This window comes from Sphingomonas sp. S6 (assembly GCF_043498045.1).
Lineage (GTDB): Bacteria > Pseudomonadota > Alphaproteobacteria > Sphingomonadales > Sphingomonadaceae > Sphingomonas.
On the sequence record NZ_JBIEOE010000003.1, the window covers coordinates 55,881 to 169,973 of the forward strand.

The 114,093-nt window shown below is 66.9% G+C and carries 106 protein-coding genes (1 of these 106 cut by a window edge); 55 read left to right on the forward strand and 51 right to left on the reverse strand.

Annotated elements, in window-relative coordinates:
• The 4 genes from ACGVWT_RS05850 to ACGVWT_RS05865 form a co-directional block, all read right to left on the reverse strand.
• A protein-coding gene (locus ACGVWT_RS05850) for a dihydrolipoamide acetyltransferase family protein (protein WP_315461726.1) crosses the window boundary here: on the reverse strand, positions 1–145 show its 5' end (the start). It extends 1,214 nt beyond the left edge of the window; the window shows 145 of its 1,359 coding nt (coding positions 1–145); its start codon is at positions 143–145; the stop codon falls past the left edge of the window.
• A 1-nt stretch (position 146) separates the two neighbouring features.
• Positions 147–1,154 carry an alpha-ketoacid dehydrogenase subunit beta gene (locus ACGVWT_RS05855; protein WP_315461929.1) on the reverse strand — a complete coding sequence of 336 codons (1,008 nt, stop codon included), beginning with the start codon at positions 1,152–1,154 and terminating at the stop codon, positions 147–149.
• Positions 1,155–1,314: 160 nt separating this feature from the next.
• Positions 1,315–2,601 carry a 3-methyl-2-oxobutanoate dehydrogenase (2-methylpropanoyl-transferring) subunit alpha gene (locus ACGVWT_RS05860; protein WP_020486371.1) on the reverse strand — a complete coding sequence of 429 codons (1,287 nt, stop codon included), beginning with the start codon at positions 2,599–2,601 and terminating at the stop codon, positions 1,315–1,317.
• 235 nt (positions 2,602–2,836) lie between these two features.
• Entirely contained in the window at positions 2,837–3,838 is a 1,002-nt protein-coding gene (locus tag ACGVWT_RS05865; RefSeq protein ID WP_315461727.1) for a fumarylacetoacetate hydrolase family protein, read from the reverse strand.
• A 164-nt stretch (positions 3,839–4,002) separates the two neighbouring features.
• Here ACGVWT_RS05865 and ACGVWT_RS05870 point away from each other — a divergent pair, with 164 nt between their 5' ends.
• The 3 genes from ACGVWT_RS05870 to ACGVWT_RS05880 all read left to right on the forward strand — a co-directional run bounded on the left by ACGVWT_RS05870 (position 4,003) and on the right by ACGVWT_RS05880 (position 7,249).
• On the forward strand, positions 4,003–5,157 hold the full coding sequence (locus ACGVWT_RS05870) for an acyl-CoA dehydrogenase family protein (RefSeq protein WP_043059741.1): 1,155 nt from the start codon (positions 4,003–4,005) through the stop codon (positions 5,155–5,157).
• A gap of 354 nt (positions 5,158–5,511) precedes the next feature.
• Positions 5,512–6,867 carry a DEAD/DEAH box helicase gene (locus tag ACGVWT_RS05875; RefSeq protein ID WP_315461728.1) on the forward strand — a complete coding sequence of 452 codons (1,356 nt, stop codon included), beginning with the start codon at positions 5,512–5,514 and terminating at the stop codon, positions 6,865–6,867.
• Positions 6,868–6,982: 115 nt separating this feature from the next.
• Positions 6,983–7,249 carry a hypothetical protein gene (locus tag ACGVWT_RS05880; RefSeq protein WP_116462556.1) on the forward strand — a complete coding sequence of 89 codons (267 nt, stop codon included), beginning with the start codon at positions 6,983–6,985 and terminating at the stop codon, positions 7,247–7,249.
• A gap of 103 nt (positions 7,250–7,352) precedes the next feature.
• Here the strand turns inward: ACGVWT_RS05880 and ACGVWT_RS05885 are convergent, their stop codons facing one another.
• Complete coding sequence (locus ACGVWT_RS05885) at positions 7,353–8,018, reverse strand: nitroreductase (protein ID WP_315461930.1); 666 nt, start codon at positions 8,016–8,018, stop codon at positions 7,353–7,355.
• A 74-nt stretch (positions 8,019–8,092) separates the two neighbouring features.
• On the opposite strand from ACGVWT_RS05885, the gene ACGVWT_RS05890 reads away from it, so the two are divergent.
• Together ACGVWT_RS05890 and ACGVWT_RS05895 are read left to right on the forward strand one after the other, a co-directional pair.
• On the forward strand, positions 8,093–9,262 hold the full coding sequence (locus ACGVWT_RS05890) for an acetyl-CoA C-acetyltransferase (protein ID WP_315461729.1): 1,170 nt from the start codon (positions 8,093–8,095) through the stop codon (positions 9,260–9,262).
• Positions 9,263–9,423: 161 nt separating this feature from the next.
• On the forward strand, positions 9,424–10,206 hold the full coding sequence (locus tag ACGVWT_RS05895) for an SDR family NAD(P)-dependent oxidoreductase (RefSeq protein ID WP_294218084.1): 783 nt from the start codon (positions 9,424–9,426) through the stop codon (positions 10,204–10,206).
• Positions 10,207–10,331: 125 nt separating this feature from the next.
• On the opposite strand, the gene ACGVWT_RS05900 is transcribed toward ACGVWT_RS05895, so the two are convergent.
• Positions 10,332–11,111 (reverse strand): crotonase/enoyl-CoA hydratase family protein, encoded by a 780-nt coding sequence (locus ACGVWT_RS05900; protein WP_315461730.1) that lies wholly within the window; start codon positions 11,109–11,111, stop codon positions 10,332–10,334.
• A gap of 76 nt (positions 11,112–11,187) precedes the next feature.
• Between ACGVWT_RS05900 and ACGVWT_RS05905 the strand changes: the two genes are divergently transcribed.
• A complete protein-coding gene (locus tag ACGVWT_RS05905; protein ID WP_315461731.1) occupies positions 11,188–11,613 on the forward strand; it encodes a PaaI family thioesterase in 426 nt (141 codons plus the stop codon).
• Entirely contained in the window at positions 11,610–12,005 is a 396-nt protein-coding gene (locus tag ACGVWT_RS05910; protein ID WP_116462561.1) for a PaaI family thioesterase, read from the forward strand. The genes ACGVWT_RS05905 and ACGVWT_RS05910 overlap by 4 nt, the downstream gene beginning before the upstream one ends.
• Before the next feature lie 101 nt (positions 12,006–12,106).
• Here the strand turns inward: ACGVWT_RS05910 and ACGVWT_RS05915 are convergent, their stop codons facing one another.
• Positions 12,107–13,246: a PQQ-dependent sugar dehydrogenase gene (locus ACGVWT_RS05915; protein WP_315461732.1), complete on the reverse strand. Its 1,140-nt coding sequence runs from the start codon at positions 13,244–13,246 to the stop codon at positions 12,107–12,109.
• A gap of 173 nt (positions 13,247–13,419) precedes the next feature.
• Between ACGVWT_RS05915 and rimP the strand changes: the two genes are divergently transcribed.
• The 14 genes from rimP (at position 13,420) to ACGVWT_RS05985 (ending at position 26,619) form a co-directional block, all read left to right on the forward strand.
• Positions 13,420–13,989 carry a ribosome maturation protein RimP gene (rimP, locus tag ACGVWT_RS05920; protein WP_315461733.1) on the forward strand — a complete coding sequence of 190 codons (570 nt, stop codon included), beginning with the start codon at positions 13,420–13,422 and terminating at the stop codon, positions 13,987–13,989.
• 1 nt (position 13,990) lies between these two features.
• Positions 13,991–15,622: a transcription termination factor NusA gene (gene nusA, locus ACGVWT_RS05925; protein ID WP_116462564.1), complete on the forward strand. Its 1,632-nt coding sequence runs from the start codon at positions 13,991–13,993 to the stop codon at positions 15,620–15,622.
• On the forward strand, positions 15,622–15,852 hold the full coding sequence (locus ACGVWT_RS05930; protein ID WP_116462565.1) for a 4-oxalocrotonate tautomerase family protein: 231 nt from the start codon (positions 15,622–15,624) through the stop codon (positions 15,850–15,852). Before nusA ends, ACGVWT_RS05930 begins: the two co-directional genes overlap by 1 nt.
• 177 nt (positions 15,853–16,029) lie before the next feature.
• Complete coding sequence (locus ACGVWT_RS05935) at positions 16,030–16,752, forward strand: DUF448 domain-containing protein (RefSeq protein WP_315461734.1); 723 nt, start codon at positions 16,030–16,032, stop codon at positions 16,750–16,752.
• Entirely contained in the window at positions 16,749–19,592 is a 2,844-nt protein-coding gene (gene infB / locus ACGVWT_RS05940; RefSeq protein WP_315461735.1) for a translation initiation factor IF-2, read from the forward strand. Before ACGVWT_RS05935 ends, infB begins: the two co-directional genes overlap by 4 nt.
• 109 nt (positions 19,593–19,701) lie before the next feature.
• Complete coding sequence (gene rbfA / locus ACGVWT_RS05945; RefSeq protein ID WP_315461736.1) at positions 19,702–20,088, forward strand: 30S ribosome-binding factor RbfA; 387 nt, start codon at positions 19,702–19,704, stop codon at positions 20,086–20,088.
• A gap of 49 nt (positions 20,089–20,137) precedes the next feature.
• Entirely contained in the window at positions 20,138–20,287 is a 150-nt protein-coding gene (locus ACGVWT_RS05950; protein ID WP_315461737.1) for a hypothetical protein, read from the forward strand.
• Complete coding sequence (locus tag ACGVWT_RS05955) at positions 20,287–20,982, forward strand: hypothetical protein (RefSeq protein WP_315461738.1); 696 nt, start codon at positions 20,287–20,289, stop codon at positions 20,980–20,982. The genes ACGVWT_RS05950 and ACGVWT_RS05955 overlap by 1 nt, the downstream gene beginning before the upstream one ends.
• Positions 20,982–21,560, forward strand: coding sequence for a thymidine kinase (locus ACGVWT_RS05960; RefSeq protein WP_315461739.1), 579 nt, complete (start codon positions 20,982–20,984; stop codon positions 21,558–21,560). The genes ACGVWT_RS05955 and ACGVWT_RS05960 overlap by 1 nt, the downstream gene beginning before the upstream one ends.
• A gap of 131 nt (positions 21,561–21,691) precedes the next feature.
• Positions 21,692–22,381 (forward strand): site-2 protease family protein, encoded by a 690-nt coding sequence (locus ACGVWT_RS05965; protein WP_315461740.1) that lies wholly within the window; start codon positions 21,692–21,694, stop codon positions 22,379–22,381.
• Positions 22,381–23,343, forward strand: a complete 963-nt coding sequence (truB, locus tag ACGVWT_RS05970) for a tRNA pseudouridine(55) synthase TruB (protein ID WP_315461741.1) — start codon at positions 22,381–22,383, stop codon at positions 23,341–23,343. The genes ACGVWT_RS05965 and truB overlap by 1 nt, the downstream gene beginning before the upstream one ends.
• 16 nt (positions 23,344–23,359) lie before the next feature.
• Positions 23,360–23,629: a 30S ribosomal protein S15 gene (gene rpsO, locus ACGVWT_RS05975; RefSeq protein ID WP_017977691.1), complete on the forward strand. Its 270-nt coding sequence runs from the start codon at positions 23,360–23,362 to the stop codon at positions 23,627–23,629.
• A 226-nt stretch (positions 23,630–23,855) separates the two neighbouring features.
• Complete coding sequence (pnp, locus tag ACGVWT_RS05980) at positions 23,856–26,225, forward strand: polyribonucleotide nucleotidyltransferase (protein WP_315461742.1); 2,370 nt, start codon at positions 23,856–23,858, stop codon at positions 26,223–26,225.
• Positions 26,226–26,442: 217 nt separating this feature from the next.
• Positions 26,443–26,619: a hypothetical protein gene (locus ACGVWT_RS05985; protein ID WP_315461743.1), complete on the forward strand. Its 177-nt coding sequence runs from the start codon at positions 26,443–26,445 to the stop codon at positions 26,617–26,619.
• A 24-nt stretch (positions 26,620–26,643) separates the two neighbouring features.
• On the opposite strand, the gene ACGVWT_RS05990 is transcribed toward ACGVWT_RS05985, so the two are convergent.
• Positions 26,644–27,126 carry a nuclear transport factor 2 family protein gene (locus ACGVWT_RS05990; protein WP_315461744.1) on the reverse strand — a complete coding sequence of 161 codons (483 nt, stop codon included), beginning with the start codon at positions 27,124–27,126 and terminating at the stop codon, positions 26,644–26,646.
• Positions 27,127–27,384: 258 nt separating this feature from the next.
• Between ACGVWT_RS05990 and ACGVWT_RS05995 the strand changes: the two genes are divergently transcribed.
• The gene (locus ACGVWT_RS05995) at positions 27,385–29,886 is read left to right on the forward strand and encodes a TonB-dependent receptor (RefSeq protein WP_315461745.1); all 2,502 of its coding nucleotides are present in this window, start codon (positions 27,385–27,387) and stop codon (positions 29,884–29,886) included.
• Between the two features lie 171 nt (positions 29,887–30,057).
• Here the strand turns inward: ACGVWT_RS05995 and ACGVWT_RS06000 are convergent, their stop codons facing one another.
• On the reverse strand, positions 30,058–31,422 hold the full coding sequence (locus ACGVWT_RS06000; RefSeq protein ID WP_315461746.1) for a HAMP domain-containing sensor histidine kinase: 1,365 nt from the start codon (positions 31,420–31,422) through the stop codon (positions 30,058–30,060).
• A 3-nt stretch (positions 31,423–31,425) separates the two neighbouring features.
• On the reverse strand, positions 31,426–32,100 hold the full coding sequence (locus tag ACGVWT_RS06005) for a response regulator transcription factor (protein ID WP_017977685.1): 675 nt from the start codon (positions 32,098–32,100) through the stop codon (positions 31,426–31,428).
• Positions 32,101–32,355: 255 nt separating this feature from the next.
• Here ACGVWT_RS06005 and ACGVWT_RS06010 point away from each other — a divergent pair, with 255 nt between their 5' ends.
• Complete coding sequence (locus tag ACGVWT_RS06010; protein ID WP_315461747.1) at positions 32,356–33,468, forward strand: AI-2E family transporter; 1,113 nt, start codon at positions 32,356–32,358, stop codon at positions 33,466–33,468.
• 120 nt (positions 33,469–33,588) lie between these two features.
• On the forward strand, positions 33,589–34,284 hold the full coding sequence (ctrA, locus tag ACGVWT_RS06015) for a response regulator transcription factor CtrA (protein WP_020486368.1): 696 nt from the start codon (positions 33,589–33,591) through the stop codon (positions 34,282–34,284).
• A gap of 96 nt (positions 34,285–34,380) precedes the next feature.
• Here the strand turns inward: ctrA and ACGVWT_RS06020 are convergent, their stop codons facing one another.
• Positions 34,381–35,325 (reverse strand): helix-turn-helix domain-containing protein, encoded by a 945-nt coding sequence (locus ACGVWT_RS06020; protein WP_394425576.1) that lies wholly within the window; start codon positions 35,323–35,325, stop codon positions 34,381–34,383.
• A gap of 220 nt (positions 35,326–35,545) precedes the next feature.
• Here ACGVWT_RS06020 and ACGVWT_RS06025 point away from each other — a divergent pair, with 220 nt between their 5' ends.
• The 3 genes from ACGVWT_RS06025 to ACGVWT_RS06035 are packed head-to-tail and all read left to right on the forward strand — an operon-like array spanning position 35,546 to position 37,607.
• Positions 35,546–35,806, forward strand: coding sequence for a hypothetical protein (locus tag ACGVWT_RS06025; RefSeq protein ID WP_394425578.1), 261 nt, complete (start codon positions 35,546–35,548; stop codon positions 35,804–35,806).
• A 49-nt stretch (positions 35,807–35,855) separates the two neighbouring features.
• Positions 35,856–36,719 carry a flagellar motor stator protein MotA gene (gene motA, locus ACGVWT_RS06030; RefSeq protein ID WP_315461749.1) on the forward strand — a complete coding sequence of 288 codons (864 nt, stop codon included), beginning with the start codon at positions 35,856–35,858 and terminating at the stop codon, positions 36,717–36,719.
• A gap of 12 nt (positions 36,720–36,731) precedes the next feature.
• On the forward strand, positions 36,732–37,607 hold the full coding sequence (locus ACGVWT_RS06035) for a flagellar motor protein MotB (RefSeq protein WP_394425581.1): 876 nt from the start codon (positions 36,732–36,734) through the stop codon (positions 37,605–37,607).
• A 7-nt stretch (positions 37,608–37,614) separates the two neighbouring features.
• Here ACGVWT_RS06035 and ACGVWT_RS06040 read toward each other — a convergent pair whose 3' ends face one another.
• Complete coding sequence (locus ACGVWT_RS06040) at positions 37,615–39,276, reverse strand: amidohydrolase family protein (protein WP_315461751.1); 1,662 nt, start codon at positions 39,274–39,276, stop codon at positions 37,615–37,617.
• A gap of 56 nt (positions 39,277–39,332) precedes the next feature.
• Between ACGVWT_RS06040 and ACGVWT_RS06045 the strand changes: the two genes are divergently transcribed.
• On the forward strand, positions 39,333–40,574 hold the full coding sequence (locus tag ACGVWT_RS06045) for a threonine ammonia-lyase (protein WP_315461752.1): 1,242 nt from the start codon (positions 39,333–39,335) through the stop codon (positions 40,572–40,574).
• Between the two features lie 3 nt (positions 40,575–40,577).
• On the opposite strand, the gene ACGVWT_RS06050 is transcribed toward ACGVWT_RS06045, so the two are convergent.
• Together ACGVWT_RS06050 and ACGVWT_RS06055 are read right to left on the reverse strand one after the other, a co-directional pair.
• On the reverse strand, positions 40,578–41,096 hold the full coding sequence (locus ACGVWT_RS06050) for a hypothetical protein (protein WP_315461753.1): 519 nt from the start codon (positions 41,094–41,096) through the stop codon (positions 40,578–40,580).
• 113 nt (positions 41,097–41,209) lie between these two features.
• On the reverse strand, positions 41,210–41,458 hold the full coding sequence (locus ACGVWT_RS06055; protein ID WP_017977679.1) for a hypothetical protein: 249 nt from the start codon (positions 41,456–41,458) through the stop codon (positions 41,210–41,212).
• A 254-nt stretch (positions 41,459–41,712) separates the two neighbouring features.
• Between ACGVWT_RS06055 and ACGVWT_RS06060 the strand changes: the two genes are divergently transcribed.
• On the forward strand, positions 41,713–42,504 hold the full coding sequence (locus ACGVWT_RS06060; RefSeq protein WP_315461754.1) for an arginyltransferase: 792 nt from the start codon (positions 41,713–41,715) through the stop codon (positions 42,502–42,504).
• 6 nt (positions 42,505–42,510) lie between these two features.
• On the opposite strand, the gene ACGVWT_RS06065 is transcribed toward ACGVWT_RS06060, so the two are convergent.
• From ACGVWT_RS06065 to ACGVWT_RS06085, 5 genes are all read right to left on the reverse strand, one after another.
• Entirely contained in the window at positions 42,511–43,476 is a 966-nt protein-coding gene (locus ACGVWT_RS06065; protein WP_315461755.1) for a cell wall hydrolase, read from the reverse strand.
• A 367-nt stretch (positions 43,477–43,843) separates the two neighbouring features.
• Positions 43,844–44,647, reverse strand: a complete 804-nt coding sequence (locus tag ACGVWT_RS06070) for a transglutaminase family protein (RefSeq protein ID WP_241890880.1) — start codon at positions 44,645–44,647, stop codon at positions 43,844–43,846.
• Positions 44,647–45,582 (reverse strand): alpha-E domain-containing protein, encoded by a 936-nt coding sequence (locus ACGVWT_RS06075; RefSeq protein ID WP_207771684.1) that lies wholly within the window; start codon positions 45,580–45,582, stop codon positions 44,647–44,649. The genes ACGVWT_RS06070 and ACGVWT_RS06075 overlap by 1 nt, the downstream gene beginning before the upstream one ends.
• Before the next feature lie 190 nt (positions 45,583–45,772).
• Positions 45,773–47,272 (reverse strand): circularly permuted type 2 ATP-grasp protein, encoded by a 1,500-nt coding sequence (locus tag ACGVWT_RS06080; protein ID WP_315461756.1) that lies wholly within the window; start codon positions 47,270–47,272, stop codon positions 45,773–45,775.
• Positions 47,273–47,401: 129 nt separating this feature from the next.
• On the reverse strand, positions 47,402–49,429 hold the full coding sequence (locus ACGVWT_RS06085; protein WP_315461757.1) for a protein-disulfide reductase DsbD: 2,028 nt from the start codon (positions 49,427–49,429) through the stop codon (positions 47,402–47,404).
• 61 nt (positions 49,430–49,490) lie between these two features.
• On the opposite strand from ACGVWT_RS06085, the gene ACGVWT_RS06090 reads away from it, so the two are divergent.
• Together ACGVWT_RS06090 and ACGVWT_RS06095 are read left to right on the forward strand one after the other, a co-directional pair.
• On the forward strand, positions 49,491–51,188 hold the full coding sequence (locus tag ACGVWT_RS06090) for an alkaline phosphatase family protein (RefSeq protein ID WP_315461758.1): 1,698 nt from the start codon (positions 49,491–49,493) through the stop codon (positions 51,186–51,188).
• Between the two features lie 143 nt (positions 51,189–51,331).
• The gene (locus ACGVWT_RS06095; protein WP_315461759.1) at positions 51,332–52,399 is read left to right on the forward strand and encodes a sialidase family protein; all 1,068 of its coding nucleotides are present in this window, start codon (positions 51,332–51,334) and stop codon (positions 52,397–52,399) included.
• Between the two features lie 139 nt (positions 52,400–52,538).
• On the opposite strand, the gene ACGVWT_RS06100 is transcribed toward ACGVWT_RS06095, so the two are convergent.
• Entirely contained in the window at positions 52,539–53,465 is a 927-nt protein-coding gene (locus ACGVWT_RS06100; protein ID WP_315461760.1) for a right-handed parallel beta-helix repeat-containing protein, read from the reverse strand.
• A 201-nt stretch (positions 53,466–53,666) separates the two neighbouring features.
• Here ACGVWT_RS06100 and ACGVWT_RS06105 point away from each other — a divergent pair, with 201 nt between their 5' ends.
• Complete coding sequence (locus ACGVWT_RS06105; RefSeq protein ID WP_315461761.1) at positions 53,667–54,875, forward strand: cation:proton antiporter; 1,209 nt, start codon at positions 53,667–53,669, stop codon at positions 54,873–54,875.
• Between the two features lie 104 nt (positions 54,876–54,979).
• Here ACGVWT_RS06105 and ACGVWT_RS06110 read toward each other — a convergent pair whose 3' ends face one another.
• The 5 genes from ACGVWT_RS06110 to ACGVWT_RS06130 all read right to left on the reverse strand — a co-directional run bounded on the left by ACGVWT_RS06110 (position 54,980) and on the right by ACGVWT_RS06130 (position 61,847).
• Complete coding sequence (locus tag ACGVWT_RS06110) at positions 54,980–55,855, reverse strand: cupin-like domain-containing protein (protein ID WP_315461762.1); 876 nt, start codon at positions 55,853–55,855, stop codon at positions 54,980–54,982.
• Between the two features lie 126 nt (positions 55,856–55,981).
• On the reverse strand, positions 55,982–58,669 hold the full coding sequence (gene metH / locus ACGVWT_RS06115; RefSeq protein WP_394425595.1) for a methionine synthase: 2,688 nt from the start codon (positions 58,667–58,669) through the stop codon (positions 55,982–55,984).
• Positions 58,670–58,809: 140 nt separating this feature from the next.
• Entirely contained in the window at positions 58,810–59,856 is a 1,047-nt protein-coding gene (locus tag ACGVWT_RS06120) for a homocysteine S-methyltransferase family protein (protein ID WP_116462102.1), read from the reverse strand.
• 99 nt (positions 59,857–59,955) lie between these two features.
• Positions 59,956–60,897 carry a methylenetetrahydrofolate reductase [NAD(P)H] gene (gene metF / locus ACGVWT_RS06125; RefSeq protein ID WP_315461764.1) on the reverse strand — a complete coding sequence of 314 codons (942 nt, stop codon included), beginning with the start codon at positions 60,895–60,897 and terminating at the stop codon, positions 59,956–59,958.
• Entirely contained in the window at positions 60,894–61,847 is a 954-nt protein-coding gene (locus ACGVWT_RS06130) for a metalloregulator ArsR/SmtB family transcription factor (RefSeq protein ID WP_063687702.1), read from the reverse strand. Before ACGVWT_RS06130 ends, metF begins: the two co-directional genes overlap by 4 nt.
• 106 nt (positions 61,848–61,953) lie before the next feature.
• Between ACGVWT_RS06130 and ACGVWT_RS06135 the strand changes: the two genes are divergently transcribed.
• From ACGVWT_RS06135 to ACGVWT_RS06150, 4 genes are all read left to right on the forward strand, one after another.
• Entirely contained in the window at positions 61,954–62,325 is a 372-nt protein-coding gene (locus tag ACGVWT_RS06135; RefSeq protein ID WP_315461765.1) for a hypothetical protein, read from the forward strand.
• 186 nt (positions 62,326–62,511) lie between these two features.
• Entirely contained in the window at positions 62,512–62,751 is a 240-nt protein-coding gene (locus ACGVWT_RS06140) for a hypothetical protein (RefSeq protein WP_315461766.1), read from the forward strand.
• Entirely contained in the window at positions 62,748–63,698 is a 951-nt protein-coding gene (locus ACGVWT_RS06145; RefSeq protein WP_315461767.1) for an aldo/keto reductase, read from the forward strand. The genes ACGVWT_RS06140 and ACGVWT_RS06145 overlap by 4 nt, the downstream gene beginning before the upstream one ends.
• A gap of 382 nt (positions 63,699–64,080) precedes the next feature.
• The gene (locus tag ACGVWT_RS06150; protein ID WP_315461768.1) at positions 64,081–65,208 is read left to right on the forward strand and encodes a M23 family metallopeptidase; all 1,128 of its coding nucleotides are present in this window, start codon (positions 64,081–64,083) and stop codon (positions 65,206–65,208) included.
• A gap of 310 nt (positions 65,209–65,518) precedes the next feature.
• Here the strand turns inward: ACGVWT_RS06150 and ACGVWT_RS06155 are convergent, their stop codons facing one another.
• Complete coding sequence (locus ACGVWT_RS06155; RefSeq protein WP_315461769.1) at positions 65,519–67,111, reverse strand: isocitrate lyase; 1,593 nt, start codon at positions 67,109–67,111, stop codon at positions 65,519–65,521.
• A gap of 138 nt (positions 67,112–67,249) precedes the next feature.
• Positions 67,250–68,635 carry a short-chain fatty acyl-CoA regulator family protein gene (locus ACGVWT_RS06160; RefSeq protein WP_315461770.1) on the reverse strand — a complete coding sequence of 462 codons (1,386 nt, stop codon included), beginning with the start codon at positions 68,633–68,635 and terminating at the stop codon, positions 67,250–67,252.
• Positions 68,636–69,042: 407 nt separating this feature from the next.
• Between ACGVWT_RS06160 and ACGVWT_RS06165 the strand changes: the two genes are divergently transcribed.
• A complete protein-coding gene (locus ACGVWT_RS06165; RefSeq protein ID WP_315461771.1) occupies positions 69,043–69,999 on the forward strand; it encodes a cation diffusion facilitator family transporter in 957 nt (318 codons plus the stop codon).
• A 75-nt stretch (positions 70,000–70,074) separates the two neighbouring features.
• Positions 70,075–70,737, forward strand: a complete 663-nt coding sequence (locus ACGVWT_RS06170; protein ID WP_315461772.1) for a hypothetical protein — start codon at positions 70,075–70,077, stop codon at positions 70,735–70,737.
• A 220-nt stretch (positions 70,738–70,957) separates the two neighbouring features.
• Here the strand turns inward: ACGVWT_RS06170 and ACGVWT_RS06175 are convergent, their stop codons facing one another.
• Together ACGVWT_RS06175 and ACGVWT_RS06180 are read right to left on the reverse strand one after the other, a co-directional pair.
• On the reverse strand, positions 70,958–71,608 hold the full coding sequence (locus ACGVWT_RS06175; RefSeq protein WP_315461773.1) for a DUF4893 domain-containing protein: 651 nt from the start codon (positions 71,606–71,608) through the stop codon (positions 70,958–70,960).
• Positions 71,605–72,390: a 3-hydroxybutyrate dehydrogenase gene (locus ACGVWT_RS06180; RefSeq protein ID WP_315461774.1), complete on the reverse strand. Its 786-nt coding sequence runs from the start codon at positions 72,388–72,390 to the stop codon at positions 71,605–71,607. The genes ACGVWT_RS06175 and ACGVWT_RS06180 overlap by 4 nt, the downstream gene beginning before the upstream one ends.
• Before the next feature lie 101 nt (positions 72,391–72,491).
• Between ACGVWT_RS06180 and ACGVWT_RS06185 the strand changes: the two genes are divergently transcribed.
• On the forward strand, positions 72,492–73,406 hold the full coding sequence (locus ACGVWT_RS06185) for a neutral zinc metallopeptidase (protein ID WP_043059827.1): 915 nt from the start codon (positions 72,492–72,494) through the stop codon (positions 73,404–73,406).
• Positions 73,407–73,668: 262 nt separating this feature from the next.
• Here ACGVWT_RS06185 and ACGVWT_RS06190 read toward each other — a convergent pair whose 3' ends face one another.
• The gene (locus ACGVWT_RS06190; RefSeq protein WP_315461775.1) at positions 73,669–74,916 is read right to left on the reverse strand and encodes an N-acetylmuramoyl-L-alanine amidase; all 1,248 of its coding nucleotides are present in this window, start codon (positions 74,914–74,916) and stop codon (positions 73,669–73,671) included.
• A gap of 492 nt (positions 74,917–75,408) precedes the next feature.
• On the opposite strand from ACGVWT_RS06190, the gene ACGVWT_RS06195 reads away from it, so the two are divergent.
• Complete coding sequence (locus ACGVWT_RS06195) at positions 75,409–78,117, forward strand: ribonuclease E/G (RefSeq protein WP_315461931.1); 2,709 nt, start codon at positions 75,409–75,411, stop codon at positions 78,115–78,117.
• Positions 78,118–78,715: 598 nt separating this feature from the next.
• Here ACGVWT_RS06195 and ACGVWT_RS06200 read toward each other — a convergent pair.
• From ACGVWT_RS06200 to thiS, 3 genes are all read right to left on the reverse strand, one after another.
• Positions 78,716–79,003, reverse strand: a complete 288-nt coding sequence (locus tag ACGVWT_RS06200) for a hypothetical protein (RefSeq protein WP_017977648.1) — start codon at positions 79,001–79,003, stop codon at positions 78,716–78,718.
• A gap of 85 nt (positions 79,004–79,088) precedes the next feature.
• Positions 79,089–79,271 (reverse strand): CsbD family protein, encoded by a 183-nt coding sequence (locus tag ACGVWT_RS06205; protein WP_017977647.1) that lies wholly within the window; start codon positions 79,269–79,271, stop codon positions 79,089–79,091.
• 127 nt (positions 79,272–79,398) lie between these two features.
• Positions 79,399–80,406 carry a sulfur carrier protein ThiS gene (thiS, locus tag ACGVWT_RS06210; protein ID WP_315461776.1) on the reverse strand — a complete coding sequence of 336 codons (1,008 nt, stop codon included), beginning with the start codon at positions 80,404–80,406 and terminating at the stop codon, positions 79,399–79,401.
• A 318-nt stretch (positions 80,407–80,724) separates the two neighbouring features.
• On the opposite strand from thiS, the gene aroQ reads away from it, so the two are divergent.
• The 8 genes from aroQ to ACGVWT_RS06250 all read left to right on the forward strand — a co-directional run bounded on the left by aroQ (position 80,725) and on the right by ACGVWT_RS06250 (position 87,269).
• On the forward strand, positions 80,725–81,159 hold the full coding sequence (gene aroQ, locus ACGVWT_RS06215) for a type II 3-dehydroquinate dehydratase (protein WP_116462089.1): 435 nt from the start codon (positions 80,725–80,727) through the stop codon (positions 81,157–81,159).
• 14 nt (positions 81,160–81,173) lie between these two features.
• Complete coding sequence (gene accB / locus ACGVWT_RS06220; RefSeq protein WP_116462088.1) at positions 81,174–81,659, forward strand: acetyl-CoA carboxylase biotin carboxyl carrier protein; 486 nt, start codon at positions 81,174–81,176, stop codon at positions 81,657–81,659.
• A gap of 7 nt (positions 81,660–81,666) precedes the next feature.
• Positions 81,667–83,031, forward strand: coding sequence for an acetyl-CoA carboxylase biotin carboxylase subunit (accC, locus tag ACGVWT_RS06225; RefSeq protein WP_315461777.1), 1,365 nt, complete (start codon positions 81,667–81,669; stop codon positions 83,029–83,031).
• A gap of 325 nt (positions 83,032–83,356) precedes the next feature.
• Complete coding sequence (locus tag ACGVWT_RS06230) at positions 83,357–83,740, forward strand: HdeA/HdeB family chaperone (protein ID WP_116462087.1); 384 nt, start codon at positions 83,357–83,359, stop codon at positions 83,738–83,740.
• A 128-nt stretch (positions 83,741–83,868) separates the two neighbouring features.
• Positions 83,869–84,204, forward strand: coding sequence for an arsenate reductase family protein (locus ACGVWT_RS06235; protein WP_315461778.1), 336 nt, complete (start codon positions 83,869–83,871; stop codon positions 84,202–84,204).
• Positions 84,205–84,792: 588 nt separating this feature from the next.
• The gene (locus ACGVWT_RS06240) at positions 84,793–85,131 is read left to right on the forward strand and encodes a P-II family nitrogen regulator (protein WP_017977640.1); all 339 of its coding nucleotides are present in this window, start codon (positions 84,793–84,795) and stop codon (positions 85,129–85,131) included.
• 129 nt (positions 85,132–85,260) lie between these two features.
• Positions 85,261–86,670 (forward strand): type I glutamate--ammonia ligase, encoded by a 1,410-nt coding sequence (gene glnA, locus ACGVWT_RS06245; protein WP_116462085.1) that lies wholly within the window; start codon positions 85,261–85,263, stop codon positions 86,668–86,670.
• 296 nt (positions 86,671–86,966) lie between these two features.
• On the forward strand, positions 86,967–87,269 hold the full coding sequence (locus ACGVWT_RS06250) for a hypothetical protein (RefSeq protein ID WP_315461779.1): 303 nt from the start codon (positions 86,967–86,969) through the stop codon (positions 87,267–87,269).
• A 27-nt stretch (positions 87,270–87,296) separates the two neighbouring features.
• On the opposite strand, the gene ACGVWT_RS06255 is transcribed toward ACGVWT_RS06250, so the two are convergent.
• The 6 genes from ACGVWT_RS06255 to rpiA form a co-directional block, all read right to left on the reverse strand.
• Positions 87,297–88,043, reverse strand: a complete 747-nt coding sequence (locus tag ACGVWT_RS06255; RefSeq protein WP_315461780.1) for an HAD-IIB family hydrolase — start codon at positions 88,041–88,043, stop codon at positions 87,297–87,299.
• The gene (locus tag ACGVWT_RS06260) at positions 88,040–88,870 is read right to left on the reverse strand and encodes a Cof-type HAD-IIB family hydrolase (protein ID WP_315461781.1); all 831 of its coding nucleotides are present in this window, start codon (positions 88,868–88,870) and stop codon (positions 88,040–88,042) included. Before ACGVWT_RS06260 ends, ACGVWT_RS06255 begins: the two co-directional genes overlap by 4 nt.
• A complete protein-coding gene (gnd, locus tag ACGVWT_RS06265; RefSeq protein WP_315461782.1) occupies positions 88,867–90,024 on the reverse strand; it encodes a phosphogluconate dehydrogenase (NAD(+)-dependent, decarboxylating) in 1,158 nt (385 codons plus the stop codon). The genes ACGVWT_RS06260 and gnd overlap by 4 nt, the downstream gene beginning before the upstream one ends.
• Before the next feature lie 124 nt (positions 90,025–90,148).
• Positions 90,149–91,273 (reverse strand): transaldolase, encoded by a 1,125-nt coding sequence (tal, locus tag ACGVWT_RS06270; protein ID WP_315461783.1) that lies wholly within the window; start codon positions 91,271–91,273, stop codon positions 90,149–90,151.
• Positions 91,273–93,342: a transketolase gene (gene tkt / locus ACGVWT_RS06275; RefSeq protein ID WP_315461784.1), complete on the reverse strand. Its 2,070-nt coding sequence runs from the start codon at positions 93,340–93,342 to the stop codon at positions 91,273–91,275. The genes tal and tkt overlap by 1 nt, the downstream gene beginning before the upstream one ends.
• A gap of 71 nt (positions 93,343–93,413) precedes the next feature.
• Complete coding sequence (gene rpiA, locus ACGVWT_RS06280; protein ID WP_315461785.1) at positions 93,414–94,115, reverse strand: ribose-5-phosphate isomerase RpiA; 702 nt, start codon at positions 94,113–94,115, stop codon at positions 93,414–93,416.
• Positions 94,116–94,282: 167 nt separating this feature from the next.
• Between rpiA and ACGVWT_RS06285 the strand changes: the two genes are divergently transcribed.
• The 4 genes from ACGVWT_RS06285 to ACGVWT_RS06300 all read left to right on the forward strand — a co-directional run bounded on the left by ACGVWT_RS06285 (position 94,283) and on the right by ACGVWT_RS06300 (position 100,961).
• Entirely contained in the window at positions 94,283–95,527 is a 1,245-nt protein-coding gene (locus tag ACGVWT_RS06285) for an efflux RND transporter periplasmic adaptor subunit (protein WP_315461786.1), read from the forward strand.
• A 6-nt stretch (positions 95,528–95,533) separates the two neighbouring features.
• Positions 95,534–98,782, forward strand: a complete 3,249-nt coding sequence (locus ACGVWT_RS06290; protein ID WP_315461787.1) for an efflux RND transporter permease subunit — start codon at positions 95,534–95,536, stop codon at positions 98,780–98,782.
• The gene (locus tag ACGVWT_RS06295; protein WP_315461788.1) at positions 98,779–100,374 is read left to right on the forward strand and encodes an efflux transporter outer membrane subunit; all 1,596 of its coding nucleotides are present in this window, start codon (positions 98,779–98,781) and stop codon (positions 100,372–100,374) included. The genes ACGVWT_RS06290 and ACGVWT_RS06295 overlap by 4 nt, the downstream gene beginning before the upstream one ends.
• A gap of 83 nt (positions 100,375–100,457) precedes the next feature.
• Positions 100,458–100,961 (forward strand): GNAT family N-acetyltransferase, encoded by a 504-nt coding sequence (locus ACGVWT_RS06300; RefSeq protein ID WP_116462077.1) that lies wholly within the window; start codon positions 100,458–100,460, stop codon positions 100,959–100,961.
• Positions 100,962–100,999: 38 nt separating this feature from the next.
• On the opposite strand, the gene ACGVWT_RS06305 is transcribed toward ACGVWT_RS06300, so the two are convergent.
• Positions 101,000–101,428 (reverse strand): phasin family protein, encoded by a 429-nt coding sequence (locus ACGVWT_RS06305; protein WP_116462076.1) that lies wholly within the window; start codon positions 101,426–101,428, stop codon positions 101,000–101,002.
• A 110-nt stretch (positions 101,429–101,538) separates the two neighbouring features.
• Between ACGVWT_RS06305 and ACGVWT_RS06310 the strand changes: the two genes are divergently transcribed.
• Entirely contained in the window at positions 101,539–101,727 is a 189-nt protein-coding gene (locus ACGVWT_RS06310; RefSeq protein ID WP_116462075.1) for a hypothetical protein, read from the forward strand.
• Positions 101,728–101,752: 25 nt separating this feature from the next.
• Here ACGVWT_RS06310 and ACGVWT_RS06315 read toward each other — a convergent pair whose 3' ends face one another.
• From ACGVWT_RS06315 to ACGVWT_RS06335, 5 genes are all read right to left on the reverse strand, one after another.
• Positions 101,753–102,235: a hypothetical protein gene (locus ACGVWT_RS06315; protein ID WP_315461789.1), complete on the reverse strand. Its 483-nt coding sequence runs from the start codon at positions 102,233–102,235 to the stop codon at positions 101,753–101,755.
• The gene (locus ACGVWT_RS06320) at positions 102,232–102,702 is read right to left on the reverse strand and encodes a hypothetical protein (protein WP_116462074.1); all 471 of its coding nucleotides are present in this window, start codon (positions 102,700–102,702) and stop codon (positions 102,232–102,234) included. The genes ACGVWT_RS06315 and ACGVWT_RS06320 overlap by 4 nt, the downstream gene beginning before the upstream one ends.
• Positions 102,703–102,770: 68 nt before the next feature.
• Positions 102,771–103,160 (reverse strand): hypothetical protein, encoded by a 390-nt coding sequence (locus ACGVWT_RS06325; RefSeq protein WP_116462131.1) that lies wholly within the window; start codon positions 103,158–103,160, stop codon positions 102,771–102,773.
• A 44-nt stretch (positions 103,161–103,204) separates the two neighbouring features.
• Positions 103,205–103,879, reverse strand: a complete 675-nt coding sequence (locus tag ACGVWT_RS06330) for a helix-turn-helix transcriptional regulator (RefSeq protein ID WP_315461790.1) — start codon at positions 103,877–103,879, stop codon at positions 103,205–103,207.
• A 69-nt stretch (positions 103,880–103,948) separates the two neighbouring features.
• Positions 103,949–104,233 carry a hypothetical protein gene (locus ACGVWT_RS06335; protein ID WP_315461791.1) on the reverse strand — a complete coding sequence of 95 codons (285 nt, stop codon included), beginning with the start codon at positions 104,231–104,233 and terminating at the stop codon, positions 103,949–103,951.
• Positions 104,234–104,430: 197 nt separating this feature from the next.
• Here ACGVWT_RS06335 and ACGVWT_RS06340 point away from each other — a divergent pair, with 197 nt between their 5' ends.
• Positions 104,431–105,150, forward strand: coding sequence for a L,D-transpeptidase family protein (locus ACGVWT_RS06340; RefSeq protein ID WP_315461792.1), 720 nt, complete (start codon positions 104,431–104,433; stop codon positions 105,148–105,150).
• 157 nt (positions 105,151–105,307) lie between these two features.
• Positions 105,308–107,995 (forward strand): aconitate hydratase AcnA, encoded by a 2,688-nt coding sequence (gene acnA, locus ACGVWT_RS06345; protein ID WP_116462070.1) that lies wholly within the window; start codon positions 105,308–105,310, stop codon positions 107,993–107,995.
• A 295-nt stretch (positions 107,996–108,290) separates the two neighbouring features.
• On the opposite strand, the gene mtnP is transcribed toward acnA, so the two are convergent.
• From mtnP to ACGVWT_RS06375, 6 genes are all read right to left on the reverse strand, one after another.
• On the reverse strand, positions 108,291–109,148 hold the full coding sequence (gene mtnP / locus ACGVWT_RS06350) for an S-methyl-5'-thioadenosine phosphorylase (RefSeq protein WP_315461793.1): 858 nt from the start codon (positions 109,146–109,148) through the stop codon (positions 108,291–108,293).
• The gene (locus tag ACGVWT_RS06355; RefSeq protein ID WP_315461794.1) at positions 109,145–110,536 is read right to left on the reverse strand and encodes an amino acid permease; all 1,392 of its coding nucleotides are present in this window, start codon (positions 110,534–110,536) and stop codon (positions 109,145–109,147) included. The genes mtnP and ACGVWT_RS06355 overlap by 4 nt, the downstream gene beginning before the upstream one ends.
• A 184-nt stretch (positions 110,537–110,720) precedes the next feature.
• Positions 110,721–111,515, reverse strand: a complete 795-nt coding sequence (locus ACGVWT_RS06360; protein ID WP_315461795.1) for a transporter — start codon at positions 111,513–111,515, stop codon at positions 110,721–110,723.
• Positions 111,512–112,282, reverse strand: coding sequence for an exodeoxyribonuclease III (gene xth, locus ACGVWT_RS06365; protein ID WP_315461796.1), 771 nt, complete (start codon positions 112,280–112,282; stop codon positions 111,512–111,514). The genes ACGVWT_RS06360 and xth overlap by 4 nt, the downstream gene beginning before the upstream one ends.
• A gap of 5 nt (positions 112,283–112,287) precedes the next feature.
• Positions 112,288–112,620, reverse strand: coding sequence for an iron-sulfur cluster insertion protein ErpA (gene erpA, locus ACGVWT_RS06370; protein WP_017977613.1), 333 nt, complete (start codon positions 112,618–112,620; stop codon positions 112,288–112,290).
• Positions 112,621–112,866: 246 nt separating this feature from the next.
• Positions 112,867–114,006 (reverse strand): M23 family metallopeptidase, encoded by a 1,140-nt coding sequence (locus tag ACGVWT_RS06375; RefSeq protein WP_241769102.1) that lies wholly within the window; start codon positions 114,004–114,006, stop codon positions 112,867–112,869.
• Positions 114,007–114,093 lie beyond the last annotated feature (87 nt).

Genomic DNA, 114,093 nt, shown 5'->3' on the forward strand with positions numbered 1-114,093 from the left:
TCTCAACGGTCGCCTTGTCGGTCATCATGTCGGCGATATTCTGGTCTTCCTCGACGCGATCGCCGACGGCGACGTGCCAGGCGACGATCTCGGCCTCGGCGATGCCTTCGCCGATGTCGGGCAGGCGGAAGGTGAAGCGGCCCATCTTATGCGTCCTTCATGATCTTCTTGAGCGCCTGGCCGATGCGGACCGGGCCCGGGAAATATGCCCATTCCAGGCTGTGCGGATAGGGCGTGTCGAAGCCGGTCACGCGCTCGATCGGGGCTTCGAGGTGGTAGAAGCAGCGTTCCTGCACCAGCGCGGACAGTTCGGCGCCAAAGCCCGACGTGCGCGTCGCTTCGTGGACGATCATGCAGCGGCCGGTCTTCTTCACCGACGCTTCGATCGTCTCGATGTCGAGCGGCACGAGCGTGCGCAGGTCGACGATCTCGGCATCGATGCCTTCGTCGGCGATCACCTGCGCGCAGACGTGGACCATCGTGCCATAGGCGAGGATCGTTAGCGCCTCGCCCGGACGCACGACCTTCGCCTTGCCCAGATCGACACGGTAATAGCCGGTCGGCACTTCACCACCGGGGTGCTTCGACCAGTTCTCCGCCGGGCGGTCCCAATGGCCGTTGAACGGGCCGTTGTAGATGCGCTTGGGTTCGAGGAACAGGACGGGGTCGTTGTCCTCGATCGCCGCAATCAGCAGGCCCTTGGCGTCATACGGCGTCGACGGGATCACCGTCTTCATGCCGGACACGTGCGTGAAGATGCCCTCAGGGCTCTGCGAGTGCGTCTGGCCGCCGAAAATACCACCGCCATAGGGCGAGCGGATCGTGATCGGCGAGGTGAACTCGCCCGCCGACCGATAGCGCAGCCGCGCCGCCTCGCTGACCAACTGGTCAAGCGCGGGATAGATGTAATCGGCGAACTGGATTTCGGGGACGGGACGCAGGCCATAAGCGCCCATGCCGATCGCGACGCCCATGATGCCGATCTCGGTGATCGGCGTGTCGAACACGCGGGTCTTGCCGTATTTCGCCTGAAGCCCCGCCGTCGCGCGGAACACGCCCCCGAAATAGCCGACGTCCTCGCCCATCACCATCACGTCCGCATCGCGCCCCATGCAGACGTCGAGCGCAGAGTTTATCGCCTGAATCATGTTCATGCGGGTGGTGGTGTCGGTGGCGTCCGTCTCAGCAGACATTGCAGTATCGGTCATTCCACAATCCTCGTCACCCCGGGCTTGACCCGGGGTCCCGCTATGTCGAGCGGGCGGAAAGAAAAAGCGGGACCCCGGCTCAAGGTCGGGGTGACGGACAATGCCATCACTTGCGCGCCCATGGCCGTCCGCTCGCCTCTTCCTCGGCGATCATCTGCGCCTGTTGTTCGCGCAGATGCCATGGCATCTCTTCGAACACGCCATCGAACAGGCTGTCCAACGGCTGATGCAGGCCGTGGCCGAGGATGCCGTTCTTCTCCGCGTCCTTCTGCTGCGCGCGAACATATTCGGCCAGCTCGCGATCCTGCGCAGCGTGCCGCTCTTCGTCCCATTCGCCGATGACGATGAGGTGCTGCTTCAGCCGCGCGATCGGATCGCCGAGCGGCCAGGCGGTCGGTTCGCCCGCGCTGCGATATTGCGTCGGATCGTCGGAGGTCGAATGGCCTTCCGCGCGATAGGTGAAATGCTCGATCAGCGTCGGACCGGCGTTGGTGCGTGCGCGCTCCGCCGCCCACAATGTCGCGGCATAGACCGCAAGCGCGTCATTGCCGTCGACGCGCAGGCCTGCGATGCCATAGCCGATCGCACGTGCTGCGAAGGTCGTCGATTCGGCGCCCGCAAAGCCGGAAAAGCTCGAGATCGCCCACTGATTGTTGACGACGTTGAAGATCACCGGCGCGCGATAGACAGAAGCGAAGGTGCAGGCCGAATGGAAGTCGCCCTCGGCGGTCGATCCCTCGCCGCACCAGGTCGCGGCAATGCGCGTGTCGCCCTTCGCTGCCGATGCCATCGCCCAGCCGACGGCTTGGGGGTATTGCGTAGTGAGGTTGCCCGAGATCGAGAAGAAGCCGAAATCCTTCGCCGAATACATGATCGGCAGCTGCTTGCCCTGCAGCTTGTCACCGGTGTTCGAGTAGATCTGGTTCATCATCTCGACCAGCGGATAGCCGCGCGCGATGAGCAGCCCCTGCTGGCGATAGGACGGGAAGCACATGTCGTCGGCGTCGAGCGCCTGCGCCGCGGCGATTGCCACCGCCTCTTCGCCGGTCGCCTTCATGTAGAAGCTGGTCTTGCCCTGGCGTTGGGCACGGAACATGCGCTCGTCGAAAGCGCGCAGCAGCGCCATGTTGCGCAGCATCCGACGCAGCATGTCGGGCGACAGCTTGGGGTCCCACGGGCCGACCGCGCGGCCGTCTTCGTCGAGGACGCGCACCATCGTATAGGCGAGGTCGGTGAAATCGTGCGCCGATTCGGCGGTGTCGGGCCGTCGTGCGGCACCAGCCGGGGGAATGTCCACGCCGACGAAATCGACGGGATCGCCGGGGCGGAACTTGGGTTCCGGCACGTGCAGCCGCAGGGGCTGCAAATTGGCGCGAGGATGCTCGCCGGCCACGTTTCTCTCCTGTCCGTGCCCCGCGGGAGTCGCCGGCACCGTTGATCGATACTTTCGCGCCGTTGTAATTAGATTTCAAGCGAGATTTATGGCTTCAGGTCCTCCCCGGTACGGGGAGGGGGACCGTTCGCGCAGCGAATGGTGGAGGGGGGCTCCCACGAGCGGCATCGGGTGTGGAAGCCCCCCTCCGTCACCGCCTCCGGCGGCGCCACCTCCCCGTGCCGGGGAGGAATGTTTACCCCACGGTCTGTTCGATCACGCCAAAGATCGGGTGATGCTTGTCGTCCTCCGCCCAGATGCGCACGGTGTCCCCCTTCTTCAGGAACGGCGTCGTCGCCTTGCCGGTCGCGATCGTTTCGACGGTGCGCAGCTCGGCGAGGCAGCAATAGCCGACGCCGCCGTCGGCGATCGTCTTGCCGGGGCCGCCGTCGGCACCGCGGTTGCTGACGGTGCCCGATCCGACGATCGTCCCCGCCCCCAGCGCGCGCGTCTTGGCGGCATGCGCGACCAAAGTGCCGAAGTCGAAGGTCATGTCCTCGCCCGCCGCGACGCGGCCGAAGGGCTGGCCGTTGAGGTCGACGTTGAGCTTGCGGTGGAGCTTGCCGTCCTGCCACCAGTCGCCCAGCGCATCGGGAGTCACGAACACGGGCGAGAAAGCGCTGGCCGGCTTGGACTGGAAGAAACCGAATCCCTTGGCGAGTTCGCCGGGGATGAGGCCGCGCAAGGACACGTCGTTGGTCAGACCGATCAGGCGGATCGCCGCGAGTGCCTCTTCGCGGCTGGCGCCCAAGGGTACGTCACCGGTTACGACGACGACCTCCGCCTCCATGTCGCAGCCCCAGCTCTCGTCGGCGAGCGGGATGGGATCGCGTGGGGCGAGGAAGCCGTCCGATCCGCCCTGGTACATCAGCGGATCGTGCCAGAAGCTGTCCGGCATCTCGGCGCCGCGCGCCTGCCGCACCAGCGCGACGTGGTTCACGTACGCCGACCCGTCCGCCCATTGATAGGCGCGCGGCAGCGGCGAGGCGGCGTCATGTTCGTGGAAGCGTTCGCGCGGGATCACCGCATGCTCCAGGTCGGTCGCGAGGTTCTGGAGGTCGGGCAGATACCGGTCCCAATCGTCGAGCGCCGCCTGCAAGGTCGGCACGATATGGCCCGCATCCGCACACCAGGCGAGGTCGTTGGAGACCACGACGAGCTTGCCGTCGCGCTTGTGCTTCAGACTCGCCAGTTTCATGGCAACCATCCTCTTCTTGTTGGCCGACCATGCTATCGCCGGGCGCGGGGCGATGCACCGAAAAAGTCTCAGGCGATACGATCTCGCCATAACATTTGTTATTTTGTCTTGACGCCAGCGGCTCGCATCCGCAGCCTCTCCACCAAAGACACAAGGAGAGGATCATGACGCTGGACGATGTCGCGGGCCGCAGCGCCTATGACGGGGATCACGAGGCGTTCCGGCAGAGCGTGCGGCAGTTTCTGCGCAAGGAAGGCGTACCGCATGTCGCGGACTGGGAGGCGAACCGGCTGGTGCCGCCCGCTTTCTGGCGCGCGGCGGGGGCGGTCGGCATGCTGTGCCCGACGGTGCCCGAGGAATATGGCGGGCTGGGTCTCGATTTCGGCTATAACGCGATCGTCAACGAAGAGCTGACGTACAACGGCGTGCCCGCCGGCTTCACGCTGCAATCGGACATCGTCGTCGGCTATCTCGAACATTACGGGTCGGAGGAGCAGAAGCGCCACTGGCTGCCGCGCATGGTGTCGGGCGAGACGATCACCGCGATCGCGATGACCGAGCCGGGCACGGGCAGCGACCTCCAGTCGATCCGCACCACCGCGAAGCGCGACGGCAACCACTACGTCCTCAACGGCAGCAAGACCTATATCACCAACGGCCAGAACGCCGATCTGGTGCTGGTGGTCGCCAAGACCGATCCCGACGCCAAGCCTGCATGGCGCGGCATGTCGATCATCCTGGTTGAGGCGGAGCGCGAAGGCTTCCGGCGCGGGCGCAAGCTCGACAAGATCGGGCAGGAGGCGGCGGACACGTCCGAATTGTTCTTCGACGACGTGCGCGTGCCGATCACGAACTGCCTTGGCGAAGAGGGCAAGGGTTTCGTCTATCTGATGAGCCAGCTGCCGCAGGAACGACTGTCGATCGCGGTCGGCGCGCAGGCGTCGGCGCAGAAGGCGTTCGACGATACCGTCGCCTTTACCAAGGATCGCAAGGCGTTCGCCGGCGTGGTGTTCGACTTCCAGAACACGCGCTTCGTACTGGCAGGCATCAAGACGAAGCTGCAGGTCGGCTGGGCGCATCTCGACTGGGCAATCCGCCGGCATCTCGCGGGCGAGCTAACCAACGAGGAAGGCGCGGCGGCGAAGCTGTGGCACACCGAATTGCAATGGGAGGTGCTCGACGCCTGCCTCCAGCTGCATGGCGGCGCGGGCTATATGAACGAATATCCGATCGCGCGGGCGTGGCGGTCGGCGCGCGTGACGCGGATTTACGGCGGCACGAACGAGATTATGAAGGAGGTGATCGGGCGGGCGTTGTAATGTCGTCCCGATAGCCTGCCCGTCATTGCGAGCGCAGCGAAGCAATCCAGAGCCGCGCGCGATACGCTCTGGATTGCCGCGTCGCTTCGCTCCTCGCAATGACGCGGTCTGTGGTGCGACGTGGCGCGCAAACCAAGGCCAGCCATCTTGACTTTTGCGGCAGTGCAGCGCACATGCCGGGCCATCGAGGCGTCATGCAGCGTGAATGGGTTGGCCCTGCCAGCCCCGGCTCCGCCTCGGTCGTTAGCTGAAGGCTTCCCTTTTCACGCGGGGTGTCGGTTTCCCCCGCCGCACCGGCGTGCCCTCTCCTTCGGACGGCGCGCTGGCGAGGCCGTTTTTGAAGGTTGTTATTCCATGTCATTCGCTCATCTCGGCCTTGCCGAGCCACTCGTCCGTGCGCTCGAGGCCAAGGGCTATGCCACCCCCACGCCGATCCAGGCGCAGTCGATTCCGATCCTGCTGGAAGGCGACGATCTGCTCGGCATCGCGCAGACCGGCACCGGCAAGACCGCGGCGTTCGTGCTGCCGTCGATCCAGCGCCTGGTCGCCGCGCAGAAGCGCGTGCTGCCGACGCATGTCCGCATGCTCGTCCTCGCGCCGACGCGCGAACTCGCCAGCCAGATCGCCGACAATGCGCGCGGCTATGGCCAATTTTCCAACCTGTCCGTCGCGACCGTCTTCGGTGGCACCAGCATCAACAAGAATCGCCAGGATCTGAGCCGCGGCGTCGACATCCTCGTCGCGACGCCGGGCCGCCTAATCGACCTGGTCGAGCAGGGCATGTGCAACCTGTCGATGATCGAGATTCTGGTGCTCGACGAAGCCGACCAGATGATGGACCTGGGCTTCATTCACGCGCTCAAGAAGATCGTGCGGATGATCCCGCGCAAGCGTCAGACGCTGTTCTTCTCGGCGACGATGCCGACCGCGATCCGCGATCTCGCCGGTCAGTTCCTCACCAACCCGAAGACCGTGTCGGTAGTGCCGGAATCGACTACCGCAGAGCGCGTCGATCAATATGTCACCTTCGTCAACCAGACCGAGAAGCAGGCGCTGCTGACGCTCGTGCTGCAGGACCCGGCGATCAACCGTGCGCTCGTCTTCACGCGCACCAAGCATGGCGCCGACCGCGTCGTGAAGCTGCTCGCCGGCAACGGCATCGCGGCGAACGCGATCCATGGCAACAAGAGCCAGGGCCAGCGCGAGCGCGCGCTCGGCGAGTTCAAGGACGGCAAGACCAAGGTGCTGGTCGCCACCGACATCGCCGCACGCGGCATCGACGTGTCGGGCGTCAGCCACGTCGTCAACTTCGAGCTGCCGAACGTTGCGGAACAGTACGTCCACCGCATCGGCCGCACCGCGCGCGCGGGCAACAGCGGCATCGCCATCGCCTTCTGCGCGGATGACGAGCGGCCGTATCTGAAGGACATCGAAAAGATCACGCGCCAGAAGGTGACCGTGCGTCCGCTGCCGGAGAATTTCACCGGCCTCGCCAACGAGATCAAGGCGACGCGCGTCAAGGCGATCGGGGCGGACCCCGCGCCGCGTGCCGACCTGCCGCGCGGCCAGCGCCAGCCGGCCCGTCCGCGCGCGACGCATGCGCCGACCGCGACGCGCAATTACGCCAACGCCAGCCGTCGTGGCGGCGGTGGCGGCCGCGGTCGTTCGGGCGGCGGCGGCCGTGGACAGGGTGCCGGCGCGGCGCGCTGATCCCTTCCCTTCGCGACTTCGATGGCGGCCCGGCGAGCATCCCTTGCCGGGCCGTCGTCGTATCCGGCAACCGCTGCACCGGTTCGCGCATTGTCGCTGGCAAAGGAGAGCAGCCATGGACGTGTCGACCACTCCCGTTGCCGAACGGATCGCCCGCGTGCTCGCCGGGCAGCGGATCAGCGTGAATGCCGGCGGCGATGCCGAAAGCGCAGGCGATCAGGTGGACAGCGCGTGGCGCGATTACCTGCCCGATGCGCTGGCAGTGCTGCGCACCCTGCGCGAACCGGATCAGCGCATGGCCGCGGCAGGCGACCCGGCGATATGGGAGCGAATGGTCCTGGCGGCGATCGAGGAGTCGAAGCCGGAGCGGGTAGTCCTCTAATCGTCCGTCACCCCGGACTTGATCCGGGGTCCTGCTCTTCACCGGCCGCCCAAGAAGCGGGACCCCGGATTAGCTCCGGGGTGACGAAGAGACTTGGCGACCGTCACGCCACCACGCTGAGCCACTCATCCACCGGCGCCCGTTCGCTGTGCAGCGCATTGGCCGGCGCGTCTGTATCCTCGAACCCGATCGCCACGCCGCAGAACAGCATCCGGCCCTCGGGCAATTCCAGAAACCGCCCCACCGTCTCGGGATACATCGCCCAGCATTCCTGCGGGCAGGTCGCCAGCCCCGCCTCGACCGCGAGCAGCATCAGCGTTTGAAGATACATGCCGAGGTCCGACCATTGCGGCGGCCCCATGCGCCGATCAACCGAGCAGAAATACGCCGCCGGCGCGTCGAAGAACCGATAATTGGCGGCGAACCAGCGGCGGCGACCCGCCTTATCCTCACGCGGAATGCCGATTCGATCGTACAGCGCCTCGCCCACCGCAAAGCGCCGGCCGCGCCACGGATCGTCGAGTTCGGGCGGATAGATGGCATAGGCCGGCGTCTCGCTCGCACCGCTCGCCAGCCGATCGGCCATGATCGCCTTCAGCCGCGTCATTGCTTCGTCCTGGACGATCAGCACGTGCCACGGCTGGAGGTTACCACCCGAGGGCGCCCGCGCCGCCGCCTCGGCAAGGTCACGCAACTGCGCCAGCGGCACCGGGGTATCGAGGAATCCGCGCACCGATCGTCGTGCCGCCACCGCCTGTCGAACGTCCATCGTCACCCTCTTGCGCTTTGCCATGGATTACGCGACACATCGCCACAATAACAAGAGTTATGGAGAGCGAAGCGATGGCGGAGGCCTATATCGTCCAGGCGGTGCGGACCGCGGGCGGACGGCGCGGCGGGCGGCTGGCGGGCTGGCACCCGGCGGATATGGCGGGGGCGACGCTCGACGCGATCGTCGGGCGCAGCGGCATCGATCCCGCCGCGATCGAAGACGTCATCATGGGCTGCGTCAGCCAGGGCGGCGAGCAGGGCTTCCAGGTCGGGCGCGGCGCGGTGCTCGCCTCGTCGCTGCCGACCAGCGTGCCCGCCGTCACGATCGATCGCCAGTGCGGATCGTCACAACAGGCGATCCAATTCGCCGCCCAGGCGGTGATGAGCGGCACGCAGGACGTGGTGATCGCCGCCGGCGTCGAGAGCATGACGCGCGTGCCGATGGGATCGACCGGCGCGCTGTTCGCGCAAGCCGGCCTCGGCAAGGCGAAGAGCCCCCGGCAGGAGGCGCGCTTTCCGGGCGTGCAGTTCAGCCAGTTCATCGGCGCCGAGATGATCGCGCGCAAATACGGCTTCGACCGGACGCAGCTCGATGCCTATGCGCTCGAAAGCCACCGTCGTGCCGCCGCGGCGACGCAAGCGGGTGCCTTCGCCGACGAGATCGTCGGGCTGGAGGTGGAGACGCCCGAGGGCACCGTGATCCATGACCGCGACGAGGGCATCCGCTACGACGCGACGCCGGAGAGCATCGGCGCGGTGAAGCTGTTGCAGGAGGGTGGCTCGATCACCGCCGCCAATGCCAGCCAGATCTGCGACGGCGCCAGTGCGGTGATGGTGGTGAGCGAGGCGGCGCTGAAGGCGCATGGCCTCACCCCGCTGGCCCGCATCCACAACCTCACCGTCACCGGCGGCGATCCCGTCGTCATGCTGGAGGAGCCGCTGTTCGCTACCGACCGCGCCTTGCAGCGCGCCGGCATGCGCATCGACGACATCGACCTGTACGAGGTGAACGAGGCGTTCGCGCCGGTGCCGCTCGCCTGGTTGCAGCATACCGGCGGCGATCCGGCGAAGCTCAACGTGAACGGCGGTGCGATCGCTCTGGGCCATCCGCTCGGCGCGTCGGGTACCAAGCTGATGGCGACGCTGGTTCACGCGCTGCACGCGCGCGGCGGCCGCTATGGCTTGCAGACGATGTGCGAAGGCGGCGGCATCGCCAACGTCACGATCATCGAGCGGCTGTAAATTCCACCCTCGCTTTAGCGGGGGAGGGGGACCGCGGCCGAAGGCCGTGGTCGAGGGGGCGCTTCCGCAAGCGCAACGTTCGCCGCCGCCCTCCCCCTCCGTCACCGCTTCGCGGCGCCACCTCCCCCTGGCGGGGGAGGACTGAAAGAAAGACAGGGTCTATGCATATCACGAACACCACCGCCGCGGTCGTCACCGGCGGCGCATCCGGCCTCGGCGCCGCCACCGCACGCGCGCTGGCGGCGAAGGGCGCGAAGGTCGCGATCTTCGACCTGCAACGCGAAAAGGGCGAAGCGCTCGCCGCGGAGATCGGCGGGATCTTTTGCGAAGTGAACGTCACCAGCGACGACAGCGTCGATGCGGGGTTCGCCAAGGCGCGCGAGGCGCATGGGCAGGAATCGGTGCTGGTGTGCTGCGCCGGCACGGGCAATGCGGTGAAGACCGCCAGCCGTTCGAAGGAAGACGGCAGCATCAAGCATTTCCCGCTCCAGGCGTTCGACTGGCTTATCCAGATCAACCTGGTCGGCACGTTCCGCTGCGTCGCCAAATCGGCGGCGGGCATGCTCACGTTGGAACCGGGCGAGCATAACGAACGCGGCGCGATCGTGATGACCGCCAGCGTCGCCGCGGAGGACGGCCAGATCGGCCAGGCGGCCTATTCTGCCTCGAAGGGCGGCGTGGTCGGCATGACCCTCCCCATCGCGCGCGACCTGATGGGCGAAGGCATCCGCGTGAACACGATCCTGCCGGGCATCTTCGACACGCCGCTGCTGCAAGGCGCGCCGCAGCCGGTGAAGGATGCGCTGGCGGCGAGCGTGCCCTTCCCGAAGCGGCTCGGCGATCCGGCGGAATATGCGCACCTCGCCATGACGTTGATCGAGAACGGTTATTTCAACGGCGAGGATATCCGGCTCGACGGCGGCATCCGCATGGCGCCGCGGTAACTCCGTCACCCCGGACTCGTTCCGGGGTCCACCGGGCCACACGGGGGAGGCAAGAGGCTCACGCCGCCCCCTCGCCGCGAAGTGGACCCCGGAACAAGTCCGGGGTGACGAAGGAGGAGAAGCCCTCAATCCACGAAGACCGGCGCCCGCTTGCCCATGTTCGCCGCGACCGCCTCCATCATGTTCGGCTTGCCGATCACCTTCAGCTGTTCGGCCGTCTCCGCTTCCAGCATCGCGCGCGGATCGGCGTCATGTGCCATGTTGAGCAGACGCTTCGCCCCGCGGATCGCTTGCGGGCTGCGCCCGGCGATCTCGCGCGCCAACGCCATAGCCGCCTCGTAAGGGTCGTCTGCCAGCCGCGTGACGAAGCCGTGGTGCAGCGCCTCCGCCGCATCGAATTCGCGCGCGGTATAGACCAGCTCGCGCAGCACGTCGTCGCGCACCAACCCGCGCCAGATCGGGAAGCCCGCCATGTCGGGCACCAACCCCCAATGCGTCTCGCGGATCGCAAAGCGCGTGTCCGGCGCGGCGATGCGGATGCACGCGCCCGACATGATCTGGAACCCACCGCCGAAGGCGACGCCATGCACCGCGGCGATCACCGGCATCGGCAGCTGGCGCCAGCCCCAGGTGACGTGCTGCGGCAGGATGCTGCCCTGATCGTTGCGCTCGACCCCCATGCCGGACCCGCCGCGCGCCATGCTCGCCATGTCGAGGCCTGCGCAGAACCCCCGCCCCTCGCCCGACAGCACGACGCAGCGCACGTCGGTGCGACTATGCAGCCCGTCGATCGCGGCGCCGATGGCTTCGAACATCGCGGGGTCGATCGCATTCATCTTGTCCGCGCGGGCAAGCCGCACGTCGGCAATGCCGTCGGTGATGGTCGTGGTGACGCGGTCGTTCATGGCTCTCTCCCGTTTTGCCCACGCTAACCGCTCGCCCCACGTTGCGCCACCGGGCGCGGCGTGTAGAGACGGGTGCATGAGCGGTTTCAACTTAGAGGCGTTCATGGCGCATCGCTTCGGCGGCCATGGCGGCGCGGTGGGTATCACCTATCACGGCAGGGACGACGACTGGGTCGAACTGGCGCTGCCTTATGACGAAAGGCTGATCGGCGATCCCGGCAGCGGCGTCATCGCGTCGGGCCCGATCATCACGCTGATGGACATGGCGACCAGCGTCGCGGTCTGGATCAAGCGCGACAGGTTCGCCGCCCAGGCGACGCTGGACTTGCGCGTCGATTACCTGCGGCCCGCCGTGCCGGGGCGGACCGTGATCGGGCGCGGCGAATGCCTGAAGCTGACCCGGTCGATCGCCTTCGTTCGCGGCATCGCTTACGATGACACGCCCGACGATCCGCTGGCGCATGTCGCGGGCACCTTCATGCTGATGGACCAGATGGCATGACCCCGATGCACTCGCTGCCGCCCTATGCCGAGATGCTCGGCGTGACGCTGGAGCCGCGCGATGGCGCCGCACCGCTGCTGGTGATGCCGTTCCGGAACGAAGTACTGGGGCGCCCCGGCTTCCTGCACGGCGGTGCGATCTCGGGCCTGCTGGAGGTCGCGGCGATCGTGTCGTTGCAACATGCGCTGGCCGAGGAAGGCGGTGGGCGGATCAAGCCCGTCAACGTGACCGTCGACTTCATGCGCGGCGGCCGCGATAAACCGACGCACGCGGAGGGGATTGTGACGCGGCTCGGCACGCGCGTGGCGAACGTCGAGGCGATCGCCTGGCAGGACGACCGCGACAAGCCGATCGCGCACGCACGGATGAACTATCTGGTGGTGCGCGACTGAAGCCTGCCGTCACCCCGGCTGAAGAGCCGGGGTCCCGCTTCTTCTACAGCAGGCGAGAAAGCGGGACCCCGGGTCAAGCCCGGGGTGACGAAAGAGAGGAATTAGCGCGGCGTCAGCCGGATCAGCCGCCCCTGCGATTCGCCGCCGTCCTCGATCACCCAGATCGCACCGTCCGGGCCCTGCTCCACGTCGCGGATGCGCGCGCCCATCGGCCATTGGTCGGCCTTTTTCGCAGTCTGCCCGTCGAGGTCGACGCGGACCAGCGACTTGGATGACAGGCCACCGATAAAGGCATCGCCCTTCCACGCTGGGAACAGACTGCCCGAATAGATCATCAGCCCGCCCGGCGAGATAACCGGGTTCCACCAGACCTTGGGCGGCTCGTAACCGTCGCCGGGGCGATGATCGGGAATGTCGCGACCGTCGTAATGGCTGCCGTTCGACGCATTGGGCCAGCCGTAGTTGCGGCCCGGCATGATGAGGTTCAGCTCGTCGCCGCCCTTCGGCCCCATCTCCTGCTCCCACAACCGCCCCTGCGCGTCGAAAGCGATCCCGAGCAGGTTGCGGTGGCCATAGCTCCACACCTCCGGCGCGAACCCCTTCGCCACCAGCGGATTGCCCGGCGCGGGCTTACCGTCGAGCGTCAGACGCAACACCTTGCCCAGCGTCGCCTGCGGGTCCTGCGCGGGCGTAAACTTCTGCCGCTCGCCGTTGGTGAAGAACAGCGACTGGCCGTCGGGCGCGAAGGCGATGCGGCCCGAATAATGGCCGTTACCCTCGACGAAGGGCCGCGCCTGGAACAGCGCCTCGATCTCGCCCAGCCGTTCGCTCGCCCCCTCGCCGCGCAGCCGGCCGCGGGCGAGCACCACGCCCTTGCCGCCCTGACCGGCAGTCGAATAGCTGAAATAGATGCGCTTGCTGGTGGCGAAGTCGGGCGCGGGCACCACGTCCATCAACCCGCCCTGCCCCGCCGAATCGACAGGCAGCGTCGCGATCGTCTGGCGGCGCTTGCCGTCGGCGGACAGCAGGATCATCTGCCCCGCCTTCTCGGTGACGAGGATGCGATTGTCCGGCAGGAACGCCAGCGCCCAGGGCGAGACGAAATCAGCGACCACCGTCTCGCGGAACGGCTTGGCCGAGGGCGGCGTCTCACCAGCCTGCGCGCCCTCTGTGGTCGCGGGAGCATTGCCCGAACAGGCGATCAGGGCCACCGGCAAGGCGGCGAGCAGGTGCAGGCGCATGAATGTCTCCCTTTTTATCGATGCAGCGAACGCACGGGCCCGCGCGATGGATGCTTGTTTCTAGGCGGGGGCCGGCGTATATAGCCGCTGCCTTCTCTAACATCGTCAGGTGAAAGAGGCTGCGGGGGACCCCTTCCGCGGCGGCGAACACGCATATCTGTTTTGGAGCCCGCATGGCGGACATCGCCCTTCTGACCGCATTGATCGAACCCGAAGCCAAAGCGCTGGGTTTCGACCTCGTGCGCGTGAAGATGTTCGGCGGCAAATCCGACCCCACGCTTCAGATCATGGCCGAACGGCCCGACACCGGCCAGCTGACGATCGACGATTGCGCCGATCTGTCGCGCCGCATCTCGGATGTGCTCGACGCGCTGGAGGCCGAGGGCAAAGACCCGATTGAGGACGCCTATCGCCTCGAAGTGTCGTCGCCCGGCATCGACCGCCCGCTCACCCGCCCGCAGGATTACGTCAATTGGGCGGGGCATGAGGCGAAGGTGACGCTGGTCGAGAAGATCGACAACCGCAAGATCCTGACCGGTGATCTGGTCGGGATCGAGGGCGATCAGGTGACGATCGACGTGCGCGGCTATCAGCCGATGACCGTCGGCGTCGACCAGATTCACGACGCGAAGCTGACGATCACCGATCGCCTGCTCGCCGCCACCGCGCCGCTTTCCAGCGAAGGCGCGGACGAATTCGAAGAAATTGACGACACCGACGCATCCAACGAAGGACAGCAGTAAGATGGCCACCGTCGCCACCGCCAACCGCGCGGAACTGATCGCGATCGCCAATTCGGTCGCATCGGAAAAGATGATCGACAAGAGCATTGTGATCGAGGCTCTTGAAGAAGCGATCCAGCGCGCGGCCAAGACCCGCTACGGCATCGAGAACGACATTCGCGCGAAGCTCGATCCCCAGACCGGCGACCTGCGCCTGTGGCGCGTCGTCGAGGTGGTCGAGGCGGTCGACGACTATTTCAAGCAGGTCGACGTCAACCAGGCGCAGAAGCTGCAGAAGGGCGCGACTGTCGGCGACTATATCGTCGATCCGCTGCCCCCGATCGAATTCGGCCGCATCCAGGCGCAGGCATCCAAGCAGATCATCTTCCAGAAGGTCCGCGACGCCGAGCGCGAGCGCCAGTATGAAGAGTTCAAGGATCGCCAGGGCGAGATCATCACCGGCGTCGTCAAGCGCGTCGAGTTCGGCCACATCGTCGTCGATCTGGGCCGCGCCGAGGGCGTCATCCGTCGCGACCAGCAGATCCCGCGCGAAGTCGTGCGCGTCAACGACCGTATCCGGTCGCTGATCCTCAACGTCCGCCGCGAAAACCGCGGTCCGCAGATCTTCCTCAGCCGCGCACACCCCGACTTCATGAAGAAGCTGTTCGCGCAGGAAGTGCCCGAAATCTACGACGGCATCATCACCATCCAGGCGGCGGCGCGTGACCCTGGTTCGCGCGCGAAGATCGGCGTCATCAGCCGCGATTCGTCGATCGACCCGGTCGGCGCCTGCGTCGGCATGAAGGGCAGCCGCGTCCAGGCCGTCGTGCAGGAAATGCAGGGCGAAAAGATCGACATCATCCCCTGGTCGCCCGACACCGCGACCTTCGTCGTCAACGCGCTGCAGCCCGCTTCGGTCAGCCGCGTCGTGATCGACGAGGAAGAGGACCGGATCGAGGTGGTCGTGCCCGACGACCAGCTCAGCCTCGCCATCGGTCGCCGCGGCCAGAACGTTCGCCTCGCCAGTCAGCTGACCGGCAAGGCCATCGACATCCTGACCGAGGCCGACGCCAGCGAAAAGCGCCAGAAGGAGTTCGTCCAGAATTCTGAGATGTTCCAGAACGAACTGGACGTCGACGAGACGCTGGCGCAGCTGCTGGTCGCCGAAGGCTTCGGCGCACTGGAAGAGGTCGCCTATGTCGAGCTGGACGAACTGGCCGGCATCGAGGGCTTTGACGAGGACCTCGCGCAGGAACTGCAGAGCCGTGCGCAGGAAGCGCTCGATCGCCGCGAGGCCGCTGCGCGTGACGAACGTCGTGCGCTGGGCGTCGAGGACGCGCTCGCCGACATGCCGTACCTGACCGAAGCGATGCTGGTCACGCTCGGCAAGGCGGGCATCAAGACGCTCGACGACCTCGCCGATCTCGCCACCGACGAACTGGTCGAGAAGAAGCGTGCCGAGCCGCGCCGCCGCAACGAGGACGCCCCCAAGCGCCCCGAGCCTAAGGGTGGCATCCTCGCCGAATACGGTCTCAGCGACGAGCAGGGCAACGAGATCATCATGGCCGCGCGCCAGCATTGGTTCGAGGACGAAGCGCCGGCAGCCGCCGATGCGCCTGCCTCGACCGATGCGTCGGAGGGTGAGGACGCCTGATGCCCTTCGTCTCGATCCGACTGGCCGGCTCCGCGACCAAGGAGCAGAAGGCGGGGGTCGTCGCGGACGTGACGGCCAGCCTCGTCACGCGCCTCGGCAAGAACCCCGCCGCGGTCCAGATCGTGATCGAGGAAGTATCGACCGAAAACTATGGCGCCGGCGGTCAGCTGATCGCCGACCGCGATGCGCCCAAGCCGAGGGAGGACGCTGATGCGGTTCCCTCGCAATGAGACGCTGACGGTTCAACGACGCTTTGTGAGGGGCGACTCGTTCGCCCCCTACACGCCGTCATCCCCGCGCAGGCGGGGATCCAGACTGGCTGACGTTGCGATTCTGTCGCTGACGGTAGCGCGTCTGGATTCCCGCCTTCGCGGGAATGACGATGATTGTCTGGTGGAGGTCGCCATATGACCGACCCCATCCGCAAATGCATCCTGACGCAGGACCGCGACGTCCGCGACAACCTCGTGCGACTCGCGATCGCGCCGGACGGGCAGGTCCTGCCCGACGTGCGTGCCAAGGCCCCCGGCCGCGGCGCGTGGATCGGCGTGACCCGCGCCGAACTGGACGAGGCGATCGCCAAGAAGCGCCTACGCGGTGCTCTGGCCCGTGCGTTCAAGAGCGCCGAGCTCGTGATCCCCGACGACCTGCCTGCGCGCATCGCCGCGGCGCTCGAACGCAATGCGCTCGACCGGCTCGGCCTCGAATCACGCTCCGGCCTGCTGCTGACGGGGTCCGAAAAGATCGAGACGGCGGCGCGGTCTGGGCAGCTCCACGCGCTCTATCATGCGGCCGATGCCAGCACCGACGGCAACCGCAAGCTCGACCAGGCGTGGCGGATTGGATCGGATCGTGAAGGATCGGACATCCGGGGCTTGGTATTGCCGGTCTCGCGCACCATATTGTCGTTGGCGCTTGGCCGCGAAAATGTGGTACACATCGCCCTGACCGACCGCGCTGCCGCCGCGCGGGTGAGCGACGCGCTCGACCGCTGGCTGCATTTTATCGGACCTGAACCCACTCCCGTGCCTTGCGAAACGGCCCCGCAAGGCGCATCGGCGCACCGGTTATCCGGCGCCGTTCCCGGCGGGACGCGACCGGCCGTAGACGTGAACGAGGAATTTGAGTGAGCGACACCGACAACGATAAGCCGAAACTTGGCATGCGCGCGCCTTTGGGGCTGAAGCGCACGGTCGAGACCGGCCAGGTGAAGCAGAGCTTCAGCCATGGCCGGTCCAATACGGTGATCGTGGAAACGAAGAAGCGGCGCGTGCTGGGCCGGCCGGGCGAGGCGCAGGCTGCGCCTGAGCAGCCGGTGCAGGCGCCCGTCGCCGCGCCGACGCCGGCTCCGGCCGCCCCTGCCCCGCGCCCGGCACCGTCGAACGAGACGCCGCAGGAGCGCCAGGCGCGTATGCTGCGCGAAGCCGAGGACCAGCGCATGCACGCGCTGGAAGACGCGCGCCGCCGCGAAGAGGCTGCGCGTGCGCAGGCGCTCGAGGACGAACGCCAGCGTGCCGCCGAAAAGGCCGCTGCTGCGGCGGCTGCCGCGGCCGCTCCCCCGGCTGCGCCCGAGCCCACGCCCGCGCCTGAGCCGGTTGCGCCTGCCGCAGCCGCCCCGGCGGCGCCTGCCGCGCCGACTGTGACCGTGCCGACCCCGGCCGGCCGTGGCTTCCGCCCGGTCGAGCGGCCCGTGCCGCCGACGCCGGTCGAGGAACCCGTTGCGGCCCCCGAACCAACGCCGGTTCCCACGCCTGCGCCGGCGCCCGCTCCGGCTCCGGTAGTCGCGCAGCCTGCGCCGCGTCCGGCGGCACCCGCCCCGGCGCCTGCGCCGACGGTGGAACTCGGCCGCGATCCGTCGCTGCCCGCGCCGCGTCGCTTCTCGCCGGTCGCACGTCCCGAAATTCCCAAGCCGCAGCCCAAGCCGGCTCCGGCGCCCGCCCCTGCCGCGGCTCCGGCCGCAAGCGCTTCGGGTTCCGCACCTGCCGGTGGCGTCAACCGCAACCTGCCCTCGGGCCAGGCCACGCCGCGCAACGCGCCCCCGAGCCGTCCGACGCAGCGCGACCGCAAGGGCGACGAGCGTCGCGGCGGCAAGCTGACCGTCAACCGCGCGCTGGGCGACGATGGTGCGCGCAGCCGCAGCCTCGCCGCGCTGAAGCGCGCGCGCGAAAAGGAAAAGCGTCATTTCGGCGGCCCGCGTGAAGCGCAGCCCAAGCAGGTCCGCGACGTCCAGGTGCCTGAGGCGATCACCGTCCAGGAACTCGCCAACCGTATGGCGGAAAAGGGCGCCGACCTCGTCAAGACGCTGTTCAAGATGGGCATGCCCGTCACGATGACGCAGACGATCGACCAGGATACGGCCGAGCTGCTGGTGACCGAATTCGGCCACAACATCGTCCGCGTGTCCGACAGCGATATCGATCTGGCGATCGACACGGTCGAGGATGCCGAAGAGGCGATGAAGCCGCGTCCTCCGGTCGTCACGATCATGGGCCACGTCGATCACGGCAAGACCAGCCTGCTCGACGCGCTGCGCGGCACCGACGTGGTGCGCGGCGAAGCCGGCGGCATCACGCAGCATATCGGCGCCTATCAAGTCACGCTGAAGGACAAGTCGAAGGTCACGTTCCTCGACACGCCGGGCCACGAGGCGTTCACGCAGATGCGTGCACGCGGTGCCGACGTCACGGATATCGTGGTGCTGGTGGTCGCGGCCGACGACGGGCTGATGCCGCAGACGATCGAGGCGATCAATCACACCAAGGCGGCCGGCGTGCCGATGATCGTGGCGATCAACAAGATCGACAAGTACGAAGCGAATGCCCAGCGCGTGCGCGAGCGCCTGCTGGAGCATGAGGTGGTGGTCGAGGAAATGGGCGGCGACGTCCAGGACGTCGAAGTCTCCGCGCTCAAGAAGACCGGCCTTGATGAGCTGATCGAGAAGATTCAGCTGCAGGCCGAACTGCTCGAACTGCGCGCCAACCCCGATCGCCCGGCCGAAGGCACGGTGATCGAGGCGAAGCTCGACAAGGGTCGCGGCCCGGTCGCGACGATCCTGGTCAACCGCGGCACGCTGAAGGTCGGCGACGTCTTCGTCATCGGCGCGGAAAGCGGCAAGGTCCGCGCCCTCGTCGACGACAAGGGCCGTCAGGTGAAGGAAGCCGGTCCGGCGATGCCGGTCGAGGTGCTCGGCATCTCGGGTGTGCCGTCGGCAGGCGATCCGTTGCAGGTCGTCGAGAACGAGGCGCGCGCCCGCGAGGTCGCGGAATATCGCCAGGGCGTGCTGACGCAGAAGCGCACCACGACTGCGCCGGCGAGCCTCGAGAGCATGTTCTCGGCGCTGAAGGCCAATGCGGCGAAGGAATATCCGCTCGTCGTCAAGGCCGACACGCAGGGCACCGTCGAGGCGATCGTCGCATCGATCAACAAGATCTCGACCGACCTCATCAAGGCGCGCGTGCTGCATTCGGGTGTCGGCGGCATCACCGAGAGCGACGTGACGCTGGCGGGTGCCAGCGGCGCGCCGATCATCGGCTTCAACGTCCGCGCGAACGCCAAGGCGCGCGAGATCGCCGATCGGCAGAAGGTGGCGCTCAAGTACTATGACGTCATCTACGACCTGATCGACGAGATCCGCGCCGGCATGGCGGGCGAGCTCGGGCCGGAAGCGTTCGAAACCGTCGTCGGCCGTGCGGAAATCCGCGAGGTCTTCTCGGCCGGCAAGCACGGCAAGGCCGCGGGTCTGCTGGTCGTCGAAGGCGTCATCCGCAAGGCGCTCAAGGCACGCATCACGCGCAACGACGTCATCATCTATCAGGGTGAGATCGCCAGCTTGCGCCGCTTCAAGGACGACGTGCCCGAAGTCCGTGCGGGTCTGGAATGCGGTGTGACGTTCACGCAGAACTTCACCGACATCAAGGCCGGCGACTTCCTCGAAACGTTCGAAGTCGAGATGCGCGAACGGACCCTCTAACCGTCATGCCAGCGCAGGCTGGCATCTTGCGCCGCGGGAGCGACACGGACGCCGCTCCCGCGGCACGAGACCCCAGCCGTCGCTGGGGTGACGCAGCCACGGCAGCGTCATGAACAAAGACCCCCAGGAAAAATCGGTTCGCACGCTGCGCGTCGGCGAGCAGGTGCGCCACGTGCTGTCGGAAATCCTCCAGCGCGGCGACGTGCATGACGAGACGCTGGCCAAACACATGGTCAGCATCACCGAAGTGCGCATGTCCCCCGACCTGCGCCACGCGACCGTCTTCGTGAAGCCGCTGCTCGGCAAGGACGAAGAGGCCGTGCTGAAGGCGCTGCGCACCAACACCGCCTACCTGCAACGCGAAGTGGCGCACCGCATCCAGAATAAGTACGCCGCGAAACTTAAATTCCTCGCCGACGAAAGCTTCGACGAAGGCAGCCACATCGACCAACTGCTCCGCCGGCCCGAGGTGGCGCGGGATCTGGGTGAGGATTGACGACACACGCGCGCCACAGCACTCTGTCATTATGCCATATAGTGTCACGATGGATGTGGATGGCAGCATTACCCTGCCAGGCGAGATCATCGCCGCGAAAGGGTGGCTGCCAGATCAGGTGCTTGCGATCGACGTGGTAGAAGGCGGCGTGATCATTCGAGCCGTATTACCAGATGATGCTGACTTGGCTTCAGCGTGATGCGCCGGCTTTTTTCGTCGTGTGCGATTGTGAGCGGATTTGCCTTAGGCTTTGCGAGCTCAACCAGCGCGCAAATCGGCGCGCTGACCACCGACTGTAAGGCCAGCGGTTTTAACCGCTCCAAAACAGCCTATCAGTTCGTAGCAACATGTCCGGGTCGCGCGCCATCGCCCGATGGCCGCTTGGCCATCGTTCAACACGCCTATCGGGATCGTCAGCCGCCGATCGAGTTGCAGGACGCGAAAGGTAAGACGCTGGCCCACCTGGCTACGCTGGCGGACGATATGCCGTTTGCGGTTCTCTGGTCGCGGGACGGGCGCTGGCTGGCCGTGAACCATCATGTTGGCTCGTTTATGGATGAATTGCAGCTCTTCGAAATCGTTGGCCGGCAGATCGTTCGACGGCGCGCACTCGTGACAGCAGCAAAGCGACAGGCGGTCACCCGCTATCGCTGCCTCAGGCCGGACTCGGTTTTGCCGTCCGCTGTACGCTGGTCGAAGGACAGCCGGCACCTGATGGTCGTCACGATCAGTTCACCCTATGCCTGTAGCGAAAACGCCAAGGCCGGCGATTGGTGGCCTGCGTGGATGATCGGCGACGTCGCAACGGGACGGATCGACGCCAAATCAGTGAAAGTCGATAAGGCAGAAGGCGCTTTGCACGAACCCCGCGATCCCCTGTACCGCAGTTTCTGATGGCCAAGCTCTATTTCTACTACGCCTCGATGAATGCGGGGAAGTCGACGACGCTGTTGCAGGCGGACTTCAACTATCGCGAGCGGGGCATGGAGACGATGCTGTTCACCGCCGCGGTGGACGATCGCTTTGCGCACGGCACGATCACCAGCCGGATCGGGTTGGAGGCGCCGGCGACGCCGTTCGAGGGCACGACCGACCTTGCCGCCTGCGTCGCGGATCGGCTGGCGCGCGGCCCGCTCGCTTGCGTGCTGGTAGACGAGGCGCAATTCCTCTCCGCCGCGCAGGTCGCACAATTGGCGCACATCTGCGACGTGCTGAACGTGCCGGTGCTGGCGTACGGCCTGCGCACCGACTTCCAGGGGCGATTGTTCGAAGGATCGGCGCGGCTGCTGGCGATCGCGGACGCGCTCATCGAGATCAAATCGGTGTGCGTGTGCGGGCGCAAGGCGACGATGAACCTGCGCGTCGATGCCGAGGGCCGCGCCATCGCCGAAGGCGCGCAGACCGAGATCGGCGGTAACGACCGCTATATCGCGCTGTGCCGGCGGCATTTTTCGGAGGCGTTGGCACAATAGCCCGTCATTGCGAGCGAAGCGAAGCAATCCAGAGCTGGACCAGGACGCCCTGGATTGCTGCGCTTCGCTCGCAATGACGGCGGACTGGGAAGCTCTGGCGCTATCCCCTCCCCCGCGCCATATCGCGCGCCATGAACCCCGATAACATCGTCTATCGCAGCGCGATCTGGATCATCCCGCTCGTCATCGCGATCGTCTTTCACGAAGTCGCGCACGGCTGGATGGCCAAGTGGCTCGGCGATCCGACCGCCGAGGAACAAAAACGGCTGAGCTTCAACCCGATCCGCCACGTCGATCCGCTCGGCACGCTCATCCTGCCGCTCGGCCTCGCCATCGCGGGCGCACCGGTGTTCGGCTGGGCGAAGCCGGTGCCGGTGGTCGCGCAGCGCCTGCGCAACCCGCGCTGGGGCATGGTCGCGGTGGCGCTTGCCGGGCCGGGCATGAATCTGATCCTCGCCACCATTGCCGCGATCCTGATCGGCTCGGCAGTCGCGCTGCTGCACGGCGCGCAGCCGACCGGCGTTGCGGGGTTCGTGTTCGCGAACCTCGTCAACTTCCTGCTGGTCAACGTCTTCCTCGCGATCTTCAACCTGCTGCCGATGCCGCCGTTCGATGGCGGGCATGTCGTCGAGGGTATCCTGCCCCGCCCGCTAGCGGCGCAATGGGCGAAAATCGGGCGGTTCGGTTTCCTGCTGCTGCTCTTTGTCCTCGTCGTTCTGCCGATGATCGCGCCACGCGCCGATGTCGTCGGGCGACTGGTCGGCCCACCGGCCGACGCGGTGATCGGCCTGTTCCTGAAACTGGCGCAGGCGATCGGCTGATGCACGGCTGGATCATCGTCGACAAACCGCTGGGGCTCGGCAGCACGCAGGTCGTCTCCGCGGTGAAGCGCGCGCTGCGCCAGGGCGGCTATGGCAAGTTCAAGGTCGGCCACGGCGGCACGCTCGATCCGCTGGCGACCGGGGTGCTGCCGGTCGCGGTCGGCGAGGCGACGAAGCTTGCCGGGCGAATGCTCGACAGCGACAAGGTGTATGACTTTTCCATCCGCTTCGGCGCGCAGACCGATACGCTGGATGCCGAAGGCGTGGTGATCGCAACGTCCGACGTGCGGCCGACGCTGGCCGACGTGGAGGCGGTGCTGCCGCGCTTCACCGGCCTGATCACGCAGGTCCCGCCGGCGTATTCGGCGCTGAAGGTCGATGGCGAGCGGGCGTACGATCTGGCGCGCGCGGGCGAGGATGTGGTGCTCGCGAGCCGGGAGGTGACGGTGCATGCCCTCACCTCCCGTCATCCCAGCGAAGGCTGGGATCTCTCCGAAGAGCGCGCGCGCCTCGCCGCAGAAGACCCCAGCTTTCGCTGGGGTGACGGAAACCGCGGCGTGGACGACATCACCCTCACCGCCCATGTCTCGAAGGGCACCTACATCCGTTCCCTCGCCCGCGACATCGCGCTCGCGCTCGGCACGGTCGGGCATGTCACCATGCTCCGCCGCACCAAGGCGGGGCCGTTCACCCTCGCACCGGCGATAACGCTGGACAATCTGGCGGAAGCCGGTATGGGCCGCACCCTTGAACAGATACTCCTGCCGTTGAGGGCGGGGCTGGACGACATCCCGGCTCTACCCCTCACCCCCGATCAGGCAGGGGCGCTCCGCCAGGGGCGTGTTCTGACCGGGATCGCCACGGACGAAGGCCCATACTTCGCATGCGACGGCGATACGCCGGTCGCGCTGGTATCGGTCGAGGACCAACAGGTCCGTGTCGTCCGCGGTTTCAACCTATGATGTCGAGGACGAAGACATGACCATTACCGCCGAGCGCAAGAACGAACTCGTCAAGGCTCACGCCCGCCAGGAAGGCGACACGGGTTCGCCGGAAGTCCAGGTCGCGATCCTGTCGGAGCGCATCAAGAACCTGACCGAGCACTTCAAGGGTCACAAGAAGGACAACCATTCGCGCCGCGGGCTGCTGATGATGGTCAACAAGCGGCGCTCGCTGCTCGACTATCTGCGCAAGACCGATGGCCAGCGGTATCTGGACCTGATCGCGAAGCTGGGTCTTCGCAAGTAACCCCCAGCGGGTGAAACGAGAGGGCGGCCTTCGGGTCGCCCTTTTCGTATCGGTGTGCTATGGGCGCGCCACGAGTTTCACGAATACCGGCACGAGCCGGGTAAGCGGAAGACGGGCAATTCGGCCCCGATCCATCGGAGCGACAAGACGCTCCACACCGCGCGAGCCGGCTTAGCTCGCAGATAGGCCCCCCGACGCATTTGGCGTGGGGAGTGAAGGAAAATACATGTTCAATGCCAAGAAGGTATCGATCGAGTGGGGCGGCCAGACGCTCACCCTCGAAACGGGCAAGGTCGCCCGCCAGGCTGACGGCGCGGTCATCGCGACGCTCGGCGAGACGGTGGTGCTCTGTGCCGTGACCGCCGCCAAGTCGGTGAAGGAAGGGCAGGATTTCTTCCCGCTCACCGTCCACTACCAGGAAAAGTTCTCGGCCTCGGGCCGCATCCCCGGTGGCTTCTTCAAGCGCGAGCGTGGCGCGACCGAGCGTGAGACGCTCGTCAGCCGCCTGATCGACCGTCCGATCCGCCCGCTGTTCCCCGAAGGCTTCTACAACGAGATCAACTGCATCGCGCAGGTCCTGTCGTACGACGGCGAGAACGAGCCCGATCTGCTGGCGATGATCGCCGCTTCGGCCGCGATGACGCTGTCGGGCGTGCCCTTCATGGGCCCGATCGGCGCGGCGCGCGTCGGCTATAAGGACGGCGAATACGTCCTCAACCCGTCGGATGCCGAAGTGCTGACCGGCGAGCTCGACCTGATGGTCGCCGCGACGCATGACGCCGTCATGATGGTCGAATCCGAAGCCAAGGAGCTGTCGGAAGACGTCATGCTCGGCGCGGTGATGTTCGCGCACAAGGCGTCGCAGCAGGTGATCGACGCGATCATCGACCTCGCCGAACAGGCCGCCAAGGAACCTTGGGAGCTGAAGGTCCAGGCAGACAGCTCGGCGGTGAAGGCCAAGCTGAAGAAGCTGATCGGCAAGGACCTTGAGGCAGCCTACAAGCTGACCGACAAGCAGGCCCGCCAGACCGCGATCAACGACGCGCGTGCCAAGGCCCGCGACGGCATGGCCGACCTGAAGGACAGCGATCCCCAGGCGTATCTCGCCAGCCTGAAGCTGGTGAAGAAGCTGGAAGCCGACATCGTCCGCACCGCGATCCTGAAGACGGGTCGCCGCATCGACGGCCGCAACACCACGACCGTCCGCCCGATCCAGTCGGAAGTTCACTTCCTGCCGCGCGCGCACGGTTCGGCGCTGTTCACCCGCGGCGAGACGCAGACGATCGCGACCACCACGCTCGGTACCCGCGACGCGGAGCAGATGATCGACGGCCTCAACGGCCTGTCGTACCAGAACTTCATGCTCCACTATAACTTCCCACCCTATTCGGTCGGTGAAGTCGGCCGCTTCGGTGCGCCGGGTCGTCGCGAAGTCGGTCACGGCAAGCTCGCCTGGCGCGCGCTGCACCCGGTGCTGCCGACCAAGGAGGAATTCCCCTACACGATCCGCGTCACGTCGGACATCACCGAGTCGAACGGCTCCTCGTCGATGGCCACCGTCTGCGGCGGTTCGCTGTCGATGATGGACGCAGGCGTGCCGCTGAAGCGCCCCGTGTCGGGCATCGCGATGGGCCTGATCCTGGAAGGCAAGGACTTCGCCGTCCTGTCGGACATCCTGGGCGACGAGGATCACCTCGGCGACATGGACTTCAAGGTCGCCGGCACTAGCGAGGGCATCACCGCGCTGCAGATGGACATCAAGATCTCGGGCATCACCGAAGAGATCATGAAGGTCGCGCTGAAGCAGGCCCACGAAGGCCGCGCGCACATCCTTAATGAGATGGCCAAGGCGCTGGGCGAGACCCGTTCGGAGCTGTCGGCGCACGCGCCGCGCATCGAAACCTTCACGATCGACAAGTCGAAGATCCGCGAAGTCATCGGCACCGGCGGCAAGGTGATCCGCGAGATCGTCGCCACCACCGGCGCGAAGGTCGACATCGACGACGAGGGCGTCATCAAGGTGTCGTCGTCGGATTCGTCGCAGATCGAAGCCGCGATCAAGTGGATCAAGGGCCTGGTCGAAGAGGCCGAGGTCGGCAAGATCTACGACGGCAAGGTCGTCAACCTCGTCGATTTCGGTGCGTTCGTGAACTTCATGGGTGGCAAGGACGGTCTCGTCCACGTCTCGGAGATCAAGAACGAGCGCGTCGAAAAGGTCTCGGACGTCCTGTCTGAAGGCCAGCAGGTCAAGGTGAAGGTCCTCGAGATCGATCCGCGCGGCAAGGTTCGCCTGTCGATGCGCGTCGTCGACCAGGAAACCGGCGCCGAGCTGGAAGACACCCGTCCGGCGCGCGAACCGCGTGAAGGCGGCGACCGTGGCAGCCGTGGTCCGCGCGGCGACCGTGGTGATCGCGGTGACCGTGGTCCCCGTCGCGACGGCGGCGATCGTGGCGGCGACCGCGGTGACCGCGGCCCGCGCCGCGACCGTGGCCCCCGCGGCGAAGGCGGTGACCGTGGCCCGCGTAACGGCGGCGGCAACGATGACGGCCCCGCGCCGGAATTCGCGCCGGCCTTCCTGACCGGCGATCGCGACTGACCGTCGGCCAATGGCTAACGGAATTGGGGTTCGGCAGCGATGCCGGACCCCTTTTTCGTTTGGGGATCGATCGATCCTTTCGGTTTGAGCGCCGTAGCGCCGGCCCGAGGCGGATTGATGCAGATGAAGGCCGGATGCGCCCTATCGTGCTAAAGGGTCATGGCTTGTGACGTGTTGCCCGTTGGCGACAAGCATCACCCCGATGAGGGAGGCCTTCATGCCGACTCACGCCGAAACCCAATTCTATATCCATCGCGAACGCCAGGAGCGCGCGCTCGCCGACCGCACACCGAACAGCGACGGCCGCCGCGTCCACCTCGACATGGCCCAACGCTACGCCAAGCTGATCGCCGAAGGAGAGGCGCAGGACGCCGTCGACCGACGTCCGACCTGACGCCCACCGCCCCTCCCCCAAACGTCAGCTGATATCCACGATGCGGATCAGCCGGCCCTCAGCGATCGTCAGGAACGACGCGCCGCGGCGCGTGACGGGCACCCCCGCCGCCATCGATCCCAGATCGACCGCGGGAATCCCCTGCCAGTCCACCTCGATCGCGACTCGATCCCCCTCGACGACGGCGGTGCGCGCCGCCTGGTGACGCGTAGTGAAGAGCGCGGCCCCTTGCGCGGCGAGCTTGGCAAACGCCTCTCGCCCCTCCACCCGCACGCCGTTCCCCTCGCCGGAAACATGCTCGAATACGATCGAGTCGGCGACGCACGCGACCAACGCGGCAACGTCCTTGCGATTATAGGCGTCGAGATAGGTCTGGATGATGGCAGGCAATGTCATGGCAAAGGCCGTTCCCACGGGCACCGTGCCACCGATGGGCCGGTTGGCTGCGGCGGCTTGGGCGCCCCCAAGTGGATAAGGATGGCGGGCGATGCCGATCGGCACGCCCACGGGCGCAGACCCCGCCTGACGGATCAGGCCGGGTGGCTAAATCGTCCGCAGATGGCGACGGCGAAGGGAACCGGCAGGGCCATGCGCGAATTATGCCGATCCGGACGGATATGTCGAGCACGGGCCGGTTCGCGCGAACATGACACCAAGATGAAATCCCGCTCGCCGGCAGCGTCATCGAATCGCAACACGCCCGCCACAGCCCGGCGGTAGGCGCGCCCCAGGAAGGCACATTGCCTCGAAGGGGAATATTTCGTCATGATGAAGATGTCCGGCAGCCGCGCGCTGCTGATGATCGGCGTCGCCGCATCCGCCCTCGCCGCCGCACCGGCGTTCGCCGCCGATGCCGCCAAGGCGACCGCCACTGCGGCGCCGGCCGCCGATCCCACGCCCGCCACGGATCCGACCCCCGCGGCCGAGCCGGACCAGTTGCAGGACATCGTCGTCACCGCCACCAAGCGCGAAACCAACCTGCAGAAGACGCCGATCGCGATCAGCGTGCTCGATCCCGAAGCGATCAAGGACCGCCACGTCCAGAGCCTGCTCGATCTGGGTGACGGCGCGGTGCCGTCGCTGCGCGTCGCCACGTTCGAAGCGCGCCAGTCGGCGCTGACGATCGGCATCCGCGGCATCGTGCCGTTCGACCAGAACCAGACCGCGCGTGACTCGGGCGTCGGCGTCTATATCGACGGCGTCTACCTCGGCCGCTCGCAGGGCCTGAACGCCGCGCTGTTCGACGTGCAGCGCATCGAAGTGCTGCGTGGCCCGCAGGGCACGCTGTTCGGCCGCAACACCGAAGGCGGCGCGCTCAGCATCGTCACCAAGGCCCCCACCGGGGAATTCGGTGGCCGCGTCACCGCAGGCTTCGGCAATTACGGTGCGCGCAACGGCGAAGCGCATATCGACCTGCCCGAGTACCAGAACATCTCGATCAAGCTGGACGGCGTGTACCAGCATCAGGATGCGACGACGCGCAACCCGCTCGCCGGCCAGATCGGCTGGAACGCCTATGACCGCGTCGGCGGCCGCGTCGCCGCGCGCTGGAAGCCGACCGACAGTTTCACCGCCGACGTCGCCTTCGACAAGGCGCGTGACGAGAACACGCCGTTCTTCAGCCAGCTGATCAACTACAACCCGCTCGGCCGCACCGTCGGCGTGCTCGACCGCACCACCAACCGCATCGTCCTGCCTGGCAGCGCGGCCGGCGCGCCGACCTGCCTGTCGAGTACGATCTCGGCGACGACCTGCATCGCGCCGCTGCCCGCGCTGGTCGGCGTCCACCCGAACCGCCAGAACGTCGCCGACGTCGGCGTGCCGCAGCAATATAGCGTCGACAAGACGCAGGGCGTCAGCGCGACGCTGTCGTACAAGGTCGATCCGGCGATCACGCTGAAGTCGATCACCGCCTGGCGCCGCGTGGCGACCAACCAGTGGGACAATTCGGGCGGTCCGGAGCGCGTCGCCTATGCCCCCAACGGCAAGTTCAGCCGCTACAGCCTGTCGGATCTGTACCAGAGCCAGTTCAGCCAGGAATTCCAGGCGATCGGCAGCGTCGACCAGCTCGACTGGGTCGCCGGCCTCTATTATTTCAACGAACAGGCCCGCGAATCCGCCGCGACGCCTTCGTCGAACCAGTGGAACGCCGACGGTACCGCCTACACCATCCTGCCCTCGCAGGTGTTCGGCACGATCAGCTCGTCCAACCAGGGCTGGGACTATAACTCCCGCTTCCTGCAGCGCGCCAGCGTCGCCCGCACCCGCAGCTATGCCGCATACGGCCAGGCGACCTGGACCCCCGCCGCGGCGGAGATGCTGCACCTCACGGTCGGCGGCCGCTATTCGAAGGACAAGCGTGACGGCACTTTGTACCTCGTGTCGGGCGTCCCCACCAATTACGTGCTGAACTATGATCGCGGGCGGTTCGACCCGATGGTGACGCTGGCCGCCGACGCGGCGCCCGGCATCAATCTGTACGCCAAATATTCGAGCGGCTTCCGCGCCGGTGGCGCCAACGACCGCTCGTCGAACTTCGGTGCGTTCGGACCGGAATCGGTGAAGGCCTATGAAATCGGTGCGAAGACCGACTTCCTGAACCACAAGGTGCGTGTGAACGTCGCGGGCTATATCATGGACCGCAAGAATACGCAGATCGACTTCGACAACGTCGACACCAACCAGTTCCTGCCGGGCACCACCACCGCCAACCCGAACTTCAACCTGCACACCGAAAATACGGCGAATGCGCCGGGCACGTCGAAGATCCGCGGTATCGAACTGGACGTCAGCGCGCGGCCGATCGACAGCCTGACGCTGACCGCCTCCTACGCCTATACCTACACCAAGGTGCCGGCGACGGCGAACCCGAACCCGGGCCCGACCTTCGGCGTGCTGACGCAGGTCTACACCGTCTACACCCCGCCGCACGCGGCATCGGCGGCGATCGATTACGATCTGCCGGTCGGCACGGGCAGCACGCATGCGCGCTTCCACCTCGACGCCAATTACGCGGCGCCGCAGTACAGCTTCCAGTCGGAAAGCGTGAAGACCGACTCGAGCTTCATCGTGAACGGTCGCATCGCGCTGGCCGACATCCCGCTGAGCGCACAGGGCCAGAAGGCGACGCTGTCGCTCTGGTCGCGCAACCTGCTCAACGAACAGCACATCTATCGCCGTTCGGACGCGAATATCGCGGTGCTGGGTTCGTATGCCAACTTCAACCCGCCGCGCACCATCGGTCTGGAAGGATCGGTGAACTTCTAAGCGGCCGACAGGTCCGATTGCGAAGGGGCGGTGCCGGCAACGGCGCCGCCCCTTTCGTTTGCCCCTCAACAAACGTCATCCCAGCGAAGGCTGGGATCTCCATGTAACGGGCGCAGCAGGAGCCGCGAGAGGCCCCAGCCTCCGCTGGGGCGACGCTACTGTCGGGATCGATTACCCAACCAGCGGCACGCTCAACACCACGCGCAATCCCGGCGCCGCATCCTCCAGCGACAGCTCGCCATGATGCAGCCGCGCGATCGCCGCGGCGAGCGGCAGGCCCAGGCCGAACCCGCCGGTCGACCGGCTCGCATCCAGCCGGCCGAAGCGCCGCAGGGCGGTGGCGCGATCCACCGCGGCGATGCCGGGCCCGTTATCGGCGACCCGGACGATCGCCTGCCCCCTCGCCGCGACGGCCGACAGAATGATGCGCGTCCCCGGCGGCGTATGGCGCACGGCATTGACGATCAGATTGACCAATACCTGCGTCAGCAGTTGGCGATCGGCGTGGACGGGCAGCGCGGCGACGGGATCGCAGACCAGGACATGCGCATCGTCCTCGACCACCGGCGCCATCATCTCCCCGACCTCCGCGACGAGTTCGCCGAGGTCGAAGCGCGCAAAGCCCGCCCGCCGCGCGCCGCCCTCCACCTCGGCGATGCGCAGGATCGCGGCGAACATGCCAAGGATCGTGTCGCTCTGCGCGATCGCGGTGGACAGGCCGTCGCGCATCGCCGGCGTTTCGGCACGCCGTTCCAGCTGCACGAGCTGGCCTCGGAGGCGCGCGAGCGGGCTGCGCAGGTCGTGCGCGATATCGCTCGACACTTCGGCGATCCCGCGCATCAGCTCGGCAATCCGGTCGAGCATCGCGTTAAAGGCGTGCGCCTGTGCATCGAACGCCCCGCCATCGCCTTCGGTGGGGACGCGGCGCTGCATGTCGCCATCGACGATCGCCGCCGCGGTCGCGCGCATCGCACCGATCCGCCGCTCGACAAGCCGCGAAAACATCACGAGTCCCACCCCAACGACCAGCAGGATCGATCCGAAACCGGCCAGATAGCTGCGCAGTCGCGCCGTGCCCGAATCGTCGAACGGCTCGGTCTCGGCGATCATCGTCAGCCGCCGGCCATCGCCGACGTCACCGGTATAGGCGCGCCCCGCGGTCAGCCCCTTGATCCCGTCGTCGCTGTGCAGCGAGCTGAAGCCGCGCGGCGGCACCTGGCGCAATCGGACGTTGCCGCCGATCTGCCGTCCCTGCGCATCGACCAGCATCGCACCGATATCGCCCGTGTCGCGGTCGCTCGCCAACATGCGCAGCCGCTCGACCAGCACGGGCGTCGGCATCGGCCGCTCGCCCTCGTGCGCGATGGCATCGACCGCCGTGGCGATACGCTGGTCGACCAGTTGGACAATCGCACGGCGCTGCGCGGTATAGATGGCGACGCCCGTCCCCAGCGTCGCCGCGATCATGGCCGCGACGAAGATCCAGGTCAGCGCCCGCAGCGATCGCGGCGCACGCAGCCGCCGGCCCCGCGGCATGCGTCAGCTACGCAACAGATAGCCGACGCCGCGCATCGTCTGGATAGGATCGTCGCCGCCATGCGCGGTCAGCTTCTGGCGCAGACGGCGGATGTAGACGTCGACCAGATTGGTGTCGGGCTCGAAGTCGTACCCCCACACCCGCTCGATCAGCATCGCGCGCGTCAGCACGGTATCGGCATTGCGCACCAGTTCGGCGAGCAGCTTCAGCTCCAGCTTGGCAAGGTCGAGCGGCTTCTCGTCGCGCCACGCCCGGAAGCGCGACGGGCTGACGACGATATCGCCCGCGCGCAGCGTGTCGCTCGCCTCGCGCGTCCATTGCCGGCCGCGCACCACCGCCTGCAGCCGCGCGTGGAGTTCGGCCGCCTCGACCGGCTTCACGACATAATCGTCGGCGCCTGCGGCCAGGCCGCTGATTTTGTCGTCGGACTGGCCGCGCGCACTCAGCATGATGACGGGCACCGATCGCGCATCGCCACGCAGCCGCTCGAGCAGCGCAATGCCGTCGACCCGCGGCATCATCCGGTCGAGCACCACCGCATCGAAGGCGTCCTGATCGATCGCCGCCAGCGCCGCCCGCCCGTCGCTCGCGGTCGATAATGCGTGGCCGAAGCCGGTCAGTTCATCCGCCAGCGAATCGGCCAGGACGGGGTCGTCATCAACCAGGAGGATTTTCATGGGGCTAGGGTCCGCTCGACACTGTTACGTCCAACGGGCTGCCGTGTCGGCAGATAAATTTCAAATGACAAAGGTGTAAGGTGGGGGTGGCGCACACCGCCGCGGGAATGACGTCGGTCCTGTGGCCGGACCGCAGCCCAACTCGAAGCGCCCCAACCGGAACCGATCCGGCCCCACGGAAGTACTGCCCCCACCTCTTGTCCACCGCCCCCCGATCCTGTCAGGATAGCCCATGCCCAGCGCACCCCGTCCCGCGTGAACCGTCTCGCCCCCGATTCCGACGATGCGCGCTTCATCCGGCGCATCTTTTACGTGCTCATCATCGCAGCGGTCGCCGCAGCGCTGTTCCGCGCGGGCAATTTGCTGATCCTCGCCTTCGGGTCGATGCTGGGCGCGATCGCCATCCATGCGCTCGCCGACCTCTACCGCGATCACCTGCGCGTCTCGGACCGGACCGCCTTCTGCCTCGGTATGGCGACCGCCTATGGCGTCGTCGCGTTCCTCGTCTGGCTGTTCGGGGTGCAGTTCCGCGAACAGGTCAACGTGCTGGTCACGCAATTGCCCAACCTGCTCGACCAGCTTGCCGCCTGGGCCTCGCAAAGCCCGGTCGGCGCCAAGATCGTCGATGCGGTGCAACAGGCCTATGCCGGGTCGAAGGCGGCGCAGGATGTCGGCGGCTTGGTGCAGGGCGCGGGCGAACTGGTCCTCAACAGCATTTTGCTGCTCGTCGGCGCGGCCTTTTTTGCCGCCGATCCCGGCATCTACCAGCGCGGCTTCCTGTTCCTGATCCCGCCCTCAAAGCGCCCGGCGATCGAGGATGCGCTGTTCGACGTCGGCTCGACGCTGCGGCTGTGGCTGCGTTCGTCGCTGATCCTGATGACGACGATGGGGCTGCTGATCGGCATCGGCCTGTGGATTTCGGGCGTGCCCTCCGCCGCCGCGCTCGGGCTGCTCGCCGGCCTGTCGGAGTTCATCCCCTATGTCGGCCCCACCGCCGCGATGATCCCCGCGCTGGGCCTCGCCGCGACGCAGGGCAATGGTGCGCTGATCGGTGCGCTCGCCACCTATGCGATCGTCCGGTTGATCCAGACCAATTTCATCACCCCCTACGTCCAGGCGCGCGTCGTCTCGATCCCGCCGGCGATCACCGTCTTCGCGATCATCGGCATCGGCGTGATCTTCGGCATCTTCGGGCTGTTCTTCTCGGCGGCGCTGCTCGTCGTGATCTTCACATTGGTGCGCAGCCTGTATCTGCGCGAGGTGCTGGGCGAGGATATCCCGCGCAGCCGCCACCAGACGCTGCTCGGCCCCGACCTGACGCCGCACGATCCGGACGCCGATACCGATCGCCACGACGGCAAATCGTAAAGATTGACGTCCGCACTTAATCCCGAATTAACCTTTTGCCTTCAGATGTCGTTTGGTTAATGAATCGGGGTGAGCCGCGAGCCAGGGGTGCTGGCGGCCTCGCCAACAGGGGACGACGCGATGCGGGTGTTGTTGATCGAGGACGAGCCGACCACGGCCAAGGCGATCGAGCTGATGCTCGGCACCGAGGGGTTCAACGTCTATACGACCGACCTTGGTGAGGAGGGCTTGGACCTCGGCAAGCTGTACGACTACGACATCATCCTGCTCGACCTCAACCTGCCGGACATGCACGGCTATGACGTGCTGAAGAAGCTGCGCGTCGCCCGCGTGACCACGCCGGTGCTCATCCTCAGCGGCATCAACGAGATGGACAGCAAGGTGCGCAGCTTCGGCTTCGGCGCCGACGATTACGTCACCAAGCCCTTCCATCGCGAAGAACTGATCGCCCGCATCCATGCGGTCGTCCGTCGTTCGAAGGGCCATTCGCAATCGGTCATCCGCACCGGCAAGCTCGCCGTCAACCTCGACGCCAAGACGGTCGAGGTCGATGGCGCGCGCGTGCATCTGACCGGCAAGGAATATGCGATGCTCGAGCTGCTCAGCTTGCGCAAGGGCACCACGCTGACCAAGGAAATGTTCCTGAACCACCTGTACGGCGGCATGGACGAACCCGAACTCAAGATCATCGACGTCTTCATCTGCAAGCTGCGCAAGAAGCTCAGCCTGGCCTGCGACGGCGAGAATTACATCGAGACCGTGTGGGGCCGCGGCTATGTGCTGCGCGAACCCGAAGAGGTCGTCGCGGTCGCCTGACCGACCAGTTTTACCCCTCCCCAGTATCCGGGAGTGAAGGGCCGCAGCATCGGGGGGTGCTGCGGCCCTTTTGGCGTGAGACCGCTTTGGCCGGTGTCAGGGACGCAGCAACCGCATCCAGCGGACAAAGCGCTGTTCGGCGGTCTCATCCACCTCACCATCCGCCGCCCAGACGTGATCGCCGCGCTGGCGCGCGATATGCGGGGTCAGGCCGAAGGCCGCCTTGAACGTCCGGTTGAAGGCGGTTTCGCTGGTAAAGCCCCACGCATAGCCGATTTCGGCAGCGGTCCGGCGTCGATTGGCGGGGTCCGCCAGCGCCATGGCCGCGCCCGTCAGGCGGCGGCGGCGAATATAACCGGCAACGCCACCGACCGGTTCGAACACGCGGTAGAGCGTAGCCCGCGACATGGCGAGTTCATGCGCCAGCGTCGCCACGTCCAGATCGGGATCGTGAATGCGATCGTCGATATGGCGCGCCGCCGCGCGGAACGGGGAGACGACAGGCGTACCGACCGCGGGGGATTCGGCATATTCTTTCAGTACGGTCGTCGTCAGTCCTGCCGTCGCGACCGCCGCGGCACTGGCATCTTTGGGCAGCAGATGCGGCATGCGCTCGGCCAGCGCCTGGACATAGGCAGCGAGGATCGCGACCATATGGCGATCCTGCGACAGGACGAGGCCATGCAGCCCCGCCGGTTCGTCGAAGACGGCCTCGAAATGGGCACGCGGCACCAGCAGGCTGATGTTGGTGAAGTCCGTCGTCTGCGTGTGGAAGGGGCGCGAGAGGTCGAAGATCACGACGTTGCCCGGTTCCACCAGCACGTCGCGGCCATCGGCGTCGCCGGCAAAGCCGCCCGCGACGTACAGCTGTACCAGAATGTGGTCGAGACCGCTCTGCGCGACCAGTGCCCGCGACCGCGAAAAGCGCAGGGCGGACGACCGAAACGTCCCCGTCATCATCGTGCCGAGATGCCAGGCCGCCATATCGATCGCATATTCGTTCGGCTCGCCGACGCACTCGATCGCGAAAACGTCGCCCACGGCTTCGCCAAAGCTCGCCAGCCCCTGCGCCGCTCCGACTAAGGTCGAGGACAAGGTGAATTGCGGAACGCTCGCCGGCTCCTCCACCGGTGGTTCGCTTATCGCTGCCATGGGGCCGAGGTAAGCTGGAAGGGAATTGGGGTCATCATGCAGCGCTTAACTCTCACTACGGCCGGACCGGACATTCTGCCAACCCTTTGCACTGGCTGATTGATCCAAGATGGAACGCCGCAGCCGATGCGGCTATCACAACCGCATTTTCCTCTACTTCTCAAAGCTTTGTCTGATCGACCTGCGCAGCTGCTCACTTTGGCGGATCGTGGTGGAACGAATGGACAAGGAAATGGAACGCCACGTCCTCTGCATGCGCGTCTGTGTCCGATATAAAAATCACCATGTCGGCTGGGGGGCCGTGCTCATAATCGATCCTGTCGGCTCCTGTGCGCTTACTGCGTGCGAGAGAGCCGGCATCGTTCGGTGAGCACGCGCACTCCCGGTGTCGGCGGATGCCTTCATCGTCGCGAGTGGACATGTTTCCAGCCATCGGTCTCGTTGTTCTACTCGGCATGGTGTTCGGCGGCTTCGCCATCACCGGCGGCGCGCTCGGCCCCGTGTTTCACGCCATTCCGCACGAGATGCTCATCATCGGCGGCGCCGCGGCGGGCGCACTGATCATCGGTAATTCGGGTGCCGAGCTTAAAGCGATGGGCGGCGGCCTCGCCAAGGTGTTCAAAGGTCCCAAGTACAAGAAGCAGGACTATCTCGACGTCATCTTCCTCGTCGGCAGACTGATGAAAATGTTTCGTGCGGATGGCCCGATCTCGCTTGAACCACACGTCGAGGACCCGAAGTCGTCGTCGATATTTTCCGAATATCCTCGCCTGCTCGCCGACAAGACGCTGGTCAATCTGATCGCCGACACGCTGCGGCTGGTCGTGGTGTCGTCGGGTACGCTCGACGTGCATGCGGTGGAAGAGGTCATGGACCATGCGATCAAGACGCATCACCATGAGGTCGAGGGGCCGGAGCATACGCTGACCAGCCTGGCCGACTCGCTGCCGGCGCTCGGCATCGTCGCCGCAGTGCTCGGCATCGTGAAGACGATGGGCTCGATCGACAAGCCACCGACTATCTTGGGCGGCATGATCGGCTCTGCGCTGGTCGGTACGTTCATGGGCGTGTTGCTGGCGTACGGCATCGTCAACCCACTCGCCGGGCGACTGAAGCAGATCATCCATGCCGACGCCGCCATTTACGATGTGGTGAAACAGATCATCATCGCCTCGCTGCACGGTCACCCGCAGCCGCTGGTGATCGAAGCTGCCCGCAGCGGCATCGCGCACAAGAACCAGCCCGGCTTCGCCGAGGTGTTCGACGGCATGCGCGGCAAATAAGCGACCCGCCAGATGGCCCGCGCAGCGCCGCACGGCAGCAACCAGCCAACCAGGATCGTCGTCAAACGCATTACCGTCGCCGCCGGCGGTCATCACGGCGGTGCGTGGAAGTTCGCCTATTCCGACTTCGTAACCGCTATGATGGCGTTCTTCCTGCTCTTGTGGCTGCTCGGCGCGACGACCGACAAGCAGCGTACGGGAATTGCCGATTATTTCACCCCCGGTGCGCAGACGAAATCAAAGGGCGCGGGCGGCAGCATCGTCGGCACCGGAGCAGCCTCGCTCGTCGCGGTCACCCCGGCGGCCGTCAAAAGTGCCTCACGATATAACGCCACAAATGGGCCACAACCCGGTAATGGCGACAAAGGGTCGCCCCCCGTGCCGGCGGTAACGCCGCAACAGGACCGGCAGGCGGTGGCCCGCGCCCAGCAACATATCGCCGAGCAACTGGCCAAGAATCCTGCCCTCGCCAAGGTCGCGCGGCATGTGCGCATGGTGCCTGTCCCCGAAGGGCTGCGCATCGATCTGGTCGACGATGCCAAATTCTCGATGTTTCTGCGCGGCACGACCGCACTGGATGGGGAAGCATCGCGGCTGGTCGACACGATCGCGCAGGCGATCAAGGACATGCCCAACATGCTGGTCATCCGCGGCCATACCGACAGCTTGGCCTACGGCGACGCGCGACGCATGAACAACTGGATCCTGTCCGCCAGCCGGGCAGAGAGCACCCGCCAGCGCCTCGCCGACCATGGGGTGGCAGAGGTCCGGTTCGAACGGATCGAAGGCGTCGCCGATCGCCTGCCAATGATCGCCGGAGCGCCCCGCGACGAACGCAATCGTCGCGTCGCAATCCTGCTACTCTATCAGGACGCGCAGCGATCCTGATCCGCCGCTACTTGCGCTGCCACACCTTCTGCCCGCCAATCCACGTCTGTTCAACCTTCGTCGCGCGCAGGTCTGCGGGCGAGGCGAGCAGGGGGTCGCGATCGACGATGACGAAGTCCGCCTTCTGGCCGGGGGCAAGGCGGCCGAAGCGATCCTCGGCAAAGCCCGCATAGGCTGCGCCACCGGTATAGGCCCACCACGCCTGTTCGCGCGTGATCGCCTCCTGCGGCTGCCAGCCGCCGAACGGCTGGCCGTCGGGGCCCTGGCGCGTGAATGCCGCCGCCCAGCCTGCCCAGGGATCAGGCCTCTCGACCGGATAATCGGAGCCGAACGCCAGCTTCGCGCCGTTGCGCAGCATCGACGCCCAGGCATAGGCGCCTGCCAGCCGCTGCGGCCCCAGCCGCGCCTCGGCCATCAGCCGGTCGCTCGTCTCATGGACCGGCTGCATCGACGCGATCGTGCCATATTTGCCGAAGCGCGGCAGGTCGACGGGATCGACGATCTGGGCATGCTCGACGCGCCAGCGCCGGTCGCCCTTGTAGGTCTGCGCCATCTCGTCGATCGCATCCAGCACCTCGGCATTGGCACGGTCGCCGATCGCATGCACCGCGACCTGATAGCCGTCCATCGCCGCGCGGCTCATCCGGTTGCGCAGCACGGTGTCGTTCATGAATCCCGCGCCCGTCTGGCCCGGCGCATCGGCATAGGGCGCCTTCAGCCATGCGCCGCGCGACCCCAGCGCCCCATCGGCGTAGAGCTTGACGCCGACCAGCTTCAGCCGGTCGTCGTACAGCCACGGCGTCGGGCCGGTGCCGCCGATCTGCACCGTCGTATCCACCCCCATGCCATAGCTCATGATGCGCACGCGCAGGCCGCCGAGGTCCGCGATCCGGCGATAGGTCAGCCAGTCGTCGATGCTCGTGCCCATGTCGGCGGTCGCGGTGACGCCATAGCCGAGCAGGATCTCCTGCGCCTTCAGGAAGGCGGCGTTGCGGTCCTTGCCCAGTGGCTGGGGCAGGATCTTCACCACCAGGTCCTGTGCGGCATCGACGAACACGCCCGCAGGCTGCCCCCCCGCCGCCTTCTCGATCCGTCCGCCCGCCGGCGACACGCTCTTGGCGGTGACGCCTGCAGCCTTCAGCGCAGCACTGTTGCCCCAGCCGGCATGGCCGTCGGCGCGCGCCAGCCACACCGGACGATCGGCGACCGCCGCATCCAGATCGGCGGTCGTCGGGAATCGGCCCAGCCCCCACGTCTCTTGGTTCCAGCCACCGCCGATGATCCACGCCTTGTCGGGATTGGCGCGCGCATAGGCCGCAATCTTCGTCTGCGCGTCGGCGAGGCTCTTCGTATCCGACAGGTCGAGCTCCAGCGCGCGGAAGCCCAATTCCATCACATGGCCATGCGCGTCGATCATACCGGGCAGCAGGTATTTGCCCTTCATATCGGCCCGCCAATCGAGTTTCTCCGGCCGTTTGTCCTTTGCGGACAACAACCTGACGACGGCGCCCTGCGCATTGACCAGCATCGCCTGGAAGCGGACGACCTTGCCGTCCTTGTCCAGCGTCATGCCGTTGACGTTGTCGACCAGCCCGTCGGCCCCGGCCGCATGCGAAGTCGCCAGAACCGCGGCCAGCGCCGCCACTATTGTCAAAGCCGATCGTGCCATAGCCTCAGCGCATAAGCGGTGTTCCCCCGCCGCACCAGATGGTCTAGCTCGGCGCCATGGCCACGAACCCTGCCGACACCGCCTCGCTCCCCGTCTCCATCGACGATGTGTACGCCGCCCACGCCCGCATTCGCGACGCCATCGTCCGCACGCCGACGCTGATCAGCAAGACGCTGAGCGAGATGACCGGCGCCACGGTGTTCCTGAAGTTCGAGAATCTGCAGTTCACCGCGGCGTACAAGGAGCGCGGTGCGCTCAACACGCTGCTGCAATTGTCGCCGGAAGCGCGCGCGAAGGGCGTCATCGCCGCCTCGGCCGGCAATCATGCGCAGGGCCTTGCCTATCACGCCAACCGCCTCGGCATCCCTGCTACGATCGTGATGCCCCGCACCACACCGACGGTGAAGGTGACGCAGACCGAAGGCCACAAGGCCAAGGTGGTGCTGGAAGGCGACACGTTCGATGCGGCCTATGCCCATGCCCGCGTGCTGGAGGCGGAGTGCGGCGTCACCTTCGTTCACCCGTTCGACGACCCACGCGTCATCGCCGGCCAAGGCACCGTCGCGGTCGAGATGCTGGAGGACGTGCCGAGCCTCGATACGTTGCTGATCCCGATCGGCGGCGGCGGGCTCATCTCGGGCAACAGCGTCGTCGCGCGCGCGGCGGACCATCCGATCGAGGTGATCGGCGTACAGGCCGAACTCTTTCCCTCGATGTACAATCGCATCCGCGGCACCGCTTTGCCCTGCGCTGGCGACACGCTGGCCGAGGGTATCGCGGTGAAGGAGCCCGGCGGCATCACCTCGCGCATGGTCGCCGAGCTGGTCGACGACATCGTGCTGGTCGGCGAACGCAATCTGGAAGAGGCGGTCAGCCTCCTGCTCCAGATCGAAAAGACGGTGGTCGAGGGAGCAGGCGCCGCCGGCCTCGCCGCGCTGATGGCCTATCCGGAGCGGTTCAAGGGCCGCACCGTCGGCATCGTGCTATGCGGCGGCAATATCGACACGCGCCTCCTCGCCAACGTGCTGCTCCGCGACCTCGCCCGGTCGGGCCGCCTCGCCCGCCTGCGCGTGCGGCTGCAGGACCAGCCCGGCGCGCTCTACAATGTCGCGCGCATCTTCGACGCACAGCGCGTCAACATCATCGAAGTCTATCACCAGCGCATCTTCACCTCGTTGCCGGCGAAGGGCCTGGTCACCGACATCGAATGCGAAGCCCGCGACCGCGACCACCTCAACTGCCTGATCGCCGCCCTACGCGAAGGCGGCTTCGAAACGAGCATGGTAGAGCAGGCGTAGGAGCTAGCGGATACTCCACGCATTTATGCAGCGTCCGTTCCATCCTGCGGGCGAAAGCCGCATGATGCACAGGCCCCCGTGGGCGGAAATACCTTTGCTGTAAGACACTTCCACCAGAGCGATGCGGCGATCGGTCGACAGGATGGGAGCGCTGAACGCAACCGCATAGCCGCTCTTCTCCCCCACGGAGTCGTCTTTGTCCCATGCGCACTGCGGGACGAAACCGGGGGACACAGCCGCCGCCTCGTTGGCCTGCAGGTCCGCAAACTCGCCGGGGGTCAAGCCGGTATAGCTTCGGAATTCCGGCCTATACTTCGCCAGAGGCGACGGGTCCGTCTTTGCAGGTCCGACCGTCGACAGATCGGTGTCGTGCCCTTCGCCTGTCGATATTCGATAGGCCTTTTGCAGCAACGTGCACGTCTCGGGGGGCGTAACCGCTTGCGCAGGTGTCGGCATCGACAGCGCCAGTGCGATAACCCAAAATGCCGGCATGATTCCCCCCCCCCCGATCAGACGGATCACAAACGCCCCGCATCCCGCTACAACGATGCGTGTCGCCGAACGTCTTCGGTGAACGTGACACAAAAAAGGGGCCGCGTCATGGCGCGACCCCCGCTTTGCAGCTGAGCGAAAGCTCAGTTGCTGTCGGAATTGCCGTCATCGACGATCGCGACGACACCGATCGCCACCACGCTGGCGGCGATGATCGCGGCGAGCAGGCCGCCACCGGCGAGCTTGTTCTTCTGCGCCGACGGGGCGCTGGCGCGAACCGACTTGGCGACCGACAGCGACGCGGCGGGGTTCACGGGAGCCGCGAACGCCGGCGTGGCGATCGAGGCGGTGGTCAGCGCGAGCGCGGCGAGCGAGCCTGCAATCTTGGTCATCAGTCAACTCCGAAGTTACACCTAGGGACGAGGCCAACGTCCCATTCGGACTGAAGTTCCCGCACCGCAGCAATATGGGTGCAGCGCAATATGCGCACCCAATGTCCCGGATCGGACCAATGGTCAGTGCTGGAAAGACTCTCTGCCGCCGATTAACCTTCTTTGATGGTAAAGCCGCTTTTCAGGACGGACGGGGTGATTCATATGTCGCCGCGGCGTATGATGCGCCTGTCTGCTTCGGGGGTTTGCCGGCGGTGACTGCGCCTTTTCGCTTTCCGCGCTTCTTCGTCACCACGCCCGCGCCCTGCCCCTATCTGCCGGGCCGGCAGGAGCGGAAGGTCTTCACCGAATTGTCCGGCCCGCACGCTGCCGAGCTGAACGACGCGCTCGGCCGCATCGGCTTTCGCCGGTCGCAGGGCGTCGCCTATCGCCCCTCGTGCGCCGGTTGTGCCGCCTGCGTGTCGGTGCGCGTCGTCACCGACGAATTCGTGCCCAATGCGACGCAGCGCAAGCTCCTTCGCCGCAACGAGGATCTGGAGGTCAGCGCCTGCCGCCCCTGGGCGACCGACGAACAGTTCCAGCTGCTGCGCCGCTATCTCGGCGCGCGTCATCCAGGCGGCGGCATGGCGGGGATGGACGAAGAGGATTATGCCGACATGGTCGAGCATTCCCCGGTCAATTCGCACGTTATCGAATATCGCACCCCCTCGGTCGGGGGCGTGCGCGGCCAGTTGGTCGGTGCCTGCCTCACCGATCGGCAGGCGGATGGGCTGTCGATGATCTACAGCTTCTTCGATGCGGATGGCGACGATCCGGCGACCGCGCGGCCGGGCCTCGGCAATTACATCATCATGGACCATATCCTGCGCGCGCGGGACAGCGGCCTGCCGTATGTCTACCTCGGCTATTGGGTGAAGGGGTCGGCGCGCATGGCGTATAAGACGCGCTATCGCCCGATCGAGATGCTCGGCCCCAACGGCTGGCGTGCATTGACCGACGAGGAACTCGCGCCGCCGTCACTGCCCGATACGATGGCGGTCGCCTGACGCGGATCAGGTCGGGTCGGATTCGGCGCCGATCACCGCGCCCTCGGTGACCAGGCGCCGCGGCGCTTCGCTGCCGCGATGCACGCGAACGCCCGCCGCGATCATCATCCGTGGGGCAGGCGCATCGGCCGTGGCGGCACCGGTCGCGGGCGCCTCGGCGACGCTCGCCACCGGCGTCATCCGGCCGCGATGCACCGTGACGCCGCGATCGTCCTGACTGTCGCGGTACAGCGTCGCGACCTGCGGCTGCGCACCGCCGTCGCCCCCGCCCGCGACCACGCCCGGCTCGACGCCCGCATAGGCCGCGCGGAAGCTGAGCGCGCTCTCCATGGCGCCACGCCAGCGATAGAAGATATGCGCGCCGACCGACCCGATCCGCGTCAGGCTGGACGCCCACCACGGCAGGATCGCATCGGTGTGGTAGAAGGTCGCGCCACCCACCGGCGCATAGACGTTGCCCGCCAGTGCCGCCTCAGCCACGCTGCGCGCCCGCGCCCAGGCATAGGGTTCGCGGCGATGCGCCATCGATCCGTCGCAGGTGAAGGAGAATTGGCACCCCGTGCGCCGCGTCGATCCCTGGAACACCACGCCGCAGACGCTGTGCGGAAAGGCACGATCGCGCACGCGATTCAGCACCACCTGCGCGACGGCACGCTGGCCATCGACGGGTTCGGACCGCGCCTCATAATAGACCGCGGCGGTCAGGCAGTCGGTGGCGCGCGCCGCATCCTCCTGGCTCTGCATCTGCGCGAGGAAGGGCGGCGCGGCCTGCGTCGCCACCGCCGCGGCGGCATCGTCGCCGTCCACCGCATCGCGCAGGCTCGCGGGCAGCCCGGCGAGCCCCGGCAGATCGCCCGGCACGTCGAGCGCCAGATCGCGCAGCAACTGCCGCGGCGTCGGCGGCGGCACCGCTTGCGACACGCGGTCGACGCCTTGTCGCGGCGGCACGCACGACGCAGCGCTGACCAGCATCACGCCAACCCATGCGTATCGCAGCCTCGAGATGCGGACATACCCCACGCTGCCCGCCTAGCGCCCGCGGAGTTGTGATCCGGTTAACTGCGTTTGTGACGGGCGGTGATGGTCACGGATGCCCCCCTCCGTCATCCCGGCGCAGGCCGGAATCCATGGATGCGATGTCCTTGCCGCATCACCCGCCAACCGGCGTTCTGGCCCCGTGGATTTCGGCGTCCACAAGGATGACGAAGAGGATGCGCGAAACGCCCCCCCCCAAATCGTCATTCCCGCGCAGGCGGGAATCCAGACGCGCTACCGTCTCGAATCAAGTCCCGCCGTCAGCGGACATGCATCCCGCCCGCGCGAAAAAACGCACGCGCAACTATTGCGCCGCCGACACCTTCACCGCGACGTCCAGCTCTTCCTCGCCCTCCCCCAGCCGCGATCCCGCCACTGGCGCCGCGCCCGCCGCATCCAGCGCCGCCGCGACGCGGACGCTTTCCTCCTGCGGCGAGCGCCCCGTGCAGGGATCGAACCCTACCCAGCCCAGCCCGGGCACATGCGCCTCCGCCCAGCCATGCGGCGTCGGGCGCAGCGATCCTTCGACGATGCTATACCCCGACACATAGCGCGCCGGAATGTCGAGACTGCGCGCCGCCACCGCGAACATCTGCGCCAGATCGCGCGATGTCGCCGCCTCGCGCGTGAACGCCACCGCCGCGCTCAGCCCCGCCTCCGGCCGCCGCCGGTCGAGCGCGAAGCGGCCATGGAACGCATGGTTCAGCCGATGCAGTTGCGCGATCACGCCGTCCGCACCCGCCACCGCCTCGCGCGCATAGGCGGCGATCGCAGGATCGCGCGGCGTCGCATCGGTCGCGCGCAGGAACACCGCGGGCGGCAACACCTCGTTGACGCCGCGCACCACGCCGTCGGAATGGCTGGTCAACACCTCGCCGCGCACCGCAATCTCGATGTCGAGCAGCGGCCCTTCGACGTACAGCATCGTCACCGCATTGCCGAAGCCGTCGCGCCCGCGCCGCATCGTCGCATCGTGATCGACATCGATCCGCCAGCGCGCCACCGTCTGGTCATGGCTGTTTTCGGGCGTCATGCGCAGCATCTGGACGAGCCGGCTCTGCGGCTCGGTGAAGCGATAGACGGTGCGGTGGTCGATCGAAAGGCGCATCAGCCGAACCGGAACTGGCGGCCGATCGCCTCGTGCAACTGGCCGTTTTCGCGGATGAAGGCTTGCAGATATTGGTGAAGCCCGCTGGCAATCACCTCACCTGACCGCGTCCGCCCCAGCCGCGCGGCGCGCATCCGCGCCATCCGGTCCGCCTCGCCATGCGCGCCGGTGCGCTCGGCGAGCAGCCCGAGCAGATCGACCGTCGTCTCGGCAGAGGCGAGCAGGCTGCGCGGCAGATCGCGGTTGGCGATCAGCAGGTCGATGACGTTCGCCGGCGTCAGCCCATCCGAATAGAGCCAGCGATAGGCGGTGACGGCGGACACGGTCTGCAGGATCGTCGTCCACTGGTCGCGATCCACCACGCCGCCCACCGCCTCGCCCTCGGGCAGCAGGATATGGTATTTGACGTCGAGCAACCGCGCGGTGTTGTCGGCGCGCTCCACCGCCTGACCCAGCCGGATGAACCAGTGCGACTGGTTGCGCAGCATCTGGTGCACCGCGCCCTCGAACCCCCGCGTCTCGTTCTTCACCGCCTCGACCAGGCTCAGCGTCTGCGCGGTGTCGCCCACCTGGTTGCGGTTTTCGAACACCAGCCAGGCGCGGTTGATCGCGGTCCACGCCTCGCGGCTCAGCGCGGTGCGCACCGCCTTGGCATTGTCGCGCGCCCGGTCGAGGCAGCGGACGACCGAACCCGGGTGGCTGGTATCGACGGTCAGGAAGCGGACCACGTCGGTCTGCCGCAGTGCGGCCCCGCTGGCCGCGAACGCCTCTTCGGTTTCGGTGACGGCAAGCGCCGACGACCAGGCGATTTCCCCCGCCGGCCGCGACGACATGACGTCCAGCCGCACGGTCGCCTCGATCAACCGCGCGATGAAATCCGCGCGCTCAAGATAGCGGCCCAGCCAGTAGAGCGACGCGCCGGTGCGAGAGAGCATCATGCGGCGCGCTCCCCAGCCAGCATAGCACGCGACACCTGCCCCACGCTCCCCGTCACCCCGGACTCGTTCCGGGGTCTACTCCGCTGCGAGGGGGATGGCTGGAGGCTCAGGCGCTGCCCCCGCGGCCCGGTGGATCCCGGAACGAGTCCGGGGTGACGGAGGGTTCGTGGGTAATGGTGCGACACACTCATGCCCCGCCCCCCTGGCTCTGCGTCATGCCACCCATCGTCTGCGTCTGCCCCAGCCGCGGCGTCTCTTCCGCCATCAGCACGAAACTGTCCTTCGTCCCGCCGCCCTGGCTCGAATTGACGACCAGCGACCCCTCCTTCAACGCGACGCGCGTCAGGCCGCCCGGCACCACCTGCACCCCGCACGATCCGGTCAGTACGAAAGGGCGGAAATCGACATGCCGCGGCGCGACGCCCGCATCGGTCAGCGTCGGCACGGTCGACAGCGCCAGCGTCGGCTGCGCGATATAGCGGTGCGGCTCGGCGATCAGCGCCGCGCGGAACGCTTCGATCTCCGCCTTGGTCGCGGTCGGGCCGACCAGCATGCCATAGCCGCCCGACCCGTCGACCAGCTTCACCACCACCTCGTCGAGGTGATCGAGCACGTAGGACAAAGCCTCTGGCTCGCGACACCGCCACGTCTCGACATTGGGCAGTTTCGCCTCGCCGCCCGAATAGAAGCGGACGATCTCCGGCATATAGCTGTAGATCGCCTTGTCGTCGGCGATGCCGTTGCCTGGCGCGTTGATGATCGCGACATTGCCCGCGGCATAGGCGGCGATCAGCCCCGGCACGCCCAGCATCGAATCGGGGCGGAAGACCAGTGGATCGAGGAAATCGTCGTCGATCCGGCGATAGATCACGTCCACCTGCACGCGGCCTGCGATCGTCCGCATCCAGACGCGATCGTCGTCGACCACCAGATCGGCCGCCTCGACCAGCTCGATCCCCATCGAATCGGCAAGGAAACTGTGCTCGTAATAGGCGGAATTGTAATGGCCCGGCGTCAGCACGACGCACACCGGCTGACTGCCACGCCCCGGTGGCGCCACCGATTTCATCGTCTGGAGCAGGCGGTCGGGATAGCTGTCGACCGGCTCGACGCGATATTCGCGGAACAGCTCGGGGCACAGCCGCACCATCGCCTCGCGGTTTTCGAGCATGTAGCTCACCCCCGACGGCGTGCGCGCATTGTCCTCCAGCACGAAGAACTGATCTGGCCCGGTGCGCACCAAGTCGATGCCGCAGATATGCGCCCAGATGCCGTGCGGCGGGCGCATGCCGGCGATTTCGGGCCGGAACTGCGGGTTGCCCAAGATCAGGTCGGCGGGCAGCACGCCCTCTTTCAGGATCCGGCGTTCGCCATAGATGTCGTCGAGGAAGGCGTTGATCGCCTCGACCCGCTGCACAAGTCCTTCCGACAGGCGCGCCCATTCGTCGTGCAGAAAGACGCGCGGCACGATGTCGAACGGGATGATCCGTTCGCGCGTGTCGGTGTCGCCATAGACGGCGAAGGTGATGCCCAATTGGCGGAACGTATTTTCCGCCGCCTGCTGGCGACGGCGCAGATCGTCATCCGGGGTATCGGCGAGCCACGTGCCCAAGGCTGCTAGTTCGGGCCGCGGCGGCGTATCGCCGTGCTGCCCCATGATCTCGTCGAACGCCGGTCGTTTCCCCATCGGAACGATAAAGCCCCCCTGCCAGCTTCGGTTCCATGCTGCGAGGAATCGCTGCGCCGCACAAGAGGGGAATATTCAACCAGTTCCACAGGGAAGAATCTGCCAAGTCCCCCCCGCCAGGGAGGAGGGTTACTTAAGCTCCGCCAGCATCCCCGGCGTCAGCACCTGCGGCAACACCCGCGGCTCGCTCGCCCCCGGTGCATAGTAAAGATACAACGGCACGCCCGCGCGGTTATGCGCCTGGATGAACCGCCCCAGCGCCGGATCGCCATCGGTCCAGTCGCCCACCAGCACCGCGACATTGTTGCGCTCGAATGCCGCGCGCGTCGCGTTCGTGTCGATCGACGAGGCTTCGTTGACCTTGCACGACAGGCACCAGTCCGCAGTGAAATAGGCGAAGACCGGCCGCCCCTGCTTGCGCAGGCTCGCCAGCCGTTCCTCGCTGAACGCATCGCCGCCGGTATGCGCGGGCTTCACCGCCCCGCCGGTCAGCGCCGCCGCCAGTCCCGCCGGCACCACCAGCGCCGCCAAAGCCAGCGCCCAGCCGAAGCCATCGCCCCGCCGCTGCCGCGTGCCGCCCAGGCTCAGGATCACGCCCGTCGCCACCAGCGTGGCGAGGCCCAGCGCCAGCCCCATCGTCCCCGCCTGCCGCCACGCCAGCCACAACAGCGCCAGCACCGTCAGCGCCATCGGCACGGCCAGCACGCGGCGGAACCGTTCCATCCACAGGCCCGGCTTGGGCAACCGCCGTCGCAGCGCCGGCACGAAGCCGATGGCGAGGAACGGCAGCGCCAGCCCCAGCCCCAGCCCCGCGAACACCGCGAGCGCCGCCGGCCACGGCAGCACCAGCGCCGCCCCCAGCGCCGCGCCCATGAACGGCCCGCTGCACGGCGTCGCGACGAAGGCGGCGAGCGCTCCGGTCGCGATCGATCCCGCCGCCCCGCCATGGCTGGCGAAGGCGGGTACCGGCACCTCGAACCGCCCGGCGAGGTTCAGCGTGATCGCAAAGGTCAGCGCGATCAGCAGCACGACGATACGCGGGTCCTGCAACTGGAACGCCCAGCCGACCGCCGACCCGCCCGCCCGCAGCGCCAGGATCAGCGCCCCCAGCCCGACGCACATCAGCACCGTACCCAGCATATAGCCCAGCGCATCGATCCGCGCCGCGCGCTCGTCCGATCCGCCGCGTGCCAGGTGCAGCGCCTTCAGGCTCAGGATCGGGAACACGCACGGCATCACGTTCAGGATCAGCCCGCCCAGCACCGCGCCGGCAAAGGCGAGCAGCGCCGCCATCCAGCCGCTGCGATCGTCGGGTGAGGCCACCACGCCGGGCTTGGCGGTCACGCTCAGCCCCAGGTCGCGGCCGATGCGCAGCACACCCGCAATGTCGCCCTTCGGCGCGCCCTCGGTGGTCAGCAGCAACCGGTCGCCATCGCGCGTCACGCTCTGCGGCGCCGCATATTTCACCATGTCGGGACCGTAGGGGAAGAAGGCGACGTCGGAGACCTTGGCCGCGGCGGGCAGCGGCACGCTCATCACCAGCTTGCCGTCCTTCACCTGATAGGTCGCGGCGGCATCCAGCGGCTTGGGGATCGCCGCGCGCCAGCGGTCGAAGTCCGCGCCATGCGACGGTGCACCGTCCCCGATCGTGAGGTCCAGGCTCAGCGCCTGCGCCTCGGGCACGCAGATCGTATCGGTGCAGACGAGATAGTTGATCGCCAGCCGCACCGGCAGCTTGGTGCCCTTGGCCAGCCCCGCCGGCACCCGCAGCGTCGCGAGCGGCGCATAGGGCGCCTCGTACACGTAATTCATCAGCCCCGCGACGACGAGCGTCGAGGGCACCGGCCATTGCAGGTCGGGCGCAGCGGTCACGCCCTTGGGCAGCGTCCATTGCAGCGCGGGCGCGAACCCCGCATCGCCCGGGTTGCGCCAATAGCCGTGCCAGCCCTTTTCGGGCTGCGTCGCGATCGCGATCGTCAGCGCTTGGCCGGCCCGCGGACTGTCGCTCTCCGGCACCAGCTGCATGGCAAGGTGCGGCGCGCCGCCGGCGGGGGCGAGGTCCGCCGTCGCCGGCATCGCCCACAGGCTCGCCAGAATCGTCATCAGCGCGCAACACAGCGCGCGCATCGCCATCACCGCCGTTCGCGGCTCGCCCATTCTTGCCCGATCCATCGCCGCCCGTCATAGCGGCGGCGGTTTCGTAACACGAGTACCCTCGATGAAAGCGCTGATCGCCGCCGCCCTGTTCGCCACCGCCGCCGCGCCGGCGATCGCTCAAACCGCGCCCGCGCCGGGCTTTCGCCCCGAACCGAGCCCCGCGCCCCGCATCCCGACGTCCGCCCCCGCTCCCGGCGCGACCAGCACCGCGCCCAAGACGCCGCCGAAGCTGATCGTCGCCATCTCGGTCGACCAATTCTCCGCCGACCTGTTCCAGCAATATCGCAACCACTTCACCGAAGGCTTCGCGCGCCTGCTGACCGGCGTCGTCTTCCCGTCGGGCTATCAGAGCCATGCCGCGACCGAGACGTGCCCCGGCCATTCGACGATCCTCACCGGCATGCGCCCGGCGCACACCGGCATCGTCGCCAACAACTGGGTCGAGCAGGGCATCGCGCGCGCCGACAAGATCGTCTATTGCACCGAGGACGAAACCGTCCCCGGCACCGATCACGAACATTATGTCGTCAGCGACAAGCATCTGAAGGTGCCGACGCTCGGCGAGATGATGAAGGCCGCCGATCCGCGCACCCGCGTCGTCTCGGTCGCCGGCAAGGATCGCGCCGCGGTGATGATGGGCGGCCACAAGGTCGATGAACTGTGGTGGTGGGACGGAAAGACCTATTCCACCTACGCCGGCCGGCCCGTGCCCCGCGCCGTACAGCGCGGCCGCGACGCCGTGGCGGCGCTGGTCGCCAAGCCCCAGGAACCGCTGCCGCTGCCCTCTTATTGCCAGGCGCTCGACCGGCCGATCACGGTGGCGGGCAAGGTCTACGGCCAGGGCCGCTTCGCGCGGGCGGCGGGCGACCTCAAGGGCTTCCGCGTCTCGCCCGCCAGCGATGCCGCGGTGTTCGCGATCGCCGCGGGGCTGATCCAGGACATGGGCCTCGGCAAGGGGCCGCAGACCGACATCATCGATATCGGCGCCTCGGCGACCGATTATATCGGCCATGCGCTCGGCACGCAGGGCACCGAAATGTGCATCCAGATGGACCAGCTCGATCACACGTTGGGCAGCTTCCTCAACACGCTCGACAGCTGGGGCATCGATTACGAGGTCGTGCTGACCGCCGATCACGGCGCGCACGACATGACCGAACGCCAGCAGCAGCATGCGATGCCGATGGAGGAGCATGTCTCCGGCGACGCCTCGATCAAGGTGGTGAATGCCGCGCTGATGCGCGAGTTCGGCCTCACCGTGCCTGCGCTGGTCGGCGCGGAGGGCGACGTCTATCTCGGCAAGGATCTGCCCGCCGCGCTGCGCCCGCGCGTGCTGGCCGAGGCGCAGAAGCGCTTCGCCGCCATGCCGCAGGTCGCCGGCGCCTTCACCCGCGCGCAGATCGGCGCCACGCCCTTCGCCACCACGCCACCCGAAAACTGGACGCTGATCGAGCGCGCGCGTGCCTCGTTCAACCCGGACGTGTCGGGCGACCTGCTCGTCCTGCTAAAGCCGCGGGTGACGACGATCGAGGAGCCGAAGGAAGGCTACATCGAAACCCACGGCAGCCCCTGGGATTACGACCGCCGCGTGCCGATCCTGTTCTGGCGCAAGGGCATCGCCGGCTTCGAACAGCCGCTGTCGGTGGAAACGGTCGACATCGCGCCGACGCTCGCCGCGACGATCCACTTGCCGGTAAAGGGCCTCGACGGCCGCTGTCTGGACCTCGACCCCGGCACCGGCGATACCTGCGCACGATGACGCACGATCTGCCGCACCCCTTGCCCCACACCCCCCGTCACCCCGGACTCGTTCCGGGGTCCACTCCGCGGCGAGGGGGACGGCTGGAGGCTCGCGCGCTGCCCTTGCGGCCCGGCGGACCCCGGACCAAGTCCGGGGTGACGATGTGGGTGGGACGCCTGTCGATCGCCATCGCGACCGTCGCGGCGCTCGCCACCCCCGCCGCGGCGCAGCCCAGCCCCATCCTGCAATCGCAATTCATCGACGCCGCCCCGCCCTATCCCCAAGCACACGCCTCGACGATCGTCGAACTCCCCGACCGCACCCTCGCCGCCGCCTGGTTCGGCGGCAGCGGCGAAAGCCGGCCGGACGTGAAGATCTGGTTCGCCCGCCACACCGCGAAGGGCTGGGACAAGCCCGTCGCGGTCGCCGATGGCCGGGGCGCGGACGGCAAGCTCTACCCCACCTGGAACCCGGTGCTGTTCCAGCCCGCGGGCCAGCCGCTCCATCTGTTCTACAAGATCGGCCCCAACCCGCGCGACTGGTGGGGCATGGTCATCACCTCGACCGACGGCGGCCGCCACTGGAGCGCGCCGACGCGCCTGCCCGACGGCATCCTCGGCCCGATCAAGAACAAGATGTTCGTGACGCGCGACGGCAGCTGGCTCGCGCCGTCCAGCCGCGAAGTCGGCACGCCCGAAAAGAACCGCTGGTTCCTCAAGATGGAACGCTCCGCCGATAGCGGCAAGACGTGGCAGACGGAGGCGGAAATCCCCTCGCCGATGAATATCGAGGCGATCCAGCCGAGCGTGCTGAGCTACCCCGACGGCCGCCTCGAACTGATCGCCCGCACCCGCCAGGGCGCGCTGGCGATGAGCTGGTCGAAGGACGACGGCAAGAGCTGGTCACCGCTCGCCGCGATCGATCTCCCCAATCCCAATGCCGGCACCGATGCGGTGACGCTGCAGGATGGGCGCCAGCTCATCATCTACAACCACGCCGCGCACCGCCCCGACACGCCCGGCGACGGCCCGCGCTGGCCGCTCAACATCGGCCTGTCGGCGGACGGCGTCGAATGGCATAAAGCGCTGACGCTGGAATCGAAGCCGATGCCCGACGGCTACGCCTATCCCGCCGTCATCCAAACCCGCGACGGCCTGGTCCACATCACCTACACCTGGAACCGCACCCGCATCCGCTACGTCGTGGTGGACCCGAAGCAACTGAAGTAGCGGCTCTCCGCCCCCAACCAACCCCGCCTCATCGTCATCCCAGCGAAGGCTGGGATCTCCCGCGGCTCCTGCACCGCCAGACAATCACGAGATCCCAGCCTACGCTGGCATGACGCTTGCGGTCGTCGGGCGCCCGCCCTCACCGCGTCTCGAACATCCGGATCCCCGGCCCCAGCCGGTTCGCGCCCACCGCCAGCCGCTCGTGGCTCAGGTCCGCGACGAACGCCGGATTGGTCGGCGCCCCCGGCGCCAGCCGCGCGTCATTGCCCTCGATCCGCAGCCCCGCGGACGGGTAGGTCTTCGCTTCGGCCGCCACGACGATCAGGCCGCTGTGGTTCTCCTTGGCTCTTCCCTGCACGAAGGTATTGCGCGTGATCAGCCCCCGCGCGCCCTCCGGCAAATCGATCATGTAATTGGTCTTCTGCCCCGCCGTATCGTCGAAGCTGTTGTCGCTGATCGTCACATTCGGCACGCGCAGCTTGACGTAATGCCCACCGCGACCGCGTTCGAAGCGCGAATTGGTGATCGTCACCTGCCCGCGATTGGCCAAGTAGATGCTGTGCGCGCAATCGGGCGTCTCGTCGCACTGGCCCAGCCCCGAAAAGGTCGCATGGTCGATCCGGATGCGCTGACCTGTCGGCTCGCCGCCTAGGATGCCTTCCTGGCTGTCGAGGAACATGGAGTTGGTGACGGTCAGGTCGCCCATTTCGGTACGGATACCCGCGCCATTGCCGTCCGGCACGCGATAGCCACGGAACACGAGGCCATCGATCGTCGATCCCTGCCCGCGCAGCACCAGCCCCGCCTTATCCTCGCACGCGGTCTTTTCGAAGATCGCGGTGCCCGGCTGCGCGGCACGGAAGGTGATGCGCCCGCCCTGCTGCACCGCGCATTGCCGATAGACGCCCGGCGCGATGCGGATCGTCCCCGTCCCCATGCGGATCGACGACACCGCCTCCTGCAGATCGGTGAAGCCCTGCCCCGTCTCGACGACGGTGAACGGCGCCTGCTGCTGGGCAAAGGCGGGGCTGGCGACAAGGGCGAGCGCGATCAGGGCACGGGTCATGGCCGCAATCCTGCCGCCCGTCCCCGCGCCACGCCAGCGCCAATCGCGGTTAACGGATCGCCCCGCTCTTTCATGGGGTTAGCGAACGGAAGACCTGTCCCACCGCGGGCCAGAAAAGCATTGCGGACGCGGATGGGAGTGGGCAACACCCGTGCCGCAGCGCGTCGGGGGACACGCTGCACCGGGGGGTATTGTCAGATCATGCACGCAATGTCGGCGACCGAGGTGTTCCTCCTCGCCATCCTGATCATCTTCACCTTGCCCTATGCGGTGTGGCGCCTGGGGCGGACCGATTATTGGGCGCCGCTGGTCGTCGTGCAGATCATCGGCGGCATCTTGCTGGGGCCCGGCATCCTCGGCGCGATCTTCCCCGATTATTACGCCTTCGTCTTCGCGCCCGCGACGATGGGGGCGCTGAACGGCATCGCCTGGTGGTCGGTGATGCTGTTCGTCTGGGTCGCCGGCCTGGAACTCGACGTTGGCGAAGCATGGAAGCGGCGGCGCGAGACAGGCGTCACCGCCGGCCTCGCCTTGGGCGTGCCGCTGATCGCGGGCAGCCTCGCCGCGGTCGTCATCCTGCGCTACCCCGGCTGGCGCGGGCCGAGCGGCGCGAACTGGCAGGTGGTGCTCGGCATCGGCATGGCCTGCGCCGTTACCGCGCTCCCCATCCTCGTGCTGCTGATGGAAAAGCTCGCCATTCTGCGCGCGCCGCTGGGCCAGCGCGTGCTGCGCTACGCCAGCCTCGACGATATCGCGATCTGGGGCGTGCTCGCGCTGATCCTGCTCGACTGGAACCGCGTCGGCCGGCAGGCGGGCTTCCTCGTCGGCTTCGCCATCGCCACCTGGGCGATCCGCAAGCTGTTGCGCGCGCTGCCGGAAAACGATCGCTGGTACGTCGGCCTGATCTGGCTCGCACTCTGCGCCTTCGCCGCCGACTGGGCCGGCCTGCACTTCATGGTCGGCGCGTTTCTGGCGGGGGCGGTGCTCGACGCGCATTGGTTCGGCGAGGCGCGGATGGACCGGTTCCGCGGCACCATCCTGCTCGCGGTGATGCCCGTCTATTTCCTGTCGACCGGCCTCAAGACGCAATGGGGCATGGGCGGCGCATCGGTGTTCGCGGTCGCCGCGCTGCTGCTCGCCGCGTCGGTCGGCGGCAAGCTCGCCGGCATTCACCTGGCGGGCCGCATCCTCAAATGGCCCAAGGGCGATGCGAGCGCGATCGGCTGGCTGCTCCAGACCAAGGCGCTGATCATGATCATCTTCGTCAACATCCTGTTGGACAAGAAGATCATCACCAGCGAAACCTTCACCGCGCTGCTGCTGATGGCGGTCGCCAGCACGATGCTGACCATCCCGATGGTCGCCCCGCTGCTCCGCCGCAACCCAGGCCTCGCAAAACGGGGGTTTTAGCGCCCCCGTCATACCGGCCTTGAGCCGGAATCCCGCTTCTTCGACGTCCGCCCCTAGCGAGCCCCCGGATCACGTCCGGGGTGACGAAATATCGTTGGTGTCCCTCACCGGTTCGGCGGGAAATCCCGGAACGCGTCGTTGGGCCAGATGAAATTGTGGTAGGTCAGCATGGCGCTGAACGACAGCGCCTCCACCTGGTGCCACCAGCCCACCGGCATGAACAGCGCATCGCCGGGGTGGATATCGACGTGATAGCAGCGCGCCGAGAGCACCTCGGGATATTGCGCCACCTTCTCGTCGCTCATGATGTCGTGGACGTCGCTGAACACGAAGTCGGTATTGGCGAGCTTCGACGTCTCTTCGGGCGGCAACAGGAACAGGCGCTTGGTGCCCATCAGCTGCACCAGCAGATTGTTGTTGAGATCGTGGTGCAGCGGCGTGAACGTGCCCTTCGGCCCGATCCAGATGCTGCCGATCCGCTCGTCCAGGAACGGCACCGGGCCGAAATCGCCCATCAGCGGCTGCAGCGCCACCGTATTGGCGACGTTGTTATAGGCGGTGATATAGGCGTCGTTGCCGGTATGCGCGCTCGTCACCATGTCGATATAGGCGTCGAACGGCATGGTCCGGGTGTGGCGCGTCTTGGCGATTTCAAAGTCCGGGGCGCTGTTGCGGCCGCCCTGATAGGTGATCTCCGCCGACCCCACCTTGCGCGCCATTTTCTTGGTCGTCCACTGGCGGACCGCCGGCCATTTCGCCGCCAGCCCTTCGATCACCACCGGAATGCCCGGCGCATAGAACAGGTCGAGGAACGTTTCCGCCGACACCGGCCCGCGGATGCGCGGCACCGCGGTCAGCACCGGGCTCAGCGCCTGCTGGCGCTGGCGCGTCCGCACCCGCCACGCATCGCGCTCCGCGGCGACCGGCGCGAAGCCCGGCAGCGCGACACTGCCCGGCACGGGTGGAAGCTGGAGGCACATATGGCAACGTCCCCTGGCGTAAACGGGCACGCCCGGCGTACCCTTCCTCGCCGCTGCCTATCGGGAAATGGTTAACAATCCGGTAGCCATCCCCTCCCTGGAAGGGAGGGGAGCTTAGAGAATGCCTCAGTCCAGATTCGGCCGCAGCCAGCGGGTCGCCTGGTCCACCGGCACGCCGCGCCGCGTGGCGTAATCCGCCACCTGATCCTCACCGATCCGCGCCACGCCGAAATATTCCGCCTGCGCATGGCCGAAATAGAAGCCGCTCACTGCTGCGGTCGGCAGCATCGCAAAGCTGTCAGTCAGTTCCAGCCCCGCATTGCCCTGCGCATCCAGCATCTTGAACAGCGTCACCTTCAGCGAATGTTCGGGGCACGCGGGATAGCCCGGTGCCGGCCGGATGCCGCGATATTGCTCGCGCACCAGCGCCTCGTTGGTCAGCTGCTCGCCCGGCGCATAGCCCCACAGGTCGGTACGGACATGCGCGTGCAGCCGTTCCGCGAACGCCTCCGCCAGACGATCCGCCAGCGCCTTCAGCAGGATGTCGTTGTAATCGTCGTTATCCGCCTTGAACCGCGCCAGATGCGGCTCGATCCCGTGAATGCCGACCGCAAAACCGCCCATCCAGTCGCCCGCTGGATCGATGAAATCGGCCAGGCACATGTTGGCGCGCCCCTCGCGCTTGGCGATCTGCTGGCGCAGGAACGGCAGCCGCACGCTCGCCTCGTCGGTGCGGTCGAGGTTCGGGATGTGGAAGCCTTCGGGAATGCTCGCGCCATCGGGGCTGCGATGCGCCTCGCGATGCTGCGTATAGACCCAGACGTCGTCGTCGTGACGATGGCATGCCCACAGTCCGGCGACGCCGCGCGCGGTCAGCCACTTTTCGCCGACGATTCGGTCGAGCATCGCCTGCGCATCCGCATACAGGCTGCTCGCGCTCTCGCCGACCACGTCGTCGGTCAGGATCGCCGGGAAGTTGCCGGCAAGCTCCCACGCGCGGAAGAACGGCGTCCAGTCGATATACTCGCGCAGGTCGGCGAGGTCCCAGTCGTCGAACACATGCACGCCCGGCTGCGCGGCAGGCGGCGCCTTCAGCGCCATGTCGACGCTCAGCCCCCGCGCCCGCGCCTCGGCAAGTGGCAGCAGGTCGTTCTGCCCCTTGTTGGCGCGCGCGATCCGCACCTTTTCGTAATCTTCGGCGACGCCCGCGACATAGGCGTCACGCTGCGTGTCGCTGACCAAGGTCGTCGCGACGCCGACCGCGCGGCTGGCGTCGAGCACATGGACGATCGGCCCGTCATAGGCGGGCGAGATGCGCAGCGCGGTATGCACCTTCGACGTCGTCGCGCCGCCGATCAGCAGCGGCATCGACATGCCGGCGCGCTTCATCTCCTCCGCCACCGTCACCATCTCGTCGAGGCTCGGCGTGATGAGGCCGCTGAGGCCGATCATATCGGCGTCATTCTCGTTCGCCGCCTCCAGGATCTTCGACCACGGCACCATCACGCCCAGGTCGACCACCTCGAATCCGTTGCACTGGAGCACGACGCCGACGATGTTCTTGCCGATATCGTGGACATCGCCCTTCACGGTCGCGAGTACAATCTTGCCCTTGCCCTTGGCGCCCGGCTCCTTCGCCGCCTCGATGAAGGGCAGCAGATGTGCGACCGCCTTCTTCATCACGCGCGCCGATTTCACAACCTGCGGCAGGAACATCTTGCCCGATCCGAACAGGTCGCCGACGACGTTCATCCCGTCCATCAGCGGGCCTTCGATCACCTCGATCGGGCGCGCGAACGCTTGGCGGCATTCCTCCGTATCGTCGACGACATGCGCGTCGATGCCCTTCACCAGCGCATATTCCAGCCGCTTGACGACGGGCAGGCTGCGCCATTCGGCCGCCTGCTTCTCCGCCACGGCATCGGTGCCCCGGAACCGCTCGGCGAGCGCGACCAGCCGGTCGCCCGCCTCGGGATCGCGGTTGAGGATGACGTCCTCGCACGCGGTGCGCAGTTCGGGATCGATCGTGTCGTAGACGTCGAGCTGGCCGGCGTTGACGATCCCCATGTCCATGCCCGCCGGAATGGCGTGGTACAGGAACACCGAATGCATCGCGCGGCGCACCGGCTCGTTGCCGCGGAAGCTGAACGACAGGTTCGACAGGCCGCCCGAGATATGGACGTGCGGGCAGCGCGCCTTGATCTCTTTGCACGCCTCGATGAAGTCGACGCCGTAATTGTTATGCTCCTCGATCCCCGTCGCCACCGCGAAGATGTTGGGATCGAAGATGATGTCTTCGGGCGGAAAGCCGATGCCCATCAACAGGTCATAGGCGCGCGCGCAGATCTCGACCTTGCGGTCCTGGGTGTCCGCTTGGCCGACCTCGTCGAACGCCATCACGACCACCGCCGCGCCGTACGCCATGCAGCGGCGGGCATAGTGAAGGAACGCCTCCTCGCCTTCCTTCATGCTGATCGAATTGACGATCGGCTTGCCGGACACGCACTTCAGCCCCGCCTCGATCACGCTCCACTTAGAGCTGTCGATCATGATCGGCACGCGCGCAATATCGGGTTCGGCGGCGATCAGCTTCAGGAAGGTCGTCATGGCATGCTCGGCGTCGAGCAGCCCCTCGTCCATGTTGACGTCGACCACCTGCGCGCCATTCTCGACCTGCTGGCGCGCGACCTCGACCGCGCGCGTATAGTCGCCCGCCATGATCATCTTCTTGAACGCCGCCGATCCGGTGACGTTGGTGCGCTCACCGATATTGACGAACTGGGCAGAGGAATTGGTCATCGTCTTTTCTTCCAATCCTCCCCGCTCGCGGGGAGGGGGACCGCTCGGCGAAGCCGAGGGGTGGAGGGGGCTCTCCACCAGCGATATCGTGTGTGGAGAACCCCCTCCACCATGCTGCGCATGGTCCCCCTCCCCGCTGGCGGGGAGGATTGGGATCACGCCGCCATCGTAAACGGCTCCAGGCCCGCCAGCCGCGTCCGCACCGGCGGCGTCGGGATCGTCCGCGGCGTCACCCCGCGCGCCATCTCCGCGATCGCCTTGATATGCGCCGGCGTCGATCCGCAGCAGCCGCCCAGCACGTTGACCTGCCCCGCGCTCGCCCATTCGCCGACCAGCCCCGCGGTCGTTGACGGCGCCTCGTCATAGGCGCCCAGTTCGTTCGGCAGGCCGGCGTTGGGATAGACCATGATCAGCGTGTCGCAGGTCTCGCTCAGCGTCTTGACGTGCGGGCGCAGCTGCTCCGCCCCGAACGAGCAATTCAACCCGATCGTCACCGGCTTGGCATGCCGCACCGCATGCCAGAACGCCTCGACCGTATGGCCCGACAGGTTGCGCCCGGAAAGGTCGGTCAGCGTCATCGACAGCATCAGCGGCAGGTCGCGGCCCAGCGCTTCGGCGGCGTCCAGCGTCGCCATGATCCCTGCCTTCGCGTTCAACGTATCGAACACCGTCTCGATCAGGATGAAGTCCGCGCCGCCCTCGACCAGCGCATCGATCTGCTCGCGGTACACGTCCTTCAGATAATCGAAGTCGATCTCGCGATAGCCGGGATCGTTGACGTCCGGGCTCAGCGACAGCGTCTTGTTCGTCGGCCCGATCGCGCCGGCGACGAAGCGCGGGCGGCCATCCTTCGCCTGGAATTCGTCCGCGATGCGGCGGGCGAGCTTCGCGCTCTCGACGTTGATCTCCCGCACCAGATGCTCGGCGCCGTAATCCGCCTGGCTGATCCGGTTGGCCGAAAAGGTGTTGGTCTCCGCGATATCCGCCCCCGCCTCAAAATAGGCGCGATGGATCGCCTCCGGCACCTCGGGCTTGGTCAGCGCCAGGATGTCGTTATTGCCCTTCTGGTCGTGGGACAGGCCCAGCGTGCCGGCATAATCGGCTTCCGAAAGCTTCCAGTTCTGGATCTCGGTGCCGAACGCCCCGTCCGTGATCAGGATGCGCTTGGCGGCTTCGCCCAGGAAGGTGTCGCGTATGGTCATGTCCATTACCCCGTCATCCCAGCGAAAGCTGGGATCTCGTGCCGCGAGGGCACGCTTCGTCTTGCGAGACCCCAGCCTGCGCTGGGGTGACGCCCCCCTTTACGCCGCCGCCGCGTCCTGCACCGGCTTCGCGCGTACGCCCAGCAGGTGACAGATCGCGAACGACAGCTCCGCCTTGTTGAGCGTGTAGAAGTGCAGCGACTTCACCCCGCCCGCATATAATTTGCGGCTCAGCTCCGCCGCCAGCGTCGCCGCCACCAGCTGCCGCGCGGCGGGATGATCCTCCAGCCCGTCGAACAGCCGCGCCAGCCACGCCGGCACCTCGGTGCCGCACATCTTGCTCATCCGGACGACGCTGGCGAAGTTGGTGACCGGCATGATCCCCGGCACGATCTCCGCGGTGATCCCCGCCGCCGCCACCTTGTCGCGATAGCGGAAGAAGGTTTCGGGCTCGTGGAAGAATTGCGTGATCGCGCGCGTCGCCCCTGCGTCCAGCTTCGCCTTCAGATTGTCGATATCCGCCGCGACGCTCGCCGAATCCGGATGGCATTCGGGATAGGCCGCGACCGAAATCTCGAACGGGTGCAGGCGCTTCAGTCCCGCCACCAGCGCGGCGGCATTCTCATACCCGCCCGGATGGCTTTCGAACTTCGCGCCCGCCGCGGGCGGATCGCCACGCAGCGCGACGATGTGGCGTACGCCCGCCGCCCAATATTCCTCGGCGACCTGGTCGATCTCCGCTTTGGTCGCCTCGACGCAGGTCAGGTGCGCCGCCGCCGCCAGACTGGTCTCGCGCTGGATGCGTGCGACTGTGGCGTGCGTGCGCTCGCGTGTCGACCCGCCCGCGCCATAGGTGACGGACACGAAGCTGGGGCCCAGCGGCTCCAGCGTCCGCACCGCTTCCCACAATTGCTCGTCCATCTTCTCCGTCTTGGGCGGAAAGAATTCGAACGACACATCCAGATCGCCGCCCACGTCCGCGTACAGCGGCGCCCCCAGCGCGACCTGCGCCTCTTCCAGCTGGTTTACCGAAATCGTCATGCCGCTCTTACCTCGCGCAAGCTGGCGCCGGACTTGCGCCCCAGCCATAAAGTCACCGTCAATTCGCCGCCGCCCAGCGTCTCCGTCCGGGCGAGGGCGAGCCCCGCATTGCCGAACCAGCCCGCGATCTGATCATCCGCAAAGCCCAGCCGCGTGTGCGCGTTGCGGGTGCGCAGCTCCTCGCGGTCGTGCGGCGCGAAATCGACGATCAGCAGCCGCCCGCCCGGCCCCAGCACGCGCGCCGCCTCGGCGATCGCTGCGCCGGGCTGCTGCGCGAAGTGGAGCACATGGTGCAGGATCGCGACGTCCGCCGCGCCATCCGCCATCGGCAGCGCATACAGGTCCGCCTGGCGCAATTCAGTGTTGGGCCGGTCGTGCAGCTTGGCACGCGCCAGCCGCAGCATCTCCGACGAGCGATCGATGCCCAGCGCGCTGTCCGCCTGGTCGCCGAACAGCTCCAGCATGCGGCCCGTGCCCGTACCGATATCGATCAGGCTGCCGAGCGGCCCGGTGCCCAGCACCGCCGCCATCGCCGCCTCGACCTCGCTCTCGGCGACGTGGAGCGATCGGATCGCGTCCCATTCGCCCGCATGCCCCTCGAACCACGCAGCCGCGCTCGATGCGCGATCGGCGCGCACCGCGGCCAGGCGCGCGGCATCCGCCACCGCCCAATGATCGGGCTCGTACTGCGTCCAGGCGTCGATCGCGCCCGCGACCGGCTGCGTCGCCGCCGCCTCGCCCAGCGCCACGAACACCCAGCTGCCCTCCTTGCGCCGTTCGGCAAGGCCCGCATCGCACAGGATCTTCACGTGCCGGCTGACCCGCGGCTGGCTCTGCCCCAGCACCTGCGCCAGCTCGCCCACCGACAGCTCCATCGTGCGCAGCAGCGAGAAGATGCGCAGCCGCGTCGCGTCGGCAAGGGCACGGAAGATGTCGAGTGCATGGGCCATGATCGCATCAACATATAAAGATATCTTTATATGCGGTCAACGCGGACCGAAACGGTCGCAAAGGCGTTTGCGGCGGGTTAGACGTTTTTCCTGGGAGACCCGATTCATGAAGCGCCTGCTGATCCTCGCCGCCCCGCTCGCCCTTGGCGTCGCCGCCTGCAGCCAGAATGCGCAGGACCAGACCGCCGAAGCCGGCAATGCGATCGCTGCCGATGCCGCCGCGACCACGCGCAACGCGGTCAGCGATGTCGACGCCGCCACCGACGAAGCCTTCGGCTCGGCCGAACGCCACCTCGACAATGCCGGCAACGCCATCGATCGCGCCGCCGATCGTGCCGACGCACGCGCCGATCGCGCCGGCGACGACATCGACCGCGGGCTCGACCGCGCCGGCCGGTCGATCAGCAACGCCGCCGATCGTGCCGCCGACGCCACCGGCAACACGCTGGAACGCGCCGGCCGCTCGCTGAAGGACTAAGACGAGTCGCCAGTCGGCCGTGCAGCCAATTCCTCCCCCGCCAGAGGGAGGTGGCATACCAAAGGCATGACGGAGGGGGGAAGCACCAGGCGATGTGTCGCCTACCTTCCCCCTCCAATACTGGCTCACGATCGTGCATCCCATGTCGATCACGTAAAAAAGCACATCGGGGAAATTGAGCGCCACATGACGAACCGGATCGCCACGGCACTCATCCCCCTGTTGCTCTCCGCATCGCTCGCCGCCTGTTCGGGCGGCAGCGACGATCCCCGCGCGGTGACGCCTGACGAAGCCGCGCAATTGAACGACGCCGCCGCGATGCTCGACGCCAACAGCATCGATCTCGACGCGGTCAGCGACGACGCCGCGAACGACACCCAGCCCGCCGCCACCCCGCCCGCCGCCAACCAAATGGACGCCTCATGACCCAGCTGCGCCGCCTCGGCTCCACCGACCTCCGCATCGCGCCGCTGGTGCTCGGCGGCAACGTCTTCGGCTGGACCGCCGACCGCGACGCCAGCTTCGCCGTCCTCGACGCCTTCGTCGCGGGCGGCGGCACGATGATCGACACCGCCGACGTCTATTCGGCCTGGGTCGACGGCCATCAGGGCGGCGAATCCGAAACGATGATCGGCAAGTGGCTGCGCCACAGCGGCAAGCGCGACGACGTGCTGATCGCGACCAAGGTCGGCATGCTCCCGGGAGAAGGCGGCGAAAAGCTCGCCCCCGCCCGCATCGTCGCCGCCGCCGAAGCCTCGCTCAAACGCCTCGGCACCGATCGCATCGACCTCTATTATGCGCACCAGGACGACGACAGCGTACCGCAGGAGGCGGTGCTCGAAGCCTTCGGCACACTGATCGACGCCGGCAAGGTCCGCGTCCTCGGCGCCTCGAACTTCCACGCCGCGCGCCTCAAATCCGCGGTCGACCTCGCCAAGACGAGCGACCTGCCCCGCTACCACGTGCTCCAGCCCGAATATAATCTCGTCAGCCGCCACAAATTCGAAGGCGAGCTGCAGGATTACTGCGTCACCGAAAACATCGGCGTCCTCCCCTATTACGGCCTCGCCTCCGGCTTCCTCACCGGCAAGTACCGCACCAAGGACGACCTCTCCCAAAGCGTCCGCGGCGGCCGCATGGGCGAATTGCTCGACGGCAAGGGCGCCACCGTCCTCACCGCGATGGACGCCGTAGCGGAGGAAACCGGCGCCACCCTCGCCCAGATCGCCCTCGCCTGGCTGATCGCCCAGGAAGGCGTGACCGCCCCGATCGCCAGCGCGACCAGCGTCACGCAGCTCGAGGACCTGTTGCCGGCGATGGAGCTGGAGTTGAGCAAGGACCAGCTGGAACGGCTCACCGACGCGGGGGCGTGAGCGAACGGACCCCGCACGCAGCGGAGATTTTAGGTTGATCTCCAATCCCTATTTACCGTCGTCAACGCCAAGCCGGGACCCGCAAGTGCCACTCATTGTTCGAACGTCAGCCGGTCTCCCCATCAGCCCTCGGTAGAGACTGATCCATCTAATCAAACTTGGCGTCATCCCGGCGCAGGCTGGGATCTCCCGGGTAATGGCGCGGGACAAAAGCTGCACGTTACCCCAGCCTCCGCTGGGGCTACGTTTCCGGTTAGCGGGGTCAAACGCTTGGACCGCCGCGATCCCCCGGCACGATCGCGACACAGCACGCCGTGGCGTTTCGTTGACCAAAAACCCTCATCGGTGTATTATATTACTAACTCACTGATAGGAGGCATTTTTGCGCCATTTGTCCTGGCTCGCCTGTCTCATCGCGACTACGGCGATCAACGCTTCATCGGGATATGCGCAGGAGCCGATCCCACAGAAGAAGACGCCATGGCCGATAGCGGTCCACGCCAGAATACTCTACGCGCCGACACCATTCCCGTCCGAGGGCACTCAGCATCTCTTTTATGAGGTGCTGCTGACCAACTTTTCCGACTCTCCGATCCAGTTGCAGGGGATCGACGTGCTGGACGGCGACAGGCCTGCGCGCGCGCCCCTGGCCAGCCTTCCCGCCACGGCACTTGCGTCGCTTACGCGCACGGTCGGCCACGACGATGCTGCGACGCTCCCACCGATCCCGGCTGGCGGGACGCAGGTGGTTTTCATTGAAGTCCGGATTCCCGAAGGGCAGCCCCTGCCTGGTCGCCTCGTTCATCGTCTGTCGTTCGGCAGCGGTAGCATCACGATGACAGCGATACCTGTTCACCGTTCGCTGAAGATTCTCGGTCGCCCGGTAACGGGAAGTGACTGGATCGCGGCGGACGCTCCGAGCAATGATCCCGACAACCATCATCGGCGCGGACTTTTTATTAACGATGGCGCGCTGACGGACTCGCGGCGCCTCGCGATCGACTGGAAGATCATGAAGGACGGGAAGTCCTATCGCGGCGACGCCAAGGCGGCGGCGTCCTATTTCGCATATGGCCAACCGCTGCTCGCTATCGGGGATGCCAAGGTCGTCAGTGTTGAGGACGGTCATCCCGACAACCCAGCCGGACATGGCGTCGACTTCCACCCCGCGGAGCCGGTGACGATCGACAATATCGGCGGCAATCTGGTCGTTCTCGATCTGGGTGACGGCCAATATGCCCATTATTGCCACATGAAGACCGGGAGCATCCGGGTCCGGGTCGGCGACCATGTTCGAAAAGGGCAGGTGATCGGCGCCATTGGTTCGTCAGGTGATGCGCGCGAACCGCATGTCCATCTGGAGGTCACGGACGCGATCAAGACCATGACGGGTGAAGGACTGCCCTACGTCATCGATCATTATAGCGTCATCGATCCCAAAACCGGCGCCCTTAGTTCTCGGACGAACCAACTGCCGCTCGATGACATGATGATTGATTTCGGCCGATAATGGAATGGGAAGAGTCTTTCCTTAACCCGCAGTCATCGGACGAGCCGGCCGTATCGACGAGCCCCTTTCCTACACGGAACAAATGTGAAACACTCGCCGCCGCACCGACCCGGCGCACCGCTCTTTCTCTCCCCACCCGTGGGGATCGCATAAACGAAACCGCCCGCCGGATAGCCCGGTCGGGCAGTAATCGAGACGCCATCCGGCACCATCGCCGGGGAAGGCTTTCGGGACGTTACGTGTCGTCCACTTCGTCCACTTCCGCGGGCCATAACGGCCCCCGCACCGTCGGGCACGGGGGCCGCGGAGGTTACGCCGCGAACTGGTTCATCGTGTTGTGGACGCCGCCCGCCTTCAGCGCGGCCTCGCCGGCGAAATATTCCTTATGGTCGTCGCCGATGTCGCTGCCCGACATATTCTGGTGCTTCACGCAGGCGATGCCTTCGCGGATTTCGCGGCGCTGCACGCCCTTGACGTAGCCCAGCATGCCCTCGTCGCCGAAATAGGCCTTGGCAAGATTGTCGGTGCTCAGCGCCGCGGTGTGATAGGTCGGCAGCGTGATCAGGTGGTGGAAGATGCCCGCCCGCGCCGCCGCATCCTTCTGGAAGGTGCGGATACGCTCGTCGGCCTCGTCCGCCAGCGGCGTGCCGTCGTAATCCACGCTCATCAGCCGCGCGCGGTCGTACGCCGACACGTCCTTGCCCGCTTCTGTCCAGGCATCGAACACCTGCTGGCGGAAGTTGAGCGTCCAGTTGAAGCTGGGGCTGTTGTTATAGACCAGCTTGGCGTTCGGCACGACCTCGCGGATGCGGTCGACCATCGACGCGATCTGCTCGATATGCGGCTTCTCCGTCTCGATCCACAGCAGGTCGGCGCCGTTCTGGAGCGACGTGATGCAGTCGAGCACGCAGCGGTCGGCGCCGGTGCCTTCGCGGAACTGGAACAGGTTCGACGGCAGGCGCTTGGGCCGCAGCAGCTTGCCCTCGCGCGTGATGACGACATCGCCGTTGCCGACCTGGCCGACGTCGATCTCGTCGCAATCGAGGAAGGCGTTATACTGGTCGCCGATATCGCCCGGTTCCTTGCTGAACGCGATCTGCTTGGTCAGGCCCGCGCCCAGCGAGTCGGTGCGCGTCACGATGATGCCGTCGTCGACGCCCAGCTCCAGGAAGGCGTAGCGGCAGGCGCGCACCTTCGCCAGGAAGTCCTCGTGGGGCACGGTGACCTTGCCGTCCTGGTGGCCGCACTGCTTCTCGTCGCTGACCTGGTTTTCGATCTGCAGCGCGCAGGCGCCCGCCTCGATCATCTTCTTGGCGAGCAGATACGTCGCCTCGGCATTGCCGAAGCCCGCATCGATATCGGCGATGATCGGCACGACATGCGTCTGGTGGCCGTCGATCGCCTGCGTCAGCCGCTGCGCCTCCACCTCGTTGCCGCTCTCGCGCGCCTTGTCGAGGTCGCGGAACAGCAGGCTCAGCTCGCGCGCATCCGCCTGGCGGAGGAAGGTGTACAGCTCCTCGATCAGCGCGGGCACGCTGGTCTTCTCGTGCATCGACTGGTCGGGCAGCGGGCCGAACTCGCTGCGCAGCGCCGCGACCATCCAGCCCGACAGGTACAGGTAGCGGCGATCGGTGGTGCCGAAATGCTTCTTGATGCTGATGATCTTCTGCTGCCCGATGAAGCCGTGCCAGCAGCCGAGCGACTGGGTGTAGGCCGCGGGGTCGGCATCATAGGCCGCCATGTCCCGCCGCATGATCGCCGCGGTATAGCGCGCGATGTCGAGCCCGGTCTGGAAGCGGTTCTGCAACCGCATGCGCGCGACCGATTCGGCATCGATCCCGCCCCAGGTGGCGTGGCCGCCGATGGTTTGGCGGGCGGTGCCGATCTGCTGCTGGTAGGTCATGTCGCATATCCCTCGCTGTCTGGATGCGAGGATGTGTACGGACATTGACACGCCATTCGGAGGGAAATGCGCCGCAAATCGCGTACAAACGTCACGCCATTGGCGTTAACAGCTGTCACGTTGTATGATTGTTTTCAATCAGTCTCCCGTGAAGGTGAAGCCCGACACCCCCCGATCCCGCTCGTTGATCAGCAGCGCCCGCCCCGCCGGCGGCGCCGACCGCTGCGGGCAATCGGTGCGCTGGCACGCCCGGCACCCCAGGCCGATCGGCGTCGCGTCGCCCTTCAAGTCGATGCCCCGCGCCACCGCCAGCGCCCCGCCCAGCTCCGCCGCCACGCCGATCCCGACCGCGAACTCTGCCAGTACCCCGCCATAGCGCCGCCGCTGCGGCGTCACCGTCCGGGCAATCGTCAGCCACCGTGCCCGGTCCTCCAGCTCGACCAGCTGCACCGCCAGGCTGCCCGGCCGATCGAACGCCTGATGCAAGCGCCACAACGGGCAGCGCCCCTCCGCCTCCGCCAACGGCGACCCGCTCGCCCCGGAAAAGCGCTTCGAACACTGTCCCGCCCGGTCGATGCGGATCAGAAAGAACGGCAAGCCCCGCGCCCCGACGCGGTGCAGCGTCGTCAGCCGATGCGCCACCTGCTCGAACCCCGCCCCGAATCGCCGCTGCAGCAGTTCGAGGTCATAGCCCGTGCTCTCGCAAGCCCGCAGGAACCGGGCATAGGGCATCATCACCGCCGCCGCGAAGTAGCTGGCAAGGTGCCGCCGGAACAAGCGCTCCGCCGAGCGGTCGGCAAATCCCGCCCCCTTGGCAAGCGCATCGATCTCCGCCCGCGCCTCAATCTGCGCCAGCTGATACGCCGCGGCGAAGGTGCGCGACGCCGAATCGAGCACCTCGCTCAGCTGCAACTGCCGGGCGTGCAGGTCGAGTCGGCGGAGCAGATCGGGCATGACGTCGACCGGTAGGATGCGGATCGTCAGCTGGTGCTTGACGCGCAGCCGCTCGGCGATCGCGCCGTACAGATCGCCCGTGCCCAGTCGCAATTCGTCCGCCAGCGCCTCGGCCAGACTGTCGAGGTCCGCGAAATGCCCGCGCCACCGCTCGATTTCGCGCCGCACTTCCGCGACAGGGTCGGCTGCATCGCCGTCACTCGCCGCCCCGGCGCCCAGCCGATCGTACGCCCGCGCGAACGCCTCCGCCCCGCCCGGCGCCCCGGCGAGCCATTCGGCGATCTCGTTGCGGTCGATCTCCAGGTCCGCGAACAGCGGATCGGCCAGCCGCCGCCGCATCGCCGCTTCGCCCCCGCCCGGCTCGCCCGCGGTCAGCGCGCGCGGATCGAAGTCATACGATTCGGCTAGGCGGACGAGCAGCGCCGCCGACAGCGGCCGCTGGTTGCGCTCGACGAGGTTAAGATAGCTTGGCGAAATGCCCAGCACCTCGGCCATCGCCGCCTGCGTCAGCGCCGCCTGCCGCCGGAGCCGCCGCACCGCATGCCCCGCAAACAATTTACGTTCGGCCACGCCCACTCCCCACGCCATACCCGCGCCAGCAGGGCATTTACCCCATGGCACTTGTCATTTTGTTACAGCATGACGCGCCCGCTTGTCCATGTGGTGGACACCATGACCCCGCTGCGCATCCGGTCCCTCTCGCCGCACCCGCTCCCACCTAGCTAACGGAATTCTCGAAAGTTTCCTGGGGAGGAAAGGTGGCCGCCGGCATCTCGTATGCCGGCGGCCATTCCCGTTCCGGGGTCAGGCGATATGTCTGCGGGCCCAGTCGGCGCGGTCATTCACGCTCAGCCCCGCCGCCAGCGCCAGATTGAAACGTGCGTTTACACGCCCGTTACACCAAGGCGACGGGAGCCGATTCCCCGGCTCATGCGTCTCGTCACGACGCCGCCTCGTCGGCGCAACAGGGAGCGACAATGGCAGACGGGCTGACCGCGCGGATCCGAGAGAATATCGTGCTATACGGGGCGCTCGCCGCCAATCTCGGGATCGGTGTCGCCAAGTTTGTCGCCGCCGGTATCACCGGCTCGTCGTCGATGCTGACCGAGGGCGTCCACAGCTGCGTCGACAGCGGCAATCAGGTGTTGCTGCTCTACGGCCAGCATCGCGCCAAGCGCGCGCCCGACGCCGTCCACCCTTTCGGCTATGGGCGCGAGCTGTATTTCTGGGCGTTCGTCGTCGCGATTCTGATCTTCGCGGTCGGCGCGGGCGTGTCGGTATACGAAGGCTATCGCCACATCATCACGCCCGAACCGTTGCTTGACCCGCTGGTAAACTACATCGTGCTCGGCATCGCTATGGCGATGGAGGGTGCATCCTGGTTCATCGCGATGCGCGAATTTTCGAAGGCGAAGGGCAAGGCCGGCTGGTGGCGCGCGATCCGCCAGAGCAAGGACCCCGCGGGCTTCATCGTGCTGTTCGAGGATTCGGCCGCGCTTGCCGGCCTCGTCATCGCCGGCGTCGGTGTCTGGGCGAGCCATTATTTCGCCGACCCGCGTATCGACGGCGTCGCCTCGATCCTGATCGGCCTGATCCTCGGCCTCGTCGCCGTGCTGCTCGCCCGCGAAGCCAAAGGCCTGCTGATCGGTGAGCGAGCCGACCCGCAGGTGGTGGAGACCGTGCGCGACATCATCGCGCGTCATCCCGCCGTCACCGCCGTCAACCACGTCCGCACTATTCACACCGCGCCCGACGCGATCTTCGTCGCCGCCAGCGTCGACTTCGACGACGCCATCACCATGGGCGCGGCCGAGACGCTGATCGAGGAGCTGGAGGACGAATTGCGCGCCGCCGTCCCGCGGCTCAGCTCGATCTATATCCGCCCGGAAAAGCGCGAGAATGCCGCGACGCTCGCCCATCCTATCCAAGCCTGAGGGGCGCGAAAATACCACGCCGCCTCAGTGTGATCCCCGTTGCTCAAGCCCCGCCGCCGCCTGTATCATCGGCGCATGGTTCGCTCCCTCCTCCGCCCGCTGCTCGCCACCGCGCTGCTGCTGTCCTCGCTGTTCGGCGCGGCGCCCGCCTGGGCGGCGGTGACGATCACCTTCTGGAGCCATGAGCTCGGCAACAGCTTTCCGCACGCCTTCTTCACGCTGCGCGGGGTGCCGGATGCGGGCGGCGCGCCGGTCGACGCCAATTACGGCTTCACCGCCAAATCGGTGTCGCCCAAATTGCTGATGGGCACGGTGGCGGGGCGGCTCGACATTTCGAAGCCCTTCTACATCGCCGGCAGCGACGCGCAGTTCTCGGTCGTCCTCACCGATGCGCAATATAACGCCGTGCTCGGGCTGGTCGCGGCGTGGGACGAAAAGACCGGCGACGCGCATTACAACCTCAACCAGCGCAACTGCGTTCACTTCGTCAAGGAAGCCGCCCGCATCGCCGGCCTGACCGACCTCGACCGCCCGAAGCTGATGAAGAAGCCCCGGTCCTACCTCCAGTCGATCGCCGAGGCGAATGCCGGGCGGGTCACGGTGGTGAAGATGCACGGCAAGGCCTATCTCGCGACCCTGCCGCCGCTGGCGACCACGCCCGTCGTGGCGATGCCGGTAGCGGCCACGGCTGCCGCGACGACACCGATGGCGACGACCGTAGCGACGCCCGCACCATAAGCCCAAACCACCCCGTCACCCCGGACTCGTTCCGGGGTCCACTCTGCGGCCAGGGGGACGGCAAGAGGTTCCAGCCCACCCGCGCGCCCCAGTGGCCCCCGGAACAAGTCCGGGGTGACGGCGGAAGCTGACGAGGGGGACCACAAGAGGCTCCGGCCCCACCCATGCGGCCCCATGAACCCCGGAACGAGTCGGGATGACGACGCGCGCAGGAAACCCCCTACGCCGGCACGATCTCCATCACATCCAGCGTCGATTGAAACCCCGGGAACGGCAGCACCAGCCGCCAGCGTGCATCGCCGATCCGCTCGACGAAGCCCGCCATGTCGCGCCGCAGGTCGCGGCCGTACGGCATCGGCCGCGCCTCGTCGCCCAGCGCCAGCGTGCCGAGAAAGATCGTCCGCGAATCGGTGCTATCGAACAGCACGCCGCTCGCCCGCTGCACGCCGTCGGTGGCGAACTGGCGCTTGGGGCCCTCCCCTTCGACCCGGCACGCCGTCCAGGCGCCGCTCAGCAGCGCGCGCGGCGGCGGCGCGGTGCCGGCGAGCCGCTCGGCGCCATTACCGCCCAGCCGATAGGTGCGGCAGCGATAGGCCCCGGGCTTCAGCATTTCGCCGCGGATCACCTGATCGGGATTGAACAGCACCGGGTCCGCCGACAGCACCGCCGCGCCCGCCGGATCGGCACGCGCCTCCGCCAGCGCCTTCACCCAGGCGTCGCGCCATTCGCGCAGGCGCTGCCGGTCCTCCACCGTCGCCACCGCGCGCCAGTCGACCGCGGCCGTATCGGGGTCGCGCACATGCGCCAGCGCCGCGCCTGCCAGCACCGTTGCGACCAGCGCCGTCGCCGTGCCCAGCCACACGCCCCTCATGCGGCCGTCCACCCACCGTCGACCGACAGGTTGGCGCCGGTGATCGCCTGCGCCTCGTCGCGACACAGGAACAGCGCGAGCGCCGCGACCTGTTCGGGCGTCACGAACTCCTTGGTCGGCTGCGCGGCGAGCAGCACGTCGTTCATCACCTGCTCGCGCGTCAGCCCGCGCGCCTTCATCGTGTCGGGAATCTGCGCCTCGACCAGCGGCGTCCAGACATAGCCCGGCGAAATGCAATTGACCGTGATGCCGTACGTCGCGGTTTCCAGCGCGACCGTCTTGGTCAGCCCCACCAGCCCGTGCTTGGCCATGACATAGGCCGACTTGTTGGGGCTCGCCACTTGGCTATGCGCCGATGCGGTCGAGATGATCCGCCCCCAGCCGCGCGTCTTCATATGCGGCACCACGGCCTTCATGACATGCCAGGCGCTCGTCATGTTGATGCGGACGATCGCTTCCATCTTGTCGTCGGGAAAGTCTTCGATCGGCGACACGTGCTGGATGCCGGCATTGTTGATGGCGATGTCGATCCGCCCCGTCTCGGCGACCGCGCGGTCGATCAGCGCCGCGATCTGGTCGGGCTTGGTCATGTCGGCCGCGTCGTACAGCGCCGTGGCCCCGCTGGTCGCCGCCAGCTCGGCGCGGATCGCCTCGATGGCATCGGCATCGCCGAAGCCATTGATGACGAGGCTCGCCCCCTCCGCCGCCAGCGCCTTCGCATAGGCGAGGCCGATGCCGGAGGTGGAGCCGGTGATGACCGCGGTCTTGCCCTGAAGGATCATGCTGCTCTCCTGATAACCCGCCTGTCGTGGCGTCAAGCGCAGCCGGTTGCAACCGGGGGACGGGTTCGGGCATTCGTTACACACGCTAAACGGAGCCTGCCATGCGCCTCGACGATTTCGATCCCAACATTGACGTCGAGGACCAGGGTAACACCGGCGGTGGTGGCTTCGGCGGAGGCGGTGGCGGCGGCCTGTTGTTCGGACTGCTGCCGCTGATCGGCAGCCGCTTCGGCTGCGGCGGCATCGTCGTCGTGCTGCTGCTGTTCGCGGTGTTCGGCGGGCTTGGCAATCTCGGTAGTCTCGTGGGCGGCGGGGGCGGCAGCGGCACGCAGGTGACCCGCAGCGCCCCGTCCGAAGGCCGCGGCGCAACCGCGGTCTGTTCGTCCGATCCCGACAAGCGCGCTGCCTGCAACGCCTTCAGCTCGGCCGAGAACACTTGGGAGAAGATCTTCGCACAAAGCGGCGAGCGCTTCCGCGCCCCAGGTCTCTCCTTCTTCAACCAGAACGGCCGCTCGGGCTGTGGCGCCGCGCAATCGGCGATGGGGCCCTTCTATTGCCCGACCGACCAGCGCATCTACCTGGACACCAGCTTCTTCAACGAATTGGCCAATCGCTTCGGCGCCAAGGGCGATTTCGCGCAGGATTACGTGATCGCGCACGAATTCGGCCATCATATCCAGAACCTGCTCGGCACGTCGGACAAGGTGCAGCAGATCCAGCGCAGCAGTTCGGAGCGGGAGGGCAATGCCGCCTCGGTCCGCCTCGAGTTGCAGGCCGATTGCTACGCCGGCGTCTGGGCCGCGCAGAATCGCAGCCGCATGGAGCCGGGCGATCTGGAAGAGGGCCTGACCGCCGCGGGCGCGATCGGCGACGACACGCTGCAGAAGGAAAGCCAGGGCCGCGTCGTTCCCGACAGCTTCACCCACGGCACCTCCGCCCAGCGCCAGACCTGGCTGCGCCGCGGCATCGAAACCGGCGATCCCGCCGCCTGCGACACCTTCTCGGGCGCGATCTGATAGCGCGGGCGGGGGGACGGCGCCGGCCCCAGTCCGTCATCCCAGCGAAGGCTGGGATCTCCCCGTGGAAGCACGCTTCGGGCGCCGAGAGAGGCCCCAGCCTTTCACAACGTTCCGTCATTCCCGCGCAGGCGGGAATCCATAACCGCTACCGTTGATGATGGATTCGCCGCGGTAGCGCTTCTGGATCCCCGCCTGCGCGGGGATGACGGGGCGGGTGGGGCGTGCGACCCTCCCGTGACAAACGTCGCCCCAGCGGCCCCTACCGACTCGCCATCTGCCGCGCGAAATGCACCTCGACCGCCTTGGTCACGCTTTCCGCGATCTTCTCCCGCCCTTCGCTGCTGTCGAGGAACGCCGCATCGCGCGGGTTGGAGATATAGCCCGTCTCGAACAGGATCGACGGCATGTCGGGCGCCTTCAGCACCATCAGCGACGCCATGCGATGGAACACCGGCTTGGTCGGGATCAGCGGCTTGGCCTCGCGCCCCAGCAGCCGCGCGAAGTTCGCGGACGTGTTCATCGTCTCGCGCTGCGCCAGGTCGATCAGGATCGACGTCACGTCCGCGCCCGCATCGCCCAGGTTCACGCCGGAAATCACGTCCGCCTTGTTCTCGCGCGCCGCCAGCCGCGCCGCTTCCTTGTCGGACGCGACCTCGGACAAGGTGTAGACCGACGCGCCGCTCGCCTCCCCGCTGCCCACGCTGTCGCAGTGGATCGAGATGAACAGATTGGCCTTCAGCCGCCGTGCGATGCCATAGCGTTCGCGCAGCACGAGGAAGCGGTCGTCGTCGCGGGTCAGCGCCACACGCACCCGCCCGGTGGCGAGCAACTGGTCGCGAATCGTCTTGGCGATGCGCAGCGTCACGTCCTTCTCGCGCAGCCCGGTCACCGGGTTGATCGCGCCCGGATCGACGCCGCCATGCCCCGCATCGATCACCACCAGCGGCCGGTTGTCGTCGCCGCGCACCTTGGGCAGCGGCAGGCCGCGCGCCGGGGGCGGCACCGGGACCGATACCTTGTACTTGGGCCGCGCCGTCCAGCCGCCGATGTCGAAGGACAGGAAGCTCAGCGGCCCCGCCGCGCCCGCCGCCGCGAAGCGCGCCGCGCTCGCCGGTTCGATCGACAGCACCAGGCTGCGCCCGTCCTGCTCGAACGACGCATCGCCGATGATCGCCGGCCGCGCGAGGTCGAACAGCAGCCGTGTGCCGGCGCCTTGCCGCAGCTGAGTGACGCCGCTCACCGGCCCGCCGCCGCGCGCCCGCGCACCGGGCACGGCATCGGCGATGTCGATGGCGATCTGGCGACTGGTCGACAGGATCTCGCCGCTCGCATCCGCGACCGGGCCGTCGAAGCGGATGACGATCCGCCCGTCCTGCACCGCGACGCTGCGGATCATCGTCGCCGCCCAGGCGGGCGCGCTCGTGAACCATCCCGCAATCAGGGCGAACAGCGTCAGCACACGGCGTCCTTGCCGCGACAGGCGTACGCGGGTCCAGCGAAAAGCCATACACAACCCCTCGGGCGATTCTGAACGCGATCGCCACGAGGCCGTTGTGACGCACAGGGTGCCAACAGGGGGTTGCCCGGCAAGGTTAATCCGGGATTCGGCACGATTTTGCCGGGCGATACGGCAATTTCCTGCCAGTTGCGGTTCGCGTAGGCCGATGCTACCAACGGATTGCACCCGTGCGTCGCCCGTAAATATCGAACGGCGATGCGCCGGTTCTCGCGCCGTCCTGGCGCGGTCTTAACCAGGTTGACGCTCGCATGACGCACTTTTCCACCGTTCGACACCGCCCGGCCTCGGCCGGCGGCGTGTCGGGCGTGCGGGAGGGCCGTGCCCCCCGATGTGCCGGGCGAGCAGACGCATCTTTGCCACAAACCCGCGCCGGTCCGCCCGGCGCCACCTATCAACGCGCATGCGCGCCCTGCCGCCCGGTCCGTCACGGACCCGCCGCCGGAGCGCCACGCGCGCGGAGACTATTCAATGACCACGCGTATGCTGATCGACGCACGCCACCGGGAAGAAACCCGCGTCGCCGTCGTCAAGAATAACCGGATCGAAGAGTTCGATTTCGAATCCGCCGAACGCAAGCAGCTCAAGGGCAACATCTATCTCGCCAAGGTGACGCGCGTCGAGCCGTCGCTGCAGGCGGCGTTCGTCGATTACGGCGGCAATCGCCACGGCTTCCTCGCCTTCAGCGAAATCCACCCCGATTACTATCAGATCCCCAAGGAAGACCGCGACGCGCTGCTGCGCGAAGAAGCGGAGCATGCCGCGGAGGAAGCCGCGCTGCGCGCCGAGCATGACGACGACGATCATGACGACGATGCGCACGACGATCGCGATCACGACGATTTCGACGACGCCGATCATCACGACGACGACGATGCCGATCACGACGACGCCGAAGGCAGCGAAGGCGCCCCCGCGAAGAAGACGCGCAATGGCAATGACGACCAAGTCGAGGCGCTGCGCCAGCGCCGCATGAACCTGCGCCGCCGCTACAAGATCCAGGACGTCATCCGCCGCCGTCAGGTGCTGCTGGTGCAGGTCGTCAAGGAAGAGCGCGGCAACAAGGGCGCGGCGCTGACGACGTACCTGTCGCTCGCCGGTCGCTATTGCGTGCTGATGCCCAACACGTCGCATGGCGGCGGGATCAGCCGCAAGATCAGCAACGCCGCCGATCGCAAGCGCCTGAAGTCGATCATGGCCGACATGCAGCTGCCCAGCTCGATGGGCTGCATCGTCCGCACTGCCGGCCTGCAGCGCACCAAGGTCGAGATCAAGCGCGACTTCGATTATCTCGCGCGTCTGTGGGACGGCATCCGCGAAGCGACGCTCGGTTCGTCGGCCCCAGCGCTGATCTATGGCGACAGCGATCTCATCAAGCGCGCGATCCGCGACATCTATAACAAGGACATCGACGAGGTGATCGTCGAGGGCGAAGAGGGCTATCGCCACGCCAAGGAGTTCATGAAGCTCCTGATGCCCAGCCACGCCCGCCGCGTGAAGCAATATGCCGACGCCGTGCCGCTGTTCCAGCGTGCGCACGTCGAAGATCAGCTCGCCGCCATGTATCATCCGGTCGTGCAGCTGAAGTCGGGCGGCTATCTGGTCATCAACCCGACCGAGGCGCTCGTCTCGATCGACATCAACTCCGGCCGGTCGACGCGCGAACACAATATCGAACAGACCGCGACTGCGACCAACCTCGAAGCGGCCAAAGAAATCGCCCGCCAGCTGCGCCTGCGCGACATGGCCGGCCTCGTCGTCATCGACTTCATCGACATGGACAACAATTCCAATGTCCGGAAGGTCGAGAAGGCGATGAAGGAAGCGCTGAAGGACGATCGCGCCCGCATCCAGGTCGGCCGCATCTCGTCGTTCGGCCTCATGGAAATGAGCCGCCAGCGCCTGCGCACCGGCGTTCTCGAAGCCTCGACACGCCCCTGCCCGCATTGCGAAGGCACCGGCCTCGTCCGCACCGCCTCGTCGGCGGGCCTCAGCGCCCTGCGTCTGATCGAGGACGAAGCGGCACGCGGCCGCGGTTCGGTGCTCACCCTGCGCGCCAGCCAGGAAGCGACGATCTACGTCCTCAACAAGAAGCGCGCGGACATCGCCGAGATCGAGGATCGCTATGGCGTGATCGTCGAGATCGTCCCCGATCGCGAAGAGGAGGGCGCGCGCATGTCGGTCGAGGCCAGCGGCCCGCCGCCCGCGCATCCGCCCAAGATCGAGGCGCTGGTCGAGGAAGACTATGACGACGTTCCCGAGGATATCGAGGACGAGGAAGAGGAAGAAGAGGTCGTCGAGGCCGTCGAGGAAGAGCCCCGGCGTGAGCGCGAGCGCGAGCGCGAAGAGCGTGGCGAGGGTGAAGGCCGTGGCCGCCGCCGTCGCCGTCGCGGTCGCCGCGGTCGCAACCGCGAGGACGAGGCTGGCGACACCGCGTCGGCCGATTCCGCCGAGGCACCGGTCGACGCGACCGACGCCGAGGATGCCGACACCGACGCCGAGCCGGTCGCCGGTGACGAGGCTGACACCGTCGAGGCCGATGGCGAGCAGCCGCAGAGCGAAGGCCGTCGTCGTCGCGGACGTCGCGGTCGCCGTGGCGGTCGCCGCCATGCCGAAGGCACGCCGGCCGAGGGCACGGACGCCGCGGCCGATAGCGCCGACGTCGACGCAGACGCGCCGGCCGCCAACGAGCCGATCGTCGAGGCAGGCGATGCCGGCCCGGTGACGACCGGTCTCGACGCGCCGGCTCCGGCGAAGGTCGAGGACGCCGAGCCCGTCGAGGCCCCGCGCACCCGCCGCCGCCCGCGCGCGCGCAAGGTCGCCGACGCGGCTGCGGTCGAGGCACCCGCCGCAGCCGAAGCGGAACCCGCCGTTGCCGAAACGCCGGCCGCAGCCCCGGCGGCCGACACCGAACCGGCGCCCAAGCCCAAGCGCACCCGCAAGAAGGCCACCCCGGCACCCGTCGCCGAGGAAGCCCCGGCCGCCGAGGCGCCTGCCGCAGAGGAAAAGCCCAAGCGTCGCCGCACACGTAAGGCGGCCACCACCGACGCCGCCCCTGCGGACACGGTGACGGCCCCGGAACCCGCCGCCCCGGCTGAGCCCGAAGAATCGGAGGCCCCGGCGACCGACACCACCACCGAAACCGGCGAACAACCCCGCCGCGGCTGGTGGCAGCGCACCTTCGGCGCCTGATCGCCGACGCCCGCAGCGGCCCAAAAAAACGCCCTCTTCCTTACGGAAGGGGGCGTTTTTTTTAAGATCAGACGGCCGAACCACCCACTACGCCAACTGCCCCAACGTCATCCCAGCGAAGGCTGGGATCTCCCAGTGATAGGGCGCGACAAGAGCCGCAAAAGGTCCCAGCCTTCGCTGGGACGACGTCCGTTATGGGACAGGCGCCGCAAACAGCGCGATCGCAGATCGAAGACCCCGCGCCGCCATTCCGGCACGATCAACCACCGGCATACATGTCACGAGCCGCCCGCCCCACACACCCTGTCATGCCGGACTTGTTCCGGCATCCACCGGGCCGCGCACGAGTAGACGTCGTGTCACGCAACGACGGCAACCGACACAGCCGACGCCAAAAGCGCCAAGCCTGATCCCAGCCGTGCCCAAAAAACCGTCATTCCCGCGAAGGCGGGAATCCAGACTGGCAAGCCTCACGGCTCTCACCGCAACGGCAGCGGTTCTGGGTTCCCTCACCCGCGGGAATGACGGACAGGACGGGGAAAGCGACCGCGCATCATCGGCCAGAGCCAAGACCCGGGCGCCCCCCGCCCCCTCACCCTCAGCGCAGCTTCTCGGACCCGTTCTTCAGCGCCGCCTTCTGCTCTTCGGTCATCGCCTGCGCATTCACGTCGGCGTCGTCGATCGCATCGGCCTGCTGTTCGCCGCTCTTGCGGATTTCCTTGGCCTGGTCCTTCAGATTGTCCGCCGCCTGCTCCATCGCATCGGCGCGGTTGTCGTAGGACTTCTCGACCTCGGAGCCGAGCTTGTCGTCGCCCTTGCCGCCGCACGCGCTCAGCGAGAGCGCCATGGCCACCAGCGTCGCGCCGGCCAGAATCGTCTTCTTCATGTGTCGTCCCCTGTTGTCTTCCAAGCGAAAGGGCCGCCCCGCGATGCGAGACGACCCTGTCGGTTACGCGAACTGATGTATTGGCTCAGATCTTGTCGCCGAGCGCGCCCTTGACGCTGCCCTTGACGTCCTGACCCGTGCCCTTGGCCTGCTGCGCTTCGCCTTCGGCCACCAGGCGGTCATTGTCGGTCGCCTTGCCGACGGCTTCCTTGACGTTGCCGGCGATCTTGTTGCCGGCCGCTGCGACCTTATCGGTGAATTCGCCCATCGATCGTCTCCTGCGATTGACTGCGACCCGCCAGCCGGGCCGCTTGATCTATCGCAAGAACAACGGGCCGAAGTCGGACCGGTTCCGTGACAAAAACTTTAGCTTCTGGTGTGGAACCAATACGATATCAGATCAAACCGGCGAGTGGACTGGACGGATCGGCATAGCGCCGCTGCCCCATCCGCCCGGCGCGATAGGCCATCCGCCCCGCCTCGACCGCACGCCGCATCGCGCCCGCCATCAGGATCGGGTCCTTCGCCTCGGCGATCGCGGTGTTCATCAGCACGCCGTCGCAGCCCAGCTCCATCGCCACCGCCGCGTCCGACGCGGTGCCGACGCCCGCATCCACCAGCACCGGCACACCCGCGCCCTCGACGATCAGCCGGATCGTCACGCGGTTCTGGATACCGAGGCCGGACCCGATCGGCGCGCCGAGAGGCATGATCGCGACGGCGCCGGCATTCTCCAGCCGCTTCGCCGCGATCGGATCGTCGACGCAATAGACCATCGGCTTGAAGCCTTCGTTCGCCAGCACCTCCGTCGCGCGCAGCGTCTCGTGCATGTCGGGATACAGCGTCTTCGCCTCGCCCAGCACTTCCAGCTTCACGAGGTCCCAACCGCCCGCCTCGCGTGCCAGCCGCAGCGTGCGGATCGCGCTCTCTGCATCGAAACAGCCCGCGGTGTTGGGCAGATAGGTGACCTTCTTGGGATCGATGAAGTCGGTCAGCATCGGCGCGTTGCGATCGCTGACGTTCACCCGTCGCACCGCGACCGTGACGATCTCCGCCCCACTCGCCTCCAGCGCCGCTGCATTCTGCGCGAAGTCCTTATACTTGCCCGTCCCGACGATCAGCCGCGACCGGAACGTCTTGCCCGCGACGCTCCACGTATCGTCGACGATCGGCGCCGGATGATCGCCGCCACCAACAAAATGCACGATCTCGATATCGTCGCCATCCTCGACGCACACGTCCTTCAACGTCGAGCGCGGCACGACCTCCAGGTTCCGCTCCACCGCGACCTTCTCAGGCACCAGCCCCAGCTCATTCGCCAGATCGGCGAGGCTGAGGCCGGCGGCGACGCGCTTATGCTCGCCGTTCACGGTGATCGATACGGTGCCGTCGCTATGGGCCATGACGCGTCAAACTCCTTATGCGTGCCCCATCTAGGCGCGTGACGGCGCGTGTCCACCGTTGCGGGGTCGATTCACGCGAAGCCGTCGGCAGAAGATTTGGATCACGCGAAGACTCTATGACGCGAAGAGCCAACACATGATGTGGACGTTGTGACCTGCCGCGCAGCGGCATCCTGCTCCATGCCGTCGTTTGCGAGACAGCCCGCTTCCGCGGGCGAGACACCTTCGCGTCTTCGCGCCTTCGCGTGAATCCGCCTTCTTCCCACGTCTTCGCGCGAAACCTCGCCTTCTACCCGGAAGAGCGATACACCCCCGCCCATGACCGACACGATCTACGTCCTCAACGGCCCGAACCTGAACCTGCTCGGCACGCGAGAGCCGGAAATCTACGGCCACGATACGCTCGACGACATCGCCGGCCAGCTCGAAGACCGCGCCCGCGAGCTCGACCTCGACATCGACATGCGCCAGTCCAACCACGAAGGGCACCTGGTCGACTGGCTGCACGAAGCGCAGGCGCGCGGCGCGAAGGCGGTGATCCTCAACGCCGGCGCCTTCACGCACACGTCGATCGCGGTCCACGACGCGATCAAGAGCATCAAGACGCCGGTGATCGAGGTTCACCTCTCCAACCCGCACACCCGCGAGGATTTCCGCCACGTCAGCTTCGTCGGGCGTGCCGCAAAAGGCACGATCGCCGGCTTTGGCGCCCTCTCCTACATGCTCGCGCTTGAAGCCGCGGCGCGCTTCTGACAGGAGGCCTTCCCATGACCGACCAGACCAACCAGGGTGCCATGCAGGTAGACGTGAACCTCGTGCGCCAGCTCGCCGAACTGCTCGACGCCACCCATCTGACCGAGATCGAGGTGGAAGAGGGCGACCGCAAGATCCGCGTCGCGCGCAAGGCCGCACCCCAGGCCGCGCCCGTCCATTACGCACCCGCGCCCGCCGCCGCAGCGCCTGCCGCCCCCGCGGCCGCCGCGCCGGCCGAAGCCGGTGCGATGGCGCCGACCGTGTCCGCCAATGCGGTAAAATCGCCGATGGTCGGCACCGCTTATCTCGCCGCCGAGCCGGGCGCCAAGCCCTTCATCAGCGTCGGCCAGAGCGTCTCGGCCGGCGACACGCTGCTGATCGTCGAAGCGATGAAGGTCATGAACCCGATCGTCGCCGCTACCGCGGGCACCGTCCGCCAGATCCTGATCGAAAACGGCCAGCCGGTCGAATTCGACCAGCCGCTCGTGGTGGTCGAGTAACGGCCCCGTGACTTCGACTGCCACCCGCCCCATCAAGAAGCTGCTGATCGCCAACCGCGGCGAGATCGCACTGCGCATCCACCGCGCCTGCCGCGAGATGGGCATCCGCACCGTCGCGGTCCATTCCACCGCCGACGCCGACGCGATGCATGTCCGTCTCGCCGACGAGGCGGTCTGCATCGGGCCGCCCGCCGCGGTCGACAGCTATCTCAACATCCCGAACATCATCTCGGCGGCGGAGATCAGCGGCGCCGACGCGATCCACCCGGGCTACGGGTTCCTCAGCGAAAACGCGCGCTTCGCCGAGATCGTCGAGCTGCATAACCTGATCTTCGTCGGGCCAAAGCCCGAACACATCCGCACGATGGGCGACAAGATCGAGGCGAAGCGCACCGCGGGCGCGCTCGGCCTGCCGCTCGTTCCCGGATCGGATGGCGCGATCAGCGACGTCGCCGAAGCCAAGGCGATCGCGGCGAAGGCCGGCTATCCCGTCATCATCAAGGCGGCGTCGGGCGGCGGTGGCCGCGGCATGAAGGTGTGCCATTCCGAGGACGAACTCGAAACGCTGATGCAGCAGGCCGGCAGCGAGGCGAAGGCCGCGTTCGGCGACGCCACGGTGTACCTCGAAAAGTATCTCGGCAACCCGCGCCACATCGAAATCCAGGTCTTCGGCGACGGTAACGGCAATGCGATCCATCTCGGCGAGCGCGACTGCTCGCTGCAGCGCCGCCACCAGAAGGTGCTGGAAGAAGCGCCCTCGCCCGTGCTCAGCCAGGCCGATCGCGAACGCATCGGCGGAGTCTGTGCCAAGGCGATGGCCGACATGGGCTATCGCGGCGCGGGCACGATCGAATTCCTGTGGGAAGACGGCGAATTCTACTTCATCGAGATGAACACCCGTTTGCAGGTGGAACATCCGGTGACGGAGATGATCACCGGCCTCGACCTCGTCCGCGAACAGATCCGCATCGCCGAAGGCCATCCGCTGACGCTGCGTCAGGAAGACGTGCAGTTCCGCGGCCATGCGATCGAATGCCGCATCAATGCCGAGGACCCGCGCACCTTCGCCCCCTCGCCGGGCCTGGTGAAGCAGTTCCACGCGCCCGGCGGCATGCACGTGCGCGTCGATAGCGGCCTCTACGCCGGCTATAAGGTGCCGCCCTATTACGACAGCATGATCGCCAAGCTCATCGTCTACGGCACCACCCGCGAAGGCGCCTTGCGGCGTCTGCGCCGGGCGCTGGAAGAGTTCGTGATCGAGGGGCCGACGACGACGATCCCGCTGCACCGGGCGCTGCTCGACGATCCCGAATTCCAGCGCGGCGACTATACGATCAAGTGGCTGGAAGAGTGGCTCGCCAAGCAGGGATGACGGCGGCCGTCCATCGGACGGCCTCCTCCTGACATGCCGACGCGTTAATCGTCCCCCCCCAACGTCATCCCAGCGAAGGCTGGGATCTCCCGGCAAGCGTGCACACCACGCGCCACGAGAGATCCCGGCCTTTGCCAGAAAGGCGGATCACGCGCCCGCACCGCACAAACCCCTGGGGCCAAAAACAATTTTCGACTTGAACGACTTAAAGACAGCAGTCGTTGCTGACGCTTAAGTAACGGCTTCATGAATTTGCCGTTAGATTGAAACCGATATGGACATACAGACATTTTACCAGCGCCTCTAAGGAAGGGAGACTGGAAAAATGACCCGGATGTTTGGCACGATCGCCGCCTGTGCGCTACTCGCCGTTTCCTCGACTGCCGTTGCAGCGCCGCTGCAAGTGCAGGAAAAGGCAACTATTCCCAGCCGCAGCGGCGAAGTCCGCCATGTCGACCTGCTCAAGCAGGGCAAGCATCTCGAAACCGTGACCTGCGGCGACTTCGGTCTGCTCGACGAAAGCTTCCGCCCGCAGGCGGTCGTCTATGCCGCAAACTACGGTCCGAAGGGCAAGCCGCACCCGACCGTGACGCTCGACGGCGTCGAGAATGTCGTGCCGATCGTCGTGCAGCAGTGCAAGGCGCAGCCCGGCAATCACTTCCTCACCGCCGTGCGCAACGCCATGAAGGCCGCGCGTACCAAGGGCTGATCGCCTCACTCGGCCCGGTGAAGGGGGCGGCGCATCGCACATGCGCCGCCCTTTTTGCGTTCCGCGGGGCCCTGGACTCAGGCACGACGCCCTCCCGCAGCCCGCCGAACCGCGCTACACCCGCCGTCATGCACGCCACCATCTACCACAACCCGCGCTGCGGCACCTCGCGCAGCACCCTCGCCCTCCTCGAAGAGGCCGGCACCGACGTCACGGTGATCGAATATCTGAAGCACCCGCCGACCGTCGCCGACCTGTCGCGGCTCTACGCCGCCGCCGGCATCACCCCGCGCGAGGGGCTCCGCATGACCGAGCCCGATGCCAAGGCGCTGGCCGACGCCGACGATGCGACCATCCTCGAAGCGATGGCGATCAACCCGATCCTGATCCAGCGCCCACTCGTCGAAACCGACAAGGGCGTCGTCCTCGCCCGCCCCACCGACAAGGTGCGCGAGATACTCTGAGGCGCGCCGCCGCCTCCCCATTCGTCATTCCCGCGAACGCGGGAATCCAGACTGGCTAGCCGAGCGGCTCTAGTCGCTCGCGTAGACGCCGTCCCAGCTGCCCCAAGCGTCACCCCAGCGCAGGCTGGGGTCTTTCGCGGCCTCGGGCGCACCCTTTGACCGAACGATCCCAGCCTGCGCTGGGATGACGGCGAGCTGGACATGGGAGCGACCAGCCCCAAGCCGGTCTGCCCCCCCCGCCTCCACAAGGAGGACGGGGAACGGGCGAGGCCAACCGCACAAATAGAACGCCCCTGTCCAACACGGCCCGGATCGGCTATATCCCCCGCCATGCCGTTCCTGCCGCCTCGCGCCACCCGTTGCCCATCGGCACCGGGCCGGGGGGCGTTTTCGGACGATACGTGTCGTCCACTTCGTCCACTTCCGCGTATCGAATCGCTGCTCGCGACTCGGGCAGCGCCGCAGGAAGTGCCCGTTTTGCAGGCAGCAAATCCGTCCGAATCCCGGTTGCCCCTCGGGCGCCGGACTGGCACGTTTGGTGCAACACCCGCGCTCGGGGCGAGGGTTTCAGTCAAGGGGCGTGTTCCTGTGAAGAAGGTCGAAGCCATCATCAAGCCGTTCAAGCTGGATGAGGTGAAGGAAGCGCTGCATGAGATCGGCGTGTCCGGCATCACCGTGACCGAGGCCAAGGGCTTCGGCCGGCAGAAGGGGCATACCGAATTGTATCGCGGTGCCGAATATGTCGTCGACTTCCTGCCGAAGGTGAAGCTGGAGGTCGTCGTCGACGATGCGCTCGCCGAACGCGTGGTCGAGGCGATCGCCGCTGCCGCGCAGACGGGGCGGATCGGCGACGGCAAGATTTTCGTCATCCCGGTCGAAACCGCGTTGCGCATCCGCACTGGCGAACGCGACGAGGCGGCGATCTAGGTCATGCACAATCCCGCGATCTGACATCTTCGTCATTTGACGCGGCGCAACAATCTGTGTGATTGGCACGCCCGCGACGCAACATCCTTCCGGTCACGGCCGGGTCATTACCAGAGCAAAGGGCTTCCCATGGCGACCGCCAACGACATCCTGAACAAGATCAAGGAAGAGGAGATCGAGTGGGTCGATCTGCGCTTCACCGACCCCAAGGGCAAGTGGCAGCACCTCACCATGGTCGCCAGCATCATGGGTGAAGATGAATTCACCGACGGCCTGATGTTCGACGGCTCCTCGATCGAGGGCTGGAAGGCGATCAACGAATCGGACATGGTGCTCAAGCCCGATCTCGACGCGATCTACACCGATCCGTTCTCGGCCACCCCGATGCTGATCGTGTTCTGCGACGTCGTCGAACCCTCGACCGGCGAACTCTACGCCCGTGATCCGCGCTCGACCGCCAAGCGCGCCGAGGCGTATCTGAAGACCACCGGCGTCGGCGACACCGTGTACGTTGGCCCGGAAGCCGAATTCTTCATGTTCGACAACGTGCAGTTCGACACGAACTACGCCGAATCCTACTTCAAGATCGACGATATCGAGCTGCCGACCAACACCGGCCGCGAGTATGAGGGCGGCAACCTCGGCCACCGTCCCCGCGCCAAGGGCGGTTATTTCCCGGTCGCGCCGGTCGACTCGGCGGTCGACATCCGCGGCGAGATGGTGTCGACGATGCTCGAAATGGGCCTGCCCTGCGACAAGCATCACCACGAAGTCGCGGCCGCGCAGCACGAGCTGGGCCTGACCTTCGGCACGCTGACGCAGACCGCCGACCGCATGCAGATCTACAAGTATGTCGTGCACCAGGTCGCGCATGCCTATGGCAAGTCGGCCACCTTCATGCCCAAGCCGATCAAGGAAGATAACGGCTCGGGCATGCATACCCACTTCTCGATCTGGAGCGGCAAGACCCCGCTGTTCGCGGGCGAAGGCTATGCCGGCCTGTCCGAGATGTGCCTGTACTTCATCGGCGGCATCATCAAGCATGCCAAGGCGGTCAACGCCTTCACCAACCCGACCACCAACAGCTATAAGCGTCTGGTGCCGGGCTACGAAGCGCCGGTGCTGCTTGCCTATTCGGCGCGCAACCGCTCGGCCTCGTGCCGCATCCCGTACGGCACCGGCCCCAAGGCGAAGCGCGTCGAAGTCCGCTTCCCGGACGCGATGGCCAACCCCTATCTCGCCTATGCGGCGCTGATGATGGCGGGCATGGACGGCATCCAGAACAAGATCCACCCGGGCGAGGCGATGGACAAGAACCTGTACGATCTGCCGCCGGCAGAGCTCGCGCAAGTTCCCACCGTCTGCGGTTCGCTCCGCGAGGCGCTCGACAGCCTGGCCGCCGATCACGACTTCCTGCTGAAGGGCGACGTGTTCTCGAAGGATCAGATCGAAGCCTATATCGAGATCAAGCGCGGCGAAGTCGCGCGCTGGGAAATGACCCCCAGCCCGGTCGAATACGATATGTACTACAGCGCCTGAGCGTGCCGGGCCGGCACGCGGTGCGGCAAGGCCGCACAGGCGCTGTCGGCCAGCCACGGCAATGCCGAGGACTGACGGCGTGGCTCCGCCACGATGCCGATCGAGACAAAAGAGAGGGGCGCCGGACCAGATCCGGCGCCCCTCTCTCGTTGGGATTGGACGACCAGCAATCCAAACCCCTCACAACGCTGCAGAAAACCGATAGGGCTGTCCTACACGCCCCGCCGTCGCTACCGCCGGCTCGAACGCATTCCCGACTGGCTTCGGTCGGAACAATGCCAAGGCAAGGGACGACGATGATGGCCAAACGCTTCTGGGCACAGCTGATCGAGATGGACGAGCCGATGACGCCGGCCAGCATCCCCGGCGCGACGGATCACGAGTCCGCGGCGGAGAACCTCGTCGCGGATTTCGTCGGTGCGATGGGAGGAGAGATTACCAACGGCGCGGTGCGCGTCTGGATCGATGGCGGTCTCGCGAAAATCTACGACTGGAGCGCCGAGTTCGAGATGCCCGATACATCCGACCTGTCGGATGACGAGGAGATCGAGGTCGAGGGCGAAATCGTCCTGACCGAACGGGTGCGGCGCCCGGACTGACCGGGTCCGCCGCACCCCGCGGTTGATTTACTTCTGGCAGGCGACGATCGCCGTGACGACAGAGATCGTTTCTTCCGGATCGCGGACGCGCACCGTGTCCAGCCCCAGTTCCTTCGCCGGATAATCGTTGCCGCCGGGGAAGATGGCGTCGCCGATGAACATCATCGCGTCGAGCGGAATGCCGCTCTCGTCACGCAGCTTCTTCAGGCCATAGGCCTTGTCGACGCCTTCCTGCGTGATGTCGATCGACGTCGCGCCGCCCATGTTGATCGACAGGCCCGGCAACCGCTGCTTCAGGTCGGCCTGGATGACCTTGCGCTTCTCGAACTTGGGGTCCCAATGTTCCTTTTCGGCGACCGGCGCTTCCTGGCCCAGCGCGGAGAAGGTGATCTGGCTGCCGCGATCCTCGATCCGCTCGCCCCAGGTTTTTTCGGGGACGAAACCGGTCGCCTCGAGCGATTCGTCGAACGCCTTCAGGATCTTCGCCTTGGTCGCATCGTCGAACAGCTCGGCATAGACCGTCTGCCATTCGCCATCGCGGTGGACGTACAGCTTGGTGCCCGTCGTCGGCATCAGCCACAGCTTGGAAAGGTCGGCGCGCGCCGGCAGCCGACTCGCCACCTGCTTCTGGAACTGCGGCCAATCGCCGCCCGAAATGACCGCGACATGCGCCACGCCGAGCAGGTCGGCGAGCGCTTCGCCCATCGGCTCTTGCAAGGGCTGCTTGCTCTCGGCCAGCGTTCCATCGAGGTCGAAGGCAATCAGCTGTTTCATTCGGACGCTCCGGTACGGGGAAGGATGATGATGTCGATGGCATGGGCGACGCCATCGGCATCGTTGGCGGTGGTGACGTGATCGGCGCGCGCCTTCACCGGATCGGGGGCGTTGCCCATCGCGATCGACAGGCCGGCGCGCTCCAGCATCGGCACGTCGTTGAATTGGTCGCCGAGTGCCGCAATCGCATCCAGCGGCTGGTCGAACGCCGCGGCGAGCGCGATCAGGCCGTCGCCCTTGTTGGCGGCCAGCGCGGTCACGTCGAGGTAATACACCTGGCTTTGCACGATCGTCGCGTCATCGCCATGCGCCGCCTTGCAGCGGTCGGCGAGGTCGCTGAGCATCGGCGCATCATCGCTGACGAACGTAATCTTGTCGGCGCGGGTCAGCAGCTCGCCGAAATCGTCCGTGACGATCGGATTCTGATTGGACGCCAACCGCTCGTGCGCCACATGCTCGCCCTGGTCGGTCGAGGCGTACCAACGGTCGTCGGCAAAAACCCACAGGTCGACCGGGCTATCCGCCGCGATCGCCATCACGCCGCGGGCCACGGCTTCGTCGATGACGTGATGCTCGGCGATCGTGCCATCGCGCTTGAACAGGATGCCGCCGTTGAACGCCGCCATCGGCCCATCGAGCCCCAGCGTCTCGACGATCGGCAGGATGCCGGAGATCGGCCGCGCGCTGATGACGGTGAAGCCGACCCCTGCCTCTTCCAATCGCGAGACCGCCGCGGTGGTCGCGGCGGTCAGCTTCTTCTGTTTGTCGACCAACGTGCCGTCGATGTCGGACACGACGAGGGCGATGGACTTCGCGCCATCGCTCACTGGGGCATCTCGACGTGCCCGCCGAAGCCGAATCGCATGGCCGACAAAACTTTGTCGCCATATGTATGTTCGATGCGGCTGCGGTATCGCGCGAAAAGCGAGGCGGTGAGCACGTTGGCGGGCACCTTTTCCTCCATTGCGGCGTCGATCGTCCACTGGCCCTCGCCCGAATCCGCGACGCTGCCGGAGAAGCCCTGCAGCTCGCCGTCCTTGGCCAGCGCAATGGCCGTCAGATCGAGCAGCCACGACGAAATGACGCTGCCGCGGCGCCAGACCTCGGCGATGTCGGTCATGTTGAGGTCGAAGCGCTCGTCCTCGGGCAATTTGTCGCTGTTCTTCGACTTCAGAATGTCGAAGCCCTCGGCATAGGCCTGCATCAGGCCATATTCGATGCCGTTGTGGACCATCTTGACGAAGTGCCCGGCACCCGCGGGTCCAGCATGGATATAGCCCTTTTCGGCGCGCGGATCGGCCTGGCCGGCGATGCGGCCCGGCGTGCGCTCGATCGTGCCGAGGCCGGGGGCGAGCGCGTCGAAGATCGGATCGAGCATCGTGACGGTGTCATCGTCGCCGCCGATCATCATGCAATAGCCCCGCTCGAGGCCCCAGACACCGCCCGAGGTGCCGACGTCGACATAATGGACGCCCTTGTCCGCCAGACCCTTCGCGCGGCGGATGTCGTCCTTGTAGAACGTGTTGCCGCCGTCGATGACGACATCGCCGGCCTTGGCACCCTCGCCGATCGCGGCGATGGTATCCTCGGTCGGGCCGCCGGCGGGGAGCATGACCCACCAGATCGCGGGCGTATCGAGCTTGCCGCGGACGTCGTCGAGGGAACTGGCGCCGATCGCGCCTTCACCCGCCAGCTTGTCCACTGCCTCCGCGCTGCGATCGTAGACCACGACCTGATGGCCCGCCTTCATCAGCCGCCGTGCGATGTTGCCGCCCATGCGGCCGAGGCCGATCAGTCCGATCTTCATATCTGCTGCCTTACGGATGGGGTTGATGGAGGGTAGAACCCGGAGCGGCCGGAGTTGTTGCGCTGGCGGTTCGATTTGTCGGACGCGGGGCGGAAGGTCACAAAAGTCGCACCTGGGGGGGGACTGCGGAAAGTCACAAAAGTCGCGCCGAGGAGGGTGTTTTGTTCTCGTCACCCCGGACTGTTCCGGAATCCACTCTGCGGCCAGAGAAGGGCTGGAGACTCAAGCCTTTCCCTTGCGGTCCGGTGGACCCCGGGGTGACGAAGAATAGGGGCGGGGTTCTGCCCGCCCCTATTCTTTACGCCTCCGCCGGCTGCTTTGCGGCGATCGAGCCCAGCAGGTCGTCGAACGCCTTGGCGAAGGATGCGACTCCTTCCAGCACCAGCGTGTCGGTGACGCCGGTCAGGTTGAGCCCGAGGCGTTCGGCATCGGCGAGCACCTTGCGCGCACCCTCGACGTCTTGCGTCAGCGTTTCGGCGACGGTGCCGCGTTCGCGGAAGGCGTCCATCGTCGCGGGCGGCATGGTGTTGACGGTGTCGCGGCCGATCAGCGTGTCGACGTAGAGCGTGTCGGGATAGGCCTTGTCCTTCACGCCCGTCGACGCCCACAGCAGGCGCTGCGGCTGCGCGCCCTTGGCGGCGAGCGCCTGCCAACGGTCCGACTTTTCGAAGTCGAGGAACCATTGATAGGCCATCTTGGCGTTGGCGATCGCGACCTTGCCGCGCAGGCCCTTCAGCGTCTCCGCTTCGGGATCGCCCTCGGCCACGCGGCGGTCGATTTCCTTGTCGATGACGCTGTCGATGCGGCTGACGAAGAAGCTCGCGACGCTGGCGATATGGTCGATCGGCTGCCCCTGGCGGACGCGCTCCTCAAGGCCGGTGGCATAGGCTTCGGCGACGCGGATGTAGGCATCGAGCGCGAACAGCAAGGTTACGTTGACGTTGATGCCCTTGGCGATCGTCGCGCTGATCGCCGGCCCGCCCGCAAGCGTGCCGGGGATCTTGATCATCAGGTTCTTGCGGTCGACCATGTGCCACAGCTTGTCGGCCTCGGCGATCGTCGCATCGGTGTCGTCGGCGATGTACGGCGACACTTCCAGGCTGACATAACCGTCCTTGCCATCGAGGCGGTCGTAAACCGGCTGCAACGTCTCGGCCGCCGCCTTGATGTCCTGGATCGCGAGATGTTCGTAGCGATCGATCGTCGCCGCGCCGGGGTTCTCCTTGTCGAAGGCGGCGAGCGTCGCATCATAGGCGTCGCCATGGCCCATCGCCTTTTCGAAGATCGACGGGTTGGAGGTGACGCCGGTCAGGCCGTCCTCGTTCACCAGCTTTTCGAGGCCCTTGGCTTCCAAAAACTTGCGATCGACGAAGTCGAGCCACACCGCGGTGCCCGCAGCGGAAAGGTCGCTCAGCTTGCTCATCACTTGGTCTCCAGCATCTCGCGCGCCACCTTGACGACATTGTCGACGGTGAAGCCGTATTTGTCCTGCAGCTTGGATATGGGGGCGGAGGCGCCGAACGTCGACATGGTGATCGTGCGGCCGTCGAGGCCGACGAAGCGATGCCAGCCGATCTCGCCCGCCTGCTCGACCGCAAGGCGCGCGGTGACGCCCTTGGGCAGCACGCTTTCCTTGTATTCGTCGGACTGGAGTTCGTAGCGATACCAGCTCGGCAGCGACACGACACGGCTCTTCACGCCATCGGCGGTCAGCTTCTCATGCGCCTCGACGACGAGGTGCAATTCGCTGCCCGTCGCAATCAGGATCACGTCGGGGGTGCCGTCGCAATCGGCGAGGACGTAGCCGCCCTTCATCACGCCCTCGGCCGAGGCGTATTTCGACCGATCGAGAGTCGGCATCGCCTGGCGCGAGAAGATCAGCGCGGTCGGGCGGCTGGCGTCCTCCAGCGCGGCGCGCCAGGCATAGGCGACCTCGTTGGCGTCGCCCGGACGGATCGTATCGAGGCCGGGGATGGCGCGCAGCGTCGCGAGGTGCTCGATCGGCTGGTGGGTCGGGCCATCCTCGCCGACGCCGATCGAATCGTGGGTGAAGACCCAGACGCTGGCGAGCTCCATGATCGCCGACAGGCGCACGGGCGCGCGCATGTAATCGGCGAAGACGAGGAAGGTCGAACCATAGCTGCGCAGGTGCGACAGCGTCATGCCGTTGACCACGCCGCCCATGCCGTGTTCGCGCACGCCGAAGTGGAAGTTCTGGCCGCCATAGTTCGACGCTTCGAACGACGGCTTGCCCTTGATGTCGGTCTTGGTCGACGGCGCGAGGTCGGCAGAGCCGCCGATCAGCCACGGCACCTTGGCGGCGAGCGCGTTGAGCACCTTGCCGCCCGAATCGCGGGTCGCAAGCCCCTTTTCATCGGCCGGGAATTCGGGAACGTCGGCGTCCCAGCCCTCGGGGAGCTTGTCCTTGAGCATCAGGTCGAGTTCGGCGGCGAGATCGGGCTGCGCCTCGCGATACTTTGCGAAATTCGCTTCCCATTCCTCGCGCAGCTTGGTGCCGCGGTCGGCGATCGCGTCGTGGAAGTGTTCGGCGACGCCATCGGGGATGTAGAAGCTCTTGTCGTCGGGCCAGCCATAGGCCTTCTTGGTCGCGCGGATGTTATCCTCGCCGAGCGGCTCGCCATGCGCCTTTTCGCTGCCGGCCTTGGGGCTGCCCCAACCGATCACCGAATGGACGACGATGAAGGTCGGGCGATCGTTCGTCGCCTTGAACGTCTCGATCGCAGCCGCAAACGCCTTGGTGTCGTTGGCATCGTTGAGGTGGATGACGTTCCAGCCATAGGCCTGGAACCGCTTGCCGACGTCTTCGTCGAACGCGAGATCGGTGCCGCCCTCGATCGAGATGTGGTTGCTGTCGTAGATCCAGCACAGGTTGCTGAGCTTGAGGTGCCCGGCAAGGCTCGCGGCCTCGGCTGCGACGCCTTCCATCATGTCGCCGTCGCCGCACAGCGCGTAGACGTCATGGTCGAACAGCGTGAAGCCGCCCTGGTTGTAGCGTGCCGCGAGCCACCGCTCCGCGATCGCCATGCCGACGGAGTTGGAGCACCCCGCCCCCAGCGGCCCGGTCGTCGTCTCGACGCCCGTGGTGTGGCGATATTCGGGGTGGCCCGGCGTGCGCGAGGCGAGCTGGCGGAAGCCCTTCAGATCGTCGAGGCTGAGCGCGGGACGACCGGTCTTGTTACCGTCCGCGTCGATCTCTTCGATGCCGGCGAGGTGGATCAGGCTGTACAGCAGCATCGACGCATGGCCGACCGACAGCACGAAGCGGTCGCGGTTGGGCCAGTCGGGCTTGGACGGATCGTAGCGCAGGAATTGCGACCAGAGCGTATAGCCGACCGGCGCCAGCGCCATCGGCGTGCCGGGGTGACCGGAATTGGCTTTTTGCACCGCGTCCATCGACAGCGTGCGGATCGTGTCGATCGTCAGGCGTTCCAGCGATCCGTCCTCGTGGAGCGCAGTCGTCGTATCGGTCATGGAATAGGGCCCTTGCTCTTACGCTGCATCGAACGCCTGCACGCCCGATCCGTTGCGGTCGAGGGCAGCCTTTAACGGGAGGGCGCGTCCCGTTCCAGTCGCGAAACGACGCCGCCACGCGCGATATAGGCCCCGTCCACCTCGCGCAGGAACAGCCCGTGGCCGAGCGCGCCGGGCAAGGCATCGAGCCACGCTGCGATGGCCAGGGGATCGGCAAGTTCGAGGCGGCAGTCCGCGATCCAATTGCCGTTGTCGGTGACATAGGCCTCGCCCTCGCGCAGGCGCAGCGTCGCGCCGTCCCCCAAAGCCGCCAGCACCGACGCACGGGCGAAGGGCAAGATTTCGACCGGCACCGGCACTCCGCCGATACGTGGACGATGCTTCGATCCGTCGGCGATCACCACCATCCGGTCCGATGCGGCGGCCACCACCTTCTCGCGCAGCATCGCCCCGCCCGCGCCCTTCACCGCGTACAACCGATCATCGATCGCGTCGGCACCGTCGATCGTCAGGTCGACGCGTGGCACGTCGGCAAAGTCGAGCATCGCGATACCGAGCCTACGGCCCAGCGCATCGCTGGCGCGCGACGTCGCCACGGCGCGGATGGTCATACCGTTCTGCGCGATGCGCTCAGCGAGCGAATGGATGGCGTGCGTCGCGGTGGATCCGGTGCCCAAGCCGACGAGCATGCCGTCGCGCACCTCGGCCACTGCCGCCGCCGCGGCAGCCGCCTTGTCGGCGTCCTGACGCGGCCTGTCGCATGTCTCCGTCATGGCACTCCTTTTCCGCACTGCGACAATTTGCGACATTAATAACGGTCAACTTGACTTGCATTTCCCCGTCGATCGCCGTCTTTGCATTGCGACGAGCAACCAACCGCCGCGCCGCGCATTGTCGCGCAGGTCGCGGCTGCGCGAGCCGAGATTAGCGGGTGACATACTTGACCACAGCATCGATTCGTCGCCGGCGGCACCTTGCCGGGGCCGCCACTGTCGCCCTCGCCCTCACCCTTTCCGCCTGCGGCGGTGGTACGCATGACAAGGAAAAGGGCGGCGGCCGCGGCGCGAATCGCGGGCCGACCACGGTCGGTTATGTCGTGATGCAACCGACCAGTGCCGCGATGGTCACCGAACTGCCGGGCCGGACCAGCGCCTATGAAAGCTCCGACGTCCGCCCGCAGGTGAACGGCGTCATTCGCCGCCGCTTCTTTACGGAAGGCTCGCTGGTCCGCCGCGGTCAGCCGCTCTACGAAATCGATCCGCGCCTGTATCGCGCCGCCGTCAACCAGGCGCAGGCGAACCTCGCCAGCGCGCGTGCCAATCAGGAAGCGCTGACGATCCAGGCGGACCGCTACAAGCCGCTCGCCGCGATCGAGGCGGTGTCGAAGCAGGAATATACCAACGCCATCGCCTCCGCTCGCCAGGCGACCGCCTCCGTCGCGCAGACGCGGGCGGCGCTGGATACGGCGCGCGTGAACCTGCAATTCACGACGGTGCCGGCGCCGATCAGCGGCCGGATCGGCCGATCGCTGTTCACCGTCGGTGCGCTCGTTTCGGCGAGCCAGACCGATCCCCTGGCGCAGATCCAACGGCTCGATCCGATCTTCGTCGATATCCAGCAATCCGCCGCGGACCAGCTATCGCTGCGCCGCAAGCTGATGCAGGGCGGCGTCGCGCCGACCCGGGCCGAAGTGAAGCTGCTGCTCGAGGACGGCAGCGATTACGGCTATACCGGCACGGTCGAATTCGCCGAGGCGCTGGTCAACCAGGAAACCGGCACCGTCACGATGCGTGCGCGCTTCCCCAATGCGCAGGGGCTGCTGCTGCCGGGCATGTTCGTACGGGCGCGCTTCGCGCAGGCGATCAACGAACGCGCCTTTTTGGTGCCCGAACCCGCTTTGTCGCGCGATGCCAAGGGCAATGCGAGCGTGATGGTCCTCGGCGCCAACAACAAGGTCGTCAGCCGCCCCGTCACCGCCGCGCGCACGCAGGGGCAATATTGGGTGGTGACCCAGGGGCTGAACCCCGGCGACAAGGTGATCACGCAGGGCCTCAATAACCTGCGCCCCGGCGCGCAGGTGAAGGCGGTGCCGGCGAACAGTGCGCAGGTAGTCGCGCCCCCGAAACAGGGCGAGGGCAAAGGCGACGGCAAGCAGCAGGGTAACGCCCAAAGCAAGGCGGGCTGATCCCCGATGATCTCCCGCATCTTCATCGACCGTCCGATCTTCGCCTGGGTGCTCGCCATCATCGTGATGCTGGCGGGCGTCGGCGCGATCCTGAGCCTGCCGATCGCGCAATATCCCGACGTGGCGCCGCCGCAGGTGTCGATCCGCGCAACCTTCCCCGGTGCAAACGCACAGACGCTGCAGAATTCGGTGACGCAGGTCATCGAACAGCAGCTGACCGGCATCGACGGCCTGCTGTATTTCAGTTCCTCGTCGTCGAGCCGCGGCTCGGTGTCGATCACCGCGACGTTCGAAAAGGGCACCGATCCCGACATCGCGCAGGTGCAAGTGCAGAACCAGGTGCAGCAGGGCGTCGCGCGCCTGCCGCAACAGGTGCAGCAGCAGGGCCTCGTCGTTCGCAAGTCGAACCCGGACAATCTGCTGATCGTGGGCGTCTATGACGAGACCGATCAGAAGACGAACCAGGACGTCAGCGATTATCTCGTCTCCAACCTGCAAGACCCGCTGGGCCGCGTGCAGGGGGTGGGCGACGTCAACGTGTTCGGATCGCAATATGCGATGCGCATCTGGCTGAACCCGGCGCGCCTTGCCAGCTACCAGCTGATCCCGTCGGACATCACCACCGCGATCCAGAACCAGAATACCGAAGTCGCGGCGGGCGAAGTGGGCGGCGTGCCGTCCAGTCCGGAGCAGATGCTGAACGCGACCGTCACCGCACAGTCGCGCCTGCAAACGCCCGAGCAGTTCCGCCAGATCATCGTCAAGACGCTGCCGTCCGGCGCGACCGTGCGCCTGTCGGACGTCGCCCGGATCGAGCTGGGCGCCGAAAGCTACGCCGCCTTCAGCCGCATCAACCGGCACCCCGGCGCGGGCATCGCGGTGCTGCTGGCACCGGGCGCCGACGCACTGAAGACCGCCGAGCTGGTGAAGGCCGAGGTCGCGCGCGTCGCCAAAAGCTTCCCGCCCGGCCTCAAGGTCGCCTACGCCAACGACACGACCGCATTCATCAAGCTGTCGATCGACGAGGTGGTGAAGACGCTGCTCGAAGCGATCGTGCTGGTCGTCATCGTGATGTTCGTGTTCTTGCAAAGCTGGCGCGCGACTCTGGTGCCTGCCATCGCAGTGCCGGTGGTGCTGCTCGGCACCTTCGCGATCTTCCACTTCGCCGGCTTCTCGATCAACACGATGACGCTGTTCGGCCTCGTCCTCGCCATCGGCCTGCTCGTCGACGACGCGATCGTCGTCGTCGAGAACGTCGAGCGGTTGATGGAAGAAGACCCCGAGATGACGCCGCGTCAGGCGACGATCGAGTCGATGAACGAGATCAGCGTCGCGCTGATCGCCATCGCGCTCGTCCTGTCGGCAGTGTTCCTGCCAATGGCGTTCTTCGGCGGATCGACCGGCGTCATCTATCGTCAGTTCTCGCTGACCATTGTGTCGGCGATGGTGCTGTCCGTCCTCGTCGCGCTGATCCTCAGCCCCGCGCTTACTGCCTCGCTGCTGAAGCAGAAGTCGCAGGAGCAGACGGAGAGCAAGGGCATCAAGAAGCACTTCGGCAAGGTCGCCGAATGGGGCGAGGCCGCGGGCAATTGGTTCAACCGCACGTTCGAAAAGACGGTGACCCGCTACACCGGTGCCGTGCAGACGGTGGTGGATCGCAAGTGGCTGTTCCTGCTGATCTACGTCGGTGTGGTCGCATTGCTCGCGATATTGTTCCTGCGCCTGCCCACAGGCTTCCTGCCGACCGAGGACCAGGGCGCGGCGATCGTGCAGTTCCGCCTGCCCCCCGGCGCGACGATCGCGCGGACGCAGCAGGTGCAGCGGCAGGTCGAGAATTATTTCGCCCAATATGAGCCCAAGAACACCTCCGTCCTGTTCACCGTCGCCGGCGGCGGTGGTGGCGGCGTCAGCGGCCAGAACACCGGCCAGGGCTTCCTCAACTTCGTCGACTGGAAGGACCGTAGCGGCAAGGAGAATACCGCCGATGCGATCACGCAACGCGCATCCGGCGCATTCCGCGGGCTTCGCGACGCGCAGGTATTCGCGCTGGTGCCGCCGGCGATCCGCGGCCTCGGTTCGTCCGATGGCTTCACCATGGAGCTGCAGAACACCGGCGGCCTGACGCAGGAACAGTTCGGCGCCGCGCGCGACAAGTTGCTCGCGATGGCGAATGCCGATCCGAAGCTGGCATCGGTGCGCCTGACCGAACTGCCCGACATCGCGACGCTGCGCATCGACATGGACCAGCAGAAGCTGGCCGCGCTGGGTCTGACGCAGAGCGCGGCAAACAACACGCTGACCACCGCCTGGGGTGGCCAGTATGTCAACGACTTCATCGATCGCGGTCGCGTGAAGCGCGTTTATGTGCAGGGCGACGCGCCGTATCGCGCAGCGCCGGACGATCTGAAACAATGGTTCGTGCGCGGATCGAACGGCCAGATGGTGCCCTTCTCGTCCTTCGCGACCACGGGCTGGTCGACCGCCCCCACCACGCTGTCGCGCTTCAACGGCATATCCTCGTTCGAATTTTCGGGTTCGGGCGCCCCGGGCGTCAGCTCGGGCGATGCGATGGCACGGATCAGCGAGCTGGCCGCACAGATCCCCGGCACGTCGATCGCCTGGTCGGGCCTCAGCTATCAGGAACGGCTGTCGTCGGGTCAGGCGCCGTTGCTGTACGGCCTGTCGATCTTGGTCGTCTTTCTGTGCCTTGCGGCGCTGTATGAAAGCTGGTCGATCCCGTTCGCGGTGCTGCTCATCATCCCGCTGGGGCTGATCGGCGCAATCGCTTTCGTGACGCTGCGCGGCCTGACCAACGACGTCTATCTGCAGATCGGCCTGCTGACGACGATGGGCCTCGCCGCCAAGAATGCGATCCTGATGATCGAATTCGCCGAACAGGCCGAACGCAAGGGCGCGCGCGTCATCGACGCGGCGCTGGAGGCGGCCAAGATCCGTCTGCGGCCGATCCTGATGACCAGCTTCGCCTTCATCTTCGGTGTGCTGCCGCTGGCGATCTCGACCGGTGCGGGTGCGAACAGCCGCATCGCGATCGGCACGGCGGTGATCGGCGGCATGCTGTCGGCGACCTTCCTGGCCATCTTCTACATTCCGCTGTTCTTCGTCCTCGTACGGCGCGGCGTGCGCGATGGTCTCGCCAAGCTGCGCGGCCGCCCCACGGGCCACCAGGGGCATCACGACGACACGCCCCCCGCCCCGCCGATGCCGCCCGCTGCCGATCCGGAGCCTGCGCGATGACCCGTTCGTTCCTCGCCATCGCGCTCGGCGCCACGATGCTCGCCGGCTGCTCGATGGAGCCGACATACGTCCGCCCCGAAACGCCGGTGCCGGCGTCCTGGCCGGTGGGCGACGCCTACCTTCGCCAAAGCGAGGCAAGGCTGCCGGCGATCACCTATCGCGACGTGTTCAAGGACGCGCGGCTGCAACGGCTGATCGACCAGGCGCTCGCCAACAATCGCGACCTGCGCGTCGCCGCCGCCAATATCGCCGCCGCGCGCGCGCAATATGGCATCCAGCGTGCCAACCTGTTCCCCGCGGTCAACGCCACCGGCCGCTACACCTATTCGGATGGCGGCAACGGCACGCGCGGCATCGCGAACAGCGGCAACACCGGGACGGGCACTGGCGGCACGGGAACGGGTGGAACGGGCACCGGCGGTACTGGCACGGGCACGGGCGCCGGCACCGGCGTCGATACGGGCAACGGCACGGGAACGGGCACGGTCCTCAACACCGGCGGCGGCAACAGCGCCTTCTCTGCGCAAATCGGCACGACGGCGTTCGAGATCGACCTGTTCGGCCGTTTGCGATCGCTGTCGCGCGCCGCGCTCGATCGCTATTTCGCCACCGAAGCCGGCGCCCGCGCGACCCGGCTGACGCTGGTGGGCGAGGTCGCGAGCGGCTGGCTGACCTACGCCGCCGACCGCAGCTTGCTGAAGGTCGCAGAGGATACCGCGAAGAGCGCCGCGGTCAGCGTGCGCCTGACCCGCGCCCGGCTGGAGGGCGGGATCAGCGCCCGCACCGACCTGCGGCAGGCGGAGCAGATCCTCGAAACCGCGAACGCCGACCTCGCCGAGCAGAAGACGCTGGTCGCGCAGGACGTCAACGCGCTGCAATTGCTGGTGGGGGCGCCGATCGATCCTGCGCTGCTGCCCGAGTCGATCGACGTCGCCGCGCCGACGATCGCCAGTCTGCCCGCCGGGCTCGACAGCGGCATTCTGCTGCGCCGGCCCGACGTGGTGCAGGCGGAGTATACGCTGCAAAGCTACAATGCGCAGATCGGCGCGGCGCGCGCGGCCTTGTTCCCGCGCATCTCGCTAACCGGGCTGGTCGGTTTCGCGAGCAACGCGCTTTCGACGCTCTTTACCGGCGGGGCGTTCAACTATTCGGTGACGCCGTCGGTCAGCTATCCGATCTTCCAGGCCGGCGCCGGCCGCGCCAACGTCCGTTATACCGAGGCGCAGCGCGACGCGGCGCTCGCGACGTATGAAAAGACGATCCAAACCGCGTTCCAAGAGGTCGCCGACGCGCTCGCCCGTCAGGGGACGATTGCCGACCAGTTGCGCGCACAGGCGAATTTCCGCGATGCCGCCGCCGATACGTTGCGGCTGGTCAATGCGCGCTACCAGGGAGGCCTCGATACCTTTCTGTCCAGCCTCGATGCCCAGCGCAGCTATTATTCGGCGCAGCGCACCCTGATCGGCACGCAGCTGACCGCGGCGAACAATCGCGCGACGCTCTACCGGGTGCTAGGCGGCGATTCGTCGCTGGAGGTGACGCCCGATGGTCCGCAACCCGTCTCCCCCAGCGGCGCGCCGCGCCGGGACTGAGCCTTGCCGCGGGTTGACGCCGGCCGGGCGACTGCCGATGTACCGGCCCCACACGTACGGTAGCAGACGGGCCAGGAGCGATCATGAGCCACACCATCCGCCGGTTCCGGCCGACCGACGACGAGGCCGTCCTCGCCTTCACCGCGACGCTGCCTGAGCATGACCTGCTGTTTTCCGGCCGGGACCTGCGCCATCCGCGGGTGATCGAGGCGTGGCAGCAGGCGGTCGGGGAAGGCTGGATCGACAGTTTGGTCGCCGAGGACGAAGGCCGCATCGTCGCCACCGCGGCACTGATCCGCGACCCCTTGGGGTGGAGCGGGCATGTCGGCGAAATCCGCCTGCTCGTGGCGTCCGACCGGCGCGGCCAGGGTCTGGGCAGCGACCTGTTGCAGGCGTTGCTCGCGATTGCGCAGGCGCACGGCCTCGCCAAGCTGACCGCGACCATGACACCCGACGCCGCGGCATCGGTGGCGCTGTTCGAGCGGCTGGGCTTCACGCAGGAAGCGCGGCTCGCCGGTCACGTCAGGGCGAGCGATGGCGTCGCGCATGACCTGCTGATGCTGGCACGCGCGACGCCGTTCGGCTGAGGAACGGGCGGCCCCTCGCCACCCGCCCCTCGTGCCGGTCACTCCCCCGATTTGGGGGGAGTCACCGCATCGCGGCCGAAGCGCAGGATCATCTCACCGATCTCGCGCGCCTGCTCCATCGAGCGTTCGCCCTGTCGGCGCAGGTAGTTGCCCTGGATGCGCAGCACGTCGGTGACGTCGCGGGCCTGTGCCGCCTCGCGCATCGCCTCGAATGCATCGTGCGAATTGCGTTCGGCCTGTTCGATGATCTTGAGGCCCAGCGCCGCGCTGCCGTCGGCCACCTTCTGGCCGGACGCGCGCATCGCCTCGCCGGCGCGCCGGGCGGGGTCCATCACATGGTCGGTAAAGGCGCCGCGCATCGCCTCGCTGGCGCCGCGCATCGTCTCGCTCGCGCGTTGCGCGGCATCGTGCATGGGGTTGCCGCCGGTCTTCGCGGCATCGTCGGTGGGATGGGTATCGTCCGCCATTGCGCCTCTCCTCTCATGACGTCTGGGTGGTGTGGGACAAACGTGCTGTCCCGGTTTTTTGCTCCGCTAACCGCTTGCGCGGACGCGGGCGGTGGTTAGAGGTCAAGGTGATGAATACGCCTGAGGACCAGAGGCAACGCCGCATCCGCGGCGAGCTGCTGCACCGCGCGGTGGCGCTCGGCGAAGAGCTGATGCGGCTGGCCGACGATCTCGACATGACGGTCGCCGGGCTGCACGTCTGCCAGGGCGTCGAGATGATGCGCGACGAGGCGGAGCGGCTGGTCGGCCCGACGCACTGACGCGCCGGCCGCTGCGCCCTCGCCATCACGCGCCGCCGATGCAGCGCAGGACCAGTGTCAGCCCGTCATCGGTCAACGCCAGCGGGGTCGACGGATCGAGGGTGCCCGCCCCATTCGCCGCACAGCGGATCAGCGTGCGTCGGACCAGCAGGTCCAACCAGCGGGCCAGCACCGCCGGGCGCAGGGACAGCAGGGCGCCGAGCGCCTCGCCCGTCACTGGCCGCGCCTCTTCATAGGCGACGAACAGCGTCAGCAGGATATCCCACCCCGGCTCGCCGAACAGCTCGACGAGCGAGCCCGCCATGGCGTCGCGCTGGCGGCGCTGGGCCAGCAAGGTGCGTGCACGATCGGCATCGCTCGGCTCTTCGGGGCCTGCGGGAACGGGGGCGACGATCTCGCCCCGACTGCGCGCGGCGGAGGCCCGGACGCGTTCCAGCGCCGACACCAGTCGTTCGTACTCCTCGCGATCGCGTTCGGGCCAGCGCAGCAACCGTATGTCGGCAGTCATGATGAAGGGATGTCCGGTTGGCGCAGGGGCGACCAGTCGCGGTCGCTCCCGAACTGGGCCTTGCGCTGGCGGTGACGCAACGCGCCGATCGCCAGCATGAGCAGCATGGGATAGGCGATCTTGCCGCTCGCGCCCGCGTACATCCACGGCACCAGCGACGGCTGAATGGCCTTCACGCCATGGATCGCCAGCGTGATCAGGTGCAGCGCGCTGACGTACAGCGGCCAATAGCGGTCCGCGCGCAGGGCGATGACCAACAGTCCCACCAGCATGATCAGGTCGACCAGCAGGAGCGCAGGTTCGACATGCCGGAAGGGTCGCAGCGAATCGTAGAACGGCGCCAGAAAGGTGGCGAATGCGCTGCCTACGAACACCAGGGCAGTCCACCGCTCCGGCGCGCCTCCCATCAGGAAGGCGTATCCGCAGGCGATGAGCAACAGCGCATTGAAGACGATGACGTGTGTCATGATCTGCCCTGTGGGGCCATGGCCCGGCCGGTAAAAGGAGCAAACTTCACGAACCGGGCCATGACGCCTTAGGCGACGGCGCGGAGATGCCCCGCGTCGACGCCCGTCGGGGCGAATTCGGGCTTGGGCTTTTCGTCGCCGAAGCTCGTTTCATACCCGATCTGCTTACCGATCTTTTCGATGACGCGATGGCCGGCAACGGTGTGGCCGCGGGCGGCGCCGATCGCCATGATCGCCTGGCCCAGCACCTCGAACGCCTGCTGCCCGGCGATCGCCGGCAGGTTGGCGGCGTGGCGGGCGCGGGGCAGCGCCGCGAGCAGCTCGCCGCCGGTGGAGAAAGCCTCGTCGAGCTGCGTCTCGAGCTTCCAGAGCAGCTGCGCGACGGCGTCGGCCGCGGCCTGGCTGGCGACGGAGGATGCCGCGACCGGAGCGGTGCGCGATGCGACGATAGATGACATGATGGCGACCCTTTCCACCCCGTGCGGGGCGCTTTCGCTGACGATCAGGAAAGGTTGCGGGTCAGCGCCTCGATCAAATGGGTCAGTGCCTGGAGGCCGCTCATCAACATGCCGAAACCGACGATGGTGCCGAATGCGATGGCCTGTATCCAGATCAACCGATCCCCGACCGTCAGGTCGTTGCCCCGTTGTCCTTTCCGCCGGAAGGGCAGCCGGATCGGGAACGCCGATGACCTGAAAGGTCGGGCGCCGCCGCTGTCCGCTGCCATGACGATGGTCTCGTCCGGCACCACCGGCAGTGGCGGATCGGCAGCGAGCGGGGATAGCCGCGCAGAATCACCCCCGATTTTATCGGGGTCCCCCGCTTCTGAAATAAGCGTTATATCATCGGTACTTGGCTCGACGGTCTGATCTTCATACGCTGCCCAGCGCAGCGCCGCATCGCGCCGATTGCGTGCGCCGAGCAGCTTCACGGCCTCGGTCAGATAGCTGTCGACGGTGGATTTCTCGATGCCGAGTTCTTCGGCGATCTCCTTCGAACCCTTGAGGGCGCGCACCCCGCGCAGGCATTCGCGATGGCGGCGCGACAGGCGATCGAACGCCGCGGCGGGATCGGATACCGGGCTCGCGGTGGCACGCGCGCGAATGGCGTCGCCGTCGCGCAGTGGCGCGGCGATACCGTTCGATCCGTTCCGCCCGGTGTCGTCGCGCGCCTTCATCGTCGTCCCATGCCCGGAGCGGGTCTAGCACGGCTGGCGCGCATCACCAGCGCTTCCGCCAATCTGGGCCTATTTTGCGGCTGCCTTGCGATGTTTGGCGCCTGATGCCGCCTTGCGTACCGTCGCGCGCTTGCCGCGCCGCTTGGGCACCGGGGTCGCACGGCCGCGCAGCAGCGGCACCGCAAGCGCCGCCGCCGCCCCGACGACGAGCGTGCCGCCGATCGCCAGCCATGTCGGCAGGCCGAGCCCCTGGCCGTTTTCCACCCGATTCGGCTTGCCAGGCCGAGCCTCCGGCGCGGGGTCGTGGTGGACGGGGCCGGCGTGCTTCATCGCGGAATTGGGGATATGGGACACGGCATCGCTCCTTTTGATCTTTCCGCTCAACCGGATAGGGCCGGACAATGTTCCTGTTTGCGATCGCGAGGGCGTTACCGGAAGGTTGACGGACCCCTGCTCCGTACCGCCACGGCACAGCTCGATTTGCCGACTCGCATTGCCCGCGAAACGCGCCCATCCTCGCGGCTCCGTACACCGTTTCCGGAACATGCATCGTGGTTGCCCGTCGCCAGGCCATTGCGGCCAGACTGATCCTTGCCGGCGCCGTCATCGGAATCGCTGCGATTGCCGCGGTGGCGCCGCATGGTACCGCATCGGTCGCGGGGCCGACATCGGCCAAAGCACCCACCGAGCGGCACGCTGCCCTTGCCTCGCCCCCGGCCACGGCCGTTATCACCACGCCCGCCGCAGCGACTGCCAAGCCGACGCCTGCCGCCCTCTCCACGCCCACGCCCGCGCCGGAGAACATGCAGGTCAAGCGAATCCTCGATATCGGCCCGATCAAGTTTGGCGATTACGCCTGGGATACCAAGGGCGTGCCCGATGGTCCGCTGATCATCACGGTCGATCTTGCCGCGCAGACGCTCTCCGTTTTCCGCGACGGCTATGAGATCGGCGCCGCCGCCATCCTGTACGGCGCCGATGAAAAACCGACGCCGCTCGGCACCTTTCCGATTCTGATGAAGGACGCGACGCACGTGTCGCGCACCTATGACAATGCGCCGATGCCCTACACGCTGCGCCTGACCGGCGATGGCGTTGCGATCCACGGATCGAAGGTCGAATGGGGCTATGCGACGCATGGCTGTATCGGCGTTCCCGTCGCCTTCGCCAAATTGCTGTTCGCGCAGGCGAAGGTCGGCGACCGCGTCATCATTACCCGCGGCAAGACGCTGGCGACGGGACAGGCGATCCTCCCCGCGCCCACGACCTGAGCCGCCAAGCGAACGCACGCGCAGCATAGGCGCTTCCCCAACCGTAAACCCCTTGCTAAGGCCGCGGCGACATACGCTTTCGCAGCGCTCATCGCGCGCCCGCGCGGCTTCCCTGCCGCCTCCCCGAGCGCCCTCGAGCCAAATTGAAGGGACCATAATGACCGCCATCGGCCAGGACAGCCTGAAGACCCGCACGACGCTCGACGTCGCGGGCAAGACCTACGATTACTACAGCCTTGCGAAGGCGGCGGAAAAGTACGGCGACATCAGCCGCCTGCCCTTCTCGATGAAGGTGCTGCTCGAGAACATGCTCCGCTTCGAAGACGGCAAGACCGTGACCGAAGAGGACGTGAAGGCGATCGTCGACTGGCAGAACGAGCGCCGGTCGGACCGCGAAATCCAGTATCGCCCCGCGCGCGTGCTGATGCAGGATTTCACCGGCGTGCCGTGCGTGGTCGACCTTGCCGCGATGCGCGACGCGATCACCAAGCTGGGCGGCGACGCGGCCAAGATCAACCCGCAGGTCCCCGTCCACCTCGTCATCGACCACTCGGTCATGGTCGACGAATTCGGCACGCCGCAGGCGTTCGAGGATAACGTCGATCTCGAATATCAGCGCAATGGCGAGCGCTACGAATTCCTGAAGTGGGGCTCGAAGGCGCTCGACAACTTCCAGGTCGTTCCGCCGGGCACCGGCATCTGCCACCAGGTGAACCTCGAATACGTCAGCCAGGCGATCTGGTCGTCGACCGAAATGGGCGACAATGCCAGCGGTTCGGCGGCGATCGCCTATCCCGACACGCTGGTCGGCACCGACAGCCACACCACGATGGTCAACGGCTTGGGCGTGCTGGGCTGGGGCGTCGGCGGCATCGAGGCGGAAGCGGCGATGCTCGGCCAGCCGGTTTCGATGCTGATCCCCGAAGTCGTCGGCTTCAAGCTGACCGGCGCGCTGAAGGAAGGCATCACCGCGACCGACCTCGTGCTCACCGTCACGCAGATGCTGCGCGCCAAGGGCGTCGTCGGCCGCTTCGTCGAATTCTACGGCCCCGGCCTGTCGTCGATGACGCTCGCCGACCGCGCGACGATCGCCAACATGGCGCCCGAATATGGCGCGACCTGCGGCTTCTTCCCGATCGACGACAAGACGATCGAATATATGCGCCTGACCGCGCGCCCCGAAGAGACGATCGCGCTGACCGAAGCTTATGCCAAGGCGAACGGCTTCTGGCGCCACGACGATGCCGCCGACCCCGTGTTCACCGACACGCTGGAGCTGGACATGGGCACCGTCACCGCCTCGCTCGCCGGCCCGAAGCGCCCGCAGGATCGCGTCAGCCTGGGCAATGTCGACGACGTGTTCAACGGCGACCTCACCAAGCTCTACAGCAAGACCAGCCCGAAGCGTGTCGACGTCGCCGAGCGCGGCCATGACATCGGCGACGGCGACGTCGTGATCGCGGCGATCACCAGCTGCACCAACACCTCGAACCCGTCGGTGCTGGTCGCCGCCGGCCTGGTCGCCCGCAAGGCGAATGCGCTCGGCCTGAAGCCCAAGCCCTGGGTGAAGACGTCGCTCGCCCCCGGTTCGCAGGTCGTCACCGATTACCTCAACAAGGCCGGCCTCACCGCCGACCTCGATGCGATCGGCTTCAACCTCGTCGGCTATGGCTGCACCACCTGCATCGGCAACTCGGGTCCGCTGCCGGGTCCGATCTCGGCCGCGATCAACGAGAATGACCTCGTTGCCGCCTCGGTCCTGTCGGGCAACCGCAACTTCGAAGGCCGCGTCTCGCCCGACGTGCGCGCCAACTTCCTCGCCTCGCCGCCGCTCGTCGTCGCCTATGCGCTGAAGGGCACCGTGACCGAGGACATGGTCGAAACCCCGCTCGGTCAGGGCAAGGACGGTCAGGACGTGTTCCTGAAGGACGTGTGGCCGACCAATCAGGAAGTCGCCGACACGATGGCGGCGAACATCGACGACGAGATGTTCCGCAGCCGCTACGGCAACGTCTACGCCGGCGACGCCAAGTGGCGTGAGATCGACGTGACCGGCTCGGCGACCTACGCCTGGCCGGCGGCATCGACCTATGTCGCCAACCCGCCGTATTTCGAGGGCATGGAAATGACCCCGAAGCCGGTCCACGACATCATCGAGGCGAAGCCGCTCGCGATCCTGGGCGATTCGATCACCACCGATCACATCAGCCCGGCGGGTTCGATCAAGGCGGACAGCCCGGCCGGCCAGTGGCTGACCGAGCGTCAGGTCGCGCGCAAGGACTTCAACAGCTATGGCGCGCGTCGCGGCAACGACCATGTCATGGTCCGCGGCACCTTCGCCAACATCCGCATCAAGAACGAGATGGTGCCGGGCGTCGAAGGCGGCATGACCCAGTATGACGGCGAAGTGATGCCGATCTACGACGCCGCGATGCGTCACAAGGCGGACGGCACGCCGCTCGTCGTCGTTGCCGGCAAGGAATATGGCACCGGCTCGTCGCGCGACTGGGCGGCGAAGGGCACCAACCTGCTCGGCGTCCGCGCGGTCATCACCGAAAGCTTCGAGCGTATCCACCGTTCGAACCTCGTCGGCATGGGTGTGCTGCCGCTTCAGTTCGCCGATGGCGTCACCCGCCAGACGCTGAAGCTGGACGGCACCGAGACGTTCACGATCACCGGCGTCGCCGACCTGCGCCCGCGTCAGACCGTCGAAGTGACGCTGAAGCGCGCCGACGGCAGCACCGAGACGTTCGAGACGCGCTGCCGCATCGATACGGTCAACGAGCTGGAATATTTCCTCAACGGCGGCATCCTCCAGTACGTGCTGCGCAAGCTGGCCGCGTAAGAGGTTCGACCTTCGGATACGAAGAAGGGGAGGTGCCGGGAGGCGCCTCCCCTTTTTTGTTGGGCGCGCCACTCGCCCCACACCCTTCGTCACCCCGGACTTGTTCCGGGGTCCACTCTGCGGCGAGGGGGATGGCCAGTATCTCTTGCCGTCCCCGCGCGGCCCGGTGGACCCCGGAACAAGTCCGGGGTGACGAAGTGCTTTGGGCAGCGGCGCGCCTCCCTCCCTCCCCCGCCGGGAGAGGGAAAAGCGCCACATGCGCACTGGGTGAGGGTGAGTGCGGACCGGCTGCGGATCAACCCAGCCCCCTACCCGCCACCGCATCCAGCTTCGCCACCAGCGCCGGATCCCGCGCGCCCTTCGCGGTGATGATCGCCGCATCCAGACACGTATCGATCGGCGACGCCACCCGCTCCGCCGGCAGCGAGTGCAGCAACGCCAGCACCATGGCTCGCGCCTTCGCCGCATTGGCGGACAGCTGCGCCAGTACCTGCGTCACATCGACCGCCGCCTCCTCCGCACGCCAGCAGTCGTAATCCGTCACCATGCCGACCAGCGCATAGGGTAGCTCCGCCTCGCGGGCGAGCTTGGCCTCGGGCATCGCGGTCATGCCGATCACATGGCAGCCCCATTGCCGGTAGAGCAGGCTTTCCGCCCGCGTCGAAAATTGCGGCCCCTCCATCGCGAGATAGGTGCCGCCGCGATCCACGCCCTCCCCCGCCGCGTCTGCGACCAACGCCGACAGCCGCGGGCAGACCGGATCGGCCATCGAGACATGCGCGACGCAGCCGGTGCCGAAGAAGCTCGACACGCGCCCCTTCGTCCGGTCGATGAACTGGTCGACGATCGTGAAGCTGCCCGGCGGGCGGTCCTCGACCAGCGACCCGACCGACGACACCGCCAGCACGTCGGTGACGCCCAGCCGCTTCAGCGCATCGATATTGGCACGGGCATTGAGCTCATCGGGGCTGATCCGATGCCCCCGGCCGTGGCGCGGCAGGAACGACACGCGCGCCGCACCGACGCGTCCCGTAAAGATCGCGTCGGACGGTTGCCCCCAAGGCGTCGCCACCTCGACCCAGCGGCCGTCCTCGATCCCGGCGACGTCGTACAGCCCCGACCCGCCGATGATGCCGATATGCCAGCCGCTCACGCGATCTGCGCCCGACCGCGCGCGTAGAGGAAGTAGACGAGCAGACCGAAGGCGTTCCAGCCGAGGAAGGCGATCTGCGTCACCACCTGCAGGCTGGTGAACAGATAGCAGCAGCCCAAAATGGCGAGCGGCGCGACGACCCAGGCGAGCGGCGTACGGAACGGCCGGCGCGCGGCGGGGTCGCGGCGGCGCAGCACCAGCACACAGGCGGCGACCGCGACGAAGGCGCACAGCGTACCCGCATTGGCGAGGCTGGCGATGACGTCGAGCGGCGCCAGACCGGCGATCGCGGCGACGAACACCGCAGTCATCGCGGTAATCCGTGCCGGCGTCCCGCGCTTCGATACCTTCGCCAGGCTCTGCGGCAGGAAGCCGTCGCGCGCCATGACCAGGAAGATGCGGCTCTGCCCGTACAGGAAGGCGAGTAGAACCGTCGGCAGAGCGACCGCCGCCGCCGCCGCGACGATCGTCGCGATGCCGGCCTGGTCGATTTCACGCAGGATCAGCGCCAGCGGTTCCGGGCTGGAGCCGAAGCGCGTGTAGCTGAGCGCCCCCACCGCCACGGCGGCGACGATCATATAGATGGCGGTGCAGGCGATCATTGATCCGACGATGCCGATCGCCAGATCGCGCTCGGGATTCTTCGCCTCCTCTGCCGCGGTCGAGATGGCGTCGAAGCCGTAAAACGCGAAGAAGATGATCGCCGCGGCGCCCATCACGCCATATTTCACGCCGTTCGCATGCTCGGGGCTGCCATAGCCGAACGGTGCGAACGGGTGCAGGTTGGCCACATCGAAATGCGGCAGCGCCACCGCGACGAACAGCGCCAGCGTCACGATCTTCAGCACGACCAGCGCGGTGTTGATCCGCGCGCTTTCGCGCGTACCGAGCATCAGCAGCCCAGCGACCACCGCAATGATCCCCACCGCCGGCAGGTTGACGACGCCGCCCAGGCCCGGCCCGTTCGCAAGCGCATTGGGCACGACGATGCCGAGTCCCTTCAGGAACCCCACCGCATAGCCCGACCAACCGACCGCGACGGTCGAGACGACCAGGGAATATTCGAGGATCAGGCTCCAGCCGACGACCCAGGCGATCACTTCGCCCAGCACGGCATAGCTATAGGTATAGGCCGATCCCGACGCGGGGATCATCGTCGCCATCTCGGCATAGCAGAGCGCCGCGCAGGCGCAGATCGCACCGGCGACGACGAACGACAGGATCACCGCCGGACCCGCCCGGTCCGCGCCGACTCCGATCAGCGTCAGGATGCCGGTGCCGACGATCGCGCCGACGCCCAGCGCCACCAGATGCGGCCAGCCCAGCGTGCGCGCGAGCTGTTGGCCCGGCGGCTGTGGCTGGATCGTCTTGCGGCGGAACAGGCTCATGTCTTCCCCTCTGTCGTTATCGGACCGGGGTATAGGCGGTTGGTCGGGGCGTGGGTAGGTCGCTTCCCCCCGTCATCCCGGCCTTGAGCCGGGATCCCGCTTCTTCTGCGGTTTACGATAGCGAGACCCCGGATCAATTCCGGGGTAACGAAGCAAAGCTACGATCGCTGAGCCTTGATCGAACTCAGAACCGTCGCGCCACGCCCGCGATCAATTGCACATCCGGCGTGTCGCGATTGAGGCCGGCGATCGCCGACGTGTCGAGCTGCCAATCGTCCTTCGGCTGCCACGCCAGCGTCATCGCGGCGCGCGCCCGCGTCGTGTGATCGCTGGGGTCCTGATCGCGTGCAAGCGACGCGTCCGCGCCGACCGATACCGCCTCGCTCAGCTTCACCGTGACGCCCGCCGCGGCGCCATAGCGCACATGCTCGCCACCCGAATCCTCGTTGGCCAGTGCCCGGATCGCCGGCGTGAGGGCAATCTCGACCGTGTCGGACACATCGTACGACAGCGGCAGCAGCAGGCTCGGCTGCGCGCGGCCGGCGCCGATCGGCTGCCGCCCGACCGGCAGCGTCACAGACGGCAGGACCGCGATCGACAGGCCCTTGCCGTCGGGATGCAGCAGCGACGCCTTCAGCCCGATCACCGCATCACCGACGCGATCGGCCCGATCGATATCGCCGGTCGCCGTATCGCGCGTCCGCTCATGACCGAAGGGCTGCCACCCCGCGCGCAACTCCAGACGATCGGTCACGCCGACACGGACCAGCGTGTCGCCGATCAGGATCGTATCGGTCACGCCATCGCTCTGCCGATCGCGTGTCCAGTCGGCCAGGCTCGATTCGATGGTCACGCGCCCGCGATCGACGATACAGGCCTGCGTTTCGAGGCCCGGCCGCTCCGGGCAGAACTCCCGGTCCTGCGCAGCGGCAGGCGTCGCGACGGCGAGTGCGAGCAGCGCCGCCGCGCTGCGCTTCACGACAGTCGTACCCAGGTGGGTGCGTGGTCGCTCGCCTTTTCGCGGCCGCGATAGTCCTTGTCGACGCCGGCGTCCTGCAACCGGTCCGCCGCCTGCGGGCTGAGCAGCAGGTGATCGATCCGGAACCCCGCGTCGCGCTGCCAGGCCCCGGCCTGATAGTCCCAGAAGGTCCACACGCCGCCGTTGGGCTTGCGCGTCCGCAACGCATCGGTCCACCCTTGCGCCAGCAATCGGCGGTACGCGGCGCGGCTTTCGGGCTGCATCAGCGCATCGTTCGCCATCGCCCGGACCGAAAAGGTATCGTCGTCATTGGGGATGACGTTGTAATCGCCCATCAGCACCGTCGGCACCTCGGCCTCCAGCAGCGCGCGCGCGCGGCTGGCGAGCCGTTCCATCCAGCGCAATTTATAGTCGAACTTCGGTCCCGGCTGCGGATTGCCGTTGGGCAGATAGATCGACGCGACGATCAGGCCATCGACCGCGCATTCCAGATAACGGCTGTGCTCGTCTTCCGGTTCGCCGTCGAGACCACGCTGCGTCTCGATCGGGGTCTGCCCCTTGGCAAGCACGGCGACGCCGTTGAACCCCTTCTGCCCGTGCCACACCGCGCCATAGCCCGCCGCCTCGATATCGGCGATCGGGAAGGTATCGTCGGTGGTCTTCAATTCCTGCAAACAGACGACATCGGGCTGTTGTTCGGTCAGATACTCGATCAGCCGCGGCAGCCGTGCCTTGATGCCGTTGACGTTATAGGTGACGAGCTTCACCGCCGTCAGACCGCGAAGCTGGAGCCGCAGCCGCAGCCCGACGCCGCATTGGGATTGTCGACGCGGAACGCCGCACCGCCCAGCGATTCGACATAGTCGACCTGACACCCGCGCACGAGGTCCAGGCTGATGCTGTCGACGACCAGACGGACGCCATCCGTCTCCGCGATCGTGTCGTCCCCCTCGGGCGCGTCGGCGAAGCCGAACTTGTACTGGAACCCCGAACAGCCGCCGCCATCGACCGACAGGCGCAGGATGGCAGGCTTGTTCTGCTTGCCCGCGATCGCCGCGACGCGCGCGGCGGCAGCGGGGGTGAGGGCGATGTCGGGCTGGGTCATGCCGCCGAGATAGGCGTGGGATGCGGGTGGGGCAACCGGCTATGCCACCCCGCCTTCGTCATCATCCGTGCGAGGGCCGACGTGATGGATGAAAGGCTGGTAGGCGACTGACGATGCCTCCGCCCCGTCTCGTCATCCCGGCGAACGCCGGGGTCCATGGACGCACCGCGGCGGGCGGCTCGCGCGCCACGTCAATCATCGACACCATGGATCCCGGCGTTCGCCGGGACGACAAGCTTGGGTCGATCAATCCTGCGCGGCAGGACCGTCGGTCGACACCGGGATCGCATGGACCGCACGGTCCTGCGCGGCGAGCAGGTAATCGGCGGTGGTCAGGAACGGCACCGGGTTCACCGCATGGCCGTCGATACGGACTTCATAATGCAGGTGCGGGCCGGTCGAGCGGCCGGTCGACCCCATCAGCGCGATCAGCTGGCCGCGCGTCACGCGCGCGCCATCGGCCACGAGGATCTTCGACAGGTGGCCGTAGCGGGTCGCGATTCCCTTGCCGTGGTTGATCTCGACCAGATTGCCATAGCCACCCTGGCGGCCGGCGTGGTCGACGATGCCGTCGGCGGTCGCATAGATCGGCGTACCGACCGGGCCGGGGATGTCGACGCCCGCATGCATCGCCGCGGTGCCGCGGAACGGATCGGAGCGGATGCCGAAGTTGCTGGTGAACTGCAGGTGCTGCACCGGCTGCACCGACGGAATGGCGATCGCCCCCTGCTGCAGCGTGTCGAGCTTCTTCCAGCTCTGGAACAGCGTGCGGAACTGCGCATCGGCCTTCAGGTCCGCCTGCGCTTCCGCGCCATTGGCCTCCAGCATCGGGCCGCCCATTGCCTTGGCGTTCACGCGGCTGGCGACGCCGAGCGTCTTCAGCGTCGCATTCGCCTTGGCGAGGCGCTGGTCCACCACCTTCTGCGCGGCGTCGGCGAGCTGGGCCTGGCGTCCTTCCACCTTCACCAGCGGCTTGACGACATCGGCGGCGAGGCGATCGGCGGTGGGATCAATCGCGAGCGTCGCGAGCGCCAGTTCGGCTTCGTCACCCTTGCCGGTCAGCGCCGCGGTGATCAGCGCCTGGCGCTGTTCGATCCGCTCGGCATGCAGGCGGGCGACGTCACGGATGTGCGACACGCGGGCCTGCATCGCGTCGAGCCGGTGCTCCATGCCCGCAACGCGCGTATCATGCGCGGGGGCGACGACCAGCTGCGCAGCCTGCGCCGCGCCATAGCCCGAAAACCCCAGGGTCAGCGTCGCCGCCGCCGCGAGCGTCGCCTGACGACGGCCGGTCAGGCTGACGCGGCGCAGCGCATTGCCATCGTGAAACAGGACGTCGCGTGCGACGAAAAGCGAACGAATGCGGTTACCGAGTCGAGCGCTCATGGAAACGAAGCTGTTCATCAGACCCCAGTGCGATGCGCCGCTACCCGGGTGACCGGGTCCGGCCGTAATCCAATCGTCGTGATTCGC

Bases quoted from the DNA above. Each gene is read 5' to 3' on its own strand.
- ACGVWT_RS06200 (WP_017977648.1), bottom strand. From the start codon at position 79,003: ATGAAGAAGACGATTCTGGCCGGCGCGACGCTGGTGGCCATGGCGCTC.
- ACGVWT_RS06375 (WP_241769102.1), bottom strand. From the start codon at position 114,006: ATGAGCGCTCGACTCGGTAACCGCATTCGTTCGCTTTTCGTCGCACGC.
- truB (WP_315461741.1), top strand. From the start codon at position 22,381: ATGCACGGCTGGATCATCGTCGACAAACCGCTGGGGCTCGGCAGCACG.
- thiS (WP_315461776.1), bottom strand. From the start codon at position 80,406: ATGGCCCATAGCGACGGCACCGTATCGATCACCGTGAACGGCGAGCAT.
- ctrA (WP_020486368.1), top strand. From the start codon at position 33,589: ATGCGGGTGTTGTTGATCGAGGACGAGCCGACCACGGCCAAGGCGATC.
- tkt (WP_315461784.1), bottom strand. From the start codon at position 93,342: ATGACCGATACGACGACTGCGCTCCACGAGGACGGATCGCTGGAACGC.
- motA (WP_315461749.1), top strand. From the start codon at position 35,856: ATGTTTCCAGCCATCGGTCTCGTTGTTCTACTCGGCATGGTGTTCGGC.
- ACGVWT_RS06100 (WP_315461760.1), bottom strand. From the start codon at position 53,465: ATGACCCGTGCCCTGATCGCGCTCGCCCTTGTCGCCAGCCCCGCCTTT.
- ACGVWT_RS05875 (WP_315461728.1), top strand. From the start codon at position 5,512: ATGTCATTCGCTCATCTCGGCCTTGCCGAGCCACTCGTCCGTGCGCTC.
- ACGVWT_RS06140 (WP_315461766.1), top strand. From the start codon at position 62,512: ATGACGAACCGGATCGCCACGGCACTCATCCCCCTGTTGCTCTCCGCA.
- ACGVWT_RS05985 (WP_315461743.1), top strand. From the start codon at position 26,443: ATGCCGACTCACGCCGAAACCCAATTCTATATCCATCGCGAACGCCAG.
- pnp (WP_315461742.1), top strand. From the start codon at position 23,856: ATGTTCAATGCCAAGAAGGTATCGATCGAGTGGGGCGGCCAGACGCTC.
- ACGVWT_RS06155 (WP_315461769.1), bottom strand. From the start codon at position 67,111: ATGACCTACCAGCAGCAGATCGGCACCGCCCGCCAAACCATCGGCGGC.
- ACGVWT_RS06305 (WP_116462076.1), bottom strand. From the start codon at position 101,428: ATGGCGGACGATACCCATCCCACCGACGATGCCGCGAAGACCGGCGGC.
- ACGVWT_RS06065 (WP_315461755.1), bottom strand. From the start codon at position 43,476: ATGCTGGTCAGCGCTGCGTCGTGCGTGCCGCCGCGACAAGGCGTCGAC.
- ACGVWT_RS06105 (WP_315461761.1), top strand. From the start codon at position 53,667: ATGCACGCAATGTCGGCGACCGAGGTGTTCCTCCTCGCCATCCTGATC.
- nusA (WP_116462564.1), top strand. From the start codon at position 13,991: ATGGCCACCGTCGCCACCGCCAACCGCGCGGAACTGATCGCGATCGCC.
- ACGVWT_RS06330 (WP_315461790.1), bottom strand. From the start codon at position 103,879: ATGAAGGCGCGCGACGACACCGGGCGGAACGGATCGAACGGTATCGCC.
- ACGVWT_RS05960 (WP_315461739.1), top strand. From the start codon at position 20,982: ATGGCCAAGCTCTATTTCTACTACGCCTCGATGAATGCGGGGAAGTCG.
- ACGVWT_RS06135 (WP_315461765.1), top strand. From the start codon at position 61,954: ATGAAGCGCCTGCTGATCCTCGCCGCCCCGCTCGCCCTTGGCGTCGCC.
- ACGVWT_RS06025 (WP_394425578.1), top strand. From the start codon at position 35,546: ATGGAACGCCGCAGCCGATGCGGCTATCACAACCGCATTTTCCTCTAC.
- ACGVWT_RS06075 (WP_207771684.1), bottom strand. From the start codon at position 45,582: ATGCTCTCTCGCACCGGCGCGTCGCTCTACTGGCTGGGCCGCTATCTT.
- ACGVWT_RS06090 (WP_315461758.1), top strand. From the start codon at position 49,491: ATGAAAGCGCTGATCGCCGCCGCCCTGTTCGCCACCGCCGCCGCGCCG.
- acnA (WP_116462070.1), top strand. From the start codon at position 105,308: ATGACCGCCATCGGCCAGGACAGCCTGAAGACCCGCACGACGCTCGAC.
- ACGVWT_RS05910 (WP_116462561.1), top strand. From the start codon at position 11,610: ATGACCCCGATGCACTCGCTGCCGCCCTATGCCGAGATGCTCGGCGTG.
- ACGVWT_RS06235 (WP_315461778.1), top strand. From the start codon at position 83,869: ATGCACGCCACCATCTACCACAACCCGCGCTGCGGCACCTCGCGCAGC.
- ACGVWT_RS06190 (WP_315461775.1), bottom strand. From the start codon at position 74,916: ATGGCTTTTCGCTGGACCCGCGTACGCCTGTCGCGGCAAGGACGCCGT.
- ACGVWT_RS06085 (WP_315461757.1), bottom strand. From the start codon at position 49,429: ATGGGCGAGCCGCGAACGGCGGTGATGGCGATGCGCGCGCTGTGTTGC.
- rpiA (WP_315461785.1), bottom strand. From the start codon at position 94,115: ATGACGGAGACATGCGACAGGCCGCGTCAGGACGCCGACAAGGCGGCT.
- ACGVWT_RS06095 (WP_315461759.1), top strand. From the start codon at position 51,332: ATGTGGGTGGGACGCCTGTCGATCGCCATCGCGACCGTCGCGGCGCTC.
- glnA (WP_116462085.1), top strand. From the start codon at position 85,261: ATGGCGACCGCCAACGACATCCTGAACAAGATCAAGGAAGAGGAGATC.
- ACGVWT_RS05870 (WP_043059741.1), top strand. From the start codon at position 4,003: ATGACGCTGGACGATGTCGCGGGCCGCAGCGCCTATGACGGGGATCAC.
- tal (WP_315461783.1), bottom strand. From the start codon at position 91,273: ATGAGCAAGCTGAGCGACCTTTCCGCTGCGGGCACCGCGGTGTGGCTC.
- ACGVWT_RS05930 (WP_116462565.1), top strand. From the start codon at position 15,622: ATGCCCTTCGTCTCGATCCGACTGGCCGGCTCCGCGACCAAGGAGCAG.
- erpA (WP_017977613.1), bottom strand. From the start codon at position 112,620: ATGACCCAGCCCGACATCGCCCTCACCCCCGCTGCCGCCGCGCGCGTC.
- ACGVWT_RS06145 (WP_315461767.1), top strand. From the start codon at position 62,748: ATGACCCAGCTGCGCCGCCTCGGCTCCACCGACCTCCGCATCGCGCCG.
- ACGVWT_RS06170 (WP_315461772.1), top strand. From the start codon at position 70,075: ATGGTTCGCTCCCTCCTCCGCCCGCTGCTCGCCACCGCGCTGCTGCTG.
- ACGVWT_RS05950 (WP_315461737.1), top strand. From the start codon at position 20,138: ATGGATGTGGATGGCAGCATTACCCTGCCAGGCGAGATCATCGCCGCG.
- ACGVWT_RS05880 (WP_116462556.1), top strand. From the start codon at position 6,983: ATGGACGTGTCGACCACTCCCGTTGCCGAACGGATCGCCCGCGTGCTC.
- ACGVWT_RS05935 (WP_315461734.1), top strand. From the start codon at position 16,030: ATGACCGACCCCATCCGCAAATGCATCCTGACGCAGGACCGCGACGTC.
- ACGVWT_RS06195 (WP_315461931.1), top strand. From the start codon at position 75,409: ATGCTGATCGACGCACGCCACCGGGAAGAAACCCGCGTCGCCGTCGTC.
- ACGVWT_RS06205 (WP_017977647.1), bottom strand. From the start codon at position 79,271: ATGGGCGAATTCACCGATAAGGTCGCAGCGGCCGGCAACAAGATCGCC.
- ACGVWT_RS06035 (WP_394425581.1), top strand. From the start codon at position 36,732: ATGGCCCGCGCAGCGCCGCACGGCAGCAACCAGCCAACCAGGATCGTC.
- metF (WP_315461764.1), bottom strand. From the start codon at position 60,897: ATGACGATTTCGGTAAACCAGCTGGAAGAGGCGCAGGTCGCGCTGGGG.
- ACGVWT_RS06310 (WP_116462075.1), top strand. From the start codon at position 101,539: ATGAATACGCCTGAGGACCAGAGGCAACGCCGCATCCGCGGCGAGCTG.
- ACGVWT_RS06300 (WP_116462077.1), top strand. From the start codon at position 100,458: ATGAGCCACACCATCCGCCGGTTCCGGCCGACCGACGACGAGGCCGTC.
- ACGVWT_RS05895 (WP_294218084.1), top strand. From the start codon at position 9,424: ATGCATATCACGAACACCACCGCCGCGGTCGTCACCGGCGGCGCATCC.
- ACGVWT_RS05890 (WP_315461729.1), top strand. From the start codon at position 8,093: ATGGCGGAGGCCTATATCGTCCAGGCGGTGCGGACCGCGGGCGGACGG.
- ACGVWT_RS05905 (WP_315461731.1), top strand. From the start codon at position 11,188: ATGAGCGGTTTCAACTTAGAGGCGTTCATGGCGCATCGCTTCGGCGGC.
- rbfA (WP_315461736.1), top strand. From the start codon at position 19,702: ATGAACAAAGACCCCCAGGAAAAATCGGTTCGCACGCTGCGCGTCGGC.
- ACGVWT_RS06120 (WP_116462102.1), bottom strand. From the start codon at position 59,856: ATGACCATACGCGACACCTTCCTGGGCGAAGCCGCCAAGCGCATCCTG.
- ACGVWT_RS06000 (WP_315461746.1), bottom strand. From the start codon at position 31,422: ATGCCGCGGGGCCGGCGGCTGCGTGCGCCGCGATCGCTGCGGGCGCTG.
- rimP (WP_315461733.1), top strand. From the start codon at position 13,420: ATGGCGGACATCGCCCTTCTGACCGCATTGATCGAACCCGAAGCCAAA.
- ACGVWT_RS05885 (WP_315461930.1), bottom strand. From the start codon at position 8,018: ATGGACGTTCGACAGGCGGTGGCGGCACGACGATCGGTGCGCGGATTC.
- ACGVWT_RS06185 (WP_043059827.1), top strand. From the start codon at position 72,492: ATGCGCCTCGACGATTTCGATCCCAACATTGACGTCGAGGACCAGGGT.
- ACGVWT_RS06130 (WP_063687702.1), bottom strand. From the start codon at position 61,847: ATGGCCCATGCACTCGACATCTTCCGTGCCCTTGCCGACGCGACGCGG.
- ACGVWT_RS06355 (WP_315461794.1), bottom strand. From the start codon at position 110,536: ATGAGCCTGTTCCGCCGCAAGACGATCCAGCCACAGCCGCCGGGCCAA.
- accB (WP_116462088.1), top strand. From the start codon at position 81,174: ATGACCGACCAGACCAACCAGGGTGCCATGCAGGTAGACGTGAACCTC.
- ACGVWT_RS06320 (WP_116462074.1), bottom strand. From the start codon at position 102,702: ATGACACACGTCATCGTCTTCAATGCGCTGTTGCTCATCGCCTGCGGA.
- ACGVWT_RS06230 (WP_116462087.1), top strand. From the start codon at position 83,357: ATGACCCGGATGTTTGGCACGATCGCCGCCTGTGCGCTACTCGCCGTT.
- ACGVWT_RS05915 (WP_315461732.1), bottom strand. From the start codon at position 13,246: ATGCGCCTGCACCTGCTCGCCGCCTTGCCGGTGGCCCTGATCGCCTGT.
- ACGVWT_RS05995 (WP_315461745.1), top strand. From the start codon at position 27,385: ATGATGAAGATGTCCGGCAGCCGCGCGCTGCTGATGATCGGCGTCGCC.
- ACGVWT_RS06175 (WP_315461773.1), bottom strand. From the start codon at position 71,608: ATGAGGGGCGTGTGGCTGGGCACGGCGACGGCGCTGGTCGCAACGGTG.
- ACGVWT_RS06255 (WP_315461780.1), bottom strand. From the start codon at position 88,043: ATGAAACAGCTGATTGCCTTCGACCTCGATGGAACGCTGGCCGAGAGC.
- aroQ (WP_116462089.1), top strand. From the start codon at position 80,725: ATGACCGACACGATCTACGTCCTCAACGGCCCGAACCTGAACCTGCTC.
- ACGVWT_RS06045 (WP_315461752.1), top strand. From the start codon at position 39,333: ATGGCCACGAACCCTGCCGACACCGCCTCGCTCCCCGTCTCCATCGAC.
- ACGVWT_RS06040 (WP_315461751.1), bottom strand. From the start codon at position 39,276: ATGGCACGATCGGCTTTGACAATAGTGGCGGCGCTGGCCGCGGTTCTG.
- ACGVWT_RS06005 (WP_017977685.1), bottom strand. From the start codon at position 32,100: ATGAAAATCCTCCTGGTTGATGACGACCCCGTCCTGGCCGATTCGCTG.
- ACGVWT_RS06325 (WP_116462131.1), bottom strand. From the start codon at position 103,160: ATGTCATCTATCGTCGCATCGCGCACCGCTCCGGTCGCGGCATCCTCC.
- ACGVWT_RS05865 (WP_315461727.1), bottom strand. From the start codon at position 3,838: ATGAAACTGGCGAGTCTGAAGCACAAGCGCGACGGCAAGCTCGTCGTG.
- ACGVWT_RS06110 (WP_315461762.1), bottom strand. From the start codon at position 55,855: ATGTGCCTCCAGCTTCCACCCGTGCCGGGCAGTGTCGCGCTGCCGGGC.
- ACGVWT_RS06165 (WP_315461771.1), top strand. From the start codon at position 69,043: ATGGCAGACGGGCTGACCGCGCGGATCCGAGAGAATATCGTGCTATAC.
- ACGVWT_RS06250 (WP_315461779.1), top strand. From the start codon at position 86,967: ATGATGGCCAAACGCTTCTGGGCACAGCTGATCGAGATGGACGAGCCG.
- ACGVWT_RS06080 (WP_315461756.1), bottom strand. From the start codon at position 47,272: ATGGGGAAACGACCGGCGTTCGACGAGATCATGGGGCAGCACGGCGAT.
- ACGVWT_RS06315 (WP_315461789.1), bottom strand. From the start codon at position 102,235: ATGACTGCCGACATACGGTTGCTGCGCTGGCCCGAACGCGATCGCGAG.
- ACGVWT_RS06055 (WP_017977679.1), bottom strand. From the start codon at position 41,458: ATGACCAAGATTGCAGGCTCGCTCGCCGCGCTCGCGCTGACCACCGCC.
- ACGVWT_RS06295 (WP_315461788.1), top strand. From the start codon at position 98,779: ATGACCCGTTCGTTCCTCGCCATCGCGCTCGGCGCCACGATGCTCGCC.
- ACGVWT_RS06180 (WP_315461774.1), bottom strand. From the start codon at position 72,390: ATGATCCTTCAGGGCAAGACCGCGGTCATCACCGGCTCCACCTCCGGC.
- ACGVWT_RS05900 (WP_315461730.1), bottom strand. From the start codon at position 11,111: ATGAACGACCGCGTCACCACGACCATCACCGACGGCATTGCCGACGTG.
- ACGVWT_RS05955 (WP_315461738.1), top strand. From the start codon at position 20,287: ATGCGCCGGCTTTTTTCGTCGTGTGCGATTGTGAGCGGATTTGCCTTA.
- ACGVWT_RS06290 (WP_315461787.1), top strand. From the start codon at position 95,534: ATGATCTCCCGCATCTTCATCGACCGTCCGATCTTCGCCTGGGTGCTC.
- rpsO (WP_017977691.1), top strand. From the start codon at position 23,360: ATGACCATTACCGCCGAGCGCAAGAACGAACTCGTCAAGGCTCACGCC.
- ACGVWT_RS06070 (WP_241890880.1), bottom strand. From the start codon at position 44,647: ATGCGCCTTTCGATCGACCACCGCACCGTCTATCGCTTCACCGAGCCG.
- ACGVWT_RS05965 (WP_315461740.1), top strand. From the start codon at position 21,692: ATGAACCCCGATAACATCGTCTATCGCAGCGCGATCTGGATCATCCCG.
- ACGVWT_RS05855 (WP_315461929.1), bottom strand. From the start codon at position 1,154: ATGAACATGATTCAGGCGATAAACTCTGCGCTCGACGTCTGCATGGGG.